This window comes from Bythopirellula superficialaquae (assembly GCF_059632245.1).
Map to the genome: position 1 here is coordinate 3,804,963 of NZ_CP197426.1, position 115,343 is coordinate 3,920,305.

Consider the following 115,343-nt stretch of genomic DNA (forward strand, 5'->3'; position numbering starts at 1 on the left):
TATTTGTCGAACCTGGTGATGTATTTACAGGCATCAATTTTAGTCTGACGCCTCCGGCTGGCACGAATGCCGGGAATGGCACAAACCAACCAGGCTACCTGTTTGGCAGCGTCTACGAAGATCTCAACACGAATGGCAGCCGACAGGCAGCCGAACAGGGTGTTGCTGGCCTCCAAGTTTATGTCGATGCCAATAATAACGGGACCTTCGAAGTGGGTGAACGGACCACCACGACCAATTCCAATGGCGCGTTCGTCTTTGCCAACATGCCAGCTGGAACGCATCGGGTAAGAATCGTGACTGCGGCTCCCCTGGTGCCAATCAATCCTGCACCTGGGAATGCACGCGTGGCGATTCTGTCGGGTGGGGGTTCGGTCGCTGGAATCGAATTTGGTATCGGTAACACGGCTAATCAAGACTACGGTGATTTGCCCGCCGCTTATGGTGCGGCCATCTTGAATGCAGCCCATGGAAAAAGCAACTACATCTTAGGTAGTAAGTGGGATGCGGAACTCGTTCCCCAGCCATCCACGAATGCCAACGGAGATGACCTCATCGGCGGCGATGAAGATGGTGTGATTGTCACACCGCTGGTTCCAGGGGCCACGGCAACGGCTACGGTCTCCGCAAGCCGACATGGTGGCGTGTTACAGGCTTGGGTCGATTTCAACGGCGACTTTGATTTCAACGATGCTGGTGAGCGCATCTTCACCAACGTCACGCTCGCGGCAGGTTCAAACACTTTAACCTTCCAAGTTCCGGCAACACTCGCCGGTGCGAGTTCGGCAACGGGTGGCGTGATTTACGCTCGCTTCCGCTATGGCGAATATGGCATCAACAGCCCATCGGGCAATGCTGTGGTCGGTGAGGTCGAAGACTATATCCTGGCCAAAGACCCCAGTGCGTTGCCGGCCGTCATCGAGCATGGTCCCGACTTTGATGAAGACGGCGACGTGGACGGCCGAGACTTTCTCGCTTGGCAGCGTAACCATGGAGCAACCAACGCGACTCCAGCTCAAGGCGATGCCAACAGCGACGGTGTCGTAGGTTATGCCGACTTGGTTCTGTGGCGTAATTTCTATGGCACTTCGGCAGGAAGCTTTTCCGCTTTGACTGGTGGAGATTCCGACGAGGAAGTGGCATCCTTCACGGCCGTCGAGAGCAGCTTCTCCGATCAAGTGGCTGCTGTGATTGCCGACAACGAAGAACTCTCTGACGAAGGAACTTTGGTCGAGGCCCTGCTGATCGTCGATACCTACTATGACGATAGCTTGTCCAGTGTGACCGAAGCCTCCGCGGCCTCTTCAACGCTTGTCGGTGCAGGCCAGTCAGCACCTAACTTTGATTTGCTCTTTGCTCCCGATGCTGATTCTTCTTCTGACGACTCGACAGTTGCAGTAGATGATCTGGATTCGGCATTTGCAGACTCCAGCGACCTGGTTGATCTCGGTGTTGCTATCCGAGACAGTAGTCGTGACCGCTCCTCCTCGGCTAGCTACCTAGGTAGCGATGAATCCGAACGCGAAGAAGACGAAGCGTTCGCCTTGGCCTTTGAAGGTAACGATTGGTTGCAATTCTAAACGGAATTGCGGCTCGTTTTGTGACAAATACGAAAACCCGGGGATTGCACTCCCCGGGTTTTCTTTTGTAATGATGTTTTGCTTTCATTCCGAGATTGCCCCGCCATGACTCCTGAAATTGTCGTCGTCTCTGGTTTGCCCCGCTCCGGCACGTCGCTGATGATGCAGATGCTGCACAAGGGGGGCCTGGAGGCCGTTACGGATCACGAGCGAGTCGCCGACGAAGACAATCCGGCGGGTTACTACGAGTTCGAGCCGGTCAAAAAAATGAAACAGGAGACCGCTTGGCTGCCCGATGCCCGCGGGAAGGTGGTCAAAATCATCTCGCAGCTCTTGTTCGATCTTCCGGCTACCGAGCGTTACGCCGTTGTCTTCATGCAGCGCGACATGGACGAAGTATTGACCTCGCAAGACAAAATGCTGGCCCGCTCAGGCCGAAAAGGGGCCGCCCATGAAATGATGCGCTCGGCGTTTCAAAATCATCTAGCCAAGTTGGATGGTTGGCTGCAAACCCAACCGCATATTCGCGTGCTGAAGCTGGAATACGCCCAGGTCGTAGCCGATCCGCTGGCATCGGCTCAAAAGATTAAAGAATTTTTGGGGCTCAATCTGGGCCCAGAAAAAATGGCCGCGGCGGTTGACCCGAGCTTGTATCGCAATCGCGGCAAGTAGCTTTACTGCTGCTGTTGATTCGGTGGGGCTTCTTGCGTCTGAGTGGGCTGATCGCTCGACATCAGCGTAGGATTCTTAGGGGGTAATGTCGGATTGTCAGGAATCTCGACTTTGACCTCAGACCCACCACAACCTGAAAAAAAAAATACGCAAATGAGAAGCAGCAGCTTCCGCATTGGTAGAATCGATTTCAATATTGAACTGTTCAAATCATCCATCCGTTTACGCCATTGTCGGTGGCCATAGATAATCGCTATCAAAGTTCGGTTGGAACAACCTCTTGACCTTGCATTGTCGACATCGCGTGATACGTATTGATGTCCGTTGACTTTGAAAGTGAGTGGACTGATCCATCAACAAAGCAAAATTGAACAATATCTCCATGAAGTGAACCGTAGTAACCCCACTTGGTTTCATAACTCGATCCCTGTGGCTTGCCGTTCTCGTAGGCAACATCCAGCCCAATAGCCGTTGGCAAAGTTCCGAATCCTGCCCATGCATTTCCCCGCGTAAACCCGCTGACGACCGACTGGGAATTGTCAGGAAACTGTTCATTCACATTTGTAACAACACTCCCAGGGGCCTCACCAAACATGAGCGTATTCGAAGTTCCATCGCTCACCTGACCCAATCGGGTCTTGCTCCTAATCCCGAAAACACCCAATAGCTCGTCATCATTAATACGATTGCCGTTACCCGTGTTGTAAAATAGGGTAGGTCCAACCTGCCCCCAGATACCTGGGATGCCCTGGTAATGAGTCAAACCAAGCTGCAAATCTTCCGGAGTTGAGTTTTGTAGATTGCTGAAAGCAACTTTCAAATACCCCCCTGATAGTACGCCGTAATTCATCAGGTTGATGCTTACCGTAGGCAATCCGGGAATCATGCTGGGGCATAAAAGCGTAGACAACCGTGCCTGTGCAGCGGCCCAAGTGACGGGTTTTGAAGCATAAAAGAATGGCTCGTCGTTCGAGTCGATACCTAGTTGGAGTTGTTGCGCAAAGAGGTCAGAGACGTTCGCCGCCTCAAGATAGGGCAGAATAAACGTGAATACTCCAGTCAATTGCTGCGGCTGCGAATTGTAGGTCTCCGACCAGGGGCGAACAAAGTTTTTGCCAGCTAAGTAACCGGGCGGTAAACGCTTATTAGCGGACTCATAATTCAGAGCAGCCAAACCAATCTGCCGTAAGTTATTTCCGCAAGCACTACGCCGTGCCGATTCCCGCGCCGCCTGCACGGCCGGTAATAACAGAGCCACCAGCACGCCAATAATTGCGATCACGACGAGCAGTTCAACGAGCGTAAAGGCTCGACAATGCAGATAGCGACGGTACGAGGGCATGGATTGGGTCCGCATAACTTGGAGTTTGTTAAAGTGGATGAACAACATTCCCGAGCCAACGATCCGCCCTCGTCAGCATAGTTAAGATTATCGATTTTGGTTCTAAAGTCAATCTTTCTAAGACTTTACGGTTAGCGCAAGATTTTAGGCCAGCATTCCCTGGGCCTTGAGCTCCGCCGCCATCGCTTTGTCTGTATACCCCAGATTGCGATAGGCCGTAGCAAGTGCCTCGTGGGCCTGCTTCATCCGTGGCGCCTGTTTGATGCAAAGCTCCAATGCTTCGACCGCCCCGCTGTAATCGCCCAAGGCATTCAAGGCCTCGCCGATGGTCAGATGGACGCGCGGGAAGTGGTGTACCAATTCTGCCGCAACCAGGGCATCATCCAAGGCGGCCTGGACTTCCCCTTTTTTAAGCTTGGCCTGTGCCAAACCGGCATAGGCCATCGGACTGTCGGCATCAATCGCCAATGCTTTCTCAAACGCAGCAATCGCCTGATCATAGCGTCGGGTATCAAGATAAACGTCACCAAGTTTCGTATGCAAACCGGGTAGCCGTGGTTCAGACTGTTCTACCAAGCTTAAATGCTTAAGAGCCTCCTCGGGGTGGCCTTCGGCAAACTCCAGCGCACCCAACATCATATGGATGCGCGGCGAGTCAGAAGTCGACTTCGCCAAAGTTTCCAAAATTTCACGAGCGGCTGCCTTGTCTTCAAAAGCGAGATGACAAGACGCCAAGAGTAATTGGGCGGGCGGCGCCTCTTTCAAGGAAGGATCAAGTTTTTCAAATTCGGCAATCGCCAACGGGTAGTTACGAGCATCAATTAGAGATTGAATCAAGTTAAACTGATTCGAGGCAATCGTGTCGCGAATTGTCTTCTCGACATCTTCGGAAGGAGCTTCCACATAGCCGAGCGCAACTAATTGTTCGAGCATGGCTTGCGATTCCGTGGCATCGTACCGCATGTCCGCGGGATGCATTCCCGATGGACCGTCGATCTCTTCCCAACTTTCGATCCGCCCCAACGGTTTCTCATCATCCAATATTTCCGCCAACACTCGGCCGGGCATATCGTGGGCCGCAGGTAGTCCAAGTAGCTGCAATACCGTGGGTGTTACATCCAGAATGCTGGCGCCATAGAGCCGGCTCCCTTGTTTCACTGTGGGACCCTTTGCCGCGAAAATCCCAAATGGCCGATGCCATTCGACCGGTCCTGATTTACCTTCGCGCGGATCGGGCCGCAAATGATCGTTGTAGTAGCCATGATCCGACATCAGAATCACGGCGGTCTCTTCGCCCGCCAAATTTAAAAGTGTTTCCAGCAGCATGTCATGAAACCGATAGATGCCAACCATGCACTGCTGGTAGACGTCGTAATCTTCTTGAGAAACCTGCTCCATCTTCGGAGGATGGAACTCCATGAAAACATGGCCAAAACGATCAATGCCCTCATAATAGACCGCTGTGAAATCCCAGTCCGTGTTGGTCATCAAATGCGTCGTGACGGCATGAATCGTCGCGGTTTGGGCGAGCATATGCTGCAACTGACCTAAGCGATGTTTCTCTTTATTCAGCAGTTCTGCCGCACGAGGCACGAAGGGCAAAATCGCTCCTGCATCGATCTCGCTCGGCAGCACGCGGAACTCGGCAAGTTCGTCAGCCAACTCGGCAGGATGAATGCACTGGCTTGGCAGTGGTGTAACTGCACCGTCCGTTTCTTTGTATTGCTCGAATTGGTTCGAGACCATCACGCCGTTGATCGGCTCAGCAGGATGCGACGCATACCAGCCGACAATGTTCGACTTCAGACCTGACTGTGATAGAACATTCCACAACGCTTTGCACTTGCGAGTCGTGCTAGAAACAGGCCGCACGCCCGTTCCTTCGGGGTTCGGCTCGGTAAACCCAAAAACGCCATGATGCACAGGCCGCTTGCCGGTGGCGATGGTGTTCCACAGCATCGGCGACAGGATCGGCCGCGTCGTGGCCAGATTTCCCCAAGCACCATCCTGGAGAAACTTGGCGGTGGTTGGCAGCAACCCATGCTTCATGAGGGGTTGAATCATTTGCCAATCGGCACTGTCCCAACCCACCAACAAGACTCGCTTGGGCGATTTTTCGGTAAGACGTCGGCTAATTCCCATAGAAGTCTTACCGTTGGCGAAGTCGTCGCATCAGAACCAAACCAGAAGCGCCAGCGGCCAACAGACCCAGACTCATGGGTTCAGGCACCGCAGTCAAACCAACAAGGGCACCACCATTGTAATTGTCTTGCCATTCGATCAGTGAATCGACGCTGAAGGCGGGATCAGTTTCACCACGCTGCCACGACAGGAAATCGCGACCTGTCACTTCGCCATCAAAATTTAAATCTCCAGGTAAGCTACCCGTGTCGCCCGCTGCGATCCCAACGCCCACCTGATCTTCCCAGGCCCAATCAACGATCGTAAAAGTGCCCGCTTCATTGTCGATGTTCACACGTATCCAGGCGTAATACAAATCCGTTGGGCCGACTGGGAATGACATCCCGATAAAGGCTCCTTCGGCATTTTGGAACTGGGCATTGGGATTATTTCCTCCAAAGGCAAGTGTGCCGTAAAAGGTTGGGCCTACCGAAGAAGAATCAATCATGAATCCTTCCGTTAAAGCAGTCACATAATTCTTAAACGGTGTCGTGCCATAAGGATTAAATCCCACAACTTTACCAGGTGCAAAACCCACGGTCAGCGCTTGATAATTTCCTCCGCCGAACACATAGTTCTTTAAATAAACATCGTCGAAAGTATCTGGATCAAATCGCAAAGTACGAGAGTAGCCTTGGTCGATGGCAAAATTAGCTATGCCCGAATAAACTATCGCACCTTGTGATTCATTAGCCGCCGAAGCGACGGCGGCACCAGCTGCCAATGCATAAGCAATCCGCTTCTTATTAATACCGTTAGCTTCTTGGTTCGTATTTTTCCGCGCGCTCATCTCTAGCTTGACTCCAATTCCGAGAATGTGCGCAACAGCGCACGGTTGTAATCAATGGAAAATCCGCGCCGCGAAGTTTGAGCTCTTCGCGGCACGGTGATTAAGAATTCAATCCGGCTTGAGAAATTCTCTTCTAGGCGGCTTGCTTGCGGCGACGCATGGCCAACAGGCCTACGGAACCAGCAGCCAACATGCCCAGAGTGGTAGGCTCGGGGATTTGACCCGCACGAATTCCAGCACCTGACACGTTGTTATAGGCCCAGTCCTTCACCAAGAATGTGCCAGCGGCTTGATCAACCGCTACGCGAACCCAGCCATAGAACAAGTTGGGGCCGCTAGGAAAACTCAAGCCGATATAGGCATCTGCGGCATTGTTGAATTCCGCATTGGGATCTGCAGCACCATAAGCCATCGATCCATAAAAGGATGGACCTGCTGTGGTTGAATCGATCAAATCTCCAACCGAAAGGGCGGACGCATAATTATTAGGACCAATGCTAAAGCCGACCAATTTGCCAGGATAAGTGGTGATCGTAGCTCCCATATAATTCGCACCGAAGACATAGTTTTTCAATCTAATGTCTGGGGAAGCGCCGTATTCATCGAGATCAAGATTGAGCGCACCGAATTGGTAGATGTTAATCGGATAAGGACCCGAATAAACGATTTCGGCTTGGGCTTCGGGAGCACCAACGGCAGCGGCACCCGCGGCGGCACCTGCGGCAAGAGAATAAGCAAGCCGACGCTTTGTGGCTGGCAGCTTGGAACCGGACTGATTTTCCTTCATGAGCGTTTCTCCGAGTTGATCTAAGAAATCAATAAAATTGAAGCCGGAAACGCAGCCGCCAGATGCGTCGGGGCAAGGTAGGACCGTTCGGGCAATCAGCCCAGCCGGCGACTCTTGAGTATAAAAAGCGCTTCCACCAATTTCAACAATTTCGCGCATGAAAATGCTGTTCCTTGAACAATCTTAACAAATCGCCATTTCCTACGTATTTACCGCAACGGAAGAGCTGAAAATTGGTTATGAAACCCCACGGCGACAGATTCCCCACAGCAGCGGGCCCATCAACAGAACCCAAGCCGTCGGCTCGGGTACTGTGTAACTGGCAGTAAGTCCCTCGACCCAGCCAAAATTCGTTTGCCAATCCGCCAAATCCGAAGGGCTAAATGGGTTGAACGATTCTCCTTGCTGCCAAACTAAAAAATCCCGCCCATCGACGTCGCCATCCCCATCGAAATCACCGGGATGGTTGGGAGGGTCAACTATCACTGTTTCAAGCAGCAAGGAAAATTGATAGAGCTGAACCCCCGATGGGCTCGCTGAAATACGAAAAGCATACTCCCCGGGCGTTTCAAGAAGGAAATCAGTAATCGATTCATTCTGTCCCGTGGGATTCACGTTTTGGTTCGTGAGTAGTACGGGGCTACCACTCACGAGCGAATATAGTTGTATTCCTAAGTCACTTACTGCCGAAGGAAAGGTTGTTGAGTAGACTGAGCCGCTGCCAGTTATTCGTTCGTTGTAGCTTTGCCCCACGGGAACAACGCTCAAATCTAATAATGCTGGTTCCGTAATTTCGAACGAAAAATAATCAAAATCATTCTGGTTCGAGATGCTTAAAAAATCGGTCTCTACCATCTGTGTAACAATATTGCCGACAGTGGGATCTTTTCCACGAACTAACTCCACGCCGGGCGAAACACTGAGTGGTACAGCAGAGGCCGCGGTATTATTGCCTGCCCCCTTCTCATTGACGTCGCCATACAAATAGTGCAAACCTCGGATTTCATCCAACTGGGGTCCGACGATAGCCGCCGCACTTGTAACTGGCTCCATTAGAAAAATAGATGTTGTTGAATCAATGTGCCCCAAACCCAGTGCATGGCCGATTTCATGCATCAGGGTATTACGCATGTTTTGGTAGTCATTGATCGAGTTGCTGTAATAGGCCGAGTCTGCGGTATCAATGGTCAAATCGGCGTCGAGCAAAAAGCTTGTCGAAGCGAGTGTCCCCGAAACTCCATCGATGTTGGCCCCGCCAATTCGCACGTCGCCACGGATGTTTTCCACTCCAAATAACCCGCGCAAATTCGCACCGTCGTCGTTGTCTTCGTAATGAAAAGTGAGCCCACCCAATTCCGACCAACGATCAAACGAATCCTCGATGAAATGGAACCAGGGTCGATTCTGATAGTTCGTCCCTCCTCCGCCGTTACCGAACAATCCATCCATAAAGGCGATCAGATTGCTGCCACCTTCGCCTGGAATGAATGTCCCGTCGGGCACTAGGCTCCAAGTCACATCGACCCCCGTGCCATAGGCACCGGTCCACCCATTAAGAGCGGTCGTCGACCACCGGCCATTGGAATAGAAGGCCAGAACATGGGTCGGTGCGCCGCAGCATAGCGCGCAAAAAAGAATGATCAAACTAAGCTGCTTCATCAACCGAGTTCCCAAACGAGACGCGCCTCGATCTAGTTTACACATGACCTGCAAAAAACGCACTTTCGGTGAACCGCGAAGTTTGTGAAAAATGTCGCGCAAGTCGCCAGACGGGCGAGAGAAAAAAGTGACCCCTACGGGGCTCGAACCCGTGTTGCCGGCGTGAAAGGCCGGTGTCCTAACCACTAGACGAAGGGGCCATTGAAGGCCAGAGAGACGATCAGTCCACGGCGAGTGAACGAGTCCCTCACGAAGAACATATAGAGGTACGGGACGCAGGCCGAATCGTCAAGTGGAAGACCGGCCACAGCTACAGAGTTCACGAAGTTTTTGCAGGAAAAATTTTGACTGCTGCAAGCGAATCACAAATCAATCACATAAAAACGGAAGAACAACGCTCGACGATAAGCTCGCCACAATTATTCGGCGGCACTATCTTGTTCGGTCGGTTGTTCGCTGGAACCTGTCTGATTGCGACGGATGGCTTCGTAAACTTCATTACGATGAACGGGTACTTCCTTGGGAGCTTCCACGCCCAATCGCACCTTGTCGCCGCGAATTTCAACAACGACAATTGTGATGTCGTCGTTGATGACAATGCTTTCGTTCTTTTTTCGGGACAGGACCAACATGGATCGATTCCTTCGTAAAAGGAGGCTCTCATCTCGCCCCCAACTGAGTTTGCAGACCTTATCCCTTCTTGCCGGAGCAAGCGCATAAGGGCAAACTTTCGGGACTTGACAAAAAGTCCCTTAATCCACTCTACGTGGTGATTAACGGTAGTCAAGGAAAAGACCACAGTGTAAATCTGACTTAATTGGTGGTTTTGTGCAAACCGGCATAAAACGTGATTAAGGCTTCTTCATAATCACTAAGTTTCTCTACGTCTCAAGGAGGTCATGCATTATACAAGGCAAGTTGTAAATCATTTCCAGAAAAACACTTAGGAAAACTCACTTCACTAGAGCTTCTGCTGTAAAGTCTGTTAGCGATCTAACATCAAGACAGCTGATCATGCTGGCCACCAGAACGGAAATTGTCGAATTTTTTCGTCATCTGATCTGCCAATTGGACGCATGACAGCCACTTCCAAGCCACTCTTTTGGCTCCGTACCCGCCAGTTTCCCTAGCCGAAGCGAAATCACATGACTGAGCAGGTTCATCTTTACGATCAAACCGATGGGATCGGTTGAAGAAGAATTCAGTTTTTTGGAGCCCATAATCTTTGTGCTGCACCGACCCTCGATACCAATTTCGCTTCATGCTCAAAGGGCGGTTGCGACATCGCTAAGTCACTCTATAATCCAGGGTTTCTGCTGTTAAGCTACCTTCAATCCTTGGTCCGAAGTCGGTCGGAAGCCGCTTGACGGACAAGGTGCATGCATCGCGAGAGGATCTCAGGAACATCATGATCCAAGGACTCAAACGAGTCTGGCCCTGGTTGGGAAATGTTTTCGAGGCGGTGTTTACGGTCGCGCACGGTATGTGGGTGACTTTGCGAACCTGGTTCAAAACCTATCGGCCCGATCGCAAGACTTTTACCGAGCACTTCGAGTACCCCGAACTCCCTGTGCCCGTGGCAGCCCGTTATCGCGGGTTTCATCGTTTTGATCTCACGACCTGCATCGCCTGCGATCAATGTGCGAAAGCCTGCCCCGTCGATTGCATCTACATCGGCAAGGAGCGTGTCGAAGGCAGCAAAGGCTTCAAGATCACTGGCTACACGATTGACTACAGCAAATGTCTATTGTGTGCCTTGTGCGTCGAACCCTGCCCCGTCGATTGCATCTTCATGGGTGCCAATCACGACCTGAGTTGTTACAGTCGCGATGGCTGTATAGTTGACTTCTCGCGTTTGCCGCTCGATGTGGCTTGGGGTAAATCAACCCTGAACCCCACAGCCGTGGCACAAGCGAAAGTCGTCACCGAGCCAGTTCACGGCGGTCCGAATCAGTAACCGTTCTCTGATCAACCTAACACTCCTATCCGAGCACGATTTATGGCAACTCCCACCGCAATAGTCGCTTACCTGGCATTATTTGCCGGCGTTGCTGGGCTGTTTTTGTTCGTCAATTTGCTCGTAGGCCGCTTCCTGAGACCTAACCTGCCCAACGAAGAAAAGCTTGAAGTTTACGAATGTGGCGAGCCGGTGATCGGTTCGAGTTTCGTTCAGTTCGACCTTCGCTTTTACGTGGTCGCTTTGTTGTTCATCATTTTCGACGTCGAAATCGCGTTCTTTTTTCCTTGGGCGACGGTGTTTGGCAAGGCCACGCAGTTGACTTCACCCGATGTGCCCATCTTGGCTGTTGAAGCTGGCGAGACGGGCTCGGCCGAGCAGTTGTCAACAATTGCGGCGATGCGGTTTGAAGAACTCGGAGCACTGCCGCTCATGGGCGACCGCGGGGCCGAAGGAGTTCGCGAAACCGCGAGTGCCCTGGCGTGGACCTCGTTTGCCGACATCCTTGTATTCTTCGCAGTCTTGATGGTGGGCTTCGCCTACGTCTGGCGACGCGGAGATCTTGATTGGGTCCACGCCACGACCAGCCACAAAGACGAAATCGTACAGCGTACCCCGCCACGCATTAGTCCCGAAGGCAGTCGTAGGGGTGTTTCCGTTCTCTCGTCATAAACTTTCAACTCACACTTTAGCGACAACTTTCTTTCATGAGCGGACAAGCATTCGTCGACCAGCTGAAGCAAAAGTTTGGCGACAAGATTTCAGGTGCGAATTTTGAGAACGTCGATCCGTGGATCGAAGTCACTCCCGACGGCATCGTCGCTGTTTGCGAATACTTGCGCGATGAGCCGACGCTGGCGTTTGACTATCTCAACAGCATCACCGGCGTCGACTATTTGCACACCGATGAAAAGAAGGCCGCCAAAAGCATTTGGCAACCGCACACCGAGGTCGTGTATCACCTCTTCAGCATGCAGCACAAACACAGTTTGGTGCTGAAGGTGATCCTACCGCGCTGGAAAAACGATCAAGTTGGCACCCTCCCAGAAGTCCCCACCGTTTCCGGCGTCTGGAGTACGGCCGACTGGCACGAACGCGAAGTTTATGACCTCTCGGGCGTGAACTTCATTGGCCATCCCTTTTTGCGACGCATCCTTTGCCCCGAAGACTGGATTGGCCATCCCCTACGCAAAGATTATGAAATGCCGCTGGAATATCATGGCATTCGCGGAAGATAACTTATGAGTGCAATTGTCGACGATCCTCGGGTCTTGGAATTTGACGTCCGCACCGACGAAATGTTGGTGAATATGGGGCCGCAGCATCCGAGCACGCACGGCGTGTTGCGGTTGGTGCTGCGAACCGACGGCGAAATTGTTTCCGAAGTGACGCCTCACATCGGCTACTTGCATCGCTGCGCGGAAAAGATCGGCGAGAATCTCACCCCGCGGCAATGGATTCCTTACACCGACCGCATGGATTACCTCGCGGCGATGAACATGAATCTCGGCTGGGCGCTCACGGTGGAAAAGCTCATGAAATATGAGCCGCCCGAGAAAGGCCGTCATCTGCGGGTTCTCATTTCCGAAATGGGTCGCATCGCCAGCCACTTGGTTGGTATGGGGGCTTACGGTCTCGACCTTGGTACGTTTAGCCCGTTCCTGTATGCCTTCCGCGAACGCGAAAAAATCCTTGATCTGTTTGAAGAAGTTTGCGGCGCACGGCTCACGTATAGCTATCTTACGGTCGGTGGCGCGACGGCTGATCTACCGCCGGGCTGGCTGCAAAAATGCTCGGCCTTTCTTGATCAGTTCGTCCCTCTGATCGCTGAATATCACACGTTACTCACCACCAACTCGATTTTTATCAAACGCACCGCAGGCATCGGCATTCTCACGCCGCAGATGGCGATTGATTACGGGACGAGTGGCCCCGTGCTTCGTGGCAGCGGAGTTGATCACGACCTCCGCCGTGACGGCGAAGAAATCTACACGGCCATGTACGAAGGCTATGCCTTTGAAGTGATCGTTGAGCGTAATGGCCACTATCCGAAGGATCACAATTATCCTGCGGTTCCCATGGAAGCCGTCCTGGGTGACTGTTGGCATCGGTTCTACGTGCGCATGCTCGAAGTCATGCAGTCGATCGATCTGGTGCGTCAAGCCATCGAACGCTATAGCACGGCCTCGGGCAGTTATGGCGAGCCGATGAAGCTCAATCAAAAGCTGCCGGTCGGCGAAGCGTATCTCGAAACCGAAGCCCCCCGCGGACAGATGGGCTTTTACATCGTCAGCGATGGCAACCCCATTCCCTGGCGAGTGCGGGCCCGCAGCAGTTCGTTCTGCAACCTCTCGGTTACGGGACCGTTGTGTGCGGGCTGCCTGATTGCCGACGTCCCGGCGATTGTCGGTTCGCTCGACATCGTGATGGGCGAGATCGACCGCTAAGCGGCAAGTCGTACTTTGTTGGAAGCGACCAACGCCTGCGCGATCACTTGGTGCATATCAAAGTATTGATAGGTGCCCAGTCGTCCCCCAAATATGACGTTGCTCGTCTGTGCGAGCATACGGTAGCGGTCGTAGACTTTGCTGTTCGCTTCATCACGGATCGGATAGTAAGGAGTCTTTGTTTCGTCGTATTGCTCGGGGTATTCTCGAGTGATCACTGTATGGGGCTGATTCCCAAACTCGAAATGTTTGTGTTCTGTGATCCGCGTGTACGGAACCGCCGGGTCGGTGTAATTGGCGATTGAAACTCCTTGATAATCGCCAACATGCTCTTCTTGCTCAAATCGTAACGAGCGGTACTCCAGCCTCCCGTAGCGATAATCATAGAACTCATCAACTTTGCCGGTGTAAACCAATGTCTGGCCGAGCGATTTCACTTCACGCTGATTCTCAAAGTAATCCACGTCGGTTTCAAAGCGAATATTCGGATGATCGAGCATGTTCATGATCATTGCCGTGTAGCCACCGATGGGAATCCCTTGAAAACGGTCGTTGAAATAGCGGTCGTCGTAGGTAAGTCGGATCGGAATTCGGCGAATGATCGAGCTCGGTAGTTCCTTGGGATCGCAATTCCACTGCTTGCTCGTGTAACCGTGAATAAAAATTTCGTAAAGCTCGCGGCCGACCTGCGAAAGAATCCATTGCTCAAGATTACGCGGATTGGCACAAGGGATTCGCAGTTCGGCAAGCTTGCGTTCTGCTTCCGCCGGAGTCGTCACGCCCCACAACTGATGCAGCGTATGCAAGTTGATCGGAAACGAAAAAATGCGGCCTTTGTAATGCACGCAACCCCGGTGCCGATAGTGATTGAATCTGGCGAACCGCTGCACAAACTCCCAGATATCAGGGTCATCCGTATGAAAAATGTGGGGGCCATAAACATGAACATGGATGCCGCCACGATCCTCGGTAAAGCAGTTCCCACCAATATGTGACCGCTTATCGATGAGCACCACCGTGTGACCTTGCTCGGCGACATTCCGCGCAAACGTGACGCCAAACAGGCCGGCCCCAACGATCACATAATCAGCAGGCATAAATCAATGCTCCAAAAATTGAAAGCAAATGCTTTTCAGGCCGCCTTATCACCCGCCACGCGCGTTTCCCATGGCCCGAGAATTTCATACTCGACGTTTCGCCATTTCAGCCGCTTTCGCACGGTCGCCTTGTAAAGGGCAATCGCGTAGACAACCTGTGTGAAAATCGTCTTGGGAATAAAGCCGAGGATTGCCCCCAGCGTCGGTGTGGGAATATGCTCGCCCCGTTTCGCCAAAGCATTGCGGATCGTCTTTTCATTGCGGGCCAAAGCCAGTGGAATCGCGAGCGATAATGCCACTAATCCCGACGCATTCGTTAGCACGAGGGACATATCGCGAGTCGCCAAACCATAGATTAAGAGTCCCACGGCGGCGGCTTCGATCGCCAGCACTGACCAGCCATGAATGAGCAAATAAACCCAGTGTCGTGCAGGCGAGTAAAGGCGCGCCCACATCAACTGGCGGGTTAAAAACTCGGTGCATATCGGCAACGAGATGGCATCGCGGTTGAGAATCATCAACTCGGGTAGGAACACCGTTCGCTTCCCGAACTGTTTCATCTTGACCTTCGCGGGATTGTCTTGATTGAGCGTGGTCTGCCAAGCGTCGATTACCCCCGCATCGATCATGTCTTGGCGGCGCATCGCGGAACTTCCGCCCCAAGGGATATGAAACAGATACATAACCACGACGGCCGCGGAATTCCAACAGTATCGTGCCGCCGAGCCCCAACCCGTTTGGTCGAACCGATACCAGCGGTTGCCATGCACCATGCCAACGCTGGGTTCGTCAAGCCCGGCCACTAACGTGCGTAACCAATTTCGGGGTGCTACGACGTCGCCGTCCACCAAGGCCAACACTTCGCACGACTGCGCGCTTTTCGCTGCCTGAGCCAGCGACGCGCAATGCGGACTGCAAGTTGTTGGCCGCTCGCGAAGTGTATTGACAAACACATTCTCGGAACGATTCTTAGCCACGACTCCTTGAACGATCGGCCAAGCCGAATCGAGTTCGCTATCCACGACGATATGCAGTTCATAGTCGGGGTAATCCTGATCTAACAGGCTTTGCAGCGCCGTGGGTAGCTCTTCATCCCCGCCGCGCAATGATAACAAGATTCCCGCCTTCGGCCAGATTCTTAGCGACGGCTGGACTGGTTGTTGTCGCTGAAACACACGAACGAACATCCAGCTCACGACATACTGAGTCACGGCCGAGAGGATTAACCATCCGGCCACGAATTTGGATACTGTTAAAAGCATAGTAAAAATACGCTTGTATTAAGATTTGTAATTTTAAGGCATGCGAATGCATAAGGGCGTCGGATTGTATCGACCTATCCATCCTGTTGCGAGATCGACTTTCCCTGCTTAATATGGTGCCTTTTCATTTAATCGCAGGCCTCATTGGCTCAGTCCAAGGTGGTCGAGGACTTGGCCAACTGAGAGCTGGTTCTGTTGTTTGGCAGTTCGATAGGGAAAGGTTGGCACGTGCCTGGATACATACTTCTGACAGGATCAACTGGCTTATTGGGTCGTTATCTGCTCCGAGATCTCTTATTGGCCAATAAGAAACTTGCTGTCGTTGTCCGGGCAACCACCAAGCAAACTGTTCAGCAGCGAATCGAAACGATATTGCAACAATGGGAGCAGGAACTCGGCATGATGCTGAGTCGTCCCATTTATTTAGTGGGCGATGTGACGGAACCTTTGCTTGGTCTCGATCCCGCGGCCGTCACTTGGCTCACTGAGCATTGCACGGCCATCGTACATAGTGCCGCCTCGCTTACATTTTTTGCAGAAGGTAATGGCGAACCGTGGACTACGAATCTTAATGGTACTCGCCACGTGCTTGAGCTTTGTCACGCAACCGACATCCGGGAGCTGCATTACCTTTCAACAGCCTACGTTTGTGGAATGCGCGATGGCGTGATCCTCGAGTCCGAACTCGATTGCGGCCAGTCATTTCGGAACGATTACGAGAGAAGCAAACTGCAAGCGGAGCAGTTGGTTCGTAGCGATCCTTTCATAACCAATCTCACAGTTTATCGGCCCGCTGTGATCGCAGGAGATTCACGCACCGGATATACGAACACTTATCACGGGTTGTTCATGTATCTCAAAATCATGTCGATCCTGGCACAAAGTGTTGAGCCCGATGCGAATGGCATAAGATACACGGAAGTTCAACTCCACCTCACCGGGGACGAGCAACGCAACGTCATCCCCGTCGACTGGACCGCGGCGGTGATCGCTCATTTGGTTTGTACTCCCGCTGCTCATGGCCAAACCTATCACTTAGCTCCTGATGTCCGCATGACTCCACGCGATATGATCGCAGCCGGCTGCAGCTACTATAATTCAACCGGTGTCGAGTTTGTTGGACCTGCTGAAGATACTCCTAGGAATGACAATGACCTGAAACGCCATGCCTATGACAATTCAACCCTCTATCGCGACTACGAATACAGCGACCCGATTTTCGAAACAGCAAACTTAAAGAAATACGCGGCGCACCTTCCCTGCCCCGTTATCGACGAATCAATGCTTCACCAGTTTCTGCGTTTTGGCGAGCAAGATCGCTGGGGCAAACGGCGCCCGCTCACTCCACAGCCGTGGTTCGACGTCGCAAATTTTTTGATGACCGCGGTGGTTGAATCCAGGCAGGATATTGATCAGTGCCAAATGCTTGGTCTCGACCTCACTGGCCCCGGCGGTGGGCAATGGACTTTAACGCTTAGCGGCGATGTGCTGATTGCTGCCGAACGAGGGATTTGTGAAACATGCGAAGAAGTGTATCGATTGCCAACACAAATCTTCGCCGCCATCGCTCAGTCAAAACAACCTACAAATCCACGCGAATTTCTCGTCTCGCTTACTTAGCGACGACTCTTTTGATGCAAACCTACAATTACACTCACAGCGACTCGTCCAGCGTCACACCAGTTCGATCATAGGGCTGATAACTCTTCATACGAATCTGCCAAGGGCCTGCGACCTCATAATCGATTCCACGCCAATCCGTCGATTTTGCGAAGCATGCGGAAAGAAGTGCAATCGGATAAACAAATTGTGTAATAACCATCAGAGCCGCGCACTTCAATATCGACAGCCCACGAATCCATACGGCGTCATCGCCGCGCCGCGCGACGATTGCCCGTACCGATAACTCCATGGGCAGAATCGCCAGCGCCAAAGACACGGCCCAAATCAAAAAAGCGGTCGCCGAAATCACAGCTACCCATTCGTTGCCCGTGATCAATCCCACACCAACCATCATGGCCACAAACAGGGGCGCAAGCGTCGAGACAACCCCGTGAAGAACCACTGCGGGCCAAGCGGGGTGGTAAAGCCGTGCGTTCAGTAATTGCCTTGTCACCCATCGATAAAAGCCGCCCAGCGAAACATTCTCGCGGTTGATCATCATCAAGCTCGGCACGAACGCGACGCGCATCCCTAATAGGGCAGCCTGGGAATGAAGCATCGTGTCTTCACAAAATGCATTGCCAAGTTTGGCTAAAAAATCGGTATCACTCACCAGCCGCGACTTATAGGCTACGGTGCCTCCCCAAGGAATTTTGTAGCAGTACATTTGCACAACTGCCGCCGCATTCCATGCATATCTAACGACCGAGCCAACGGAGATTTTCTGGGGCATGTACCAACGGTTGCCGGTCGCCACGAGAACATCATCTCCTTGGAGTGCCGTTGCCAACTCTCGGAGCCAGGTTCGATGTGGGATCGTGTCGGCATCGAGCTGCGCGATGATTTGGCCTTCTTGGTCGAGTGCTGCTAACACTTGGCGCAAAGCGTTGCACTTTAAACTGCAAGTGGGACTCACTTCTTGCAGATTCTCGATTTCGAATGGCACTCCTCTCACATCGTTCAGAATCTGAGAGAGAACCAGATGGACCGGATCATCCGCCGAATCGACGATCAAGCGCACTCGATAGTTGGGATAGTCTTGATTAAACAATCCCATCAAACAGTCTTTGAGAAAGGGGTCGGTTCCCCGCAAACAGAGCACAACAACCGCTGGGACGGCCTGTTCATCGGCAAGCAGGGGAATCTCAAATCGTCGCAAGGCCCTCACAAAGGCACATACCAAAACCGATTGCATCACGACCAAGCCCATCAAACAGGTCGCGGCGACACCGGCAAGAACGATCAATTTGGTACTCTCGGTTGTAAAATGCGGGGTTTGTAATGGAGATGCGAGTCTCGTTATCTGTCCCGCCAAAAGTCGTACGCCAAATCATCAGATCGGGTCACAAAACCACGTATTTAGCACGGTTTTTTTGTCTGGGGGTGTACAGCTTCAAGGGCTTGTGCCATATTTCACAATCTTAAATAGACCGGCAGGTAACTGCCAGTCTACAAACGTTTTGGGTGCATGCTATCGGTCCCTGCGGTGGGGCCCGGCCCCCTCACATGGGGGTATACAGATAGCATTGGCTCCGCTGGTTTGAGGAAGAACCAACAAGTGGCCTCGTTTCTGTCCGAGTACATCTGGACTTGGCTGGCGTATACCATCGCCGGGCTGGTCCACATCGCGCTGATTATCAACTTGGTGGCCGTTGGTGCGCTGATCTTTATTTGGCTCGAGCGCAAAATCTCTGGCCGTATCCAAGATCGCCTTGGCCCTACCCGCGTCGGCGGCAAATTTGGCTGGCTGCAAACACTGGCCGATGGTCTCAAGCTGATTACCAAAGAAGACCTGATGCCCGCGGGGGCGGACGGTTTTCTCTTCAAGATCGCTCCCTACGTGAGCTTTTGTGCCTCGATCGCGGCTTTTATCGCCATCCCCTTCGCAGGCGGCGACTATCCTTGGATCCCGCAGCGTTTGAACACGGGCGTGTTCTTCGTGATCGCCGTCCTGGGCCTTGAGGTATTCGGCGTGATCCTGGCGGGTTATTCATCGGCCTCGAAGTGGTCGCTCTTCGGGGCGATGCGCGAAGCCGCTCAAGTGGTGAGCTACGAAGTTCCCCTGGGTATGTGCATCGTTGTACCTGTACTGATCGCTGGATCTCTGGATCTGATTGTGATTGGCGACCGCCAAGCCGGTTGGTTCACCAATTGGATGATCTTTCACGACCCGTTCACGTTTATCACGTTTTGGGTTTACTTCACGTGTGCAACCGCAAGCGTCAACCGTGCCCCCTTCGACTTGGCTGAAGCGGAAAGCGAACTCGTCGCCGGTTTCCACACCGAATATTCCGGCCTGCGTTGGAGCTTCTTTTTCATGGCGGAATACGGCTCGATGTTCTCGGTGAGCATCTTGGCCTCGATCCTCTTCCTCGGGGGTTGGAACGGTCCGATTCCAGTGTCCGAAATGCTGGGCCTCACCCCCGAAAACGGCGCTTTCGCAGCCTACATCGGGCAGTTCCTCGGTGCCCTGAATGTTATTTTCAAAGGCACGATCGGCGTCTGCGTCATGATGTGGATTCGCTGGACCTTGCCCCGTTTGCGTATCGATCAGGTGATGACCACTTGTTTGAAATACTGCACCCCCATCGCCGCAGTGATGTTCCTCGGCGCGACCTTCTGGCAGTTGAAAATTCCCGATCGCAACTTCTTTGGTGTGATGCCGATGAATCCTGCTGTGTTTGAAATCGGCGAAGGCTTGCCGGCACCGCGGTTTCCAGAAATTCCTGAAGGCAAACCAACCACCGATCAAGTTGCCGCGTCAAACGGCGCCGAGAGAAAGGCGCTCTAAACCATGGAAAGCATCTATTGGCCGTCGTTCTTCTTCTGGCTGTTTAGCGCGATTACCTGTTCATTCGCCGTCGGCGTGTTGGTCTCGACCAACATCGTACGCATGGCGTTTTACTTGGTACTGTCGCTCGGTGCTGCTGCGGGCTTGATGTTCCTGGCCGGTGCCGATTTCGTCGGCGCGATGCAGTTGTTGATCTATGTGGGTGGCACGCTTGTTCTTTTGATCTTCGGCGTCATGCTCACCTCCCAAGAACGGTTCGTGGAAATGAAAACCTGGGCTGGCGATTGGGTCAAAGGCTTTCTCGCCGGTGGAGCGCTGCTCTTCGTGTTGATTTATGCCGCGTTCAGCATTCCCGAATGGCGTGGCATGGAACGTACCGCCGCGGAAGCTGTTCCCACGACGCATACGGTCACACCGATTGCGATGGGTCTGCTGGGTGCTCGCACCGATGCCCCGGATCGTCCTGGTTATTTGTTGTTGTTTGAAATCGTCTCGGTGCACTTGTTGGTTGTGCTCATCGGGGCAGCCTACTTGGCCCGTGCCCGTCGCACCCGCACCATCGAATCCATGAAGTAAACGACGATGTTTGACTTACCTATCGCCAATATCCTGACCGAACCCGTGGGCGTTGCCCACTACGTTTCCGTCGGCGCGGTCTTATTTGTCTGCGGCGCCTTGTGCATGGCCACCAAGCGCAACGCCCTCGGTGTGCTGATGGGAATCGAGCTCGTTCTTAACGGAGCGAATCTCAACTTCGTCGCCTTTGGCAGCCAGTATCTGCGAGCTGATGAACATTCGCTCGGACTCGACGGCCAGTTGATCGCGCTGTTCGTGATTGTGCTCGCCGCGGCCGAAGCCGCCGTGGCCCTGGCGATTGTCCTTAATTTTTATAACAGCCACGACTCAATCGACGTCGACCACGCCGATCAGTTGAGCGGTTGATGGAATAACGAACTCTGGGACATGCGTTTCTGATGGATCCTCAATCGACATTACCGTTCCTGTTGATGCTAGCCTGGCTGACGCCGTTGGCCTCGTTCGTGGCTATCGTGCTGTTTGGCAAGTACATGGGCCCGCACGGCAAGTTCGGCGGGTATTTGGCAACGCTCGCCATTGTCACCTCCGCGGTATTGAGCTTCACAGCACTGTTCGGCGTTTGGCTTCCCAACTACCCCATCAAAGAAACCCACCACGTCGAACACGACACTGAATCCCACGCAGGCGAGCCCGCTTCAGCGGGCGGTGCAACGGGTGAACACGCCTCCGCGGATCACGCCGACGAACACACCGTCACCGAAGACGCCCGCGCCGAGGACGCCGACCCCCACCATCACGTCGACCCAACCATCAATAATGAAGCCCCCGCTTACATCAGCGGCAATTGGTACACGCTCGGCCAGTTCGGCGATCTCAAGTTAACCATTGGCTACTACATCGATGCCCTGACGGTCGGCATGTTCTGTATGGTCACACTCATCGCCTCGTGCGTGCATTTCTACGCCATCGGCTACATGCACGACGAATTGCACGAGCCGTTTGTCGATCACGAAGTCACCCTTTCCAATGGCGAGCATCTCCACCGCAAAGGCCGCTTCTATCGGTTTTTCCAATATCTGTCGCTGTTCTGCTTTAGCATGTTGGGTATCGTCATCGCGGGAAATATCGCGATGGTGTTCTGCTTCTGGGAACTCGTGGGTATCACCTCTTATTTTCTGATCGGCTTTTACATCGAGCGCAAAAGTGCTTCGACCGCCGCCAACAAGGCGTTCATCGTCAACCGCGTCGGCGACTTCGGCATGCTGATCGGCATGATGGCCCTGTGGTCGAGCATCGGCACATTCAACTTCGGCGACATCAAAAACACTGAGGGCCAAGTTGTTGAGGCCGGCGTATTCAGCCAGCTTCGCACCGCCGAAAACGATTACCACATCGTCCCCCCCCAGGGCATGATCGAAGAAGAAATCCGAGACTTCGGCAAGCCCGCTTCAGCGGGCGGTGTAGAACTCGCCGACGCCGAACCCAAAAACCGCGCCGGCCAGTGGCTCCTCTTCATCGCCGGCGTCGGCATCTTCTGTGGCTGCGTCGGCAAAAGCGCACAATTCCCGCTGCATGTGTGGCTACCCGACGCGATGGAAGGCCCCACCCCGGTATCCGCGCTCGTCCACTCCGCCACGATGGTCGCGGCTGGTGTGTACTTGGTGGGGCGCTGCTACCCGATTTTTACTCCTGAAGCGCTGCTGGTGATCGCCTATATCGGCAGCATCACCGCCATCATCGCCGCGACGATTGCCATCACGGCCACCGACATCAAGCGTGTGCTCGCGTACTCCACTGTCAGCCAGCTGGGCTACATGATGCTTGCCCTGGGCCTCGGCGGCTGGGTCGCCGGTATCTTCCACTTGATCACTCATGCCTTTTTCAAAGGCCTATTGTTTATGTGTTCCGGCTCAGTGATTCACGCCGTCCACACCAACGACATGACCTACATGGGCGGCTTGCGGAAGAAAATGCCGATCACGGCCTACACCATGTTGATTGGCTGCTTGGCGATTATTGGTGCCGGCATTCCCTTCACTAACATTGGCTTCAGCGGCTACTTCTCGAAGGATGCGATCATCGAGCAGGCTTGGAACTATGCCGACAAGAGCCCCCAGCATTCGCTGTTCTTGAAGTGGTTCCCAGTGGTGGGCGCCGCGGTCACAGCTTTCTATATGTTCCGCCTCTGGTACATGACTTTCGCCGGCAAGCCACGAGATCATCATCGTTTCGATCATGCCCACGAATCTCCCCGCGTGATGACCACGCCATTGATCGTGTTGTCGATCTTCGCCATTGCCATCGGCTGGCCGATCTTTGGGGTCTACGACATGCTTGATCAAACGCGTCCCCTCGGCACTTTGGCCACGGCGCAAGGCGAATTGTGGGACGTTGTTGTGCCCAACGAACTTTTGAGTCACGAACCAAATCTCAAGCAGCCCGCGGCCATCGCGGCCATCACTGCCGCCGGTACAGGCTTGTTGCTCTCGACGATCATCTACCTGTGGGGCTTCTTGAACCCGGCCGAGCTGAAGCAAAGCTTCAAGCCGCTCCACACATTCCTTTGGAACAAATGGTACTTCGACGAACTGTATCACTACATTTTTGTGAAGCCTGCCCTCTGGATCGGTGGCTTCGCGGCCTGGTTTGATCGGGGCATTATCGACTCGATCATCCACGGTGCCGCGGCCATTTGCCGGGGACTGTCCAAAGTGGTCGACTTCCTGTTCGACCAAACCGTCGTCGACGGCACGGTCAACACGTTCGCCAGTGGCACTTGGGGCTTGGGGCTTTGGCTCCGCCGCCTGCAAACCGGCAACTTGCGTCAATATGTCATGTTCATCGTCGTGGGGACGGTGCTCTTGTTCGTGGCCATCACGTTCGTCCAGAGCTATTTGGTTCCCACCTGATTGATTTATCACCTGCAATAACACATATCACACGAATCGTTTGTTTTAATTAGCATTATTCGTGGTTAATACGTTCACTTTGAAAGATAGCGGCGACCAATTATGACACTCAGCGACCCCGCGGTTTATCTGAGCCTTTTAGTCTTCCTACCGGCAATAGCAGCCTTGCTACTTGCGATGCTGCCCCGTTTGTCTGACGAAACGTACAGACTCATGAGCTTGGCGGTCACACTGGTTGTGTTCGTCTTGTCGCTGGGATTCTTTTTCAAGGATTCGATTGAATTTGAAGCCGGCGTGGCCGGAATGCAAAACCTGTTCAACTTCGCTTGGATTCCCACCTTTGGTATTCAATATTTCATGGGAATGGATGGCATCAGCTTCCCGCTCGTGGTGCTGACCACGTTCCTCTTTGTGCTGGCGATGGCCGCCAGTTGGCCCATCAACAAGCATGTGAAGGCGTACTGCGTTCTGTTCCTGTTGTTGGAAACGGGCGTACTTGGCGTCTTTTTAGCGCTCGACTTCTTCCTGTTCTATGTGTTCTGGGAAGTCATGCTCCTGCCGATGTACTTCCTCATCGGTGTTTGGGGTGGCCCACGGCGTGAATATGCCGCGATCAAGTTCTTCCTCTATACCTTGGTCGGCGGCGTGCTGATGTTGATCGCGATTCTGATGCTGTACTTCAACAGCGACCTCACGCGACTCAATGCCCAACAACTGGCCGAAGCTGGCATCATCAACGTCACAGAGGAAACCAATGCCGAGCAAGCCCTTTCGGCTTGGCAAGAGAGTGATACTCCGCTGGCCCAAAAGTACTCTGAAATCATGGCGGAAGCCGATCCCACTCAGCGCCGTCAGCTCCATACGTTCAATATCCTGGCCCTCCAGCAAATGGGCCAGCACACCGATCTGTTCGATGGTGAAGCCCTTTGGGGGCAGAGTATTCAATGGTGGGCCTTCCTGCTGCTGTTCATCGGCTTCGTCATCAAGGTTCCCAGCGTACCGGTACACACATGGCTCCCTGATGCCCACGTCGAAGCCCCCACGCCGATTTCGATGCTCCTGGCGGGAATCCTGTTGAAGCTGGGTGGCTACGGCATTATCCGTATCTGCTATCCCATTTGCCCCGACGCAGGCTACACCTTGGCCTACTTTGTTTGCTTCATCGGCGTGTTGAGCATGGTCTACGGTGCGTTCGCCGCCTTGGCTCAAAAGGACTTCAAGCGGATGGTGGCTTACAGCTCCGTGAGCCACATGGGTTACGTGGTCCTCGGCTTGGGCGTTTGGAGTGCCGTTGCTTCGACGGGATACAACCCCGACTTCTGGAAACTCGGTGCCAACGGGGCCATGTACCAAATGATCGCCCACGGTATTAGCTCGGCTGGCATGTTCTTTTGCGTCGGCGTGCTGTACGACCGCGTCCACCATCGCGATCTCGATAAGTTCGGCGGCATCTTTTCCAGAATGCCCGTTTATAGTGGCATCGCCATCGTCATCTTCTTTGCCGGTCTGGGTCTGCCGGGCTTGTGCGGTTTCATCGGCGAAGTTTTTGTTGTGCTTTCGGTGTGGAAATTCAGCTATATTCTCGCGGTCATTTCCGCGGCGGTTGTGATCCTCACGGCCGCCTACATTCTCTGGGCCATTCAGCGTGTCTATCTCGGTCCCGAGTACAAAGGTCCCCACGGCGAAGCCCTTACACCAATCACCTCCCGTGAATTGTCGATCGGTATCCCGCTCGTTATTTTTGCGATCGTCTTCGGTGTTTATCCCAACATATTGCTCCGATACATGCAGCCCTCGGTAGATCAACAGATCAACAATCTGGCCGCTTGGACCCAAGAACACGACGAGCGGGCCACCGCGCTCAAGCCCACGGGCAACCGCGAAGGCCAAGTCGCCCAGCTCACCACCCATAATTAATCAGCCGCTTGCGGCTTAGCGACACGAAAATAAAGCAATAACTGTGGAACCTGTCACACTCCAACAAACTGTCGATACGCTCATCACGAACACGCTCGACACGAGCTTGCCGTTGTTCAAGCCCGAGCTCGCGCTGTGCGGCACGATTGTCGTAATGCTGCTGGTTCGCGTGTTCAAAGGGGGCGAGCTGATCCCCCCCTTCGTGCTCGCACTGATTGGCTCGATCACGGCCTTGTGTTTTGCCTTGCCCTCTGAAGGTTTTGCTTCGTGGCAAACCCTCGAACGCCAAGAGCTGTTCACCGGCATGTTGGTTTACGACACGCTGACCGCCTTTATTCGCGTTTTTCTGCTGATTTTTGCCGTGCTGTTTATCATCCTGTCGCGGCTCACGGGCATCGCCACGCCGAAGGACAGCCAGGATTATTATTGCCTCGTGTTGGGTTCGATTCTTGGAATGTGCCTGATGGCTTCCTCGAATCATTTGATGATGCTCTTTATGAGCGTCGAAATGGCGAGCGTTCCGTCCTATGTTTTGGCGGGCATCGTCAAAGGCCGGCAACGCAGTAGCGAGGCGGCTCTCAAGTACGCCGTTTACGGCGCCGGCACTGCGGGCGTCATGCTGTACGGCATCAGCCTGCTCGCGGGCGTGTTGGGTACCGTACACATCCCAACGTTAGCCATCGAACTCGCTGCCCTCGATATCCCTAATTTGCTCACTTCCGGCGATGGCCGTCTAAAGGTGATGGTACTTGTGCTGGGGGGCTTGATGCTGGGCGTGGGACTCGCGTTCAAACTCTCCGCCGTGCCGTTCCACTTCTGGTGCCCCGACGTCTTCGAAGGAGCTTCCGCCGAAGTCGACGCCTTCCTTTCCGTGGCATCCAAGGCTGCGGCGATGATCTTGTTGCTCCGTGTGGGATTGGGCATGGGGCTCGCCCCAGATACAACACCCGTTGAGGCACCCGCCACGGTCGCCGCACTGGTGGCAACTGCCGACGACTCCACACCGACACACAAAGCTGTGCTGGCCAATCAAGTCGACACCGAAACCGAGGCAACCGACGTCGGTGGTGGACCGCTCTCCCCCGTTCGCCAATTCTTCGTGATCTTGGTGTCCATCGTGGCGGTCGTGACTTGCACGTTTGGCAATCTCGCCGCTTATGGGCAAACAAACATCAAACGCATGTTCGCCTATTCCACGATCGCTCATGCCGGCTTCATGATGATGGCCATTGCCGCCGCCGTGGCCTTGGCTGGCCGTGACGCGCCCGAAGCACGCGAAGCCGTATCAGCCCTGCTGCTCTACATAGCCATCTATTTGTTCATGAATCTCTCGGCGTTCGCTGTGGTCGCCTTCCTCCGCAATGCTATGCATAGCGAAGAGATCGCCGATTACGCCGGTCTCGTGCGATCCGCGCCACTCGTGGCTGTGTTGATGACCGCCGTGCTAATAAGCTTGATTGGTCTGCCGCCACTGGCTGGATTCTGGCCTAAGCTCCGCGTACTGCAATCGCTGTACATCACGGGCGGGCCGTTGATGATGAGCGTGTTCGTCGTCGCGGCGTTAAATACCGCAATATCGCTCGTCTACTATCTGCGCGTTGCCAAAGTGATGTGCATCGATCCCGAGCCTGATTCCCGTGGCCCCGTGACGCTTGGATTCTTGCCTGCGGCGTTTGTGTTTGTCGTTGCCGTGCCAGTAATTATCTTCGGCCTGCTACCTAATGCCCTGGCCAGTTGGACCGATTTGGCCGTTTCGCAATTGTTCAGTTGAACTCCAGCACCCATTCGTTTTTCATAGCACGATGAATCAAGCATTAGTCTACCCGCTGCTGGCTCAACTGATGGCGATTGTCGCCAAGTCGTTTCCCCAATACTTACGCTACTCGCGGCCCTACGTGCCCCCCGGGCGTGAGAACATCATGGACACACTCGAATCGATCGCCCGCGATCAGGATGTGCTGACCGACCGCATCGGCCACATGCTCACCGACATGGGCGCACCGCTCCGTTCTGGTGAATTCCCTATGGAATACACCGACACGCACGATTTGGGCATCGACTACCAACTCACTTCGGCCATTGGATACCAGCAGCAGGATATCGATTCGATTCAGCAATTGATCGGCCAGTTGCAGCCTTTCCCAGCCGTCAAGGTGCTGGCCGAAGAATCGCTCGGCATGGCCAAGGGTCATCTCGAAGCCCTCCAAGAATTACAGCAGCAACCCGCCGGTACCTAATCGATGTTATCCGGTCCGCCGCGGCGGATCCCGATGCCGTTAATGCTGTGAATCATGTTCTTCGATACCCACACGCACATCGACCAGGAAGATTTCGACGAGATTCGTCCACAGGTCATCGAGCGTGCTCGCGTGGCAGGTGTCGCTCACATGATTGCCGTGGGGACTACCGTCGCCGCCAGTCGTAAGTGTGTCTCACTCGCAGCCGAATATGCTGGCGTCCACGCGGCCGTGGGCATTCAACCCAACTACGTCGCGGAGGCAGGCCCCGACGATTGGCAAGCGATTGTTGAACTCGCCACACAGCCCGGTGTAGTCGCCATCGGCGAGACGGGCCTCGATCGTTATTGGGATTCGACACCCTTCGAGATGCAGCAAGATTACTTCGACCGCCACATGCGGCTTGCGGCGGAGCGAGATCTGCCGTTCATCGTCCACATGCGTGATTGCGATGCCGACATCATGGCCATGCTCCGCGAGGCTCACGTCGACCGTGGCCCCTTGCGCGGTATTATGCACTCGTTCACCGGCGATACTTCTATGGCGGCGGAGTGCGTCACTCTGGGAATGCACATCAGCTTTGCCGGCATGGTCACGTTCAAAAAATCGAACGACCTCCGCGAGGCCGCGGCCAGCGTTCCTTTGGACCGTATCTTAATCGAAACCGATGCGCCGTATCTCTCGCCGGAGCCAAAACGCGGTCAACGGCCCAACGAGCCCGCCCTCGTACGTTTTACAGCCGAGTGCATCGCCAAGACACGGGATATGACGCTCAAGAAATTCGCCGAGATCACGACCGCCAATGCCCATGCCCTATTTCGCGTTTAGCGAATCAAAGAGTCTGCGCATTTAGCGAACTATAGAATCTGCGCGTTTAGCGCAAAAAAAAGCTCGCAGAAATGACTCTGCGAGCTTGTGTCTGATATTTCGTTTGATTCTACTTCTGCAACGATTGTTGTCTGCTGGAGAAGTTAATCTCATCTGACCTTACACGCTCGGCGACGTAGGGACGGCGAGCCATGGGCATGCCCATTTGTCCCATCTGCATGCCCATTTGTGCACCATTGTAGTTGCCACACTGATCGCAGGGTTCGGCACAAGGAGGATTACAGTTCCAATCGCCGGTGTATGTTTCGCATCCGCAACCGCCGCAAGAGCACCCTCCCCCGCCGCCACAACCACATCCACAGCCCGTGCCGCAGAACAAGTTCCTTAAGCCCACGAGCAGCGGACAATTCGCCAACGGACGGCGGTGACCCACCATGGTTCCACAACCGGGAGCACCGCAGCAAGGATCAACGCAGCCGCAACCTGGATCCACGCAACCACATCCTGGGTCGGCACATCCACAGCCCACGTCGCAGCAAGTGTCGGCACAGCCACAATCAGGACAACCACACGCGGGTCCGCACATGTCACACCCGCCGCTGCGAGCGCAGTGTAGGCAACCAGCACAACCCATTTGAGATAAACTTGTCAGCAAGAAGACGAACGACAAAAGGCTTTTCGCGGCCATGGTCCTTGAACTCCAGAAAAGTGTGCGCTCTGGCCTGCCCTGGCCGAGCGGATGATCATCGTTGTCTATCGGCGATCCGCCTCGCAGTGGGCCAGAAAATCGTTAAAATCGGCAGAGATTCCCAGTCCCCGCTAGCACGCCATTCGCATCACGATTCGATGACTCAACACTCCATCCCGCTGGGCCGCATGGACCACGTCGCCTTGGCGACGAGTGATGCCGCGCGGGGTGAGCGGTTTTATTGCGATGTGTTGGGATTCCATGCCGTGCCGCGCCCGGCATTTTCTTTTGACGGTCGCTGGCTAGTGCACGACGGCGTGGGCGTAATGCTCCATTTGATTCATAACGACGACCTCGCCGCCCGGCCCACGGAAATTGATTCCCTCCAAGGGCATTTTGCGATCCGCTGCACCAACGTCGACGCGGCGATTGAAATCCTTCAACAACACAGTATCAAGTTCGTGGAAAAACGACTTCCCGATTACGGCTACCGACAACTCTTCTTGCACGATCCCGACGGCAACGTGCTTGAGCTTGGCGAGTGGCCCGCACGAAATAATGAAAAGGAATAGCCATGGAAGCGAGTGCCAAAAAATTCTTTCAGCAAATCCTCGAAACGCCGAGTCCCTCGGGCTACGAGCAGCCCGTGCAGAATCTCGTGCGTAAGTACGCTGAGAGTTTCGCCGACGAAGTGAACACTGACTTCCACGGCAACGTGATTGTCGGCTGCAACGTCGATGCCCCCTTGCGTGTGATGTTCGCAGGCCATGCCGATCAAATTGGATTGCTGGTCACTCATATCAACGAACAAGGCTTCATTTACACCAACACGATTGGCGGCTGGGATCCCCAACAACTCATCGGCCAGCGGATGACGATCAACACCGCCAAGGGAGCCATCCCCGCACTCATTTCGCGTAAACCAATCCACCTGCTTGACCAGGACGAGCGCAAACAAGTGGTGAAGCTCAAAGATATGTGGCTCGACATCGGCGCGAAAAACAAAGAAGAAGCCGCCGAGATGGTCAAGATCGGTGACCCCGTGACGCTCGAACTCGGTTACCAAGAAATGCGGAACGGCTTTGCAAACTCGCCGGGTATGGACGACAAGACTGGCTTGTGGGTCGCGATGGAAGCCGCGCGGCGGGCCAAAAAACGTGGCCTTAACGTAGCCCTCTTTGCCGTGGCCACAGTTCAAGAAGAAATCGGTCTCCGCGGCGCGGCCACAAGTGCCTACGGCGTGAATCCGCATGTCGGGATCGCGATCGACGTCACTCACGCCACGGATTGCCCCACGATCGACAAAACGCAAGAAGGGGATATCCGACTCGGCGGCGGGCCCGTGATTTATCGTGGGCCCAACATGAACCCCGTTGTTGTTGATGCGCTCCGTGATGCCGCCGAATATGGCGAGATTCCTTACCAACTCGCGGCAAGCGGTCGCGGCACGGGCACCGATGCCAACGCCATTCAACTCGCCCGGGGCGGTGTCGCCGCAGGGCTAGTGAGCATTCCCAATCGCTACATGCACAGCGCTGTGGAAATGATTTCACTCAACGATATCGACGCCGCGGCCGATTTGCTGGCGACCTTTGTCCATAAGCTAGAAGCCAATGCCGATTTTATCCCCCACTAGCCGCTCGCGGCCTAGCGCGGAGAATCACGCTTCATCCCCCGCGTGAATTTGCAAATAACTTTCGTAGCGCCGCACGTCGATGTAGCCATCAGCAACCGCGTCTTTCACGGCGCAAGGTTCCTCATGGGTATGCGTGCAATCGGGATAACGGCAGTGGCTCACATAGGGTCGCAGTTCGCGAAAGAAGCCAGCGACTTCCTCAGGGATCACATCCCAAAGTTGAAACTGCCGAATCCCGGGCGTATCGACGACAAAACCACCCAGTGATAACGGGATCAGTTCCGCGGTCGTGGTTGTGTGCTTACCTTTTTCCGATTCTTGACTGACGGATTGCACCCGCAGCGCCAGCCCAGGCTCGATCGAATTGAGTAAACTCGATTTGCCCACGCCGCTTTGACCTGTGAAAGCCGATGCCCGCCCCCGGATTATCTCGGTAAGCGCCTTCATCCCCCAACCCTTGGCGGCAGAAACTTGCAGCGTCCGATAACCAAGCTGACTGTAAACGCCGATCAGTGGCTCCAGGTCAGCTCGATTCACCAGATCCACCTTGTTGATGCAGATGATCGGTTCGATGCGAGTTTTCTCGGCCGTGATGAGATAGCGATCCAAAAGGTTAGGCTTTAATCGCGGTTGAGCCGCGCTCGTGACAATCAGCAATTGATCGACATTCGCCACCAGCACGTGTTGTCGCCCGCGACTCGTGCGGCTCAAGACCCCCGTGCGGGGCTCGACACGCTCAATGATTCCTTCATCTTTGCCCTCGGGCCGCACCCACACGCGATCTCCGGCCGCGACGACGTGCCGCTGATCGGTGCTTAATGTTTTGAGCAATCGCCGAGTTGCACACAGACGGATCATGCCATCATCAAGCTGCACCGCACTATGCAATCCCTGCACCCGCAACACGCGGCCTTGCAAACAAATGCTGGGATCAATGGCTAGCGATACAACATCGCCCGTCGCGCCTTCTGAGACGTCGGCGTTCACCACGGTTCGTTTGCGGGTAAGTTCTCCTTTGCCCGAGACGCTTTGTCCCGTCGCCATGTCCTCGACAGCTTCTTGATTGTTGGCAAAATTCCGGGTCAGATCGTTCTGGCGCGTGCGCACGTTGCGATTCTTGCGCAAGTCGGCTCGAACTTTCCGTTGTTTCTTCGCCATGCTACCCATCCCAACAAGAACGCCCAGGGGTTGCAACCCCTGGGCGTTTCAATTTTCAAATGCTCAATGCTTGAAGATTGCTCAAACCGGGCGATCCGGCATCTTGAGTTGCTCCTTGTCATCGAGCACATCGTAGCGTCGAAAGCTGCCATCGGCCTTCTTTCCAGCAAATTGCTGGCCCCGCCCGGCGGGCTCCGACGACTTCAAGCCGGCTCGCGACAAGAGCGATTCGGTCATGATTTCGTTCGGCAGATCGTCGGCGGGTGGCGGACCCACGGCACCTAGGTCGGCCGGAGAGTAGTCGATCTCGTAATCGTGCTTGGCGACCGACAAAGTGTCGCCCGGATCGATCCGTTTCTCCTGAACCTTGATGCCGTTGACTTTGACGCCGTTGCGGCTGTTCATGTCTCGGATGTACCAATAACCGCCGTTAACCATCAGGCGACAATGGTGAGCCGAAACATTGGCAAACCGCAGTACGATGTCACAGCTTTCGCGGCGACCCACTAGCAGTTGTTTCTTCAACAACGGAATGGGGTCCCCGCCGCCCAGCGGAGTTAGTTCACCATACATGTTGTTATACTCTTGTGGAAAACGTGTCTCGCCCCGATGATGGGTGAAAACAATAAAATAATAACGGTGAGTCGGCGTCGCCTTAAAATAAAAATCTGACGAAAACCGTCTCGAAAAATACCCATCTGGCCAGTCTTTACTTTACGCAGTCCCTCCCGTGTCGTCAACTAACTCAATACCTGGTAGGGATTTACTGCTATCCTGGCGCGATTCCGGGCTTCGCTATTATTCCTACAATTACGCCCTTGCCCAGCGGTTTCAACACCGCGTCCAGAAGGTGAGTCTCGATGCGGGCTTTACCTGCCCCAACGTCGACGGCACCGTGGCCAAGGGGGGGTGTACTTTTTGCGACAACCGCAGCTTCAGCCCTAGCCGTCGGCTTCCCCGGGCGGGGATTCTTGGCCAGATTGATCAAAGCATCCTGAGGATGCGAAATCGCTACAAGAACTGTGAGCATTTCCTGGCCTACTTCCAGCCCGCCACCAATACCTACGCCCCCGTCGAACGATTGCGTGGGCTCTACGAAGAGGCCCTGTTGCACCCCAAAGTGGTGGGGCTCGCCATCGGCACTCGCAGCGACTGCGTTCCCAATGAAGTACTTGATCTATTGGAAGAACTCGCAGCACGGACTTATGTTTCGGTTGAATATGGCATGCAGACAATGCACGACCGGTCGCTCGACTGGATGAACCGTGGGCATCACCACGACTCGTTTCTCGATGCCGTCGAGCGGAGCAAGAACCGCGGCTTCGAGATTTGCGCCCACGTGATGCTGGGCCTCCCCGGCGAATCGCACGAAGACATGCTGGCCACGGCCCGGGAACTCGCCCGCGTGAACATCGACGCGGTGAAGATTCACAATTTGTATTGTGTGAAGAACACCCGGCTGGCCGAGCAAGTCGCCGCGGGTGAAGTGACTCTCATGGGTCACGACGACTACGTCCGCACGGTGGTCGATTTTCTCGAACTGCTACCGCCGACAATGGTGGTGGAAAGAATCAGCGGCGATGCCCCGCCCGATTATTTTATCGGGCCATCCTGGTGCCTCGACAAAGCCGCCGTCAAACGCGCGATCGAAGCCGAATTCCTCCGCCGCGACACCTGGCAGGGCAAACTCCGCACCACTGCCATATAGCCGAGTCGTCCCGACTCGGTAAAAAACAGCGCGCGGCGAAACGTCGCGGCTATATCAGCCAATACCGGAGACAGGACTTGAACCTGCACGCCCTTGCGGGCACATGGACCTGAACCATGCGCGTCTGCCAATTCCGCCACTCCGGCTGGAAACAACATATTGTAAGGGGGAAGGGGGAAGGCGGAAGGGGGAAGGCAGATTTTCATTTCCGCCTTCCCCCTTCCACCCTCCGCCTTTCATGTGCTCAGTACCGAGGCACTTCCGGATCGATCTCCAACGACCACGCCTCGATCCCCCCGGCCATCGACTGCACGTCCTGAAAGCCTTCGTTCTTTAGCCAATGCGTCACCCGCAGGCTGCGGACCCCTTTGTGGCAATGCACGACGATCGGCTGATCCTTCCATGCCTGAATCTCAGCGACCCGCTCGCCAATTTGACTCATGGGCAACAGCTTGGACTCCGCGATTTTAGAGACTGCATATTCATCCTCTTCGCGTACGTCGAGAAGCAAAAACTTGTCGCCGCGATCCAACTTCGCCTTCACCTCAGCCGGTCCTATTTCCAGTTCGTTTCCCATAGCTCTTCTCGTAATTCGCAATTGAACAAAAAAACGTCGTGATGCAACCGTAATCGCACCACGACGTTCGTTAACTTAAATCAACAACAAAACCTACGGAAGTTCAACAACTTCGTTGCCAGCACGGGTGCAAATACGCACATACGTGTTGGGGTCGACGTCTTCGTTGATGCTCTTACCGTGGGCATCGGCAAACGCATGCTGAATCGTACCAGGATGACCGCTGGAAGGGCCAAAGATACGAGCACCGCTCACAGAATTACCTGTGGGTTGATGAACCCAAGGTTTGGCATAAATGTTGTTTTGAGCATCGTCGACCGCTGGGGGGCCTTGACCATTCACACCACCCAGACGCTTGACGTCGTTACCAACGTTCAAAGCCAAACGACCATCCGAACTATTGATCCATCCCAACATAGCAGGAGTCGTGGAACCCGTGGTGGGCTGAATCTTTTGGATATCTTCACCGCCGTTATTCGGATCAACAGCGACGACATACATGCTCAGACCGCTAATCCACGAAGCAAAGGTTTCTTCCTTCGATTCCGAGAACAAGACGGTATTGGCCGTACCATCACGAATACCAGCAAAAGTCACCGCCGTCGGCTGACGTTGTAAGGCGAAAACGCTGACCGCAGCACCGCCATTTACAGCCGTGTCGTTGATCGTGTTCTGTGGGAAGACAATCACCCCATTACCCGCCAACTGCTTAAGAGCCGTCGCACTGGTCATACTGTCGTACAGCGTTCCGGGAGTGGCACCCGTATCCGAGGCACGATTGGTCCCCGAAGTCGACCCATCCGCATTGTAGTGAGTCGAAGGGATCGCCACGTAGTTACCCACGGCGACTTTTGTCAGACCTTGGCGAAACGTGCCTTTGGCTTCATTGTTGCCGGGGAAGCTGGGGCAAATAAAAGCTTCGACTTGCTGTTGATAAGCACCACCATTTTGACCGGTGGGAACATTACCTGCTGCCAACACGGCAACTTCGTCATTGGCGGCATCCAAACCAAACGGGCCAATCCGTAGTTTGTTGGACCCGTTACCGTTACCAACGGCCGTTGCGCTCGTGACAACCGTGGTTGAATTACGCGTCCGGTCATACAAGTTGTTGAGTTCCATTTCGGGTAGCAACTGGAACAACCAGCTGTAGCCATCGCGCTGTCCACCGGCCAAGGCCACGCCCGTGTTGGGAGCTTGTCGGCCTTGATAGAATCCCGTCGACGCGAACGGGAACGCCTTCTTGCGATCCGCAAAGTTGTGAGTCGCCAGGCTGATTTGCTTGATGTTATTCAAGCACGAGTTGCGACGAGCCGCTTCGCGAGCAGCTTGAATCGCCGGTAGCAACAATGCCACCAGAATGCCGATGATGGCAATCACCACCAGCAATTCCACGAGGGTAAAACCTCGTTTCGTTTGCTTCGCATCCATAATGATGCCTCCTCCAGAAAAAAAGGAATGAGAAAAATAAGACAACTAAAAATGGCCCACAAAAATAAGCGTGGGCTGTCCCCATTGAGAAAGGAAAACACTTCGATAGGTCCAGCGCGCTCGATCGTACTTGGACGCATTAAGTCCTAGCGAAGACCTAACGTGTCCATCCCAAATCAGACTCAAGCGACATACCCAATGCGCGTGCCGGTCTCGAATGAGACGCTAGAACGGCGAGGTGCCTCCCATCTGCCCAGGGACTAAAATACACTTAATAGTTTACGCGAAAAAGAGTTACGCTGTCAATCAAATGGGCGACTTCCGCAGACGAATCGGATAAGTTATTCCAGGCAGCGCGGGCCAACCCGCACGACCGGGCGGGTCGGTTTAGCATCCGGCCTCATAAGTAAACGTAACATCCCATGCAAAAAGGACTTCCCCCGCGTGCCAACCTGCTCGGTCAACCTGATCCTCGGCCCAGCCCGTTCGGGCAAAACCGACGGTGCGCTCGCCCGTTACCGGCAGTTCCTCCAAGCTTGGCTCGCCGACCTGACACAGCCCGAAGGGGTCTGGATAGGCCCGACTTCCTCGGCGGTGAGCGCCATCCGCGACCGATTGGCCCAAGATACCCCGGGAGCCCTGCTCACTCCTCGCACCACTACTTTTGCCATGCTCGCCGAGGAACTGATCGCCCGTGGCGGCCGCCGCATCCGGGCGATCAACGCCCTCGAGAAGCAGCGAATCCTCACCCTGCTCATCCGAGATCTTGCCGCCACCAAGCAACTCCGCCACTACGCAACCGTGGCCCGCACCCCCGGTTTCATCCGCCAAGTCGGCGAAGTGATCGCCGACCTGAAACGCCGCGACATCTGGGCCGAGGATTTCCGCAAGCAAAGCCGCACCGACCGCGACCGCGATTTCGCGGCAATCTATTCGGCTTACCAACTTCACCTCTACAAAAACGGTCTCTACGATGCCGAAGGCCGTTTCTGGGCCGCCCGCGAAGAAATTGAAACCTCAAAGTCTCAACTCCGATTCGGCCTCGTGGTCCTCGACGGCTTCGCCGACTTCACCACCGCCCAGCACGATCTGCTGCGCATTTTGGGTGAAAATTGCGAAGAATTGCTCATCACCTTGCCGGCAGAACACGCCAATTGCCTCCACACGCGCAGGTTTCTATTCGACAAGCCCGATCGCACGCTCGCTCGCCTGCGTGAAACCTTTCCGCAACTTCAATGCGAATTCCTCAACGCACCCCACTTCACCTCCCCCGGCTTGGCCCAGGCCGAACGAGCGATTTTCCAAGATGTGCCCGATAAGACTGCCGCCTCTACAGCCGGCCTAACAATTCTCGCCGCCAACAGCCTCCAAGGAGAAATCCGCGAAGTCGCCCGCCGCGTCAAAGAGATGCTGCTCACCGGCACGGCTGCCGCCGACGAAATCGCGGTCATGTTTCCTTCGCTGCACGACGTCGCGGGGCGAGTCACGCAAGTGTTCACTGATTTCGGTTTGCCGTTTGCATTATCTTCTCGTCAACCATTGAACACGACCCCGCTCGCCCGCGCGGCAACAAAATTGCTCCTGCTTCACGAGCGCGACTGGCCCTTCGACCTGTTGCTGGACCTCATCTCCAACGCCCAGGGATTGCAATCCCTTGGCGGCGATGGCAGCTACAACACCCAAGCCGCGCTCGAGCGTTCCGTCCGCCGCGTTCAACTTCCCGCAGGCAAGATATTACTCCTCGATGAACTCCGCCGCTGGGCTGCACTCGCTACTAGCGATGTCGAACTTTCACACGAAAAGCAACGCATCGTTCGTGCTGCCGTGATTGCCACTCCAATCCTCAAGCAATGGAGCGATTTACTCGGCACACTTCCCACCAAAGCCACGCTCACCGAGTGGGTTGCACACTGGAAAACCGTCCTCACGGCCTTTGGCATCATTCACAAATCAAGCGAAACACATTGGCAATTATTCGAAACCGCGCTCAGCACGATTCACACCACCGACGCCCGACTGGGTGTCGCTGAAGAACAACTCAACAGCCGCACTTTTCTGGAACTTTGGCAAACAGTAGCCGATGCTGTGCCACTTCCGTCCACAACGGAGAACGTAGGGCGGGTACGTGTCCTCTCCGCCGAATCCGCACGCAATCTTTCCGCTAAGCACGTCTTTCTGTCGGGCTTAAGCGAGCAGTCGTTTTCCAGCATCGAATCAACAGGTCGGCTCTATTCCGAACACGAAATCACCCGCTTTGGCACCGAAACGACAAACGCCGAGCAAATCGCCGCCCAGCAGACGGGCGAGTCCATGCTGCTCTTCTACGATGTCCTCACTCGCGCGAGCGACACGCTGACGCTCAGCTACGCGGCCCTCGACGACAAAGGCCAGGCGCTTTCACCCAGTCCCTTCGTCATCGAACTTGAGCGGGCCTTCGAACCGGCACGAATCTCAACAGTATCGATGGCCCCCGGTGAATTGGTCTCCGAGGAAATGTCGCCATTAAGTCAAAGTGAGTGGCGAATCACAAGCACCGCCGCGGCCCTTGTTGGAGAGTTCGAGTGGTTGGCAGGCTTATCGTCGGAGTCTAAATCGCGAAATCTCGGACGTGCCATCCTCCGCGGCATTCACTGCGTTGCCTCTCGCAGCAAGCGCGAAACCTTTGGTCCCTACGAAGGCCTGCTCACGAGCCCGATCGTGCATGCTACTATTGCACGCCGCTTTAACAGCGAACATCTTTGGAGCCCCAGCCAGCTGGAAACCTACGCGGCATGCCCTTACCAATTTTTCGCAAAGCAAATTCTGCACCTTGAACCGCTCACTGAGCTCACACTCCGCAGCGACCACCTCCGCCGCGGCACGCTACTGCATCAGGTCCTCGCGGCGGTGCATGATCAACAAGAAGATGTTGAAACGTCTCTCACGAGCGAATATCTAATCGAGCGTTTCACCACCGCACTCCAGCGGGCAATTGAAGACACCCCGCTTCGTGGGCTGGAAGAAGCCTTGCGCGAAATCGAACGCCGTGAAATTCTCGCTTGGGCCCCACAATACGCCGAGCAAGAACTTAATTACCGCGGCCAATGGCAAAACTTCGAAGAACCGTTTGCCCCCGCTCATTTTGAAGTTCGCTTTGGCCCCAAAGCCCGCGGCGAAGCACTGAACGACGCCGTCTCGACGCTGATTCCTTTCACGCTCGACCTCGGTACCGAGCAAATCAAACTGACCGGCCAAATCGACCGCGTCGATATGGGACGCATCCACGGCGTCACGGTCTTCAATATCATCGACTACAAATCGGGACAGGAGGTCAAACTCGCGGATCAAGAAATCAAAGCCGGGCGACAACTGCAACTTCCCCTGTACGCGCTTGCCGCGGAACAACTACTCTTTGCCGAACAGCAGGCCGTCGCACTCGCCACGGGTTATTGGAGTATCAAGTCGACCGGCTTTGCCAGCGGCGGCAAATCGATGCTTGAATTCCGCACTTCGGCAGAACATGGCCTTGCCACATCCGAGCGCTGGACCGGTCTAAACGAAGTCATCCTGGATCGCGTGAAAGAAATCATCGGTGGCATCCGCTCCGCGGAGTTCCCGGTCTACAACGAAAACAAAGAATGCACCCGCTATTGCGACTTCAGCAAAATTTGCCGCATCGCACAAATTCGCAGCTTAGAAAAAGTTTGGTACCCCAACACTCCCGACGAACAACCATCCACTTAGCCGGACCGCCACGCGGTCCGGGGCCACCATGTCCACAGCCCCTCCTAAACTGAATCTCACCGCCGAGCAGCAAGCCGCGCTCTCCGCGCACGATCGGTCGGTGTCGCTTGCCGCGGGGGCCGGTTGTGGTAAGACGTTCGTTCTCACCGAGCGGTTCCTTTCCTATCTCGATCCCCGCACACTTGGCCCGATGGCGGAGCTGCACGAACTTGTTGCCATCACGTTCACCGACGCCGCCGCGCGCGAAATGCGGGCTCGTATTCGCAAACGCTGTTACGAACGGCTCCACCAAGCCACCGAGCCCAGCGAACAGCAAGCCTGGCGAAAATTATTGCGTTCCCTCGACACGGCCCGCATCAGCACGATCCATTCCTTCTGTGCGGCCTTATTACGCAGTCACGCCGTCGAAGCCGAAATTGATCCGCAGTTCGAGCAGCTCGATCAAACCACGGCCGACTTGTTGCGATTGCGCACGCTCGACGACCGCCTGCGCCAGTTGCTCCTAGAACGTGACGAACAAGTGATCGAGCTCGCCACACGGTTTTCGCTGCGAACTCTGCGCGAGCATTTAGCCGTGCTCGTTGGCGAGAATCTTTCCCAAGTGCAGGATCAATGGGGCCAAGCGACCCCCGATCAGCTCATCACAGCCTGGAAGCAGCATTTCAACGAGCACACCCGCCGCGAATTGGCTACGGCTTTTGTTGATTCACCTCATGTTCAAACCGTTCGTGAACTTTGCCGCACGGCCCAAGCTGCCTCACCCGAACTGCCAGCACTGTTTACTCGGTTGCTCAATATCTTCGACACACTGCCAAGCTCGAATGAACCTGCCGCTTTGCTGTTGGAGCTTAAAGACCTCGCCCGCGTGCAAGGCGGTCCAGCCCGTAAGAAGAATTGGCAAGACGAAGCGGAATTCGAGCAATTCAAAAACGCCTGCACGAAAATTCGCGATTCCGTCAAAGACCATCCGCTGCTCCGTCCTTGGAACGAAGAACACTTGCAGGAAGCCGCCCGCACTGGTTTGAGCCTGCTCCAACTCGCCGCCGACGTGGCTTCTTGTTACGAACAGGCCAAGCAAGATCGCAATGTGCTGGAATTCGATGACCTAATGCGCAAAGCGTACGAGTTGCTTACAGAAAAACGCTTTGCCGCCGTACAAAAGCAACTCTCCAGCAGCACGCGATTACTGCTCGTCGACGAATTTCAAGACACCGACCCCACGCAAGTGGCCATCGTGCAGGCCTTCTGCGGCGAAAGTTGGCAAGAGCAAGGTTTGTTTGTCGTCGGCGACTTCAAGCAATCCATTTACCGCTTCCGCGGCGCCGAACCGGAAGTTTCCGACAATCTCCGTGATTCGCTTCCCGAGGAAAGCCGTCTGTCGCTCACGACAAATTTCCGCAGCCAAGGCGCTATTCTCGATTTTGTGAACGCCCTGTTTTGTGATTCCTTCAAAGACAAATTCGAACCGCTGCACCCCAGTCGGCCGCAACTCACGCCGCAACCTTCAATCGAATTCCTCTGGGCCATTGAAGACCCCACCGCTATCGATGACACGATTCCGCCCCAACTCAAAGGAGCCCAGCGTCAACGCTACCTCGAAGCCCGTTTCATCGCTAAGCAGCTCGCCGAATTGATCGACTCCGCCGAGCCGCTGATCGTAGACCGCGAAACCAAAGCCTTACGGCCAGTGCATCCTGGCGATATTGCCGTTCTGCTTCGGTCGTTGAGCGACGTACAAGTCTACGAAGCCGCCTTCCGCGAGCAGAGTTTGGAGTACTATCTAGCCGGGGGCCACGCCTTCTATGCTCAGCAAGAAATTCACGACGTGCTGCATCTCCTGCGATGCGTGGTGAGCGTCGCCGATGACTTGAGCCTTGCCGGCGCACTTCGCAGCCCGCTGTTTGCCCTTGAAGACGAAACGCTGTTCTGGCTGACCACACACAACGGTTCGCTCAACACATCCCTCTTTGCGTCATCGCTCCCCGATGAACTCACCGAAGACGAACGCGCCAAAGTCATTCATGCCGGTAACGTCATCAACCTACTTCGCTCGGCCAAAGATTCCCTGCTTGTGGCCGAGCTTTTGAACTACGCCATCGAACTCACTGGCTACGACGCGGTGTTGCTCACCGAGTTTCTTGGGCAACGCAAGCTCGCCAACTTGCACAAACTGCTGGAGCAAGCCCGCACGCTCGACCGTCTCAACCCCGGCGACGTCAGCGGCTTTGTCACGCAGCTGACCGAGTTCGTCACCCTCGCTCCCAAGGAGCCAGTCGCCGCCACGAGTGCCGCCGGCGACGTCATTCGCATCATGACGATTCACAATGCGAAGGGCCTGGAATTCCCGCTGGTTGTGGTGCCCGATCTCAATCGCAAGTCTCCCCCCACGAGTCGCGATCCCATCATGGACGAAAAGCTTGGCCCGCTTGTGCCGAGTCTGGAAAAAAATGCGACCGTCGGCTGGGATTTGTATCAACTCGCTGAGAAGCATCAGGAACAGGACGAAAAAATCCGCTTGTTGTACGTCGCCTGCACTCGCGCGGCCGACTATCTCATACTTTCGAGTAGCCTTAAAGATCCCCACAAGCCGGAGAGCGAATGGCTTAAATTTTTAGGTCAACGATATGACTTGAGCACAGGCGACTGTTTGGCGGAATTACCTCCCGGCTACGCGATTCCTCAAATTCGCGTCATCACATCGGAACCCACGAGCACACGTGAACCAACGGGTCGCACACGCAGCGCCGATCTCGAAAAACTCCTCGCCCAAACATACGAGCTTGCCAAGTCTGGGAAAGGTATCGTGCCTCCTGGCGTAGCGCCGATCCAACCTCAAATGCAAACGCGACGACGATTCTCGTTTTCGCGGCTCTCGGGAGTGCTCATGCTGGAGCAACCGGAGTTCACGCCGCTTGTGGAATCCGAAACCGCTCAGCCAGCCGATCCGCTGGCCTTCGGCACACTCGTGCACACACTGCTGGAACGTGTTCCGCAGAACGCGCCTAATCAGATCAAAGAATGGTGCGAATTTCTCGCGCCACCACAACTCAACAATCCCGCCACTTTGGAAGTTGCGGCCGCACTCGTCGAGCGTTTTCTCGCCAGCGATCGCGCGCAAGCCCTCGCAACAGCACGCTGCATCCAACGTGAACTCGAATTCCTGCTTCCCTGGCAACTTCCCGAAGAACCCCAAGCTGGCCGGTATCTCCATGGTTATATCGATTGCCTCTATCAAGATCAGCAAGGAGAATGGCATCTCCTTGATTACAAATCGAACCAGGTGACCGCCGAGGGTGTCCCCGCGGCTGCCAAGTCCTACGAAATGCAAATGTACGTGTACGCCCTTGCCTGCGAACGAGCCCTCGGCAAGCGACCGATTGAATGCGTCCTCTGCTTCCTACGCCCCGGCGAGGAATATCACTTTACTTGGACAGCGGAACGCGAAATCGAATTGAATCGTCAACTTAATCAGGCTATCGCTTCTTTACTTGGCATAGACAATACACGATTGAGATAAGACCCAACTCGCTTTACCGTCTCCGAATCAGATCCTTAATGGCAAGTCACAAATTAACTCGGTGATCTCTGTGTACTCTGTGGCTAATTTGTCTTGCTGCAATTGAACTTCGCATTTCTATGTCCAATCCCTCCCAACGCGAACACGCCCTCGACATCGTCCGCCAACTGCGCGACGCTGGTTTCGAAGCACTCTGGGCGGGGGGCTGCGTGCGTGATTCGCTCCTCGGTCGCGAACCCAAAGATTACGACGTCGCCACCAACGCTCGCCCCGAGGAAGTTCAGAAACTTTTCGGCAAACGCCGCACGCTCGCCATCGGCGCGGCCTTCGGCGTCATTGGCATCTTGAATAAAGATAATGAACTCGTGGAGGTCGCCACCTTCCGCAGCGACGGGGCTTATCTCGATGGTCGGCATCCCTCGTCGGTCGTCTTCACCACCGCCGAACATGATGCCCAGCGCCGCGACTTCACGATCAACGGCATGTTCTTCGATCCCGTGGAAGATCGCGTCATCGATTACGTCGGCGGACAGGCTGATCTGCAGGCAGGCATTGTCCGCGCGATCGGAGATCCCACGGCACGCTTCACCGAAGACAAACTTCGCATGCTCCGGGCGATCCGCTTCGCTACGACTTATGGTTTTGAGATCGAACCTGCCACACTCGCAGCCATTCAGGTGATGGCTGCTGAAGTCAACGTCGTCACCGCCGAACGAATCAACGCCGAACTCACACGGCTACTGGTTCACCTAAGCCGCAGCCACGGCTTACAGTTGCTTAACAAGTCTGGGCTCCTCAATCCGCTGTTACCAGAACTCACCGAGGATGCGAGCAAACAATCTGAAGTCTGGAACAATACTCTGCAATCTTTGGAGCGTCTCGATAGCACAAATGTGGCCACGGCTCTCGCGGCCTTATTTACTGCCCTGCCCCACTCACCGGTCGCCAAAGTCAGCCGGCGTTTCCGCTATTCCAACAAAGAAATCGATCTGGCCGTTTGGCTCACCAAGCAACTTCCCCACGCACGCGACGCCGAGCAGCTTCCTTGGCCGCAAATGCAGCGCATCCTCACGAACGAGCATGCAGACGAATTGCTCAAATTGGCCCGAGCGGTTTATGGCGAACAGCATCCTGGGCTCCTTCGCTGCAAGGAATACTTGGCCCTCCCAACCGAAAAACTCAACCCCGCACCACTGCTCACCGGCGACGATCTGGTCCGCCATGGATACAGCCCCGGCCCCCACTTCGCCGCCCTTCTGACCGCCATCCGCGATTCCCAACTGGACGGCCGAATCAGCAATCAAACTGAAGCGTTGAATTTAGCTGGGGAACTTATCCAAACTATAGATTGACCACTAAGGCACTAAGGGCACTAAGAAATGAACACTTATACGTTTTCTTCGTGACCTTTGTGTTCTTCGTGGTAAATTCCAAGCCTAGACGAATCACTTCGCGGCCTTTACCATCGGCGGTAGTTTATTCATTCATTCGAGGGAGTATCCGTTCATGTCGCACGAAATCGCCAACACGCTGGAAATGCTCGCCCAGATTACACCTGCGGTCGATGGCAAATACATCCTCTATGTGGTGCTGCGGGTGCTGCACATCCTCTCGGCGATCATTATGGTGGGCGGATTGTTTTATAGCAAAACGATTCTCGTTCCCGCGGGAGTAGACCCGTACGCCGGTCAGCGGCAAGTTTGGGCCCGTTGGGTCGGCTTGGCCACGCTCTTTCTGCTAGCAAGCGGCTTGGTCAATTTCTGGAATATCATGACCACGGCCAAAGCCAACGGCACTCCTCTGCCTTCGACGTATCACATGCTATTTGGTATCAAGTTTTTGCTGGGACTATTTTTGATGTTCCTGGCCGCGATCCTCTCCGGCAAGACGGCGCTCGCCGACAAGTTCCGTCTGAAGATGGGCAAATGGCTGAGCATTGCCTGGACCGTTAGCCTCGCCATCGTGATCATCGGGGCGATCTTACGCACCTTCCACGACAAGTTCCCCCAGATTCAAGCACCACTCAACTAATGACGGCCTCAACTCAAGGCAACACACCGCATGGATAAGAAAGCCAAAAAACGGGTCGAAGTGCTGCGGAAGAAAATCTCGCAGCTGCAAGTCTTGCTCGTCGCAGCAAAGCAACAGCCCGACGATCCCACGGAGCCCGCTAAGCTGCAAGCCGAACTCGACAAGGCCCAAGCAGAACTGCACTCGCTCAAGGAATCGTGAGCCGAGAAAGTGACCCTAGCCGGACCCGCCACGCGGTCCGGGAAACTCTGGCATAGACCCGGAGGGCGTGGCCCTCCGGCTATTGAACTATCCTTCAGTTACGGTGACGCTGGCGCCGCTTCTTCAGTCGGACTTTCCGCCTGTGGAGCGGCTACCTCATCAGCAGGCTCTTCCGTTTGTTCCTGCGTTTCGATCAGCGGTCCTGTCCCTTCGGCGTTCAGGCCCAAACGGCGGTTGTGCTCGGCGATTGGCTCCATATATTTCCGTTCGCCGTCGCTCGCGATCACTACGTCCCACAGTGGGAAGTTCTTGTCGACTTCTTCATCACCCAGATCGAGATCCAGCTGCTGCAAGATACTGTTGTAGTCGTCGACGTATTCCATCAAGTCGGAACCGGTCGTCGAATCGTCCTTGAGCGAGGGAAATGCTTCGTAGACATTCGCCCACAGATCAAAGCTTTCTTCAAACAACTCGCGGGCCTTCAACAGGTCGGCGTCTTCCTTGAACGCTTGATTACCCAAGTAAGCTAGCTCACGGGCTCGCAGCGCGTCGGCCGTTTGCTCGAAGTCACACCGCGTTTTCCAATACTCATAGTTCGCCACTTGCCGGTTGTTGTTGATCAAGAAGATTCTGTCGTTAAGTTCCTTGATCCGGTTAGCCAGTCGGTTGGCATCGCCCGCTTTGTCTGGATTCTTTTCAGCCACGCGAGCGGCGATCTCATCCATCGTCACCTCAAGCTGTGCCTGTCCGTCACTGGCGAGCATGTTCTGCTGCTCACTGCGCAAATTCTCGGGCACACCCATCGCGGCAAGCATGTCCTTGGGAAGCTTCGCCCGCTTTTCAGCGACGATCTCCGCCCGCACACCCTTCGCCAGGGCGTCAAATTCCGATTGCAACTTGGCAACTTCCAATTCCCAACGAGTGAGATTGCCTAACTGAATCATCGTCCCCCGCGACGAACGCATTTCGCGGTTGCCGTAATCCTTCCACAGGTTCGACGCCGTCCGCCATGCCGCGCGAGCCCGCTCTTGGAACACGCCGTCCTCTTCAATCGCTTCGGAATAGTTGATCTGCGACATCGCCGGGGCGGCAAAGAACGTCGTCGGGTTCTTCTGTCCGATGCTCTTCTTTTTGTCATCGACTACCGAAATCGATTCGTCGTAGACACCCTTTGAGACCAGCCAGTTGTCGCGCTGTTCCTGCGGCGGGGGATTGCCGTCGTGGAAGCTGTTTTGGAAATCGTCGTCCGCCTTGAACAGCCGGCGATATTCAATGTGCTCGTCCGCCCGACCGATTTTATTGCCGATGAACCAGCCCAACTCGGCGAGCAAATGGGGATTGTCGCGGTTGTACTTGGTCCCTTCCTTCAAAAAGTTAATACCACGCAGCACGTAGGCAAAGCGGTCGCGAATGTCGTCCAACTCCACCGACACATTGTAGGTCAGGTTCCACGCTTGATACTTCCAGAACGAAATGAAGTAAGGCTGTAACTTGGCGAGTTGCTCCAGCGTTGCGCGAAAGTTGGTCCAGTCTTCTTTTTTCTTGTATTCGTTGGCTTTGCTCCACAGCATCGACACCGCGATGCCGCGCAAACCCAAAGTGGCCATGCGGATCGTTTCGCTCGCGGGATCGATTTCGCCCAAGTCCGATTGGCCGAGCTCATACTCTTTGCGCAATTGGGCCAACTTGCCGCCATCGTCTTCGAGCGTCGAAGGCGAACCCAGCTGGGAAATGGGAAACAGCAAGATCGCCAACAAGACGACGTAAATAATCTTGCGATGAAATGACGAGTTCTCGTTCATCGTGCGACCTCACGAGTACGCAGCAAAAAGTATCCTAAAATTGACAGCCCAATCACGTAAGCCAGACAGATCGTCAAATCCTGGAAGACCTTATCCGCCGGAACGTCGAAGCCCAACGCCGCAAACGCCACGGTGCTCAACGCTGAAAAGTCTGGCAGCACCTGGGCCATCGTCAACATCAACGACTTGAACACCATGTCGACCCCTTGGATCAACGTGGTGGTGAAGCCTTCATCCAACTTGACGATGATATTCTTCTGCGTGATCAACCGATAAAACGATTCCACCGGCCCGCCGCCGTACTCGGTTCCCATCGCCACGCCGACAAAAAACGGCCGGAAGAAACCAAGCACGATGAACGACACGGTGAACAACATCGCCACGGGCCCGCTCAGCAGCGTGCTCGCGGTGACGCCTATGGCGATCACGATCACCATCTGCACCCAAATGCTCGCGTAGACCTTGATCCAGTTCAACAAGGGCGACGCGTCAGGGAGTCTCAAGTACATATCCGGCTGGGCAAAACCGAAGTACTGGCCCCCTTCCAAACACTGTACGCGGATTTCGAGTTCACCGTTCGAGCTGACAAAATCTTTGTAAAGATCATATTCCTTGTCGTCTGTCCCGCGCAACTTGCGGGGAATGATCCGCTCGTCGATTTTCGCATCCAATGCCGTAAAGGGAATTACTTCGCTTGCCAGCCCGGTTTCCGGGTTACGGACCTGAATCGAGCCGGTGATTCCTTTGCCAATCGTCCCTTTGTGGGTGCGGAAAACGCGAACGATCAAGCCAATCGGCAAGCCCGACACTTCACCATTGTCGTAATTTAAAGCAGAAGATATATCGTCGAACGTCCAGATTGCGGTCGCCTGAGTATTGCCGTCGACGAAGCTGCGGTAGGTCCATTCGCTACCGACGCTAATACCACGTTGCTTGGGCACGCCTTGGCGATCGATGAACGTCAGCTTACCCCAACGGGGCACGCGGGCTCGCATGATCCCCTCAGCTCCCTGCACGACCGAGCGGTCGCCCCGCTTCACAATCGGATGGGTGTGGCCATAGTTATTCAGAGCGATGCCTTCGCCCTCGGCATTGAGTTCAACTTCGTGCCGGTGGTAGTTATTACGCGAAGTTCGGCCATCCTGCCCGATAAATTCGCCCGCCGCGTTTTGAACCTTCTTCAAGCTGCCGATTTCAACTTCGTGCGTGTGATCGAGTGACCGGATCACAAAGATGTAGCTGCACACCCCCATGATGAGCAGCAAGATTGTGCCCACAAGCGTGAAACCCAATGTGCGACCCATCACGATTTCGCCCGCTCGCACCGGCTTGGTGACAATCGTGTAGATCGTCTTGTTCTTAAAATCAGCCGGCAAACTGAATGTGCTCAGCAGCAAGGCAATGCCCAGCACCAGATAGGTGGTCGCGGTCAGCACAAAGCTGATATACAGCTTCGCCGGATCTTGGTGATCGGTCCGCAAGAACCAACTCGCAAACACGAGGATGATAAAGAACACCACCAGTGCGACAATGACTCGTCGCCGCCAGGCTTCCTGCATCGCCAGTCGTGCCAACGCCCACACCCGGCGCGGCGATGTTTCCAGCAATTCGCGCACGCCGTTGGTGATCGTGCGATAAACAAGATCACCGCCTCGAAGCAAACCGTGCCGCGTTGCCGCCACAATGAAGCCCAGCACGAGCCCCAAGAATGAAAGCCCGAGGGCAATCAGCAAGAAGCGAGGCAGCGCGCCGATCGAACTGGCACTGCCACTCCACAGCCACTGGAAATACGGAAGGATTTCTTCTTCGAGAATCATGGCGAAAGAAAAATCTTAAACATGGAAAGAGGATGGAGAACGCTGCGAGCGATGCCTTACACCGAGGTGACCCTTACGCTGAAGTCGATTGTTCGACATTGGCTCGCCGCCCCGGCCGGGCTTCACTATCTCGCACAATCGATAGGAACAACTCTTCGAGCGTTGTGCTCGGGTTATCCATCTCGATCAACTCGCCATGATGCCGCGCGATTACGTCGCGAAGCTCGTTTTGACATTCGGCTGACAAATTGCGGGCCCGAATTTGCGTCACATCGGCCACCGTGAGCAGCGTGTCCACGCGGCCCAATTCTTTGAGCTCGCCCTGATGCAAAATCGCGATGCGGTCGCACACGTCCTGCACGTCGGCCAACAAGTGGCTGCACATCACCACGGTTTTGCCTTCTTCCTTGAGCCGCAGGATCATATCCTTCATTTCCCGCGTGCCGATGGGATCGAGACCGCTCGTGGGTTCGTCGAGCAAAATCAACTCGGGATCGTTAATCAACGCTTGGGCCAAGCCGATACGGCGGGTCATACCCTTGGAGTATTCTTGCAACTGCCGCTTACGCGCCTTGTCGAGCCCCACCATCTTGATCAGTTCGTCGACCCGTTTTTTGCGAGTCTCAGCCGGCATATCAAACAGCCGGGCATAAAAATCGAGCGTCTCTTCGGCATTCAAGAAGCGATAGAGATACGATTCCTCGGGCAAGTAGCCTAGCCGCTCGTTTTTGGAAACGTCGGTCGCACGCTTGTTGAAGACGAGCGCTTCCCCTTCGGTGGGGAACAGCAGCCCGAGAATCAGCTTGATCGTGGTCGTCTTGCCCGAGCCGTTCGGCCCCAGCAAACCAAAAACTTCCCCCCGCCGAATTTCCAAATCGAGAGGTTTAAGAGCCCGCACCTTTTGCCGGCCCCAGAAGTCGCGATAGACCTTGCCCAAGGCCCGCGTCTGAATAACGATTTCGTCGCTCATAAAACCACTTGGATGAGAAAATGAAAAATATAAAAGCCGACCCGTGGCGAATCGGAAAGCTCGCTTGGCGCGGATTTGGTCAGTTACCGGTACGTCACCGCTAGCGGAGGTGTTCACCGGCCGTCACCAAGCCCCCGGCAACCCCTCAAAACCGCTGGCCGCCGTCGCCCGAAAGTAAACTGCCAGTATAAGTTACGTCTCGCCGACCGGCAAGAATGGCCTCGTCACGCCGTCGGGACAAAATTGGCCCGATAAGCTGATACCTGCCTTTGCTTTTACTCGCAGAACCAAGATAGAATGCAGCTATGGAAGTGTTGCAGCCGCAATATGTTGCAGCCGCAATATATTGAAATTCGACAGAACCGGGACAATCAGCCCCGCCCCTATCTCGTGGGCACCCGAGTTCGCGTTTAGGATATCGTTTTCTACCACGAGAGACTCGGGCAATCCCCAGACGAAATTGTCCGCAGCTTTCCTCATCTTACCTTGGCGCAAGTGCATGCCGCCTTGGCTTATTACTTCGACAATCGCGAAGCAATCTGGCAATGCATTCGCGAAGATGAAGCCTATGCGGCTTCGGTCAAGCAACAGCTAACTGGTGGACCGGTTGTCAGCACAGGACTGAATGTTGATGCTATTGATACCCCGGTTTCACCTGACTTCTTGCAAAGAATAACCGCGACTCGACAAACCGCCGGTTAATCCCGGTGATCCAGCTGATCGCTTTTACCAACAGTTTGCCAGCACCTCTGGTTCGGACCGCAAGTTGCAGTCATTGTGGCGGAGCGGGCTACACGCGAAAATGTGCGAAATAGGTTGCTAATTCGATCTGGCGCTAGTTTCTGTAATATTGTCTGCACTGTGCGTCGCAAAACCACGTGTGTCGCTTGACGACCAGCTACTCCATTCTATGCAGCTCAACTAAAGAGGATCAGTTGATGAAGATCACAATTCACTTTGCCGGACTCGGATTGATGCTGATCTCAAGTGCCGTCTTGGCCCAATCTTATCCGTCTCCCATTCCGATTAGTTCCTTGGAAGTCGGCATCCGCGACGTTGCTCGTATTCCCAGCCCCGGGAGTGGCAACATGCCTCGCATGAGCGTTGCCACGCGTGATCCGCTCGGTCGCTTGATGGTGAACGACCAACGTGGCCCCATGTACACGGTGAATGTCACTACGGGGGCAGTCGCCGAATATTTTGATATCCGCGATTACACGGGGACGAATTTGATTTCAGGTGGCGAACAGGGATTTCAAGGATTTGCGTTTCACCCCGATTTCAATACAACCGGTGCCCCCGGCTTTGGCCGGTTCTACACATTCCACTCCAGTAGCAATATCACTCCGACCCCCGACTTCTCACCAGGAACGGGTCCATCCACGACCCATGACGAAGTTCTGCTCGAATGGCGCACGGATACCCCCACAGCCGCGACGTTCACTCCGGCGAACTCTTCGCAGCCTTACCGCGAACTGCTCCGCTTCGATAAACGGTACGGTAACCATAACGGCGGCAATGTGGCTTTCAATCCCCTCGGAGGTGCCGACCGCAACAATCTTTACATTGCCATGGGTGATGGTGGCAGCGGGGGCGACCCTTTCAACGACGGGCAGAATACGAATACCGGCTTCGCCAAGATCTTACGAATTGACCCCCTCGGCACAAACAGCCCCAACGGTCGGTACGGCATCGTTGCCGACAATGTGTTTGCCGCCGACGGCAATTCGAACACTCGTGGCGAGATCTATTCCTACGGCTTACGCAATCCCCAACGCTTTGGTTGGGACACTGACAACGGTGACCTCTACATCGCCGATATCGGTCAGGACTCAACGGAAGAAATTAATCTGGCCGTTAATGGTGGGAATTTTGGCTGGGATGTTCGCGAAGGCTTCGGCATCACTACTGGAGGCTACCTCAATCCCGTCGCCGAATATCGCCACACGGTGGCCGCCGCGTCGCACCCATCACCGCTCCCTTCAGGCTGGGCCGTCAATAGCGATGCCATCACGATGGGCGAAGTCTATCGCGGCACCGGAATTCCAGAACTCGATGGAATGCTCATCGCGGGCGACAACCCAAAAGGACAATTCTATATCCTCGACGTGGACACCGATCCTCTCAACGGCGGCGGCGAAGGCTGGAACGAGTTGATCCCCGTGAACGTCACCACAGGCGAAGAACGACGGCTCATATCGCTCATCAACGCCGAGCGCACCAACCTGGGGCTCGGCAATGCGAATCGTGCGGACCTGCGATTCAGCGTGAATACACCTGGTGAAGTTTTTGTTTTAAATAAACAAGACGGTGTTTTGCGCATGCTTGTACCGCTAACGACCCCTGGTGATTTCGATGCCGACGGCGACGTCGATGGCCGCGATTTTTTGACCTGGCAGCGAAATCCGTCGGTCGGCGACCTTGCCGATTGGCAAAACAACTACGGCGTGGGCGGTCTCGCTGGTGGGGCAGCCATACCAGAGCCAACAAGTTTAGTTTTGCTGATAGGCACAGCACTTATCGCGGTGAGCCGGCGATCTGCCCCCAGTGTGGCACGACACTCCGTGTCGTGATTCGGTGAGTGAGATGACACTTCGCTCCGTGATTAATTTCGACACGGAGTGTCGATCGACAATGGCCGCAACGTAGCCATTACTCCGACCGCGAGCAAACTCACCAGCCAGTTTGCCTGCTCGGGAACTTGGTAAACTTCCGCTGCGGATGGTGCATTTCTATACCCCATCTGCCAAAACGCGAGTTCAGCCGAATTGTAGGGAGAGATTGATTCGCCACGCTGCCACGTCAAGAAATCGCGGCCATCGATATCACCATCTGAGTCGAAATCCGCGCTCACCGGATTGAGATTATCGAAAATGTTCTGCGTAATGCGTGCATACAAGCGTGCATCATTGTCAATCGAAGTATGCGTGATCGACGTGTCGCCGAATAAAACTTCCGTATTGATGTTTGTCGCTCCCGTGACAACATGCACGCCCTGCGGTTCGAAGAAGCCACCGGTCGAAATTTGAAAATAGTTGAACCCTACGTCAACATTAGTTGGCAGCACATTGTTGACCCCGCCATCGAAATTGGCGACCGAATCGATTTGAATCGTCAGATCAACTCCAATACCTTCCGGCTTGAGCTCGTTGTTGGCAACTTGCAATGCACTGTGACCACCAAAGCTGTGGCCAATGAGCACCAAGGTCGCCCGCTCGCTCGCGTTGGCGAGAATCCAGTCCGCCGCCTCGCTCTGTTCGGACCATTCAAAAACTTGGCCAACGTAATTCGGAATTCCAGCAGACACCAAATGGGCATTCAAGTAGTCCATCCCAGCATTTGAGCCCGCGAGAAAACCTGTAAACAACACAACTTGGTTGGTGAGCGCAAAGGCGGCGGAAGCACCGCAAGCAGTCAAGCCAATTACGCAGAGAATCAAACAGCGATACAGCCATTGTATCGGCGAGTGATGTCTCATGAGAAAACGAGTTCCGCCCATCCTTACCTCGCCACATCAGGAACAGTCGAGATTCTGATCCGACCATCATAGCAGGTTTTCAATTTCGACAATCAAGCTCTTCTCCGTGCGAGGTAAAACATTCACGAAATATCTTTGGCCAGAAGATTTGGCCACCTACTTGTGATATGTTCGAGCTAATGGACTACCCTACGCCGCGAAAATGTAATCGCTTTTAAAAGACTAAAGACGCATTGCTCAGGTTGGCCACAACCAAGCGGTCGCAAACCAAGCAAACCTCGCCAAGCTGGCAAACCTGATGGGGGAAGACCGTAGACAAGGGATGGTAGGACGGTAGAGAGGAATTTACTGGCCTCATAGCAACTTGTTCACCGCTGGGGCATGAGCAAGTTGAAGAAGTTGAACAAGATGATCAAGTTCAAACTTCAAATAAAAACCACGCAGATTTTCTACCCAAACCACGAGATACAGGAGTGACATCGCACCGACACGCAATACTTAGAGCGCGATTGCGCGGGGAAAAACGAGAGCGAAAGCTACCAGATCTTACGGCCGGTACGCCATGGCCAGTACGACTGGGGCCGCGCGCCGAACCGCCATTCCATGCCCGCCGTGAGTTGTAGATTGTTGAGAGTGTTGACGCCGTCAGAACCGAAGGTGAGGTTATCCAAAATTTCCACCCGCCACGCCAACCAAGGAAATTGATGCCACTCGGTGCCGATGCCAAACGGCATTGTCACGAGCGTCACCTTTTCTTCGGTGCCGGCATCGTTTTGGTAATTAATCCGAGCCATGCCACCGCCAAGCAATGCATAAGGACGAAATTTTGAATCACCCCAGGGAGAATATTTTATGTCGAAGTCGGTGATGAAATAATTGCCGTTGTAAGGTTGTTCAGCGGCATTAGGTTCCGAGAAGTTTGGATGCGCCCATCCCAACCGTAATTCGTAACCCCAGTAGTAATCGAAGTCATAGCCGAGTCGCACACCAGCCATCACTTCGTTGTCCATATTCAATTCGTCGTCGATCACCAGGGGACCAATAAACCAATCCGCATGAAAAGGTCGGTTAAGCCAACTCGTGCCTTCCATGGGCAAGCCTTTACCAGTGTAACGGCCCGAGGTCGATGAATGATGCAACCCAAAGTGCCGCATCCAATCGATCGGTTTGACGGAAGGATCGTTCCATTTCACGAGCGTTTCTTCGGGCTCTTGAGTTTCGTCTTCGACAATCGGTTCCCAGTGATCAAACTTCGCCGCATCGGGCGACATGACTTCTACTTCTTCTTCAACTTTAAAGTCGAAGGACGAGAGATTGGCCCGCGATTGTTCGTCGAAGGGATCGTTTTCAGCAAACACCGGCACCGTGGCAAACAGCAATACACTACAACACGCGCAGCGCACGGCGCTAGCGAGAAAGGCACGCATCGATTGTGTGAAGACCGCGTCCATGCGCATCCACAACGTGATGATAAGAAAAGAAAACGCCCATTTCACGCGGTCGTTTCTTGGAAACGGAAAGCGCGAAATGGGCGGGGATTATGGCGGCGGCAGCGACTGGTGTCAACGCTGCCGTTATTGGACGCTAGCAGTCTCAGCGACTTGCGAATTCTGCGGGTCGGCAATCGTTTGCTTGCCAACTTCCACCTGCGTTGCTGGCGGAGCGACGGCAGGTGCTATCACTTCAGCCGAAACCGTCAGGGCGGCCGTGCGGTTCGGACGGTCAGTGGTAATCGTCACGGGAACTTTCACCGCACCAGGTTGATCGCCAGGACGATACGTGATCTCAACCAAATGCAATTCCTTCGATTCTTGATCCGTGTTGAAGCTGAAACAGTTGTCGCCGCAGTTCACGTCAAGAATCTTGAACGGTTTCTTGCCGCGGACGACGACTTTCTTGGTAATCGGTTCGCCAGCTTTCACGTTACCCAATACAAGGGTTTCAGGCGTGACAGAAATCTCCGGCACGACTTGCCCACCAATAAACAAGGGAATCCGCTGGCTATCCGCCCGTTGGTCGTTGGTTATGATCGTGAGTTGGTCCTTGACGAAACCAACCGGTACGTTGTCTTTGAGCCGCACAACCAAGTTGTAGTTCACCTTGCCCATCGTGCGGGGAGCTTCTTCCATTTCGACTTCGAAGAAGTCGTTGTCATTGGTGACGTCGACAATCTTCCAGTCGCTGCGGCCGGCATAGCTGACATTAATACGCTGTTCGCGGACTTCGCCCTCGTCGACCTTGCCGAATTCGACAGCACCGGGAGCAATGACGACGTCGCCGCGGATGTTGCCGTGTACGCGGACTTGAACTTCGGCCGGATACGGGGCCCCGAAACTGACGGTCAATGTCGCACCGTGCATACCAACGAATGTGTGAGTATTGAACTTGGCGACGAGATAAGCCTTCTCGTAGGTGCCAATCGTATTGTTCTCGATCGTAGGCGAGGTGCAGCCGCAGCTCGACCGCACTCCCAAAATCTTCATGGGTTGCTTATAGAGATTCGTGATCTCGAAGCGGTAGATGGTTTCCGCTCCGCGGGCAACCGTGCCGAAGTCGTGTTCCTTTGTGTTAAACATCTTCTCGGCCCATTCCTGGGCAGGAAGTTGACTCACGGTGAAACTGGCGGCCACAACGAGGGCCAGACAAATAGTGCGCAACATGGCAGATGTCCCCAAAAAACGTGAACGGCCTGATTGCGCAAATCCTTTTGCAACGGGCATTTGAAAACTTTCCCTGCTAGCAAGCAGTACCAAATTATTGTAAGGCGTAGGGTAGTTTACCGCAGTAATTACGTAAGAGCGAAGAAATGATTTAATCAAAACCATAATTTTTTGCTTTTTTAACCCCTTTTGGGTAGAGCAGTTCCTTGAGGCGAACTTTTGCCCACACCGTAGGATCTACCGATTGCAAGGGCCGTACCGTTCGGCCAAGGTCACGCGGCATTTTTTCGGCCGCGTCTGCCCCCTGCAAACTTCGCGGGCTTTGCTAGAATGCCCCCATTGGTCAGCCGGAGGCATTCGCTGGCCAGAGCATAACAGTTTCTACGAAGCCCAGCCGGGCCAAACCAGCCATCCCACCCACGTTCGCATGCCCAACTCCACAAATGTAGCGATTGTCGGAGTCGGCCTGATCGGCGGATCGATTGGCCTTGCTCTACGTAAGCGCGGGCTGGCAGCAAATGTTACAGGAATCGGTCGAAATCAGGGCACCCTCGATAAGGCGTTGGCCATTGGAGCGATTGACCGGTCAACAACGGATCTCGCTGCCGGAGTGGCCAATGCCGATTTCGTCGTGGTCGCGACACCGGTCGATCTTATTGCGGACACAGTTTGTCAGATCGCTCAAGCGGCTCCCAATGCCAAGTTGATTACCGATGCGGGAAGCACCAAAGGGCTCATTTGCCATAAGGTCGATGCCCAGCTCGACCCGTCAGCCCACCGTTTTGTCGGCAGTCACCCCCTGGCGGGTGATCACCGTGCAGGTCCCGAACACGCCCGCGAAGACTTATTTGAAGGAAAAACCGTCGTTGTGACGCCGACTTCCAGGACTTCGGAAGAGGTCCTAGAAATTGCGCGGGATTTCTGGCAATCTTTGGGAGCCATGGTCCATGTCATGTCTCCTGAGGAACATGACCAAGCCCTGGCAAGTACCAGCCACATGCCCCATTTGGTTGCCTCGGCTTTGGCCAAGTGCACACCGCAAGAATACCTGCCGCTGGCGGCCACGGGTTGGTCCGACACGACCCGTGTCGCAGCTGGCGATGCCGCTTTGTGGACGCAGATATTTAGCCAGAACAAAGCCGCTATGCTACCCGCACTTGACCAGCTGGTAGCCCAGCTTCAAGAAATGCGAGCCGAAATGGCAAACGGCGAGTGGTCACAACTTCAAGACACCCTCCAACAAGCGAAACAGATTCGAGATGCTCTGGGAAATTGACATCCACCCCTTACCCGGGCTCCAAGACCACGAAGCACAGCGCGTGGCTGGTGTGGCTGCTGAGTTGGGAATTGGCCACAATTTATCCATTCACTCGGCGCGGGGGTTTCTGCTGGAAAGCGATTCCCTAGATGCCGCACAAGTTTCGCGGCTAGCTAGTGAGCTTTTTGCCGACGGCACGGTAGAACGTCCGGTCGTAGCCAAGGTTGGCGATGTAACTCTGGTTGCTCCGCCTCAAAATAATAGCGCAACCTTATTACAGGTACTTTTGAAACCAGGCGTCATGGATCCTGTTGCTCAAAGTGCCGAGGCAGCGGTAAGGGATTTTGGCTTTTCGCTCACCGCGTTGCGAACTCTAAGAAAATATTGGATCGCCGGTGCGGAGCAGGAACAACTCTCGGAGATTAGCACCCGAATTCTGTCCAACGACGCTATCGAACAAACGGTGATCGGCCCCCTCCCCTTTGATCGGCTGCAACTCGGGAGCGAATATCAATTTCGCCTGCAAACGGTAGCTCTTAAGGGTTTAGACGATGCAGGCCTGATGCGGCTCAGCCGCGAGGGGCAGCTTTATCTGCAACTCGCGGAAATGCAGACGATCCAAAAGTACTTCGCCGAACTGGGCCGCGAACCAACGGACATCGAGCTGGAGACCCTCGCTCAGACGTGGAGCGAGCATTGCAGCCACAAGACGCTGGCAGGACGTATTGCCTACCGCGATGAGCAGGGCGAACGGCAGTTCAACAATATGCTCAAGGAAACCATCTTCGCGGCGACTACCGAACTGCGTAAGCGTTGGGGCGACAAAGATTGGTGTGTCAGCGTCTTCCGCGACAATGCCGGAATCGTCCGGTTCACCGACGATTTCAATATCTGCTTCAAAGTAGAAACACACAATCATCCGTCGGCGCTGGAGCCCTACGGTGGCGCAAACACCGGCATTGGTGGTGTGATCCGCGATACGATTGGCACCGGCATGGGGGCCAAGCCGATTTGTAACACCGACGTATTTTGCTTCGCACCTCCCGACACCCCTAGCAGCGAACTCCCGCCCGGGGTGCTCAATCCCAAACAAGTGATGCGTGGGGTCGTCAGTGGGGTTCGCGATTATGGCAACCGCATGGGCATTCCCACGGTCAACGGAGCCGTCTATTTCGATCCTCGCTATCTCGGCAACCCTCTTGTCTATTGCGGCAATGTTGGCCTCATCCCCGTCGACAAATCGTTCAAGCAGGTACAGCCCAATGATTTGATCGTGAGCGTTGGTGGTCGCACGGGCAGAGATGGCATCCATGGTGCCACGTTTTCCAGTGCTGAGCTTACTCACGAAAGTGAATCGCTTTCAGGTGGAGCCGTTCAAATCGGCAACGCCGTCGAGGAGAAGAAGGTGCTCGATGTTCTGAAGGCCATTCGGAACCGTGGTCTGTACACAGCCATAACGGATTGTGGCGCGGGTGGATTCAGCAGTGCCGTCGGCGAAATGGGCGAGGAAATCGGAGCAGAAGTTTGGCTTGACCGCGCACCAGTGAAATACGCTGGCCTATCCTACACCGAGATTTGGATTTCCGAAGCCCAGGAGCGCATGGTTCTCAGCGTGCCTCCACAATCCTGGGATGAATTCCACGCCCTCTGCGAAGCTGAAGGAGTAGAAGCCACGGCTATTGGTAAGTTTGCTCCGACAGGGCGATTGCTTTTGAAATACGGTGAGCACGTCGTTGGCGACTTAGAAATGGACGTCTTGCACAAAGGTCGCCCGCCCGTAATCCGCTCGGCCAATTTTTCGCCTCAAGCAGTTCAAGATATAGAACTGCCATCATTAGGCAATAATCTTACGGACGATCTTTACCGAATTTTGGGCAGCTACAACGTCGCCAGCAAGGAATGGATCATCCGCCAGTATGATCATGAAGTGCAAGGCGGCAGTGTCGTCAAACCGCTTGTCGGCACGCAGCTCGATGGCCCTGGTGATGCGGCGGTCGTTCGCCCTGTACTGTCTTCACGCCGTGGAGTGGTTATTTCTTGTGGCATGAATCCTCACTATGGGGATCTCGATACCTACCACATGGCCGCCAGTGCCATCGACGAAGCGATGCGTAATTGCGTGGCAGTAGGGGCTGATCCTTCGCGGATTGCGCTCCTCGACAACTTCTGTTGGGGCGACTGTGAAAAGAGCGAAACGCTGGGCTCGTTGGTCCGCGCGGCCCTTGCCTGCCACGATTTATCACTTGTTCTGGAAACGCCCTTTATCAGCGGCAAAGATAGCCTGAACAATGAGTTCAGTTACTTTGATGAGTCCGGCAACAAACAGACGATTGCCATTCCCCCGTCGTTATTGATCAGTGCAATGGGGCAAATCGCTGACGTGTCGCTCGCCGTTACGATGGATCTCAAGCACGCGGATAGCTTGCTGTATCTGGTTGGCACGACGAAAGATGAGCTTGGCGGTTCGCACTTCGTTTTGATCCACGACTTGAAAGGCGGGCAAGTGCCTCAAGTTGATCCATTCTTGGCCAAGCAAACATTCGCGGCGTTGCATCAAGCAATTTCCAGTGGTTTAGTGCGAGCCTGCCACGATTTGAGTGAAGGTGGTCTTGCGGCTGCCGCCGCCGAAATGTGCTTTGCAGGTGACATCGGGGCTGTGATCGAATTAGCTAAAATTCCTACGCATGAAACTTTGCCCCCCGTAAAATTACTGTTCAGTGAGTCCAACACCCGTTTTCTCTGCGAAGTTCGACCTGATCAGTCCGCGGCGTTTGAAGCTGCTTTGAGCAACGTCCCACACGCTTGCATTGGTCGCACTCAAGCAGAGCAACGGTTGGAAATTGTTGACCAACCCAATGGCACTTCATGGATCAATACCGAACTCTCCGCGTTGAAAGCCGCTTGGAAAGAACCGCTCGCCTGGTAAAAACGATATGACTCAAACCCGCATTATGATATTGCGAGCACCCGGCACGAATTGCGACGTGGAGACCGCGCACGCTTTTCAGTTGGCTGGCGGGCTGCCCGAAGTATTTCATCTCAATCGTTTGCTGGAATCTCCCAACTTAGCCAGTGACTATCAGATTCTTTGTCTTCCCGGCGGTTTCAGTTACGGCGACGACGTTGCCGCGGGACGGATCTTCGGCAATCAGATTCGCCATCACCTGGCCGACGCGATGCGAGAGTTTCGCGAGGCGGGCAAGCTCATCCTGGGTATCTGCAATGGATTTCAAGTTCTCATCAAATCGGGCTTGCTCGATACGGACGATTCACAGGGTCCGGCGGCATCACTAACTTGGAATGATTCGGGAAAATTCATCGACCGCTGGGTCAGCTTACAAACCTCCGGTGATCACTGTGTGTTTCTACAAGGAATCAGCTCCCTTGTCCTGCCGATTGCTCACGCCGAAGGAAAGTTCGTGGTTCGTGACGACGAGTGGCTCAGCCGCTTTGAAGAGAATGGCCAGCTAGTTTTGCGTTATGCGGACACCGGCGAGATGCCGTCGCCCTACAATCCCAACGGCGCTGTGGTCGACGTGGCTGGCATGTGCGACTCGACGGGACGAGTCTTTGGCTTGATGCCGCATCCCGAGCGATTTGTCGATTTCACGCAGCATCCCCAATGGACGAGACGTAGCGAACGCGGTGAAGGACAAGGGCTCGCCATGTTCCGTAATGCTGTGCGGTACTTTTCTTAAATTTAAGCAAAGCGTTTGTAACGCGGCTCGATTTCTGGTTTCTCCTTAACGGGTAGTGACTCCGCGAGCCACCAAGCAAAGCGTCCCAGCACGCGGCAATACACAAATGCGGTTGCGAGAGCCACGGGAACAATTCCCAAAAGCCACTCACGAGCCATCACGAGAATTGCCATGGAAGCTGCAATCCCAATCGCGAGGATGATAGCCGACTCTACATAGAACAGTAACCAATGGGCAGGCCGCAGGACGAGGCTTCCCCATACTCGGAGAGAAAAGATCCCCATCGGTGTGTTTTGATGAAACGTTGAAAGCAAGAGTACGGGAAAGAAGATCAAGAAACTGCCTGCCCCGACGGCAAATGAATACTCCCAGGGAACGAACTTCATAACAGCAAACCCAGGGATACAGCTCAGCGAGAGTGTGGTGCCGATATGCAGCATCTCAATTAAGCATTCAAAGAAGCGGGGGCTGGGCGAGGCATACAGCTTGGTGTGCCCCTCGGAACTCTCGGCCACAATCGCACAGAGAATGGCTGCGGTCGGGCCATACCACATCAGCCCCGTTAAAAAGCCGAAAATTCGACACATCAAGGCGAACATCTGAGCAAAGCCACTTGCGCTGGCTGAAGGAATCGAGTTAATGAGCAACCAAGCAACCACTGTCCCACCCACCGATAATCCGACCCACCATGTAATCACCGGTTCTCGCACGAGCATCGACAAGACACCGTTGAGCGTTGGCAACGGCGGCATTTTGGGACGTTCTGCAGCAAGCTTTTCGGCTTCCTTGGCAACTGCCATCAGTCCTTCCTGCTTAATTCGCTCGATATACTCGGGAACGACTTTCTGTCGGGTGGTCGGAGGGGCAGAGAGCTTGTACTCTTCGCCGTCGGGAACAAGGGGCGACTTTTTCTCGACTTCTTTGGGCGGTTCTTTGACCGCAGTGAGTGCGCCACAATCGGGGCACTTAAGTTTGCCACCCACATGCTTGAGTTCGGCATACATCAAAGTGTCGCAAACCCGGCAGTAGATGGGGAACAGCTTGGGTTGTGCGGCTCGTTGCTTTTCAGGTTCAGGGGCTTTGTCGACTTCCCACACGTCGTACTGCGGTCCTTGCATGGCCGCTGGGACACGCGGGGCCTCGGGTTTTCTGGGAGTGGGAATAACATTCACGGCGCCGCAATCGGTGCACTTGGCTTTTTTGCCGCTATCTTCGCTCTTGGCGACAAGCCGCGTGTCGCAGACCCGGCACCAGAATTCGACAAATTTTGGCAGTTCGGGCTGGCGAGGTTTATCGTTCTGCTCATCCAGTTCGGGAATCAGAAGCGTTTTTCCGCATTTCCCGCAGCGGCACAATTTGCCGGCCTGCGCGGGGTCATAGGGCAACGCGGCTTGGCAGCCATCGCATTGAAAGCGACGATGTGGCAAAGGGTTGGCCGACATAAATATCCGAAGTCCTCTCGATCAATCCTAAACCGCTCTTCCGCAAGTTTCTAATCCGGCTTAATCAAGGAGTCGGCTTGTCAGGTGATTTGTCTAATTGTTAGCATCAAATCCCATGTGGCAGGGAATTCAAGGACATGACGCGGTTGTGGAACAATTTCGTGGCAGCTTGGCTAGTGGCCGGCTCGCGTCGAGTTATTTGTTCCTCGGACCTGCTGGGATCGGCAAACGCACGTTTGCTCTCAAGTTGGCCAAGGCTCTGCTCTGCGCGAATGCAAAAGAAACGGACCTCTTGCCCTGTGGACATTGCGACTCCTGCCGGCTAATGGAAGCCGGAACGCATCCCGATATCGATGTCGTGGGGCTGCCTGCTGGAAAGCGGTGGTTACCGCTCGAACTCTTCTTGGGTGATCGTGAGCACCGCAACCAAGTCGGACTTTGCCATAATATCTCACTGCGGCCAATGATGGGTCGACGCAGAGTGGCGATCATCGACGATGCCGACGGCCTGACGACTGAGAGTGCCAATTGCCTGCTCAAGACCCTGGAAGAACCCCCGCGGGGGGCGCTGCTGATTCTGATCGGCACAAATCGGAGCCGGCAACTTCCCACGATTCTCTCGAGGACCCAGATCGTTCGGTTCGAGCCCTTGCCACAAGAAGTGGTAAGCCAGCTGCTCCTGGAGCAGTCGGTCGTGGAGAACGAATCCCAGGCAAGGGATCTGGCGGCGCAATCTGGCGGTAGTTTGCAACGAGCTACCGAGATACTTGCCATGAATCTTGGCGACTTTCGCCAGCGGCTTGTTAAACATTTTTCCCAGCCTGGACTCAATAGCGTGCGATTTGTGTCGATGGTCAACGATTTCGTTAGCGAAGCAGGAACCGAAGCCGAAGCCAAGAGGCAGCGGTTGCGGGCTACCTTTGAATTGGTCATTGAGCACCTGCGAGATCAGTTGACGGCAGCCAAAGCCCCAGTTTCAACGAATCGCGCATCGGATTCACGCTTACTCGCTGCTTTGGACCGCTGTGTCCTGGCCGAGGAAGAACTTGACCGCAATGCCAACCAAGCGACTTTGCTGGAATGCTGGGTCGACGATTTGTCGCATCTCTTGAACACGGCCCCCATCCCGCGTTGAACTGTGTGTTTCCCCGCGGCTTCCGGTTGACTGTCCGGGTGAGTCGATCTAAACTTCGCTCTTGCTTAGGATTACAATCTTGCAAGCTGTACCGCCGTGGCCGGTTCTTCTTTGAATCCTTCGATTCAAAATCGTCAAATTCCTGGCTATCCGAGCGGTTCTGGGGAGTTGCGTATTCTATTTTTGGATAGCTCGGAACGTTCAGGAGGGGGACGTTGGATCGCGACGCATCGAGCGTGATTCGGCTAATCGTTCCACCCCAGCTTTGGCCAACTAGACATATTCTTTTTCAGGAATCTCAATGTATCTCTCGATAGTTCGTTGCTTGCTGACGGCGGTGATCAGCTTGGTCGCATCCACGGCCAGCGCTGGTGAAGCGGACCTCATCCTACCTGACGTTTCCACGCAGGATTTTCTGGGAATCAATGGCCGTCACTGGCTGTTGGGCGGCTTGGTGGTGTGTGGGTTGGGTATGTCCTTCGGACTGTCGATGTTCTTCAAGCTCCGCAATTTGCCCGTGCATCAATCGATGCGTGATATTTCGGAGTTGATCTACGAAACCTGCAAAACTTATCTCTTCACCCAAGGTAAGTTTATCCTGCTCCTGGAGTTGTTCATCGGCGCAGTCATGGTGGTCTACTTTGGTTGGCTGCGACATTTCGAGGCCATGAAAGTCGCCACAATTATTTTGTTTAGCTTGGTAGGCATCGCGGGAAGTTATTTTGTGGCCTGGTTCGGCATTCGTATCAACACCTATGCCAACTCGCGGGCAGCGTTTGCTTGCTTGGCAGGCAAACCGTTGCCGGCCTTCACGATCCCCCTGCAAGCAGGCATCAGCATCGGCACGCTGCTGATTAGCGTCGAGCTGGCGATCATGCTTGCGATTTTGTTGTTCGTGCCGGGCGACTATGCGGGCCCCTGCTTCATCGGTTTTGCGATTGGTGAATCCCTCGGTGCAGCGGCCCTTCGCATCGCGGGTGGCATCTTCACGAAGATTGCCGACATTGGGGCCGACTTGATGAAGATCGTCTTTCATATCGACGAAGACGATGCCCGCAATCCTGGTGTGATCGCCGACTGCACTGGAGATAATGCCGGTGACTCGGTGGGTCCCACAGCCGATGGTTTTGAGACCTACGGTGTGACGGGTGTGGCCCTGATCACGTTTATTTTGCTGGCTGTCGTGCCGCAGCTGTATTACCCCGAGGGGGTCACTGCCGCGACCGCCACGCAGGAACAAGTGGCCGCCGCCGCGGACGCTGCCACGCAAGTTCAAGTTCGCTTGCTGGTCTGGATCTTCATGATGCGAATCATGATGATCGCCACGAGCATCTTGGCCTATGCAGTGAATCAGGCTTTGGCCCGAGCGAAATATGCGACGGAAACGCATATGGACTTCGAGGCCCCATTGACTCAACTTGTTTGGATTACGTCTGTCATTTCGGTTGTAGTTACTTATGTGATGTCCTTCTTGCTGATTGGTGGTTTGGGGGATGGCACGCTGTGGTGGAAGCTTTCGACAATCATTTCCTGCGGTACTCTTGCAGGGGCGATTATCCCGGAACTCGTTAAAATCTTCACATCGACCCATTCACTGCACGTCAAGGAAGTTGTGGAATCGTCCCGTCAAGGGGGTGCTTCGCTTAACATTTTGTCTGGTCTAACTGCGGGCAATTTCAGTGCATTCTGGATGGGCCTGACGATCGTGGCACTTATGGCGATTGCCTACGGCGTGAGTTCGTTCGGTCTCGATGTTTTGATGATTGCCCCAGCCGTGTTTGCCTTCGGTTTGGTCGCGTTTGGTTTCCTGGGCATGGGTCCCGTGACAATCGCGGTCGATTCGTATGGTCCCGTGGCAGACAATGCCCAAAGCGTGTTCGAACTCTCCACGATCACTAAAATCCCCGGCATCGAGAAAGAAATCGAACGAGACTTCGGCTTTATGCCAGATTTTGTGAAAGCCAAAACTTTCCTCGAAGAAAATGACGGTGCCGGCAATACGTTTAAAGCGACGGCCAAGCCGGTGCTGATTGGCACCGCGGTTGTGGGGGCCACGACCTTGATCTTCTCGATCATCGTGGTGCTGACCAACGGTTTGACCACCGATATGGAAAAACTGTCTTTGCTCTATCCTCCTTTTATGCTCGGTTTGATCTCGGGCGGTGCTGTGATTTATTGGTTCACGGGGGCCTCAACTCAAGCCGTCTGTGCCGGCGCTTACCGGGCCGTGGAATTCATCAAAGAGCACATCAAGCTCACGGGTGGCGAAGATCGTGCATCCATTGAGGACAGCAAGCGGGTCGTTGAAATTTGTACGCTCTATGCCCAAAAGGGTATGTTCAATATCTTCTTCGCTCTGTTTTTCATGACGCTCTCGTTCGCTTGTATCAACGCCCATTTTTTTATTGGTTATCTGTTTTCTATTGCCATCTTTGGATTGTACCAAGCGATTTTCATGGCCAATGCCGGTGGAGCGTGGGATAATGCCAAGAAAATCGTCGAGGTTGAACTTCGTGAAAAAGGGACACCGCTCCACGATGCCTCGGTAGTGGGCGACACCGTGGGCGATCCGTTCAAGGACACCTCCTCGGTGGCCCTCAATCCGGTCATCAAATTCACGACTTTGTTCGGCTTGCTGGCTGTGGAACTGGCCATCGAGATGAATCCGACGACCAGCGTCGCCGTCGGCGCGATCCTCGGGCTGTTGTCGCTGGTCTTTATCTGGCGGTCGTTCTATCGGATGCAAATTGCCGTGCAAGCGGTCACTCCGGCCCTGGCAGAATGAGCTTTTCTAGGCCCTTGCAGGCTTAGGGGTTTGATCTAAAATTTAAGCTCGACTTGGGTCCGAGAAACTCCGATATTTCTCTGGATCGCTGACCTGGAGAGGTGGCAGAGTGGTCGAATGCGCCGGTTTGCTAAAGGGGTATGGTATCTTTTCACCAGCCCCAAAATCGCCGAATATCACGGTATTTATAGGGTATTCGGCACTTTTGGCACCTATGCCGAAACCCCGCAAAACACAGCTTAGCATGGCCCTACCGCAGTAAATTACTACAGGTCGGTCAGCGTGTGCTTGCCGTGGCCGCCGTACGCCCAAAATAGCCCTGCTAGGCCCCCAAATTCGTCCCCTAACGAGCGCCAGTCTGGGGGCCGACATTCGCGACAAGTGCCGGGCAACCATTGGCCTACAGGGGCGACAATTGGCAGTTATCTGCTAAGTTCGCGCGAAGGCAAAGCCTCGCCTATTTTTTCTTTGCCGACTTCTTATTCGCTGCTTTCTTTTTAGCCGTTTTCTTAGTTGTTTTTTTCTTAGCGGATTTCTTCGGCGCTGCCTTCGTTACTGCTACCTTGCGTGCGTAGGTCTTTACCTTCTCAAGCATTTCCTCTGCTCGTAGCAACTCTGCGTTCACCGTTGTCGCCAAAACTGAAGCATTGCTGAGCTTTACCCGAACGGCAATTACATTCGGGTCGATGGAGAGTAGTTCGGTGATTGATTCTGAAATAAGTTTGGCGGCTTGTTTATCGTCCTTGCGAGGTTTGTTCCCTGAGAACAATCCGCCAATAGCTTTCCCTAAAAGTTCTACAACCTTGATAACTAGAACGGTTTCCATTCCGTACCTCTCTGAGAACTAGACCACTTGAATTAGCGCCTTGGGTCCGAAGTAATACTCGATTAGCGCGGGCAAGGCAGCCATAAAACAAAGAACCACCGCAAGTAGGGCTAATGTTCCCATTTCTCATTTACCCGTGACTTTCGAGATAAGCGCCTCGTGCGCCAAGTGCAATCGAGGTATTGCTATAGTCGACGACCAAGCAGACCGACCGCTCCTAGGCAAATGAGCAAGAGCGCGGTGGGTTCGGGGATTAGGCTAGCGACGCGAAAATCCAATGAAGTAGACCCCGGTTCTCGGCTCGGTGTGCGGTTGAGGCTCAGGGGACTTCGGGTCCGCCCGACAGCCCAACAATTGGGCCAGGCCTTGGTTTTATTGACAGAATTGACAATCGCTGCCGAAATACATAGAACGTTAACGGAAATCTTAAATCGACTTCTGTCGAGTGATGTGCTGGGGAGATCGCGAGATGCTTGTTTCCGTCGGTTTGTTGTTGATGGCACTCGCAGCCACAGCATATGCGGTCGGGCTCTATCTAGTCAGCCATTATTACCACCGAAGCTTCGGCCCCTCGATGCCGCATGAGCCACTGTGGCAAATAGGCCAGCGATATACCGAAATCGTCAGCTGGTGTCTCCAAGAGGGAACAATGCCGACGTGGGTTCCGCGGATCGTTGAGTGGTCTGTTCTTGGATTCCTATTCGGAGCGGTGTGGAGCGTTGCTGCAATCTTCGTTTGATACGGAGAAAAAGCTCGGGGGGCAATAGGTCCATATTCAGACCAATTATCTATTTGGCGGCGTGCGGGAGAGGCTGCGAACTCTTTCTGGCGGTCGTTAGCGGGGTCGAACTTGACGATACGCATATGGATGCCCCAACAATCAAAGGAGCGGGCGATATTACATCCGTGTCCTGCACACAAGGATCGCTAGTCCCGCTACCGCCAACAGCGCTGTGCTGGGTTCGGGAACAGTGATCCGCTTGCATACTTGGCCTTGTCTGTCTCTCATTTCGGGGTTTGTTCGTACCGGAACATGAGAAGATGGCTAATTGTTCCAATCGATTGACACGGCATCGGGACCATCATTACGATTACGGAGTCTTGGGGACTGGCACTCCTCTTGGGCCACTCCAACTGTGAAGTTCTGGTTAACACACTTCAGTGTGTAACCATATCCAAACTACTCCGCCAATGTTTCGATGAGATACAACATGAAGCGACTAATGGTACTAGTGTGTTTTTTCATGTTCTATGGAGCAGTTGAGGCATCTGGCGACGCGCCTCATCTAGGAGCGAGGGGATTCACCTGGAACACCCTTTCCGAAGCTTATGCTGGAACAATCAATTATCCTGGAATACCTGAGATCAACCCGCACGGAGCAGATTCAACCTTATCTGCGCCTGCAACGGTAATAAGGGCGGGTGCAACTTCTCACGTTAATCACGCTAGCCAATGGTCTATGAGTATCGAGGGTTATGCAGTTGGCGATGCGGTGTTAATAGGAGATCACGTTCATAGTGAAGCCGAATCTGATGTTTCGCTTGGATTTTTTACAGAGGTTCCACACCGAATTATCCTAAATTTAAGGCTCGTTATAGCCAATGATTGGACCGGAAGTTTTAGCTCATATTCAAGGATCAGATTAGTTAGGCCGGATGGACCAACGATTCATTTGCCCGTCTCAAGTCAAACTGGTCAGCAGAGTACTTTTGAGTATGAATGGGATCTGGGTGTTGTCCCTCCCGGCGACTTTAGTTTAGAAGGGTATGCATCAACAATCTGCCGAACCTTTATTCTGGGAAATGATATTCAGCGAGTAGGCTCGGCCTACTACACGGCCTCGTTGTCGCTCACTCCAACCTCTGAATACGCAGGCGTAGGCGATTTCGATGGAGATGATGACGTCGACGGCAGGGACTTCCTTATTTGGCAACAACAAGCTGGCAATTTCGTACCGGGAGGCACTGGGGCCGATGCAAATGGCGATGGAGTGATAGATAGCGCCGATCTCTATTGGTGGAACGAGCTATATGGGCGTCCCTCTCAGCCTACCGGCACTTATACAAATATATTGAGCGTTCCAGAACCGCTTGGATTGCACCTCATATTCCTAGCGGGTGTGTCGCTTATCTTCCGCAGGCAAGGGTCTAAGTAAAATAAAAAGGGGCAGCGCACCGACTGACATGGAGATACGATCAGTCGATGCGCCGGGCGTCTGCAAACCACGGGGAAGAACATGAACCCGTCCCCTTACCAGCAACCAACCACTGGCTAATCGTCTTTGTCAAAATTCCACACGGGGACTCCCAGCATTTCGCTATCCTCTGGCGACGTATCATGTGAGTTCTGGAGTACACTGAACTTCTTCACAGTCTTATGGCAACCACACTGTTCAGTTGGTGCGTTGTTGTCGTTCTGAGTGTCATCGAAGTTCATTACCGGCAAGCCAAGCATCTCGTCATCCTCCAAGGGGTTATGCGAGGGGTAATGTTTGGCAAGGTTCGATACATTAACGTCAGGGCCATCGGGGTTCACGAAGCCCCCGCCATAATTGTTCACAAATACATTCCTTAACATGGCTAAGTTTCCTTATAAAACAGGGTTAATAGTTAATAACTAACAAGGCATCAAATCTCGACAGCTAGGATGTCAGAGACAAGTTCGTCGATCTCGCTGCATCTTTGGTGGTGTTGCTCAGCGCGGACTTGGTCTCGTGCCGAGTTGCTTTTTGGGTCTTGGGCTATCTCGGCATCAAGTTCGGCAAGTGCTTGTCGCAACTTGGCGATCCGTTGTTTGCCTCGCTCTAGTTGCTCGATTGCACGTTGACTTGGCGGAGGGCAAAAGCTTGGTGCTTGTTTTGCGAATTGAGCTTGTTCAAGGCACTCCCCCTTGAACCGGTCAAATTTTTTGGTTTCATCATCTAACTTGCACACCAAGTAATATCTACGCTGCGCTCGATTTTCTGTGGGATCGACTACAGGCAACCACCGTTGTTTGCCATCATCAGAACACATCGCACCGTCAGGGCAGATATACCGTCCATTGTGGTACACAAAATCATTGCCGGTTGCGTCGCCATGTTCTTTGACAAACTGATTAGGTCCATAAACTTCTTGCATAAAAATATCTCCTTAAAAAGTGGTAACACTATTGGCCGAGTACACGCACACGACCTTCATAAAGGGCATCCAACAACTCTTCCTTGTACGTTGTGGGTTTATCCAACAAATCGCATTCAGCCTGCCATGCTGCTTGCCGACGATTAAAACGCTCCAACCAATCCGTGGTCTGACTATCATCGCTAACAACGCCGATTGTCTTGGCTCGTTTGCCAGCCAGTTCATGCGCTATGATTAACGCCAACGCGAACGCGCTAAAGGTGTCGCCGTGGCCGTCACCATCTCTGGGGGAAACAAGTCGCCAACCGTAGCTCTTTTCTTCTACGCGCAGTTTGGCTAAGTCTCGGCGTAAAGGTTCACAGTCGTAAAACTGCAATCGGTGATCCTGGAAAGACTCGATTGTTAAGGTGGTTTGTAGTCGCAGATTCGCTGGCGATGGCGGTATCTCTCGCATAAAGGGTTGCGAGTTAAACCTGCGGCGACTGTTACGACGTTTGCGGTTGCTGTCTGCTTCGATAGCCTGAGCTAACGCTTCATGCTGCCAAGGGTCAAACCCGATAAACTGCAAATTGTAGTTCTCGCAGCACTGCAAAATATGCCGCTGAACATCTAACAGATTTATCTTGTTTCCGAGGGTAGGCTTCCACAGCTTGTGGTGCGCCAATCGAATACGGCCAGCAGTTCCGCCCGTTGGTACGGCTAACACGACGAAAGCAGCGCAGTCACGAGTTAATCCCAGGTCACTGCCACCAACAAAGTAGAATCCCTTCTCGTGGCCTGTCATCGGGGCCAGCGAATCATCGAACGCAGCCGCTATATCTTCTGGAGTAAGGGCATCACCACCACCACTCGACCATTCATTCATCCACAATCGGTTAAACGCTATAGAGGGCAGCATGCGCCGTTGCTCCGCTAAGCGGTCAGGCGTCATCCATGATGCCACAGGGCCATCTAATCGGCTAAAGTACCAACTCTCCTCCGTTCGGGCTGTTTCGCGTACTGGCCATTGCCACGAATCGACAAAGCCCGCATTAGAGATCACGCATAACAGACAATTTGAACGCTTGGCAGCACTAGAAATAATCGAGTGCCATAGCGAGCCGTCGCCCAACCAGTGCGTGAGTTCATCGGCAATTATAAAATCAGGAAGAATACCGTAGGACGATGCAACATCACTGGCAGATATCTCTAGCCTTGCTCCATTGCCGGGATGCCCCTTAGCAATGTTCAATGCCTGCCCGCGCTGTACTTCGATAATCGAGCTAAGCCAAGGATTAAGCCTAACGATAACGTCTATGGCATCCTTTAAGAGATTGGCTTGGTCCTTGTCAGCAGCGAACGCATAACCTTTGACGGCACGTTTAGCGAACGCCAGTATCCATACGCACATCACGGCTAGGTCAGTCGTTTTACTATGCCCACGCGCACGCTCAAGGTATGCCCGCATGACAGCGGAAGTATCATCGCCCTGCCCATTACAAAGCATCATCGCGGGGTCGATAGCAGCGAAGTCATTGCGCTGCCATGAGTCCATAACGTCGCCGAACCGACGAACCGTACCACTGACGTCAACGCGCAAGTCGTCACGGAACTTAACCGGGTGTTTAGCGTATTCAGCAAATTTACTTGGTGAAATGTTCATGTTCTCGTTTCCAAAATTACCGTGCGGGTGTAAATGGGGCCCCCCATCCCTGATTACCAACTCACCTTCCAGCCCTTGACCTACCCCCCACCCCTTGTATTTGCACTAGGTGTTCATTTATGTATTGATTGTTTCGCATTACTACTCCTTGATTGTTCCATCGAAAGCTTCACTCCACGGGTCTTTGGCTATGTCAAGTTTCAGTCGTTCGATTGCCTTATTGCGTACTGTCTTGGCCTTCATTATCTGTTCACTACAACGAGTGATGTCCGCGACGGTCATTGTTTCCAGCCGGGTTCGCATTAACCATCGACACACGGAAGCATGTATCTCGGCGTTCACGGCTTCGTCAATGAAATGGGCCATCGTGGTATTCACTTCACCGTGAACTTGCACCGTTAGTTGTTCCAGTTCACGACGATACTTGCGAGCATTCTGTAATTGGCGACGCATCGTTTGAGGCAGTTCGCTCAATGTCAGTCGCGAAATTCGCACTCCATTGACTATCGCATTCAAGTTGTTCTTACTTGCACCCATTCTGGTCTCCGTTGGCTGTATCGTGCTTAAGCGCGCCTATGTAAGTGTCGCTATTTATTGGTGTTTCGCTGCTGCGAACCGGCTTTCAGTAATTGCTCTATATTCGAGGCGTTTTTCGGCCATAATTTACTGCTACAGTAGTAATCAACCCCGGTTTGGGACTATAAACACAGTGGTTTTTGTAAGTTGCGCCGTTGTAAGTAAACGGTGTCGAAAATTGGTTGCTTAACCCTAGCCGATCTGTCTGTTTGATATCTATGTACTAGGCATTATTTATCATAGTTATTTCTTATCACACATTGAGTTTGACTGTTCAATTATTTTTTAGGACTTTCGTGGGGAGGGATTGCAGTACATATTCGGCTCCGAACATACAATTTGGCCCAAATACCGTCCTTCACTTACATGGTCCCCGGTGGCTACACGGGGGCAGGCTTTCATATAACGTGTCGTTGGCAATGTCATAGGCGCGACTTGTCGAAAGCACTTCATCAAGTGGCCATCGCGACCAACCCAACATTATTCCTAACCGTGGTCGCACGATCACTTTCCAAAGTCGCTCGCGGCAAAATCCCTTCGGTTTTTGTTTGCGGTATAACTGACACACTTCGTTCAATGCTTCTAATCGCGGTTCGTGTTCAAGTAAGTAGGCGAACGTCACAGTCTGTGGCGGTTCGTCGTACTGGCTGTTGGTTGTTTGTGCTGGCATGGGTTGGCTTCTAAAATAATAGGGGGGTTCCTTCCCCCGTGCGGTGAGTGGGAGGATGTGTCTAGCTAATGGCGGGAACTGATTGGCGTAGTTCGTCGAGAATTTCAGTGACGACAGGAATAGCTTGTTGGACGTAGTCGCGCGTATTTCTCTTGCTCAAAAATGTATAGTAGATCGCCAGCAAATGGTTCTGCGGAATGTCAACGGTCGAGTTCCATAGTGGCCATTTGTTCGTTATACCTTCAATCGCTGGAACACTATCGCAAGCAGCCAAGAACCGATTCCTCTCCTCCATGGTCTTAAAGTCAAAAGTGCGAGCATAAGTACCATCACACCAATCTACGTATTCGCACTGATAACCTGACTTGACCAGCTCTCTTTCTAGCTCCGAAACAACTGCCGAATAGCAGTGGAAGAACTCGTCCTGGACCGCCTCTGGAAGCCTGCGAATTTGCTTTTCTGTCAACATCTCATTCTCCTTTTTCAAAACTGTGTTAAAAAACTGACTCACAACTCAAACGGCTAATGCGGTGTTCATGGTAGGCATGGCTTGCTCCTAGAGCGGTTAAACGAGCTACTTATTCTTCTTAGTTCGCTTCTTGGGCTTAGGTACTCCGCGCCCCAAAGCGATGCGTTTTTCTCTAGCCTGTAATCTCTGTTGCAAGGTCTGCCATTCCTTAGCGAGTTGTTCTAGTCGTGCCTTACGCACGTCCCAAGGTTCGTCGGGGTGGAAGAACTTGAGCAGATCGGCGGCATCACCTGGACGACCATTACCGAAGAGATCGCAGTGCCAACACTTGGCACGGTGTGCATATATCTGGTGGACTGGCATCGTGTGGAACCGACTGTGGCCACAGTTCGGGCAGGGCCAATACGATTCGCCCTTGCCCTTAGTGCTGCTCGCCTTGCCGAGATACAGATGCAGTAGATATTCGAGTAAAGTTGTCATGGTGGTTATCGAGGAAAATGTGTGTAAAAAGCACAAACCGTAAAACTAAAGGGGGTGGTGTATCGCAGCAAAGCACAAACCGTAAGTTTAAGGGGGAGTACATATACCCCCGATATTTGCAATGTAACCACGGAACTTCTCAGTTAGTCGGTACTCAACTTGCTTCGTAGCGTTCCGTGCGCCTTGTTTCTTGACATAACGCTTATCTACTACTGACAGAGCAACAAGATCATCAAGGTTCCGCTTGGTAACTGACTTGGAGAGTTCTGTTGCCGATTCAAATTCGACAATGGATTTGTACTCGGCAGAAAACTTCCACAGCGCGGCCATCACACGTCGACGGTTGCTAGGTAGTGAGTCGAGAGCAACTCGCTTCATGACCCGAGCCTCTTTATCAGTTATCTCCTTCTTGCCTCGCACAATCGCCACACTCTGGCCGATACGTAGTAGCTGCTTGGCAACTCGACTGGATAACTCCGCAACGGGAGGGAACAGCATTTCATCATTGCGGCCTCGGTCGACGTAGGTTCGGCAAGTAGCCAACACATCAGACAAGTCAAGAATCAATTCCTCAAACTTGCTGCTGTATGTAGGAACATGGCTCTTATCTATCGAGTCGATAAACTCTTTGACTTTTTGCTGGAGTGGTTCGCGGATCGTGTCGGATTTGTTGGCATTGCGCAGACTACGCCGAGCATGTTCCCGCCTGTCCTCAACATTGAGACGGTACATTAGGAATCGCTCGCCTAGCGTGTTTAGGCTCCAGGACTTTTCGATGTCTGGCGTCATGCCTGTGACATAATTAAATCGCGAGTGGAAACTTTTTAGCCTGGCATTACCAACAGCACGACTAGCGAATCCGTCATAGCAATCTCGGAGAATGCTAAGTATTTGAGAGCGAGTTTCGGCAGGCTTGTCGTGGATCAGCGAGAAGTCTTTAGTTACAAGCGTTTTGCCGTTTAACTGAGGCAAAAGACTATATTCTTCGTCAGATTCTTGCTCGTCCTCAGGCTCAGGTTTTGCCTGCGATATACTACCCCGCTTACTTTTACGGTTTGTGCTTTTTTGGTCGCCCTCAGGCTTACCCTCCCCCTTACTATTACGGTTTGTGCTTTCCTCATCTCGGTAGCCCGAAATAAAACTCGCCGCTGTAAAATCGCTGACAAACATCGTTTGATCGCACAACTCGGTAGACCGAAGAACTTCGGTTTTACCACCAGAAGGAGGCGAAATAACGTGGAGCCATACTGGATCGCTATCGAGATGAGTACCGGCAACGATGCCTAGAACCAAGTCGATTACGTCTTCATCAGAGTAGTAATAATGCCGACGATACTCCGCCTTGAGTGCCGCAAGTTTGGTCGATATACCACCCCTCCGATATTTGCGGTTTGCGCTTTTCGACTTAACGAGCACCCCCCGCCGATTTACTTTAGGGGTAGAATCGGCAGGGCGGTGACATCGCTTTGGGGCGCGGAGAGGGTCAGTAAGACCGCTTGTTTCGGGCGTTTTATTTACTTTGGGCATTACTTGTAGAACTCCACGTAGTCGGGATCACTATTCTTCTTGCGACGGCGACGGGTGGGAGTTGTTGGTGGTGTCGCGGATCGCGCCAGTTCAAAGGCATCGAGTGCCGATTGTGTCACGCGATAACGAGAGCGTTTCTTCCCAGGGTCTAGCCCGACATTGATCGCTTTTAACTGTCCGGTTGCCAGCCAATGCAATACGGTTCCTTGGGAAACACCGTAGCGTGATTGAATGTCTTTTACGCTGTAAGTCATTTCACACCCCCTCGCTGAACCTGGAGGGGTGCGCGGTAACTTACGTCAACGCCAAGTCGATGCAACTCACGTTTGGCTTCCGCCGCTTGCTCGAAATCATTTGCAGAGCGAGCAATTTCAAGAACTGCAAACCAATATGTAGGCTCGTTGCGATGATTAGGAACTGCTGGTTTAGACATTGCCGTATCTCCCGAAGTGCTGTTTCGGTAGATAGGCAAAAGGTAACAGAGGGGTAACACTCGAAGTCACGCTTCGAGCGATACGTATAGCACGAAAAAAATTTTAAGGTAACACAAAAGGTAACACGAATCGGCGATGTTACCTTTTACTCGGCTTCCCAAGCCTCTACGTCGCCGTTGGCATCTTTCGAGCCTCGGATCGACGTAGGCTTGGCTTTATAGGCTTTTATGGCAGCATCTAGTTTGGGACAACGACTAGGTGCCAAGGACTTTTCGTGGACCTTTAGATTGTCAGCGATCATTTTCTTAGTCCAGTCCGAGTGTTCGATAAACACGGCAAGCGCTCGCGCATCTACCGACGTACTCGGCGTATCAATGTTCGAGTTCACCGCTAGGCTTGCAAGTGCGTCACTGGCCAGAGCTTGCTCCAGCCACGGAATGCGCTGTTCTTCATCGAGTTTCGACCAGTGTTCTACTGTTAAAGTAGGCACGAGTTCGCAGACTCGCATGGTTAATCGCTGATCGTCTACAGCAGAAAGCTCGCCGGGATATACCACAGGGAACGTCCAGGTATCGCTGTCAAAATCGTGGTGGGGCCATTCGCCATCTGGTAGTAGTTCTTCAACTTGCAAAATGGATTTGGCGAGTGCGTAATAGTCGCTCATCTCGCACCCCCTTCCGTACCAAACAACCACTCGTGAACATGGTTCGTCACGTTCAGCAATCGCTCGGGCGCGATCTTCAGCCGGTAAACGGCGTCGATCTTATTGGGATCGGCATGGCCCATAATTAAACGCACCGCAGGAAAGTCCAAAGTAGCATCGGCCTCAGTGCGGAAAGTGTGGCGCAACGTATAAAAACCCAGTCCCTTGCGATGTACTTTGGCAGCCCTCATTGCCTTGCCAGCGGCTACCGTAATCGGGTTGGCGATACCGCGACACAACCATGGACCGCCGCTCGGCATCAGGAACACGAACTTCGCATCGTCATCTGATTTTGGCTTCGGTCTTGCTGCTATTGCGTCGCGCAGTGCTTCAACAGTTTCTGGCCACAGTGGGCATCGGCGCTGAATGCCATTTTTTGGCCGTGGGTAGTTGATCCATCCCTCATCGAGTTGCAAGAGCGCGACGGGTAGCATCGCACAATCGTGATTGCCAAACCCACAATTTAATCCCAGTAGAAACATTGCCTTGAGGGGAATGGCCGTGTTATCGATAAGTGTGCGACATTCGGCAGCGGTCAATATATTCTGCCCGTGTTCCAGTTCGTGCTCATTCTTGGCTTGTCGAAGTTCATCTTCGCTCGGAGGCGAGAATATCGAGCCATGCGCTTGCAAGCAAGGAATCGGAGCTGGGATTAACTCAAATTCATAGGCGAACTTAAAAACAGTTTTCACCCGTGTGATGGAGTTGGCTAATCGAACTGGCCCCCAGCGGCCTTCCATATACTCGCGGAGTTCAACAAAATCCTTAGCCCTTAACTTCGATACGGGAGTGTGGTTGCCGAATTGTGCGCATAGCATATCAGTGATGTCTTTGTATTCACCGAACATGCGCGGGCCGAGTTTCTTGCCCCTCGGCTTGTTCATTTGCTTGCGCTTTTCGCTTAAGAAGTGGTTGCACAAATCTTTGACCAGCAACTCTCCCGAACCGTTATCGGGATGATCAGCAGCATCGACGACGTAACCGTCAATCTTTCCATCTATGGCAGCTTGCTTACGAGCGTTATAAGTGGCCAGCGCAGCTTGCCAACTTTCCTCATAGGGTAGCTGAACCATTGTCTTGTTCTGTATTCGGCCCCATCGACCGAAGTGAACGATCTTGCCCGCGATCTTCTTCGACCAGTAGCCCAAGGGGTGGGCGTACAGTGGAAAATCCTTTTCAGATTCGGGCTTAGAAGGCCGATTATTTTTCGGGCTCTTGCGCGTTTTACGCTTGGCTGGCTGTTCTTTACGGCGCGCAGCGGGCGCGGTAAAATGGTCGCTCATGGCGATACCTCCTGGCTAAAGGGTTAGGTATTGTCGCCGTGTTCTGCCTGACTCGCAGCACACGGCATTTACTACTTGGCATTGTACCGTAGTAAACGCCAAGTAGTAATCAATATTCCCCGATTGGGGGGTAAATTGTTAGTTATACCGGTTTTTACCGGGAAAATCGCCCCTGGAGAGGTGGCAGAGTGGTCGAATGCGCCGGTTTGCTAAATCGGTGACCGGGGAAACCTGGTTCGCAGGTTCGAATCCTGTCCTCTCCGCTTGATTTGTTGGGCTTTGATTCGGTGCATTATCACCGAATCTTTTGCAAAACCCTCGCTTCGGCGGGGGTTTTTTGTTGCGCCAACCCACTCAATTCGGCTGAAACTTTCGGATCGCAACTCCGCTGAGTTGCTGAATTTTGCACCAAACTCTTGGGGGCCCCAGGTGACGCTGCAAAATTGCGGGCAATTTGCTTCTTTAGAAATCAATTTATGTGGGAAAACATAGTGTGGGCCGTTATGCCGTTGGAGCAAAATACGCCGAATTCACTTCCCGACCAAAATCGATTCGTTACTGCGGTATAACGTAATGAGAGGTCTGCACGGTCGATCTTGGCGAGCTGTTCGTTTATTTGCTTGTGGATATACCCTTGCATATAAGCAGCGGCTTGGCGGACCTGCTCGGACTCTGACTCCAAGCTGGACCTTATCGCACTTGACGCGCTGAACATATCGGCAAATTCCAATCGGCGCGCGGCAAACTTTAGTTCCTCGGGCGCTTTATCATATTTGAATTTCCAAGTGGCTCCTTGCGTGGCGTGCTCATCCGTCATAGGTATGTCGTTCCACCAACCCCACATGAAAGTTTGATCCGGTCTAACCAACTGTACTTCGGTAATCGATGGGAGACTGATTGTAACCTCTCTGCTGGCCGCTTCGAACGAACGGTCGGGATCAACCAATACGGGCCATGTAATTTTTTGGTCTTCGACATATTCGATGATTTCATTCCTTGAGCTCCCTGAATTCACGGCAACGAACAAGTCAGGCTGGTCAGTAAAGTGTGCCACCTCGTCCATCAACTTTGGCCACATTCTCTTGCACTTGAGCCATGTTTTCTCGAAGTACCAAAACACAACGCCCTTGCCACGAATTTCATCTTAGGTAAGGGGACTGCTATTGATCCAGCGCTCTGGCTCAGAAGGTAGTTCAGGTGGACTCTCAGGAAGTGTAATCCCCTGAACTATGGAACAGATAACTGCCAACACCAATTCACTAAACAGACAATGCCTCGCGCTCCTTGATTAACTCACGTTCGAGGATTTCTGTATCTACGGAATTAGAACAACATATAATTGCCGCTGAAAAGTGATTGCAACGCTACGATTGCTAGCGTTCTCTCTGCGAATTTTAGCGGTGTAAATGTCTGATACCCGCAGAAGTCTCTAGCATCTTCAAGTCACCCCATGGCGGGGTCCGAACAAACGTAAAGGTTTACGCTTTGGGCTGACTTTTCCGTCGAGCTTCGGGCGTTAACGCTAGCACATGTCCGTCCCGGTTCGGGGCTCTCGAACCGTATCTCTTCTCGCCAATCATAACATGCAGCTTGCCGATTCAGGAAACATCCTGATGCGACCAATTTGCGCGATCACGCGCCCGATGTCGTACGCGCGCTGGGCGGCGATGTTGTTGGCAATATTGTGTGGAGCAACCGGGTGTACACCTACTTACTACCGGCAACAGGCCGATGAAGATGTTGATTGCCTGACCGATCAGAAGTCTGCCATGGCCGGGTACGAACCAGCCAGTTTCCGCATCGACATCGATCCGCGGTCTCGTATGTACGACCCCAACAATCCCGACTGGGAACCGATGCCACCGGATGATCCGACGTCGAATCTCTTGATGCAACGTGTCGACGGCATGAAGGGTTCCAAGCTTTGGAACAAGCTTCCTAAGACGCCCTTCGTTGATAATCCCGCTTGGACAGACTATTTGCCGGTCAATGAGCAAGGCGGCATGATGCTCGATCTTACCGGCGCGATCGAGATGGGGTTCTTGAACTCGCCTCGTTATCAGAGCGAACTCGAACAGCTTTACTTATCCGCGCTCGACGTGAGTTTTGAGCGGTTCCGTTTTGACTATCAATTCTACGGCGGGTCCAGCGTCTTCTACACGGCCGACGGTGAAAATCGTACGGGAACGGGGAATGATTCGAGCTTGCTTGAAGTGAACACATCGCGTCCCGGCAATAATCTACGCGTTGAGAAATTGTCGGCAACCGGAAATCAACTTGTCGCAGGGTTTGCCAATTCCCTGGTTTGGCAATTCTCTGGTCCCGATGATTATTCGAGCAATACACTCCTCGACTTCGCCATGATTCAACCGCTCTTGCGCAGAGCGGGTCGCACGCGCATCCTCGAGCGACTGACTTTGTCGGAACGCAACCTATTGGCGAATGTCCGAGAAATGGAACGCTTCCGAGAAGCCTATTATGTGAGCATCGTGACTGGTCGCGATCCCGGCCAAGGGCCTTCGCGGCGTGGCGGTGTGCTGGGTAGCGGCTTCACGGGTTTCACAGGCGTGGGTGGCACAGGCTTCGGGGGTATCGGTGGAGGCTTCTTCAATCAAGGATTTGGGGGAGGCGGTAATGGCGGCAACTTTACTGGCGGCGCTGGAGCCCAAGGATCTGGTGGCTACTTGGGGCTGCTGCAAAGCGAACAGGTTATCCGCAATCAATACGCCAACGTCGCAGCACTTCGCGATAGTGTGATGCAATTGGAAGCTTCCTATGACGCGGGGCGCATCGACCGATTCCAAGTCGATCTTGCTAAGCAAGCCTTATTTAACGCACAAAGTCAGTTGCTGACCGCCGAGAATCAATACCGGACATTCTTGGAATTTTTCCTCACCAACTTGGGCATGCCGCCAGAACTCGATGTTGAAGTCAAAGACCCACTACTGGACCGACTCAATTTGCTCGATCCAACACTTGAAAAACTTCAGCAACGCGTGAGCGACGTGCTCGATGAATTGCGTCTCATGCGTGATGCGGAGGAAGGTCGCCCGGCCATCGTCGATGATGATGAACTGATCGTACCGAACATGCCGGCGAGCGATCAGGAACTTGCCGAGAAATTGACTCCCTTGTTGGCTGAAGCGATCGATGTGGAACGCGTGGTGACAGAGCGGATTGGCGCCGTCGAGAATGATTTTCAAGCCTTGGAAGAGGCTCTTCCCAAACGGCGGGAATCACTCCAGAAGTTGGCTTTACGACCAGAGCTGGCCGAAACAGATATTAATCCGCAAATTTTTAGCGTCGAGCGCCTCGATGCTCAAATCGAGAAGCAGCGGCGGGATTTTCAGGCGTTGCAAACTCGGCTGACCCAAACAAGTGCGGACTTGCATGATTTGCTGTATTCCGAACCGGAAGCCAATCGCGACACACTTAACTTACTGATTCGAGCAGTCACTGAACTGTCTGGCGAGTTGCTGGAACTTTCGCTCGTGCAAGCCAGTACACGACTTGAAGCCGTGAACTTTGACCCCGTGCAACTCACGAATGAACAAGCCTTGGCGATTGCCGCCTATTACCGCCAAGACTGGATGAATGCACGAGCCAACTTAGTGGACGCCTGGCGGTTGATATTCTTCAATGCCAATGATCTCGAGAGTGATCTGAACATCATCTTCAGCGGTGACGTGGGCAACGTGGGAGATAATCCGTTCGACATCCGCAGTTCGCGGGGGCGGTTGCGCGTGGGCTTGGAATTCGACGCGCCGCTGACTCGCTTGGCAGAACGCAACATCTACCGGCAATCGTTGATCGAATTTCAACAAGCCCGCCGTACTTACTATCAATATCGTGACAATGTTTATCGTGATTTGCGAAACACGTTGCGACAGATTCGACTTAACGAATTGAACTTTGAATTGCGTCGGGCCGCCGTGCAGCTGGCAATTTCCCAGGTTGACCTCACGCAGTTGCGACTTTCCGAGCCACCCCAACCGGGTGAAGTGGCCTTGTTCGATAACAACACGGCTCGTGACTTGGTACAAGCCTTGGGTGATCTTCTGAACGTGCAGAACGATTTCTTGAGCGTCTGGGTCAATCAAAAGGTCCAACTCTTGAACTTGGAACTGGATCTGGGGGTGATGGAACTCACACCCAACGGCATGCTCATTGAAAACAATGTGCCGATGGAAACGTACTTGATTGGATTGCCTTGCAACACAACGGATATGGGATTGGCAGCGAGAGACTTGGACCTATTAGGCCCCGGGGCCTTGTTGCAGCCAGAGAGTCTGGAACCTGTGATTCCACTGCCTTCGGGAGAAGGGGCTGTGGAAGAATTTCCCGGTGAGATGTTGCCTGTTCCTGAAGACTTGCCAGAAATCGAAGAGTCTCTGCCGCGCGGCGCTGCCGCCGATGATCAGGTAATTCACGCAAGTGGGGAATTCACCGGTTCGCCCGAGAGTGACAGTTTGCCCAATCCGCTGCGGCTGCCAGTTGGACCGACCGGCGCGGTGTCGATTCCGGTCGTTTTGGCGGATTCTCCTGAGGAATCCCACAATCCCAATGCGCAAGAGTGACCTGTCTTTTGGCTTGGTCGAGACCTAAAATGAAAGCACCTTCCTTTTCCTCCGCTCGTTCGCCCGCCGCAGATCAATCGAGGCAGATGGTCATGTATTTATCAGTCGCCAGACATAGATCCCCAGGTCCGATGCGCCGAGGCGCGTCGGGTTTGCTTTCCGTGTTTCTCTTAACACTGATTATCGCCGCGCTCGGTGGCGGGGCTTGGTGGTGGAACAATCAAGGAACTCAAGAAGATACGACTGATGCCATCTTGCACGAAGTCGGTCGCCGTGATTTTCGCTTGGATATTACCGAACGAGGTGAGATTAAATCTGGCGGAGTGACCGAAGTTCGTTCCTTGGTGAAATCCAAGAGCACAACGGGCACGGCCATCTTGCGGATTGTGCCGGAAGGAACGCAAGTTCAGGAAGGTGATTTTCTGGTCGAACTCGATTCTTCCGCGTTGAAGGAAGAACTTACCACACAAAAGATTAGCTACAACTCTGCCAAAGCCTTGATGGTTGAAGCGAAGAACTTGTACGAAACCGCGTTGATTTCCAAACGGGAGTATCTCGAAGGAACCTACGTTCAGGAACGCCAGATCATCGAAAGCGAAGTCTTTGTGGCGGAAGAGAACCTCAACCGCGCCAAGGAGTACTACGTCTACAGCAAGAAACTTGCCGCGAAGGGGTATGTCAACGAATTGCAGCTCGAAGCAGATCGCTTTGCCGTGGAAAAATCGGAAAAGGAGCTTGCTGCCGCGCGAACCAAGCTGAAAGTCCTGGACGAATTCACGCGAGCCAAGATGGTGAAGCAGCTCGAAAGCGATATCGCCACAACCGAGGCCAAATGGGAATCGGAAAAGAACAGCTTTGAGCTGGAAGAAAGCAAGGTTGCCGACCTGCAAGATCAGATCGAAAAATGCACGCTGACGGCTCCGCGCGAAGGTACGGTGGTGTTTGCCCACGAGCGTGATCGCGGCGGCAACGAGTCGGTCATTATTCAGGAAGGCACGATCGTCCGCGAGCGACAGGTAATCGTTCAACTGCCTGATCCTAACTCGATGGAAGTGGAGCTGACGATCAACGAATCGCTAATTCAATTCATGAAAAAAGGGATGCCCGCACGCATCGTGCCGGTAGGTTTCGGCGGTGACGTGCTTCGGGGCGAGGTTGTGAAGATCAATCAATATGCCGAACCGACGGGCTGGCGCAAGGCGAACGTCAAGGAATACAAGGCGACGGTGAGCGTGCAGAATCCTCCACTCGGCTTGCGGCCAGGTATGACGGCTTCCGTGACTGTTCTCTGTGAAGAGATCGACGATGCGATGCAAGTCCCCGTCCAGGCCGTCTACTCGCACGGCAATCAGTATTACTGCTTTGTCTTTGCCAACGGCAAGTGGGAAGCTCGGCCCGTTGTCACGGGGCCGACGAACGAAAAGTTCTACGTCATTGAAAGTGGACTCGAAGTGGCTGACCGTGTGGCGATGAATCCCAAGTCGTTGCTCGATAAAGTTGATCTGCCAAAAATCGCGCCGGAGCGGCAACAACGGGCCGTTGCGCAAAGCCCCATTGCCGACGCGGCGGAACCCGCCAAGACCGATGTCAGCACGGCCCAAAAACCTGCAGCCACGGGTGAGAGCGCCGGTGGCTGATCCTTTGCTTGCATCAACCATGGTTTCCACGAGCCAGGAATCTGCCGGCAAGTTCGACGCCCAGAATCTGCAGGGGCGGCCGCTTGCTGCCAGTATTCGTGATCTTCACAAGGATTACGTCCTCAGTGGCGAAACGGTCCATGCATTGCGAGGCGTTTCGTTTGATATTCCGGTGGGTGATTACGTTTCGATCATGGGTCCATCCGGTTCGGGCAAAAGCACTTTGCTCAATCTCCTCGGCTGTTTAGATCGGCCCACGTCAGGGACATTCCTGCTCGGCAACGACAATGTCGCCTTGATGAACGACGACCAACTCGCCGAAACCCGCGCAAGGCGGATCGGATTCGTCTTTCAGTCTTACAATCTCCTTCCCGCGCTGACGGTCGTGGAAAATATCGAAGTGCCGTTGTATTACGGCGGCCAACTCACGCCGCAAACGCGGGCCCGTTGCTTGGAGCTCGCCCGGATGGTCGGCCTGGAAGCGCGTTTGGGTCATCGTCCAGCGCAACTCTCGGGTGGCCAGCAACAACGCGTGGCGATTGCCCGAAGTTTGGTGAACGATCCCAAGTTCATCCTCGCCGACGAACCCACCGGAAATCTCGATTCCAAAACAACCGAAGAAATTCTCTCGCTGCTGCAAAGTCTCAACGACGAAGGCCGCACGATTATCATGGTCACCCACGAGCCTGACGTGGCCGAAAAAACCCGCCGGGTGATTTGGTTGCGTGACGGCCAAGTTCTCTCGGATGAGAGGCATTAATACTCATGGCAATGTGGTGGCGGACAATTCAACTCAGTGTCAAAAGCGTCTTCCTGCATCCGCTGCGGTCGGCGCTGACGGTGCTGGGTATATTCATCGGCGTGGCGAGCGTGATCTGGCTGCTGGCGATGGGCGAAGGCATCGGCCGCGCCGCGCAGGAGCAGATCGCCAGCCTCGGTGCCAACAACATCATCGTCCGCACGATCAAACCTTCGAGCGATGACGTCGAAGACGGCAGCTACGGCCTCACGCGCAGCGATTACGTCACGTTGCTGGCCACCATCCCGACGATCTCCAAGGCTTTGCCGATTCGCACGGTGAGCCAGGAATTCCGCTATCAAACCCGCGCCTTTGAGGGACGACTCGTCGGTTGCACGCCCGACTACGCCGAAGTCACTCGGCTGGTGCTCGATGAAGGTCGTTTCCTCAGTGACTCCGATCTGGAAGGTGAACGAAATTATTGCGTGCTGGCCGCCGAAGCCGCGCAGCGTTTGTTTCCCTCGGGCAACGCCCTCGATCAAAAAATCATGGTCGACGAACAGTTCTACTCCGTCGTCGGCATCATGAAACCTCGCGCTCCGTCGGCCGGCATCGGTGGCTCGCTCGCCGCGGAGGATTACTCCAACGACGTGTACGTGCCGATCACCACGCTCTGGCGGCGGATCGGCGATATGATCGTCATCACCAAGCCGGGCCAGTTCCAACGCGATTGGCTCGAAGTGAGCCAAATCACGCTGCAAGTCGCCAATCGCGACGACGTGCTGAAAACGGCCGACCTCGTGCGCTACACGCTCGAACGGAGTCACACGCTCGCGGATTTCGGCGTGACCGTGCCGCTTGAGCTTTTGCAACAAGCCGAAACGACGCGGTTGATGTTTATTCTGTTCCTCGGTTTGATCGCGGCGATTTCGCTCGTCGTGGGTGGCATCGGCATCATGAACATCATGCTCGCCACGGTCACCGAGCGAACGCACGAAATCGGTATCCGCCGCGCCCTGGGTGCAAAACGCCAGGACATCACGCGGCAATTTCTCGTCGAAAGCACGGTCCTTTCGTTTGCCGGCGGGTTGTCGGGCGTGTTGGGCGGGCTCTTCTGCCGGCCGATTTCGCTTTTTTTACGTGGTCAAATGGAAACCTGGTTTCCGCAGCAAATGTCGACCCTCCCCGATTTGATCCGCAACGTCGAACCGCAACTGGTAACGTGGTCGATCCCGTTGGCGTTCATCATCTCGCTCTTGGTGGGCGTCGTCTTCGGCGTCTACCCAGCCCTCCGCGCCGCACGGCTCGATCCGATTGAAGCGTTAAGGCATGAGTAGGAATCGTCGCTAACTTCTTATTTTCTCATTTCAAGACTTCCAACTTGTCCAACTCTTCCAACTTGGCAGGGTCTATTTCGATTTTGTCAGTGTTCATATTTTTTTAAGTCATTCTGAGAGAGCCTAGGTCCGCCGGAGGCGGAAAGAATCTAGCCTCCCCATCCCCACGGTTTGTCCATGTGGTGGTAATTCGCCTCTCTGGCTACAAGCTAACGGCTAATCGCTAACAGCTTTTTTTGCTTTGCCAGGTTTGCGAGCTTTGCTTGGTTGGCGGCCTCTTAAAACACGCAAAGCTGTAGGGGACTATAGACCGTTGACTATAGACTGTGGATGGTAGTCCACAGTCCTACCGACCACCGTCCTCTCAACTTTGTCATGTTGTCTGAAATTCTCGCTTCTAGAAGTTTTACGATGGATTTAACCCGCTCCGCGGCGCTTCGCGTCACGTCGCGGCTAACGATAAGACCCCATTATCGTGATTTGCGAGCGCGATGCTACGACGATTTTTGGCCACTTCAAAAATTTGGCACTGTCGCTAATTATGTTGCTGCTCCAATTCGGCCGCTGATTTGTTTTTTCTGAGCCACAAATTCAAAAATGCTAAAGCCGCCAAAATCGGTCCAATTATCAGTCCTGTAGTTATTTGCTGTTGTCGCTTGGCAATTAGTTGCTCTGTGCTATTAACGAAACTTTCAAAGCCAGGAGAACGTTTACATTGGTCGATTGATTCCTGTAAAGCATCAATGTCGCGGTATTTCGGTGGTATTGATGCTATCTGCATAAAGGCAACAAATACCAATAGCCAGAATGGAATTTTCGCAACCCATCCCAAGATATTCGTCATGTATAAACCTTACGCGGCTACCCGCTCCAGTAATTCCAAGATCGTCCACTGCCGATCAGCAATCCCAGCGGCCATCGCTGGGGTCTGCTTGATTGTCTCATGGCGACGGCACCAATTGTAGTAGCAAAAATAAATGCTTTGCATGGCTTCGTGATGGGTCGCGCTCTTGGAAATAGCAATGAGGTAGTAAAAAAATCGCACTGTGAATTCAGTAACCGACTATTTCCGAAAAGCTATCCGCCCACAGTTCACCAGCCACCACCGTCACTCACAATCCTCGACAACCTATCCCGGTGATACCGAAAGTCCGCACGGATGCAGCGTAGAACCCTCAGGATTGCTCAGCCATGCTCAAGGAATCCGCGACCCACACTGCTGGAATGCTTTTCGATTCTGAGGGCAAGCAGTGGCATGCGTTGAAGAGGTAAGCTGGCGTCAGGGTCAAAACTAGGGCGGGTCACATCGCACGCTGAGCTCTCTCGGCCACTTCCGAAGTCGGAGACCTCGGCCACGGGTTTGGAAGAATCCGTGGTCACAGACCACGGCTACAGGCACGTTTCCCCCCGTGGACAGAGTTGGCTTGCTCGTGAGACAATAGAGGATTCTGCTTCCTCCATCGCGCCAGTGAGTCCTTTTTGTCTGCCTCTCAATCCCCACCGCCAATGAAGTTTGCCGTCCTGGGGGGCGGGATCTCCGGACTGTCCGCGGCGTATCGCTTGCGCAAGTTGTTGCCTCACGCGCATGTGGAACTGTTTGAAGCGAGTGACCGACTCGGTGGCGTTCTCTCCACACAGCGCGTCGGGGATTTGCTCATCGAGCTGGGGGCCGATAGTTTCATTACCAAACAGCCCTGGGCGGTTGAGCTTTGCGAGGAATTGGGAATCGCCGACGAACTGATTCCCACCAACACGCAGCACCGCCGGGCGTTGGTCTGGCAGGGGGATCGGCTGCATCCCGTGCCGGAAGGTTTTGTGTTGATTCGGCCGCAGCAAGTCGGCTCGATTCTCAAAACATCGCTCTTGAGTTGGCGGGGAAAAATTCGCTTGCTGGCCGAGCGGTGGCGACGTCCTCCACGGTCGATCGAAGGCACAAACTTTGATGACAATCTGGCACGCTTCGCGAGCAAGCGGCTGGGCAGGGAAACCTTTGAGCGTTTGGTCGAGCCATTGGTCGCGGGGATCTATACGGCCGACGCCACGAAACTGAGCGTGGCCGCGACGATGCCGGACGCAATCGAGGTGCTACGCAAACATCACACGCTGTGGCATCTCAAGGAGAATGACCAGGAAACGGCAAGTGGCGCGCGGTATGGGAGTTTTGTGACGCCCCGCGGCGGGGTGGGGCAACTGGTGAATGAGCTTGTCAGCCAAATCGGCGATGAATCGATTCACGTGGATCGTAAGGCATCGTTAATTTCAGGGGATAGCCACAAAGGTTGGTGGATTGATTTTTCCAATGCGGCGAGTGAAGGTCCTTTTGCGGGGGTCGTGGTGGCATTGCCCACGCCCCAGGCCGCGCCGATTGTGCATAACATCGATCCGGACCTCGCTGAGTTGCTGGGCAGTATTTCTTATGCGAGTAGTGCGATCGTGTGTGTCGCGTTTCGTAAGGATCAGATCGCCCGCGAACTGGATGGCTTTGGCTTCGTGGTCCCCGCCGCCGAGCAGCGGCAGATCATCGCGGCGAGTTTTTCGAGCATCAAATTTCCAGGGCGAGCGCCGGAAGACACAGTGCTGGTTCGCATTTTCCTGGGTGGGGCATTGCGGCCAGAACTGGTCGAAATTCCCGATGAGGAGCTCACGCGGCTAGCGCTGGGCGAATTGCAAAAGGCCATCGGCACACGTGGTGAGCCGTTGCACGTGGAAGTGCAGCGTTGGCGGGAGAAGATGCCCCAATATCATGTGGGTCACGTGCAGCTTGTGGATGACATCGAACGCCGCGTGGATCAGCATCCGGGATTGGCGCTCGCGGGCAACGGCTATCGGGGCGTGGGGATTCCGTATTGTGTGCGAAGTGGAGACTTAGCGGCGAAACGGGTGGCGGAACGATTTTTGACTTAAATCACTTCGCCCGAACCGCGTTGCGGTCCGGCTAGGCGCCGAATAACAGAGTCGGGCCGTCATCGCTGAGCGTGAAGAGGCCGAATTGTTCTTCTTTTTGAGCGATGCCCAGCGCGATGTCATCATCGGTTGTCGCTTGTTCGGCTTGCTCGGAAGCGGTCACAAGTTGCTGCATGGCGAGGGCTTTGGCAAAATCGCGCGCGAAGGCCGGATCGTCGGCGAGTGCGGCTTCGATCAATGCTTTTTGTTGATGATTGCCAACGACTTCCACCGTGCCATCGAGTTCAGAAACGCGAAGTTGTAAGGGCTCGTCGAGTTTAATGCCCGCCGAGGAGAGTGCGTTTTGGATTCGCGCGGCGAGATTCTCTTGCAGACTGGCGAGTTCCGACTGGAGGTCGGCGATATCGGTGATCGAGGACGTCTCGCTGTCAGCAGACTCGGAATCGGTCATCGATTCGAGAATCGCGGAGAACGGCACCGCCAGGGTATCGAGGCTGCGCTCCAGCAGTGAGCCGGCCGTGCTGACGGCGGCAGGAGCTGCCAAACCTAGTAATACCGCTTCCATGAAATTCCCCCTGCGAGCGCAACGATCTCGCGCTCTTTGGGAACATCGACGCCTGCAGGTTGTCGCGATGAGGAAATTCGGGCGGAGTTTGCCGGTGCTAGCACCGTAGCGGGACGTTTCGCATTGTGGCGGGGCTTATTACACCGTAGCGGGACGCTACGGCTATTTATGTTTAGTGGGCGGCGAGTTGGGTGGGTGCTAGCAAATCGCGTTGGGCGAGCACTTGATTGCGAACGAAGTTGAGATCGTCGTCGCTGAGGTCTGTGAAATTGATCTCGAGCATCTCACCCGAGGCCTTCGTCACAAAAATACCTTCGGTTGTTACGCTGACCAATTTTGCCTGGCAATGCTCAACGGCCTGACGGTCGGACCAGCTCCGTAGTTCGGCGTCGGCCAGAACAATCTCCAGGGTTGGTAATTCGTTGTGGCTGAACGGATCGAAGGTTTCCGACTCTGCAGGTTTTTCTTCCTTGGTCTCATCTTGCTTGGGAGCCGGTTCGTCGGTCGATTCGGCGGGACTGAACAAATCGTCGAGCGGGTCGCTCGCGGGTTGTTCGGGCACGGTTTCTTCGGTGACAGTCTCTTCGGCATCGAACTCAACAGATTCGTCTTGGGACGAATCTTGCGAGGTATCTTGCGATGAATCTTGGCTGGGCTCAACGAACAACTCTTCCGTTCCTTCGGTTTCGGTCACTTCGACTTCTGCTGGCGTGGATTCGGTCGTCGCGGCGGGGGGATCGGCAAACGGAATCGAAGTGTCGTCCGGCTCGGCCACGGGAGTGACGGGTTCGTCGAACAGACCACCGGTGCCGGTGGCTGGTTTTGAGACTGGTGTTTCCATGGGAGTTGTTGTCGCTGGCGACTCTGTCACCGGCGGTTGGGCTGCAGGTGTGGTGACCGCCGGGCCAGGAAACAAATCGGTCTCGGTGGTTTTGGCGGGCTCGGCGGGAACCGCAATCGGTGCGGGGGGCAGCTTGTCGGTTGTTGCCGCAGCGGGTGCCGGAGTTGTCGTTGCCGCGGGTTTCTTCGTTTCGGCGGGAGCCGGCTCGCTGTCTTTAGTGATCGTGGCGTCGTTTGTTGTGGCTTCAACTTCCATGGCCTCGCAGCCACAGGAATCGATGATCACGTCATGATTCTCTTCGACGCTCTCTTCAACGACGGTGCCTTCGCATTCCAGGCAATCCTCGCATTCGATGGCGACTGGCTCGCAGCAGGGAATTTCCATCTCGCAGCCGCAGGAATCGTCGGCGATCACCCAACCATCGGCCAGCGCGGGGGCAACCGTTTGCAAAGCGACCAAGGCACCAAGCAACAATCGAAAACTGAAACGCAACATAGTCATTACCTCGAAAGCATGTGTTGGCGGGGCCAACGTGGGGGTTATTTGGTGGGAGTCTGTTGTAACGCGGGGACAAACGGAGCAGCGGCCGGATACTCGCGGTCCAAATAATTGGCGACGGCTTTGTGACGGTCGAGCACCAAATTCTCTTCCATTCGCAGCTGCGTGGCGGCACTTTGCCAACTTTGTGCGAATGGGCCGGTCAGCTTGGCCCCAGGACCATCGCTGAGCAGCGACAGGGCATGATCAAACAACTTGACTCCCGACTGATGCCAATTGGTGACTTGCTGGCCGTGGGCGACAAGTTTTTCGTCGACGCCCGCTTCATTCAACGTCGCCAAGGTTTCGAGAGCTTGCTCGTGACCTCGTTTCCGTTGTGCCAAATAGTCGTAAAGATGCCACTCTTCGGGGCTGCCTTCTTCGCGAAGTCGGCCCTGAGCTTCAGCAGCCATATATTCGGTCAGCTTATTCCAATAAGCACGCGTTGCCGCGCGAGTTTCTGCGGATGTTGGCGTGGGTTTGGCATTCAATTGTGGAACGGAGGTTTCGCGGCTTGAAGAGCCGGCTTTTTGTGCGTCGGGAGAGTCATTAGGAAGTTCAGCGGTTACTTCTTCTGCGACGGCGAAATAACTGGGGTCAACGACTTTGGCTTGAACCAAAACACCGCTCGCCATGTGTTTGAGATCGAGACCCAAATACATCGCGCCGAGCATGACGCCGCCGATCATGGCGACCAGGCAGCCGATGAATTCGAGAAACGACAGCCCGCGGCGGTGGCTCACTTGCGACTTGATATTGATGAACCCCATGACTGTGCCCCCAAAGGATCTGCGCCCTCAAAGGATCCGCCCAAAGCTTTTGGATTGCGGTGATCACTCTGCGCACGGACAACTCCGGCCAGAACTATTCAAGCAAGCATAGCTTTTGATGAACGCACGTTTGGCGATCAATAGCCGCGGCACAACTCGCGGGAATACTAATGATATTCCGAATGTAGCGAATATGCGGAAGAAGCAGATTAGCTCTCGGCACGACGGGCCGCACGACGGCGGTCCGATTCCATGAGCATGATCTTCCGGAGGCGAACGAGCGTGGGGGTTACTTCCACGACTTCGTCTTCTTCGATGTACTCCAAACAGGTTTCGAGCGACATCACGCGGACGGGGCGGACTTGGCTGTTGTCGTCCTTGCCCGCGGCGCGGACGTTGGTCAGCTTCTTGCCCTTCACGACATTGACGACGAGATCCCCCGCGCGGCAATGTTCGCCGACGATTTGACCTTCGTACACTTGATCGCCAGGGCTGATGAAAAACTCCCCGCGGTCGTAAAGCGCGTCGAGCGAATAAGCCGTGGCCATGCCCGTTTCATTGGCGATCAAAACGCCGAATGGCCGGCCCGGAGTTGCACCGCGAACCGGTTCATAACCCAAGAACGTATGGTGCATAATTGCTTCGCCGGCCGTGGCGTTGAGCATCCGGCTGCGCAAACCCATAAGCGAACGCGCGGGGACGGTGAATTCCAAGTGGACAAATCCGCCGGATTGGCGATGTGTCATCTTGGTCAACGTCGCGCGGCGATCTCCCAGCAGCGACATCACGGCGCTTTGGCTAGCTTCGGGGCAATCGACCACCAATTGCTCGATGGGCTCGCACTTGACGCCGTCGATGTCCTTGTAAATGACTTCAGGCTTCCCGACGCACAATTCGAAGCCTTCACGGCGCATGTTTTCGATCAGGATGCCCAAGTGCATGAGGCCGCGGCCCGACACGCGAAACTGTTCCTGGCTAGGCCCTGGTCCGACACGCAACGCAACGTTCGAGCGAAGTTCGCGTTGGAGACGTTCTCCCAATTGGCGGCTCGTGAGAAACTTGCCTTCGCGACCCGTGAAAGGTCCATCGTTCACGCGGAACGTCATGTGGAGCGTGGGCTCGTCGATCGTCACTGGTGGCAGGGCTTCTGGGAACGTGATATCAGTGACGGTATCGCCGATTTCGATGGGTTCAAGTCCGACGAGCGCGCACAAATCGCCAGCCGAAACGCTGTCGACTTCTTTTCGATCCAAACCTTCGAAGCCAAGCAACTGAGAAACTTGCCGCTCGGTTTGTTTGCCTTCGCGGTCGATCACTAAGACTCGTTGCCGGCGGCGGATTGTGCCTTCGCGGACGCGGCCAATAGCGATACGCCCCACGTAGTCGGAGTAATCGAGCGTTGTCACCTGCAAGCGGCCGGGGCCATCTTCGAGTCCCACTTCTGGGGGCGGAACGTGTTGCAAGATGGTTTCAAACAACGGCTTGAGCGAATCGCTCGGCTCGTTGAGATCCAACGTGGCCCAACCCTGCCGGGCCGAAGCGAATACCACTGGGAACTCCAGCACTTCATCGGGGGCATCCATTTCGACCAACAGATCGAAAACTTCGTTCACAACTTCCATCGGCCGTGAATCGGGGCGGTCGACTTTGTTGATCACGACAATTGGTCGCAAATTGTACATTAACGATTTTTGCAGCACGAAGCGTGTTTGCGGCATGGGGCCTTCGTAGGCATCCACAAGCAGCAACGTGCCACTGGCCATGCCGAGCACACGCTCGACCTCGCCACCGAAGTCGGCGTGACCTGGGGTATCGATCAAATTCACACGAAATGTCTCGCCGGCGGCCGAAGTGTAGCGGACAGCGCAGTTTTTACTGAGAATCGTGATGCCGCGTTCGCGTTCGAGATCGTTGGAATCGAGAATCAGGCCGTGCTGTCCTCCCGCGAGTTTCGCGAGATCTTCGTTACGATATTGGCCCGACTGCATCATCATCTTGTCGACGAGCGTGGTTTTGCCGTGGTCGACGTGCGCGATGATGGCGACGTTGCGGATTTGCTGTGCGGTGGATGTCAGGCCGGCTGTGGACATACTGTGATCGACTCGATTTGAACGTGAGGCTGCAAAATGTCCCAGCCAACTGCAGGGGGATGCTCCGAGAACCGTCTACAACGGAGATTCCGCACCGAGATTGTCGGCGGCGGATGATTCGGTGGGTGGGACCCAAAATTGTACGAAACCGCGTGCCCCTTGGGCAGTTCATTTTTCAGCGGTTTTTTCGAGAGTTTTTGATTGGTCTGCGTACTTCGTGCAATCGCTGTGCTTAGGAGGTGTCTCTCGTGAGATTGCATCAACGGTTAGATTTCTTGTGATTGGCGTCTTAACAGTCGGACACTCAAACTTGTGGTGATTTGTGACAGAAACTATACTGTGGTCTAATATTCATGAGGCAGCGGTGTCATAAGCACGATTGCGTGCGGTCCGTGGCCACTCAGTAACGGCACTTGGAAGTTTGCGGTGTCAGGACCCAGCGTGTCGCCAGAAAGTGCGTCATTCGAGAGCGAGCAGGTAGGTGAGCGCCCCAAGGTTTTATTCCTGGGCGGTGCGCACGATTCTCAGGTCGACTTCAGCTCGCACTTTGGCAACGATATTGAGATCGTCCGCGTCGATTCGGCGTTGGAAGTTCTTTCGAACTTGGTGGCTGGCGAATTCGCCGCCGTTTATTGCGATACCGATCATTTCGCCAAGTCGTTGGACTTGAGCAAAATTATCTGCGGCGATCGCATTCTGGAAGGCATGCCCGACGGGGTCGTGCTGCTCGATAAAGAGAACAAAGTCCTGTGGGGCAATGGCCGGTTACGGGAATGGACCGGCTCGGAGAGCGTGATCGGTGAGAATTTTTACCGCGTCATGGGGAGCCCCGAATTGCTGGGCCCCGATTTTTGTCCGCTGCACAGTGCCTTGGCCACGCGACGTGCATGTGCGTCGATCATGCGCTGTAATGACAATAAATATTATCGCCTGCACGCGGCCCCCGTCTTTGCCGCCGGCAGCGATGCGGCCCCGCAAAATTTGGTCGTGACCGTTCACGACATGAGCCAAGAAGTTTTACAGCAGCAAAAGCTCGCGGCCATTCATCAAGCTGGCGTTGAACTGGCCGACCTCACGACGAGCGACGTCTCGCAACTGGCCGAAGAAGAGCGGATCGAACTGCTCAAGTCGAACATTCTGCAATGCATCCAAGACATTTTGCAGCTCGACGTGGTCGAGATTCGAATGTTGGATCAGGACACGGGCGAACTGATTCCGCTGTTGGAAGTCGGCATGGCTCCCGAAGCGGCAGCACGTAAGCTGTATGCTCAAACCAACGGCAATGGTGTGACGGGATTTGTTGCCGCCACGGGTAAGAGTTACATCTGCGAACATACCACCGACGATCCGCTGTATTTGTCGGGGGCCGAAGGAGCGCGAAGTTCGCTGACCGTTCCGCTGATTTTGCACGAGCAGGTTATCGGTACGCTCAACGTCGAAAGCCCCGAGGGGAACGCTTTTTCGGAAAGCGACCTACAGTTTCTTGAAATTTTTGCCCGTAGCGTGGCCGTCGCCCTTAATACGCTGGAATTGTTGGCCGCGGAAAAGGCGAGCACCGCCGCGGCCAGCGTGGAAGCGATTCACAGCGCCGTCGCCTTGCCCGTGGACGTGATACTCAACGACGCGGTCAATATCATGGAACGCTACATCGGCCATGAGCCCGACGTGGTCGAGCGGTTGCACCGCATCTTGCGGAATGCCCGTGACATCAAGCAAGTGATTCAAAAAGTGGGACAAAGCATGAGTCCCACGCAGGCCCAACCGGCGACCGGTTCGACCGATTCCCGGCCCAAACTGGTGGGTAAGCGAATCCTGGTGGTGGATGCCGATGAATCAGTTCGTTCGGCGGCTCATGGCTTGCTGGAACGGTATCACTGTATTGTCGAGACGGCCCACGACGGCAACGAAGCCCGTTTGATGGTTCGGAATCTGGCCGCGGGGTCGAAGTACGACGTGATTATCGCCGATATTCGTCTACCCGACATGAACGGCTATGAATTGATGACGAAGCTCTCGGAGCTCATGGAAAAAGTGCCGATGGTGTTGATGACCGGCTTTGGTTACGATCCAGGCCATTCGATCGTCAAGGCCCGGCAAGCCGGCTTGCAGCACGTGTTGTACAAGCCGTTCCGCTTGGATCAGTTGGTGAGCGTCGTGGAAACGACCATCGACGGCCGCGAGGGCTCAGCCTAGCGGAGTGCCGGCGGCGATTGCCAAACGGATATTGGCCCATGCACCCTGCCCTGCTCACGCTCATCGCCCTGTTCGCTCTGCTGGGGCACGGCTATTTCTGGATCGCGCTCATTAACCGTCTGCATGCTTGGGCGGGTCCGCATCGGCTCATTGATTTTCTGACGTGGGCCGGCTTCACGACGTTCGCCACGTTGCCCTTGGTGGTTGCTTGGCAGTGGTGGCACGACGGCGATTACTTTTTCAATTCACAAAACACCGGACCTTTGGCTCGCTTCGCCGTGACCTATTGTTTGGGCTGTGCGGTGTTTGGAATGGGGAAACTCTTAGCGCGATTTATTCGCGGTTTTCAAGACGACGATCCCCACACGGTTCGCTCCAAAGAACGCAAATTTCTCAAACCCGACCAGCCGCTACCCAAAGAAACTTTGCGAGGGTTATATCCTCGGATGGTGGGACTTGTTCCCGGCAATGAAGTTTTTAAGCTCGCTATGGATACCAAGCGGCTGTTGATTCCTCGGCTGCCTGAGAAACTAGTGGGGCTGCGGATCGCGCACATCAGCGATTTGCACGTCACGGGGCGGATTGGGCCGGAATGGTATGTGAACGTCGCCAACGAAGTGAATCGCTTACAGGCCGATGTGATTGTGATCACCGGTGACCTTGTCGAAATAGAAGCCTATCGCGATTGGCTGTACGATAGTCTGGCTTTATTGCGAGCTAAATCCGGCGTTTACTTTATCCTCGGCAACCACGATTTCTACATCGATTCTCGCCGGACGGTGGATGATCTCACGGCGCGGGGTCTGACCTATGTTGGCGGGAAAAGTTTGACCGCTCAGTGGTATGACTATCCTGTTTTGATCGCGGGTAATGAAGCACCTTGGGGACCGCGGCTGCCTGAATTGCCTCCTCGTCTTGCTAACTCAACAGAAACTCCGTTTCGGCTGCTGCTTGTTCATAGCCCCGATCAATTCGATTGGGCGTGTGCGAGGGATGGCGACCTTGTGGTGGCTGGCCATGCCCACGGAGGACAAGTTTGCTTTCCGATTTTGGGAGCCGTCGCGGCGCCGAGCCTGTATGGCACTCGTTTCGCGGCGGGAACGTTCCTTCGCGGCAATACGTTGATGCACGTCACGCGCGGCATCGCGGGCGAAACACCTCTCAGATGGCGGTGTCCACCGGAGATTGCGCTGCTGGAGTTGGCGAGCTCCAAATAATCGCAAGCGGCGGTGGTTCGCAAACCGGGAAGCGACTTCAGTGCATTCTCAGCCATTTCCAGGCAGGATTCGTGCAATATCGAGCCGAGATGGCCCCCATCGGCAAACATTTAGGGATTTTGAAGCACTCCGCGCGGCAATCGAGTAGGATACGGTACTTCAAGAGCTTCGAGTTTGTTCGATTGCTCAAACGGAATAGGAGACTGAATGCAGACAATTATTTGTGACAAATGCGGTGAAGATGCCAAATGCCTACGTAAAGAGCAGCTCACCAAAATGCCAGTTCTTCAAGGTCAATCGATGTCAGAGCAAACTTCGATTGGATTCCGCTTCTACATAGAGTGCCCTAAGTGCGGCAACTCGATTCAAGAAAAGCTGCACAATTCTTACTTGGATATTCCGAGCAGCAATCCGTACAACTGAGATTTGCTTTACTGCTTTTGCAGTTCAAGACAAATACCGCCGGCGCGCATGGCCGCGTGCATCTTGGTGTACCAGAGTTCTTGTTTGCAGGGGATGCCGACTTCCTGGCAGATCTGCATTAACTCGCGGCGATTGTGAGTGCGGCAGCACCAAAGACGGCTGGTCCAGGCTCCGGCGACGCTGTCTTCGGTCACCAACAGGAGCATCCGTCCGCCGGGCTTCATCACTCGTGCGAGCTCAGCGAGGCCCGGCCGAGGATCGGCAAGGTGCTCCAAAACATAGCCGCAGGTCACTCCATCGAATGCGTTGTCTTCAAAGGGAAGATGAACGATGTCGGCAGTCACAAAGCGTGGGCGTGAACTCTTGAGTCGCACGCGAGCTCGTTCGAGCATTGGCTGCGATAAGTCGGTGCAATAGATTTCGGATTGGGCGTCGGCGTACTTCAACAGGTGCTGGGCGATCTGTCCGGCACCACTGCCGACGTCGAGAATCGAGCGCATGCCGCGGAGATCAAATTTCCGTTTGCGAAAAAGCCGCTCGCCCAAGGGAATATGCAGCGACAACATGCTGGCCGTGGAGAGGAGGGCCCCCTGCGGACCACCATAAACCTTGCGAACCTTCTTGCGATATTCTTCGTCGCTCACTCGGCTGATGAGGTCGTTTTCGATGAAGCGTTTGAGCGCTGCGTTTTGTTTCCTTTCGGCATGCCGTTCGTCAATTGTTTTTTGCATCGCTCCGCGGAGAAACTTCCGCCTTCCTGTGTTGATTCCACGCCACCGTGATTGCCTGATTAGATGTAAACACGGCGATTATAGATATACCATTCCACCAGTAGCACAACCAGTGCCAATACCAGCAAGGGCTTCCATAACTCCTTACGGATATCGGCATTGGGCGCTTCGGCGGCCACGTCAACGTAGCCAATCTCCAGGCTTTTGACGACATTCAGCCCCCCCTGCCCGGCGCTGGCCGTCTGCAAAGCGACGTCACTTTCCTGCCGGTCAAACAAGTTGACGGCAAACCGCTTGACAACTTCACCGTTGCGAAGCACTTGGTAGACTCCCGGCCGCTCTGTGTCTTGAAACGCCAATTGTCCTGCTGTATCAACTTCCATCGGAATGGTAGCGCCGTCGGGCAATTCCATCTCCACGCGACGTTCGCCCGGCGGTAAGTGCAACTCCACCAGTTCGTGGGGGCGATGGATTTCCTGCGTGTCAGAGTGTTGTGCGAAATGCTCGAGCACGTTGAGCCAGAAACTGGGGAAGCTATGCTTACGTGGCCAATCGGTGTTGAATGTTCGCTGGCCCGCTTCGTTCGTGCCGACGATTTCAAAACCCAGCACGACGTCTTCAAATCGATCGCGGGGGGCAATCGCCATCAAAGGCCCGGCCGTGGAATCAACGAGCACGCGGCCACCCAACGGCGGTTTCACAGTTTGCGCATCGACAATCTGCACGCCCCCCAGCTCGATCAGATTCAACAGCGGATGGCTGCGATCCCAATCGATAATCTGTGGGCCAAAGACGGTGTCGCTCGATTCACCTGCTTGCAATTTCTCGAGCGGCGGGCGGCGACCAATGAATAAGGTATTAGCGTCGGGCATCTTTTGAGGCGCGCATTGGTCGAAGATGATCAAATCGTAGTTGCCCGTGGCAACCTGACGGTTGAATTCGGGTGTCTCTAAGTCATTCGGCGAAAGCTTGTCGATCTTGGCAAAACGCTGGGCACGTTCAGTTTCCAATGCTGCTTCCAAAGCACTGTTACCCGGAGTAACAAGCAACACGCGGGAATCACTGCCGGATTCTAGAACTGCGTAGGCCGTGTTGTCGACGGTTAGACGGTCCTGAAATCCGGCGGCGGGGTCAACCACTGCCCGCAAAGTTCCTTGGGCATCGTTGGACAACAGAAAGGTGGCGGAACCGGTTCCACGAGCTGGCAACTTCACCTCCGTGGCGTCGATCAATTGATCGTTCAAATGCAAGGCCACGGTGGCTGTCGTTTCATTCGAACTGGCGTTGGCCAGTTGAACGAAGGCCTGCAATTGATCGGGGCGATCTTCGCCACGCCGGGTGTTGAGCGCCGTGATCGCCAGATTTTCAGCCGTTTCGGTTCCCAGCGGTAAAAATTTCGGCTGGAGATTGCCCAGCGAAAAGTCGTCGACATTCCCAAAGCGGCCATCACTTAGGATGAAAAGCTCCACGGGCTGCGGCTTTGGCGCAGCTTCGGTTGATACATCCTGCGCTTGCTTAGTCTGTGGATTGGCAAAGCCATCGGCCAGTCGCAGGGCCCCCGAGAAATCGGTTTGGGCGGCAGTCGGTTGAATGCGATTCACGGCATCCTGCAAGCGGCGGCGATTGCCGGTGAATTCCTGCACTACCACTGGCTGATCGGCAAAGGCGATGACCATCGCCGACATGCTCGATTCCATTCGATCGATCAATGAAGAGACACGGCTCTTGGCTTCATCAAGCCTCGACTGGCCGTTCTCGGCATCGGTGGCCGACATGCTGGCCGAGTTGTCGATGAGGAAGATAAACCGCTCGCCTTCGAGTGTTTCGCCCTGCCACCCCGGACGTAGCAACGCCAGGATCGCTAACGCCGCGATCAGCAATTGCAGAAACAGTAGTAAGCTCTTCCGCAGGCGTTGCCAAAAGCTGTTCACGTGCAAATCTTCAATCACGCGATGCCAGAGGTATGTGCTCGGCACTTCAAGCGGTTGGCGCTTGAGCTTGAGAAAATAGAGCGCAAAGATCGCCAACGGGATCGCCCCCATGATCATCCAAGCGGTGGGGCCCAGCGTGTTGCGAAAGAGCATGTCCATTTACCGCACGAGCCCTCGGCGGCGGAGATGCTTGGCTACGAGCTCTTCCACGGGCAACTGATTGTTGGCCAGCAGATAGTGCAAGCCTCGCTTGGAGCAAAACTGTTGGGCCGCGGCGACAAAGCCGTTGAGGGTTTGCTGGTATTTACGTAAGAGCGGTGCGCTCACGGTGATTTCTGCTTCGTTCTGATCCTCGCAATCAACGAGGCGGAGATCCCCTTTCACGTCGGGTTCGAGTTCTTCTTGCGACAGGACCTGAATCACGAAGCAATCCATTTCGTGCGACACGAAATACTTCAGCGCCGTTTCATAGCCCTCTTTATCCATGAGATCGCTGATCAGCACGACGACGCCGCGTCCCGGGTTGCGCAGGCAAAAGTTTTTCACTCCTTGTGCGAGCCGTGTTTCACCGGCGGGTTGGATGGATTCGACTTGCTGAATCATCCGCCAGGCACTGGCCCGGCCGCGGAAGGCCGGGCTGCGCTGACTTACGGCCTGATTGAGGGTTTCGATCCGCACGCGATCGGCTCTGACTAAGCCAACAAAGCCCAAGGCCGCGGCGAGTTGCTTGGCGTATTCCAGCTTCGTCGGCAAGCCAAAATTCATCGAGAGGCTCGAATCAATCAACGCGTAAAAATGCAAATCCTCTTCTTCAAGAAACAACTTGAGAATCAGCTTGTCGAGTCGGGCGTAGAGATTCCAATCGAGCTGCCGGAGATCATCACCAGCCACATAGTTGCGGAAGTCGGCAAACTCGACACTCTGCCCTTTGCGTTTGCTGCGACGTTCCCCCTTCATTCGGCCACGAAAGATCTTGCGCGTCACCAACTCCAAGCGTTCGAGTTGGGCACACAAGGCGGGCGACAGAAGTTTGGGATCGGTGACGCCGGGCATAGGTTCGGTTCGCTGCGCCCTGGGATTGTATTCCCCTGGCGTTAGATGTTCTGCGTAGAATGATTTGGCTACTTAGAATCTTCCGCTTTCTCGGGGACTTTCTTGACGATCTCGGTCAGCACCTGATCGGGTTCAATCCCTTCGGCGGCGGCTTCAAAATTAAGAATCACGCGGTGACGCATCGCGGGCAAGAAGACCCGGCGGATGTCGTCGAAGCTGACGTTGTAGCGCCCGCCGAGCAACGCCCGCACTTTCGCAGCTAATGTGACCGTCTGCGCGCCGCGGGGGCTGCTGCCCCAACGCAAATATTGGTTCGTGATCGGCAACGCGAAGGGTCCGTTGGGATGCGTGGCGAGTGTGAGCCTTACGATGTAATCTTGCACGTGCGGAGCAATGATGACTTCGCGGACCAATCGTTGCCAACGCAAAATCTCTTCGCCGTTCATCACCTTTTCTGGCTTTACGCTCACGCCGCGGGTCGTGCGGTCGATGATCGTGGCCAACTCTTCGCGGTTTGAGTAACCGACCACGAGCTTGAAGAAGAAGCGGTCGAGCTGTGCTTCGGGCAGCGGATAAGTCCCTTCCTGCTCAAGCGGATTCTGAGTCGCCATCACAAAGAACGGCAACTTCATGGGAAAGACTTTGCCGGCGATGCTTACCTTTTGTTCCTGCATCGTTTCGAGCATCGCGGATTGCGTTTTGGGCGTCGCGCGGTTGATTTCGTCGGCCAGACAAATCTGCGTGAAAATGGGACCTTTTTGAAATTCAAAGACCCGTTTCCCTTCGGGAGTTTCCGACACCATGTTGGTGCCAAGGATGTCGGCCGGCATCAGATCGGGGGTGAATTGAATCCGCGAGAAGTCGAGGTCCAGTGTTTCGGCGAGGGTTCGCACGAGCAGCGTCTTACCCAGGCCGGGAACGCCTTCGAGCAGACAATGGCCCCCGACGAATAAACAGGTGAGAACGCCATGGACAATGTCGGCGTGTCCGACGATGACCCGGCCCAGTTGTTCGCTGACGGCTTTGTAACGCTGGGCGAACTCGGCGGCGTCTTTTTCGATGGACTTTGCTTCACTCATGCGCGGTTCTCGGGAAGGTCTGGGTGAGAGAATAGATGCTTGGAGCCGATGAAACAGTTTAGCGAAAGTTGCAAGCGGGCGGTGGCCCAGCGACCAGCAGACGTAACTCATTATTGCATAAGGAGATCGAGTCGGCTATTGCCTACGCGGCAGCTTGACCGGGGGATGGGAGCAACTCTATATTGAGGAATCTGAAATGTGGGTGGGGTTCTGCAATCACTTTATCTGCCGCCGCGAACTTGGCCAGATGAATGGGCCAGATGAATGATCTCCTCTGCCGGCGGGCACATGGAAGCGTTTTTTAACTCGCCGAGAGTTACCTGTTCATTACGTTTTGGTTTTCGGCCTACTGCCTATGCCGCCGATTGTTATCGACCTACGCCAAACTGAAGATACTCGCGATGTCGTGCATCGCGCGGTTCAGACTTTGGCCGAAGGCAAGTTGGTGATCTTTCCCACGGAAACCGTTTACGGGCTGGGAGCGAGTGCTCGCAGCGCCGCGGGAATCGAACGAATTTACGAGGCCAAAGGGCGATCCCTCGACGTTCCGTTGGCACTTGCAATAAAAAGTGCGGAAGAAGCGCTCGACTATGCGCCGCGGCCCGGCAAACTGGCCGAGCGATTTGCCCGGCGGTGCTGGCCGGGCCCCGTGACTTTGGTGGTGGACAATCAGAATGAAGATAGTTTGCTGAGGCGTTTGCCGGCGACGGTTCAGCAGGCGGTCTCGCCCCAGGGAACCGTGGGCTTGCGGGTGCCAGCTCACAGCATCGTTCACGACGTGCTGAGCATGCTGTCGGGCCCGATCGCGCTGACCAGCGCCAACCGCTCCGGCGAACCGGACGCCACAACCGCTGAGGAGGCCGTAAAACACCTGCGCGACCATGTGGCATTAGTGCTCAACGACGGCCCTTGCCGCTATGGCCAGCCCTCGACGGTGGTTCGCGTGTCGGGAAACGAATACAATTGCCTTCGAGAAGGGGTCGTAGGGAAAAGTGCTTTGGACCGACTTTCCGCCATGATTATGTTGCTAGTTTGCACGGGCAATACCTGCCGGAGCCCGATGGGCGAGATGCTGTTGAAAAAACTCGTGGCTGACAAGCTCGGCTGCTCGATCGATGAACTTGAGCAGCGGGGCGTGATTGTGGCCTCGGCTGGCGTGGCTGCCGTGCCCGGGTGTACAGCGGCCATGGAAGCGGTCGAAGTCCTCCAAGAGCGGGGACTTGATATTACGAAGCACGAATCACAACCCCTAACGGATAAGATGGTTCGTCATGCGGACATGATTTTTACGATGACCGGGGGACACCGCCACGCGATTTTGCGTCGCTGGCCTGAAGCCTCGAACCGAACGTTTACGTTGCGAGTCGATGGCGGAGATATTGACGATCCGATCGGCGGCTCAAAAGAACTGTACCGCCAATGCGCCAACGAGGTTGAACAGGCGCTGCGGCAACGACTTGAGACCGTTGATTTCACGTAAAAAAATTGGTACTAGACTTGATACTGATGTCCCCAGGACTTCAGACGACAAACAAGGCAAACTGGTTAGTTTGAAACGCTGCGAAAGGTTTTGAGATGCGCATCGCTATCGGTAGCGACCACCGGGGATACCACCTGAAAGAAAAGCTGACTTCGATCCTGCAAACCAAAGGACACGAAGTCGAAGATGTGGGGACGTCGGTCACCGAGTCGGTCGACTATCCTGACTTTGCTGCGCTGGTGGCTCGCAAGGTGAGTGAGAACAAGGCCGAACGCGGCATCTTGATCTGCGGCACGGGAATCGGCATGGCGATCACGGCCAATAAATTCCCGAACGTTCGGGCGGCCCCCATCACCGACGAAGTCACCGCCGAAATCAGCCGCCGTCACAACGATCTCAATGTGCTGTGTCTCTCGGCCGATATGCTTAGCCCACGCAGCGTTGAGCGGATGGTGGAAGTGTGGATCGACACCGAGTTTGAAGGCGGTCGCCACTCACGGCGCGTGGAAAAGATTCACGAAATCGAAAAGGGCATCAAAGGCGAGAAGAGCTAACTATTGGTGGGTAGGATTTGCAAAATCGCCTGACGGAGTTCCTTGGACTTCACTGGCATTTGCAAAACGACACGGCTTTGGTCTGGTTTAGCTCGATCTTTCCATGCCGCCTGTTGATCGCCCAGCAATAAAACAACCGGTGTGCTTTTAGTGGAGGCCTCTTCAGCAAAACGGTTGAAGGCGTCAACGGCACTCGAGCCGATGTGCCCTGAGCTGAGCAGCACCGCATCTGCGGTTTTGCTGTTTTCATAGAATCGCTGAAATAATCGGTCAGGGTCGCTGGTGAGCAACACGCGATAACCATATTTTTTGAAGAGATCGCGGAGCAAATTTTGCATCTTGGTATCAGACTCGACCACCATCAGCTTGCGAGGTTCGCCGTTGACATCGTGGCCTTCGAGCGGTCCCTAATCTGTCGCCTGAGTCGGCAAATCGCGGTTTTCCTTGACCCGCTTGGCGGCAAGTTTCAAATCGGCCAGCATTTCGGCCGGAGATTGATAGCGCCGCTCGGGATCGAGTTCCATCGCCTTGTTGACGACCCGCACGAGAGCCAAAGGCAAATGGGGATCAATTTCGGTAATCGACTTGATATTCTGAAAACGGGATTTGTCCAAGCGCTTGGTCCGATCGCGATTTTCGGACATAGGAGCCTGACCGCACATTAGCTGGTAGAAAATGCACCCGGCAAAGAAGATGTCGCTGCGCATGTCGTCCTTACGGACATTGGTCGCGCGCTCGAGGCCGGCGTAATCGATTGTCCGCGGGTTGACGCCTTCGCCATCTTCCCCACCTGCTGAGGCCAGACCAAAATCGACTAGCTTGGCCACGCCATCGCTTGAAACAATTACGTTGGACATCTTTAGGTCGCGATGGGTAATCCCTTTTTGAAAGGCGTAAGCAAGCCCCCCCACAATGCCTTCGGTAATACGGGCCGCTTCGAGAGGTTCGAATTTGCCGCGGACTTTGAAGAAGTCTCGCAAGTTATGACCTTCGACGAAGTCCATCACGATGTAGTGAACTTTGCCTTTGGTGAAAACTTCGTGGATGGCCACGATGTTGGGGTGCTTGAGCTGCATGCCCAACTCCCCTTCGCGACGGAAGAGGTCCGCCTCGGCGGGGTCGTCGCTCTTACTCTTGCGGAGGACCTTGATTGCGAACAATTCGTTGGTGAACCGATGAGCCGCTCGATAGACGCGGGCGAAAGTGCCGGCCCCCACGAGATACAAAATCTTGTAGTCACCGTAGACGAATCCTGTGCGATAGCCTTGTTCAAGCCGTTCGAGCTGAAAATTGGTCAGCAACCCACGACGGACGAGTATCTGCTTGAACTGATTGTAGTCGGTGTTATGCGTGCCTACCTCACCCCACACGCCACGCATTTCATCTTCAGACACGATGTTGACGTCAAGGGCACGCTGCGCCAATTGTTCGGCAGTCAGTTCAGTGACCATAGCGCATGCTCGTCCACATCAAATTCAAATCAGGCCAAATAAAATCCCCGCAGTTCCGGCGTGCCTGGGATCCGAAATTGGCATATTGCCCGACACTTGAGATAACCCGGGAATTCCCGTAGTCCCGCACTTAGAGATGCTCTCGCCCAAGTCCACGCTGCTCGCCAATCTCCAGCTATTCTACCAGGGAAAGCGTCGGTTGGAAATCTGCTTAACTCTCGAACTCTTCAAGCTTTGTGCGATATTCGTCGCGTTCCCGGCGGGTCGCTTCGAGATCGAACATCAGATATTTCATGTCCAAGCGAAGTTGCCCGAGGGCATCTTGAACGAGTGTCAGAATCCGACGGCGACGGCGAGTGCTTTCCACGACGGCGTCGACGAGCGGCGCCAATTGCGATGCGATCTCGGGGGACAGGGTGTGGATCGATTCGGCCAGACGTTGCAGATCAGCGGGAATGCTGTCCATGGTGGCCACAGAAGAGTTTTGCATGCTGCTCATGTCGAGTCTCCAAGATGAGTGAGGTCTGACACGCCGTAAAGCAGAGGGCGTACCAAACCGAGGGGAACTCATCGTTCTGTTCACGTAAACGATTGTAATAAAACGACTTACGAATACGCAACGGACTGGCAGCTTGCCTAACCCGGAGAGTCGAGATGTTGAATTCCCGCCATGGAGTGAACTGGCGGATGAACTGAACTCCTGATACAAGCTCGACTTACAGCGATTTCGTAACCATCTTGGTGATGTTGATTTCCCTCAACATCTGTCACCCCGCAAGAACCGGAGTCGGTCGGCAGGGGACGGCGGCCTCTCCACACGGATTCTATACGAATGCAACGAGCACGGCGACTATTTTCGCAATCTAGCGGGATTCGTCTCGCGAGTTTTTTTCGTTGGACAGCGCTGCTCATCGCTTTCATAGTTCTCGCCGGACCCGCGTGCGCGATCGAGCCCATGTTTCGTGATGAGATGGATGGCGTTCAAGCGATGCTCAAGATGCCCATAGAGCAGAACTTCAAAATCTTAGACCAATCAATTGATCATCAACGCGGTGCAGAGCTCATTCGTCTCCAAGGCCCTGCGGGTGAAAGCGCAGAACTGGAGTTCTCCATTCCCAACGCGCCGGTGATCAACGAGTTGTGGATGTCGACTGTCATTCATTGCGACCGCCCAGGGGTGCAAGTGGCCGTTCGCGCCGTCTTGCCGCGCAGTCAGGATCCACTGACAAGGCGGCCTTACGAATTATTGCTCCGGGGAAGCAACATCAGCCGCGGGCTTGCCAGCGAAAAAATTGTGCTTAAGGACTTGCCCAAACTCTTGGAACGCCATGCGCGGGTCGCGCGGCTGCAGACCACCGCATCGATTGACATCCGCGAAGCATACATTTCGCAAATTGTCTTTCTTGTTCCCGGTGGTTATGGAACAACAACGCTAGCGGTTGATCGTGTCGAGTTTTTTGGGGTCTTAAAGAACGGCATAGTCGATCCAGCCGTGCAAATGGCCACGTCGGAAACCGAGCAACTCTTTGAAGGCCCCGTTCTGCCGGGAATGCCCAGCGAATCCACTCCTGCCGCTTTGAGAGCCTCTACCCCTGTACCACCACCAGCGATCGATAAGGCTGCCATCCACCGAATCATCCGTTGGCAAGGTGAGTCTTTTGACTTCCTGGCTCGTTTGGGTTTTAACACGATATGGCTATCACGCCAACCAACAGACCAAGACCTCGCGGAAGCTGTAAAAACGGGTGTTTCACTGATTTGCCCGCCACCGAGTTTGGAACAACTCGATCGGGAAGGGATTCCACCGAAATGGAATCCCGTAATGGCCTGGGATCTTGGGGCGATGCTGGCACGCGAAGACCTCGAACAGGTGGCTCGCTTGCAACGGCAAATTCAGCACTATGAGTCTGTGGAATCGCGTTCGACGGTGATGACCTGCGAACAACTTTCTCGCGACGTGAGCCGAACCGCTGACGCTCTGTTGCTCGGGCGAGAGATCCTGGGGACCGACCTCACGCTTCGCGATTATGTAACGTGGTTGGGTCAGCGGCAACGTATTGCCCGGCCCGGGACACCATTGTGGGTCACAATTGAAACCGAGTTCGGCCCGGCACGCGCCCAACAAGTGACCGCACTCTGCGGTATTACCGATCCGCTGCCGCTCCATGCGTCCCATGAGCAGCTCACTGCATTGACTGCAGCCGCTATGAGCGTGAAGAGCCGAGACTTTGTTTTCAGCTCCGAATCTTCGCTCATGGGAAAAAACCCAGCCTCGCAACAACGTGCACGAAATTTGGAATTGATCAATTTGAGATTGCAATTGCTCACCCCTTGGCTGGCTACTGGCAAAGTGGCTGGCGTGGCTCATAGCTCCGAGCCGGGACTCTCGGCGATGGTCTTTCAAGCCGAGCGTAGCCACCTGCTCATGCCTGTGGCTTGGTCGCGTAACTTTCAATCGCAACAGTCGTTGTATGTGAATCGTCCGGTCTCTTTTGTTGTGCCCGGTGTGGCGGAATCGACCGACGTTTATATGTTGACACTAGCGGGTGCTAAACGCTTGCGGCATGAACGCACCACGGGAGGCTTAAGAGTCTCGACCGAATCGCTGCCGGTGGACGGCTTGATCATGCTCACGAGCGACCCCCAGGCTTTCACACGGGTTTCGCGGTACTTGCGCCAAATCTCTGGCCGCGCGGCTCGCCTACATCGCGACGTCGTGGCGCATCAGCTTCAGCAGTTGGAACAACTTATCGCTGATAGCCCCGAGCGCACGGAGAGCATTGATGCGTTTCGGACGCTGATTGGCCGTTCGATTCAAGAGCTCGCGGCTTGCGATCGTAATTTGGCGAGCGGTTATCACGAGTTGGCTTACGACCGAGCCGACACCATCGAACAGGTGCTCGCGCAGGCGGAATACGTGCTACGAAGCCGGCCAGGGGTTCCGATCACTATGGTGACACCATTGGGGTTCAGCACGGCCACATTATTCGAAGAACGCAAATTGGCGAATCTACTGTCGACGGCCACGGCTAGTGCCGAACTGCTCGCAGGAGGCAATTTCGAAGACTTGAATGGCCTCCTGCAATCGGGCTGGCGGCATCAGCAGCTACCGCTCGCAGGGATAGCTTCCGCCGTGCGACTGAGCCCCGAAACACCTCACGAAGGGGCATATTGCTTGGAACTTGAAGCTCGCAATCTCGACGTCAATGCGCCGATGTCCGTTGTGCCAACTTCTCCCGTTTGGATCAGCACACAGGGAATCCCTGTGAAAACGGGGGATCTGGTCGAGATCACAGGTCTCGCCCGCGTTCCCGAGGAACTCATTGGCACGGTTGATGGCTTGCAGATTATCGATTCGCTCGGCGGACCTGGTATGGCAACTCGCATCACGCACTCTCCCTCGTGGCGTTCGTTTCGCATCCTGCGCGCCGTTGGTTCGGACACGCAAATGGTGGTGTCGATTGCGCTCTCGGGATTGGGGAAAGCTCAAGTGGACGATCTGCGGGTGCGAAAACTTACCCCGGCGGGCACGGTGGCCAATCAGCCGAGTGCCATCCCGCGACAGTGATCATTTCTTGATAACGACAAATCCGCAGCGACGGAAACAGTTGATCGCTTTTTCAGATTTCAGGAAGTCGAGCAGGCGTTGTGTTTCTGCCAGGTTAACGGTGTTTGAAAGTGCGGCGGTTTCGTAGTTGGCGTTTACGCCCTTTGCCGGCAGTTCCAACAGCACCTTCAAACCTGTTGCGTTGCTGATGTCGCTACTAAAGATGATACCTACTTTGGCGGTTCCCGCGTTAAGAGCGGCGATCACGGCTCGCGAATTCCCGACCGTGCGAAGCATCGGTTTCAGCGTGTCGTTCAGTTTTTCGCTTTGCAAGAATTGATGCGTGTATCGTCCCAGAGGGCACTGTGGATCGGCTACGACAAGCGTGATATCTTTGAGTTTCTTTAGGTCGTTGGCTTTACTGATTTTGATGGAAGAGCCGGCAGTCGTCACGATGGCCAAGCCGTTGCTGGCCACGATGCAGCGTGATCCACGGCGAATGAGCCCCGCCTTATTCACGCGATCCACAGGATCCTTGCCTGCTGAAATAAAGAGATCGACTAAACCGCCGTTCTCGATTTGTTCGGCCAGTTCGTTGGAAGCACCGAAGATCGTGCGCACGGAAACGGTGGGGCGCACGATCGCATATTCGCTGACGATCTGAGCCACAACTTCTTGCAAGCTGATCGCGGCTCCGAGATGCAGCACTGTTTTCTCGCTGGTGACGTTGCTCAAAACATGGGGCAACGATTGTGCCGCCGCGGTGCGCAGCTTGGCTTGGATTTGCCGATAGACGTCCAATGCCGCGTGGCCGTAATCCGTTAATTGCGATCCGCCACCACCCTCGCCGCCGATGGCCGTTTCAATGAGTGGTTCGCCCGCGTGCTCGTTGGCCTGCTGGATGAGCAACCAAGCGTGACGATACGAAAATGACAGCGCGCGGGCAGCGGCACTGATGCTGCGAGTCCGGTCGATCGCAACCAACAGATCAGCGGTCACCTCGTTCAGAACTGAATGGCCCTGGTTTTCGATGGAAACGCGAATACCGACGCCCCAATCCTTGTTCCATTTCCGGCAAAAATCGGCGGTTTGATGCTGCTTGGACATACGGCGCTGTTTGACACGAAATTGACTTCACCTAAAATAGACCGCTATAAACATAATAACATAACGAGTAGTTGGCTCGCCGTTTACGCACCCAGGAATTCCCTATGTCAGCTCGAATCGTCTTCATTTTAACTGGCCTGCTAGTCGCCATACCAAGTTTTGCCGCGACTTTTAATGCAGTGCCAATTGAAGATGCGCTTGTGACTTCAGTCAATCCGGCTAACAACTATGGCGGTGCGGGTGCGCTCGGTGCCGCGGCGATTGGGCTGCCCAAGGGCGAGTTTCAGTCGCTGTTGAAGTTCGACCTTTCGGCAGCGAAGGTGAGTTTCGATACCGCCTACGGCAGCGGCAATTGGGCGCTCGACGGGGTGACATTGCAGCTCACTTCCACTAACCCGGGTAATCCACTCTTTAATTCCGCCGCAGCGGGGCAAGTGCTCGCCAGTTGGATGCAAAACGACACCTGGGTTGAAGGGAATGGAACTCCCGCGCTCTCAAGCACCGAGGGAATCACATTCGATTCGCTGCCATCTTTTCTTTCGGGAGCCGATGAAAGCCTTGGCTCGTTTGCGTTCAGCGGAGCAACTTCCGGTACAAATACCTATTCGCTATCACTCTCGGTTGGGCTCAAGAGCGACGCCCTGGCGGGAAGTTTAACGAGCATTCGGTTGAGCGCTGGTGATAGCGGCGTGGCGGCACTATTCAATTCCCGCAATTTTGGCACCCCGGCGGGACGACCGGTGTTGATTCTCAGTGCCAGCGAAGTTCCCGAACCGGCTTCCGGTCTGTTATGCGGATTTGGTATGCTACTCTTCGTGGTTCGGCCGTTCACTGCACGCTTTCGTTGATCACACGTATGTCACGCGCGACAAATTCAATCTGGGTGACAGATCGATCCACCGATATCGGTCGCGTGAGAGATTTTACCGTTCTGTTTCTTGCGGGAGTGGCTGCCACGACGCTGGTCGCGTGCGTGTCGATGCCGATTCGCGTGCCGGGGCATGCGATTCTCAAGGCAGCGCTGCCCCTGGCGTGCGGGCTGGCCTCCGTGCGGCGACCTTGGTCAGGAGCTATTGCGGGAGTTAGTGCGTTGGCGACTGCAGCATTGTTTTTAGTTCTCGGTATTGGGCATTTGCAAACCGCTGCACTTGTGTCGCTGTTGGCACTCGGGCCGGCGATGGACTGGTCGCGACGCTCGGTTTCGAAGGGCCTCCACTTGCTGCTGCGATATGCATTCGCGGGCCTTGTGGCCAACATGCTCGCTTTTGTCACCCGCTGGGGAGTGGCTTGGTTATTCGCCGATGGCTGGCATCCACTGAACTTTCAGCATGTGGCCTACGGCGCGTTTTGGTCGTTTGCTTTGTGCGGGCTCGCGGCGGGACTGTTGTGTGGTCTGCCCTGTTGCCGCAGTTACGAGAAATTGCCGTGATTACCGTCGGCATCGATGATACTGACGTTCTCGACGCCCCCGGCACGAATCAGCTCGCCCGGCACTTGGTTCAACAACTTGCCCATCGCTGGCGAGCCAAACTTATCACACGTCACCAATTGCTTGTCGATCCTCGCGTGCCGTGTACTCGGCGCAATGGTTGTGTGGCGATTGCCTTTGAAAGTGCTGAAGCGGCAGACGCCGCTGAGTTGGAAACGGCTATTGAGCAACTCATGTTGGCGTGGTGCCCCGCGGGGAGCGATCCCGGTTTGTGTTTGGTGACTGGGAAAGTGCCGGCGGAAGTCGTCGACTTTGGACGCCGTTGTCAGAAGGATTTGGTGACGCAAGCCAATGCACGTGAGTTGGCCAAGGAGCATTCGATCTGGCTCAGCGGTTTGGGCGGCACGAATGATGGAGTGATTGGCGCGTTGGCCGCGACGGGGTTGATGGCGACCGGTGATGATGGCCGCGTGATCTACCTGGGCAAAGCTGCGACCGATCACTTCGATATCTCGGGCGTCTATCCGGTGAATCGTCTGCAGGAGTTTGGCGTCGATGAAGTCCGCAATCTCCAAAGCCAGGAACTCGTCACGAATGGCGCGGTGGCGCTTGGCAAACGGCTTCGTCCAAACTATCGTCACGGCAAAGTTGTGCTGTTCGTCTCCCCGGCGACATGTCCGGGCACCGACTGGTTAGTGGAACGTGTGCTGTGAAACGCGACAGACAAACATTGCGGCGCGATGCACTGCAAATTTGGCGAGCCGGCGTGGAAGCTGTTCGCCCTGCCAATCTTATTCCCCATTTCGTCACCGTCGAGGGAGACATCCTACAAATCGGCGACGAAGAGTTCAACTTGCGCACGATTGAACGGATCGTGGTCGTTGGTGCCGGTAAGGCGGGGGCGAGCATGACAATCGCTCTCGAAAACGCACTTGGCATTGAGGTGATCGAACAAAAGCAGGTCACGGGTTGGGTCAACGTGCCTGCCGATTGCCTGGAGGCCACTCATGCCATCCAACTGCACGCTGGGAGGCCGGCCGGGATCAATGAACCCACCGAGGAGGGAGTCGCCGGGACGCAGGAAATCTTGCGGCTTGTGCAAGGCTTGGGTCCGCGCGATCTGTGCATCTGTCTGATCTCAGGGGGCGGATCGGCCTTGCTGCCAGCCCCCGTGGATGGGTTATCCCTGGCGGACAAGATTGCACTCACGCGCGAGATCGCTGCTCGGGGTGGAAACATTCAACAACTCAATATCGTCCGCCGCGAATTGAGCAAAGTGAAAGGCGGCGGCCTGGCACGGGCTTGTCGTGGGGGGTATCTCGTTTCCTTGATTCTCTCCGACGTGCTGGGGGATGACATTTCCGTGATTGCTTCCGGACCGACTGTCATGAGGGATGCAACACCGGAGTTGGCGATTCAAGTTCTAGAAGATTTTGATTTGCAGGATCACTCAGCCGGACAGACCGCACTGGGAGTTTTGCGAGGCCTACAGGAACGCGGCCAGCGAGCGTCAGTGAAGGACCTACCGCAGGTGACAAATATTGTGATCGGCAACAACGCCACAGCGGTCGACGCGGCGGGGATTGAAGCCGAACGGCTTGGCTACAGCCATGCGATGATTTCCGCTCCTCAGCCCGAAGGGGCCGCGGAAGATGTGGCGGCTCATTTGGTTAAGATGGCCAAGTCGATGCGAACCACTGCGGGGCCCGATTGCTTGATTTCGGGAGGAGAACCGACGGTTAAGTTGTGCGAATCAGACGAACGAGGGTTGGGAGGGCGTAATCAGCAGCTCGCGCTGGCCGCGTTAACACAGCTCAATGTCTGGCAAGGCGTCGCGCTCGTGTCGGGTGGAACCGATGGCGAGGATGGCCCGACCGATGCGGCAGGGGCCATTGTGGATGAACAGATTGCCCGACTGGCTCAAGAGCAGCAACTCGACACAGATCGTTATCTTGCCCGCAATGACGGGTATCACTTTTTCGATAAAGTGAATGGCCTCATCAAGACGGGCCCAACGCACACGAATGTATGCGATCTGCGCGTAGTGACAGTGAGCCAATCAACTGACAGCGATTAATCCCACCACCACTTGTCGGCTGGAAGGTCCGCAATCGAAACCGATTTGCGAGCCGCATCGACTTCGCCCTTTTCGTCAGCGAGTACGTTGTCGGTCTTCAACACGTCGTTGGCGCGAACCTGTACGCCGCCACCCACGGGAGTCGCCAACCGCGAGCCCTTCCAGATGCTGTTCACCGCCGAAGCGACTTGCTTGGGGGCATTGTAGGTTTCGACAGGGTAAGTTTTCTCATCACCCAATACCGAGAGATTCCAGCCAGCCTGACCGTAGAAATCGTTCTTTTGAATCAAGGCGGCGACGACGAGCATGTCGATACAGTTGCGCAGTTGAGCATAGACCGGGTCACGATCGGCGAGTTGGCCATACTTGGCGGTGAAGTTTTGGGTGAATTTTTGGCTGGCTCGGTTCTGGCTGCCAGATTGACTGCGTGAACCGTCCTTAGCAACCACTTCATCTTCACCAACGAGCTTGACGCCATTACCCACAAATTCCGCGGCGAGGCCGTCTTCTGAAACTTTGATTCGCTGATAATCGGGCACAAACCACCAACGCACCATCGCGTTGCGGGCCATCGAGGCGAAGTTCGCCAAAGAGATATAGCTGCGAATGTTGGCTGCAGGTTGCTCCAAGCCGATACCAATAAGTTTCATGCGATAGTCGGCTTCGACCATCACTTGCGCGAAATGCGTGGTGGCAGGAACACCACCAACGGTAATCACTTGCAGTCCCAAACTTTCACGTAACCCCTCGACGATAAATTGTTCGTCGATACCACCCTGAAAGTTCGTGCCAACCTGGCTCAAAAACTGCTGCATCCGCGCGAGGCCTTCATCGGTTGCATCAATCGAGCAATAGACTACCGGCTTGGATTGCTTTTGCGGTGGGAAGGTGCGCATTGCGACGACCATATCCTGCAATTCCAATACTGGTTTTCCTGATTTAATGCCGACGGGCCTTCCCGCCAGATCTTCCAT

The 115,343-nt window shown here is 54.5% G+C and carries 97 protein-coding genes and 3 tRNA genes (2 of these 100 cut by a window edge); 47 read left to right on the plus strand and 53 right to left on the minus strand.

Going from position 1 to position 115,343, the window contains the following annotated elements; all coding sequences use genetic code 11:
* Both SH678x_RS15705 and SH678x_RS15710 read left to right on the plus strand, forming a co-directional pair.
* Positions 1–1,580, plus strand: partial view of a S8 family serine peptidase gene (locus SH678x_RS15705; RefSeq protein WP_496919400.1) — the 3' portion only. Its footprint begins 3,109 nt before the window's first position; only the last 1,580 of its 4,689 coding nucleotides appear in the window; its start codon lies beyond the left edge, outside the window; the stop codon is at positions 1,578–1,580.
* A gap of 105 nt (positions 1,581–1,685) precedes the next feature.
* A complete protein-coding gene (locus tag SH678x_RS15710; RefSeq protein ID WP_496919401.1) occupies positions 1,686–2,252 on the plus strand; it encodes a sulfotransferase in 567 nt (188 codons plus the stop codon).
* Between the two features lie 256 nt (positions 2,253–2,508).
* Here the strand turns inward: SH678x_RS15710 and SH678x_RS15715 are convergent, their stop codons facing one another.
* The 7 genes from SH678x_RS15715 to csrA all read right to left on the minus strand — a co-directional run bounded on the left by SH678x_RS15715 (position 2,509) and on the right by csrA (position 9,643).
* A complete protein-coding gene (locus tag SH678x_RS15715) occupies positions 2,509–3,534 on the minus strand; it encodes a DUF1559 family PulG-like putative transporter (protein ID WP_496919402.1) in 1,026 nt (341 codons plus the stop codon).
* Between the two features lie 204 nt (positions 3,535–3,738).
* Positions 3,739–5,736, minus strand: a complete 1,998-nt coding sequence (locus tag SH678x_RS15720; protein ID WP_496919403.1) for an alkaline phosphatase family protein — start codon at positions 5,734–5,736, stop codon at positions 3,739–3,741.
* 7 nt (positions 5,737–5,743) lie between these two features.
* Positions 5,744–6,565: a PEP-CTERM sorting domain-containing protein gene (locus tag SH678x_RS15725; RefSeq protein WP_496919404.1), complete on the minus strand. Its 822-nt coding sequence runs from the start codon at positions 6,563–6,565 to the stop codon at positions 5,744–5,746.
* Positions 6,566–6,698: 133 nt separating this feature from the next.
* Entirely contained in the window at positions 6,699–7,511 is an 813-nt protein-coding gene (locus tag SH678x_RS15730) for a PEP-CTERM sorting domain-containing protein (protein ID WP_496919405.1), read from the minus strand.
* A 78-nt stretch (positions 7,512–7,589) separates the two neighbouring features.
* Positions 7,590–9,011 carry a matrixin family metalloprotease gene (locus tag SH678x_RS15735; protein ID WP_496919406.1) on the minus strand — a complete coding sequence of 474 codons (1,422 nt, stop codon included), beginning with the start codon at positions 9,009–9,011 and terminating at the stop codon, positions 7,590–7,592.
* Between the two features lie 128 nt (positions 9,012–9,139).
* Positions 9,140–9,211, minus strand: a tRNA-Glu gene (locus SH678x_RS15740).
* Positions 9,212–9,430: 219 nt separating this feature from the next.
* A complete protein-coding gene (csrA, locus tag SH678x_RS15745) occupies positions 9,431–9,643 on the minus strand; it encodes a carbon storage regulator CsrA (protein ID WP_496919407.1) in 213 nt (70 codons plus the stop codon).
* Between the two features lie 776 nt (positions 9,644–10,419).
* Between csrA and SH678x_RS15750 the strand changes: the two genes are divergently transcribed.
* Genes SH678x_RS15750 through SH678x_RS15765 form a run of 4 tightly spaced genes read left to right on the plus strand, consistent with a single transcriptional unit; the run spans position 10,420 to position 13,415 of the window.
* On the plus strand, positions 10,420–10,968 hold the full coding sequence (locus SH678x_RS15750; protein ID WP_496919408.1) for a NuoI/complex I 23 kDa subunit family protein: 549 nt from the start codon (positions 10,420–10,422) through the stop codon (positions 10,966–10,968).
* A gap of 42 nt (positions 10,969–11,010) precedes the next feature.
* Positions 11,011–11,640: an NADH-quinone oxidoreductase subunit A gene (locus tag SH678x_RS15755; protein ID WP_496919409.1), complete on the plus strand. Its 630-nt coding sequence runs from the start codon at positions 11,011–11,013 to the stop codon at positions 11,638–11,640.
* A 35-nt stretch (positions 11,641–11,675) separates the two neighbouring features.
* Positions 11,676–12,206, plus strand: coding sequence for an NADH-quinone oxidoreductase subunit C (locus SH678x_RS15760; RefSeq protein WP_496919410.1), 531 nt, complete (start codon positions 11,676–11,678; stop codon positions 12,204–12,206).
* A 3-nt stretch (positions 12,207–12,209) separates the two neighbouring features.
* Positions 12,210–13,415, plus strand: a complete 1,206-nt coding sequence (locus SH678x_RS15765; RefSeq protein ID WP_496919411.1) for an NADH-quinone oxidoreductase subunit D — start codon at positions 12,210–12,212, stop codon at positions 13,413–13,415.
* Here SH678x_RS15765 and glf read toward each other — a convergent pair.
* Together glf and SH678x_RS15775 are read right to left on the minus strand one after the other, a co-directional pair.
* Positions 13,412–14,512 (minus strand): UDP-galactopyranose mutase, encoded by a 1,101-nt coding sequence (gene glf, locus SH678x_RS15770; protein WP_496919412.1) that lies wholly within the window; start codon positions 14,510–14,512, stop codon positions 13,412–13,414. The genes SH678x_RS15765 and glf overlap by 4 nt on opposite strands.
* A 35-nt stretch (positions 14,513–14,547) precedes the next feature.
* Positions 14,548–15,774 carry a glycosyltransferase gene (locus SH678x_RS15775; RefSeq protein ID WP_496919413.1) on the minus strand — a complete coding sequence of 409 codons (1,227 nt, stop codon included), beginning with the start codon at positions 15,772–15,774 and terminating at the stop codon, positions 14,548–14,550.
* Between the two features lie 228 nt (positions 15,775–16,002).
* Here SH678x_RS15775 and SH678x_RS15780 point away from each other — a divergent pair, with 228 nt between their 5' ends.
* Positions 16,003–17,394: an SDR family oxidoreductase gene (locus tag SH678x_RS15780; RefSeq protein WP_496919414.1), complete on the plus strand. Its 1,392-nt coding sequence runs from the start codon at positions 16,003–16,005 to the stop codon at positions 17,392–17,394.
* 34 nt (positions 17,395–17,428) lie between these two features.
* Here the strand turns inward: SH678x_RS15780 and SH678x_RS15785 are convergent, their stop codons facing one another.
* On the minus strand, positions 17,429–18,682 hold the full coding sequence (locus tag SH678x_RS15785; protein WP_496919415.1) for a glycosyltransferase family 2 protein: 1,254 nt from the start codon (positions 18,680–18,682) through the stop codon (positions 17,429–17,431).
* Between the two features lie 312 nt (positions 18,683–18,994).
* Here SH678x_RS15785 and nuoH point away from each other — a divergent pair, with 312 nt between their 5' ends.
* The 8 genes from nuoH to SH678x_RS15825 all read left to right on the plus strand — a co-directional run bounded on the left by nuoH (position 18,995) and on the right by SH678x_RS15825 (position 28,655).
* Positions 18,995–20,227: an NADH-quinone oxidoreductase subunit NuoH gene (gene nuoH / locus SH678x_RS15790; RefSeq protein ID WP_496919416.1), complete on the plus strand. Its 1,233-nt coding sequence runs from the start codon at positions 18,995–18,997 to the stop codon at positions 20,225–20,227.
* A gap of 3 nt (positions 20,228–20,230) precedes the next feature.
* A complete protein-coding gene (locus SH678x_RS15795) occupies positions 20,231–20,803 on the plus strand; it encodes an NADH-quinone oxidoreductase subunit J family protein (RefSeq protein WP_496919417.1) in 573 nt (190 codons plus the stop codon).
* 6 nt (positions 20,804–20,809) lie between these two features.
* On the plus strand, positions 20,810–21,169 hold the full coding sequence (gene nuoK / locus SH678x_RS15800; protein WP_496919418.1) for an NADH-quinone oxidoreductase subunit NuoK: 360 nt from the start codon (positions 20,810–20,812) through the stop codon (positions 21,167–21,169).
* 32 nt (positions 21,170–21,201) lie between these two features.
* Positions 21,202–23,673: an NADH-quinone oxidoreductase subunit L gene (gene nuoL, locus SH678x_RS15805; protein WP_496919419.1), complete on the plus strand. Its 2,472-nt coding sequence runs from the start codon at positions 21,202–21,204 to the stop codon at positions 23,671–23,673.
* Between the two features lie 102 nt (positions 23,674–23,775).
* Positions 23,776–25,590, plus strand: coding sequence for a complex I subunit 4 family protein (locus SH678x_RS15810; protein ID WP_496919420.1), 1,815 nt, complete (start codon positions 23,776–23,778; stop codon positions 25,588–25,590).
* Between the two features lie 43 nt (positions 25,591–25,633).
* Positions 25,634–27,361: an NADH-quinone oxidoreductase subunit N gene (locus SH678x_RS15815; protein WP_496919421.1), complete on the plus strand. Its 1,728-nt coding sequence runs from the start codon at positions 25,634–25,636 to the stop codon at positions 27,359–27,361.
* Positions 27,362–27,392: 31 nt separating this feature from the next.
* The gene (locus tag SH678x_RS15820) at positions 27,393–27,827 is read left to right on the plus strand and encodes a hypothetical protein (protein WP_496919422.1); all 435 of its coding nucleotides are present in this window, start codon (positions 27,393–27,395) and stop codon (positions 27,825–27,827) included.
* A 54-nt stretch (positions 27,828–27,881) separates the two neighbouring features.
* Positions 27,882–28,655, plus strand: a complete 774-nt coding sequence (locus SH678x_RS15825) for a TatD family hydrolase (protein ID WP_496919423.1) — start codon at positions 27,882–27,884, stop codon at positions 28,653–28,655.
* A 384-nt stretch (positions 28,656–29,039) separates the two neighbouring features.
* Here the strand turns inward: SH678x_RS15825 and SH678x_RS15830 are convergent, their stop codons facing one another.
* Positions 29,040–29,282: a hypothetical protein gene (locus SH678x_RS15830; RefSeq protein ID WP_496919424.1), complete on the minus strand. Its 243-nt coding sequence runs from the start codon at positions 29,280–29,282 to the stop codon at positions 29,040–29,042.
* A gap of 219 nt (positions 29,283–29,501) precedes the next feature.
* On the opposite strand from SH678x_RS15830, the gene SH678x_RS15835 reads away from it, so the two are divergent.
* Together SH678x_RS15835 and SH678x_RS15840 are read left to right on the plus strand one after the other, a co-directional pair.
* The gene (locus tag SH678x_RS15835) at positions 29,502–29,915 is read left to right on the plus strand and encodes a VOC family protein (RefSeq protein ID WP_496919425.1); all 414 of its coding nucleotides are present in this window, start codon (positions 29,502–29,504) and stop codon (positions 29,913–29,915) included.
* Between the two features lie 2 nt (positions 29,916–29,917).
* Entirely contained in the window at positions 29,918–30,979 is a 1,062-nt protein-coding gene (locus SH678x_RS15840; RefSeq protein WP_496919426.1) for a M42 family metallopeptidase, read from the plus strand.
* A gap of 24 nt (positions 30,980–31,003) precedes the next feature.
* Here the strand turns inward: SH678x_RS15840 and rsgA are convergent, their stop codons facing one another.
* Positions 31,004–32,137, minus strand: coding sequence for a ribosome small subunit-dependent GTPase A (rsgA, locus tag SH678x_RS15845; RefSeq protein ID WP_496919427.1), 1,134 nt, complete (start codon positions 32,135–32,137; stop codon positions 31,004–31,006).
* Positions 32,138–32,218: 81 nt separating this feature from the next.
* Complete coding sequence (locus tag SH678x_RS15850; RefSeq protein ID WP_496919428.1) at positions 32,219–32,710, minus strand: FHA domain-containing protein; 492 nt, start codon at positions 32,708–32,710, stop codon at positions 32,219–32,221.
* A gap of 157 nt (positions 32,711–32,867) precedes the next feature.
* Here SH678x_RS15850 and mnmL point away from each other — a divergent pair, with 157 nt between their 5' ends.
* Positions 32,868–33,845: a tRNA modification radical SAM protein MnmL/YtqA gene (mnmL, locus tag SH678x_RS15855; RefSeq protein ID WP_496919429.1), complete on the plus strand. Its 978-nt coding sequence runs from the start codon at positions 32,868–32,870 to the stop codon at positions 33,843–33,845.
* A gap of 62 nt (positions 33,846–33,907) precedes the next feature.
* Here mnmL and SH678x_RS15860 read toward each other — a convergent pair.
* The 3 genes from SH678x_RS15860 to SH678x_RS15870 all read right to left on the minus strand — a co-directional run bounded on the left by SH678x_RS15860 (position 33,908) and on the right by SH678x_RS15870 (position 35,853).
* Positions 33,908–33,991, minus strand: a tRNA-Leu gene (locus SH678x_RS15860).
* Positions 33,992–34,089: 98 nt separating this feature from the next.
* Entirely contained in the window at positions 34,090–34,422 is a 333-nt protein-coding gene (locus tag SH678x_RS15865) for a rhodanese-like domain-containing protein (RefSeq protein WP_496919430.1), read from the minus strand.
* A gap of 93 nt (positions 34,423–34,515) precedes the next feature.
* A complete protein-coding gene (locus SH678x_RS15870; protein ID WP_496919431.1) occupies positions 34,516–35,853 on the minus strand; it encodes a DUF1559 family PulG-like putative transporter in 1,338 nt (445 codons plus the stop codon).
* Positions 35,854–36,297: 444 nt separating this feature from the next.
* Here SH678x_RS15870 and SH678x_RS15875 point away from each other — a divergent pair, with 444 nt between their 5' ends.
* From SH678x_RS15875 to SH678x_RS15895, 5 genes are all read left to right on the plus strand, one after another.
* The gene (locus tag SH678x_RS15875; RefSeq protein WP_496919432.1) at positions 36,298–39,576 is read left to right on the plus strand and encodes a PD-(D/E)XK nuclease family protein; all 3,279 of its coding nucleotides are present in this window, start codon (positions 36,298–36,300) and stop codon (positions 39,574–39,576) included.
* A gap of 28 nt (positions 39,577–39,604) precedes the next feature.
* Entirely contained in the window at positions 39,605–43,093 is a 3,489-nt protein-coding gene (locus SH678x_RS15880) for a UvrD-helicase domain-containing protein (protein ID WP_496919433.1), read from the plus strand.
* A 119-nt stretch (positions 43,094–43,212) separates the two neighbouring features.
* Positions 43,213–44,445: a CCA tRNA nucleotidyltransferase gene (locus SH678x_RS15885; protein WP_496919434.1), complete on the plus strand. Its 1,233-nt coding sequence runs from the start codon at positions 43,213–43,215 to the stop codon at positions 44,443–44,445.
* A 154-nt stretch (positions 44,446–44,599) separates the two neighbouring features.
* Positions 44,600–45,124 (plus strand): hypothetical protein, encoded by a 525-nt coding sequence (locus tag SH678x_RS15890; protein ID WP_496919435.1) that lies wholly within the window; start codon positions 44,600–44,602, stop codon positions 45,122–45,124.
* A 30-nt stretch (positions 45,125–45,154) separates the two neighbouring features.
* Positions 45,155–45,325, plus strand: a complete 171-nt coding sequence (locus tag SH678x_RS15895) for a hypothetical protein (protein WP_496919436.1) — start codon at positions 45,155–45,157, stop codon at positions 45,323–45,325.
* A 98-nt stretch (positions 45,326–45,423) separates the two neighbouring features.
* On the opposite strand, the gene SH678x_RS15900 is transcribed toward SH678x_RS15895, so the two are convergent.
* From SH678x_RS15900 to SH678x_RS15910, 3 genes are all read right to left on the minus strand, one after another.
* Positions 45,424–47,127: a hypothetical protein gene (locus SH678x_RS15900; protein WP_496919437.1), complete on the minus strand. Its 1,704-nt coding sequence runs from the start codon at positions 47,125–47,127 to the stop codon at positions 45,424–45,426.
* Positions 47,124–48,944, minus strand: a complete 1,821-nt coding sequence (locus SH678x_RS15905; protein ID WP_496919438.1) for an ABC transporter permease — start codon at positions 48,942–48,944, stop codon at positions 47,124–47,126. Before SH678x_RS15905 ends, SH678x_RS15900 begins: the two co-directional genes overlap by 4 nt.
* 73 nt (positions 48,945–49,017) lie before the next feature.
* Positions 49,018–49,914: an ABC transporter ATP-binding protein gene (locus SH678x_RS15910; RefSeq protein WP_496919439.1), complete on the minus strand. Its 897-nt coding sequence runs from the start codon at positions 49,912–49,914 to the stop codon at positions 49,018–49,020.
* A gap of 417 nt (positions 49,915–50,331) precedes the next feature.
* On the opposite strand from SH678x_RS15910, the gene SH678x_RS15915 reads away from it, so the two are divergent.
* The gene (locus tag SH678x_RS15915; protein WP_496923078.1) at positions 50,332–50,616 is read left to right on the plus strand and encodes a DUF433 domain-containing protein; all 285 of its coding nucleotides are present in this window, start codon (positions 50,332–50,334) and stop codon (positions 50,614–50,616) included.
* A 236-nt stretch (positions 50,617–50,852) separates the two neighbouring features.
* Positions 50,853–52,487 carry a PQQ-dependent sugar dehydrogenase gene (locus SH678x_RS15920; RefSeq protein WP_496919440.1) on the plus strand — a complete coding sequence of 545 codons (1,635 nt, stop codon included), beginning with the start codon at positions 50,853–50,855 and terminating at the stop codon, positions 52,485–52,487.
* A 32-nt stretch (positions 52,488–52,519) separates the two neighbouring features.
* On the opposite strand, the gene SH678x_RS15925 is transcribed toward SH678x_RS15920, so the two are convergent.
* From SH678x_RS15925 to SH678x_RS15935, 3 genes are all read right to left on the minus strand, one after another.
* A complete protein-coding gene (locus SH678x_RS15925; RefSeq protein WP_496919441.1) occupies positions 52,520–53,392 on the minus strand; it encodes an alpha/beta hydrolase in 873 nt (290 codons plus the stop codon).
* 536 nt (positions 53,393–53,928) lie between these two features.
* Positions 53,929–54,888, minus strand: coding sequence for an outer membrane beta-barrel protein (locus tag SH678x_RS15930; protein ID WP_496919442.1), 960 nt, complete (start codon positions 54,886–54,888; stop codon positions 53,929–53,931).
* A gap of 78 nt (positions 54,889–54,966) precedes the next feature.
* Entirely contained in the window at positions 54,967–56,052 is a 1,086-nt protein-coding gene (locus SH678x_RS15935) for a DUF1573 domain-containing protein (RefSeq protein ID WP_496919443.1), read from the minus strand.
* 244 nt (positions 56,053–56,296) lie between these two features.
* Here SH678x_RS15935 and SH678x_RS15940 point away from each other — a divergent pair, with 244 nt between their 5' ends.
* Genes SH678x_RS15940 through purQ form a run of 3 tightly spaced genes read left to right on the plus strand, consistent with a single transcriptional unit; the run spans position 56,297 to position 61,008 of the window.
* Positions 56,297–57,328: a prephenate dehydrogenase gene (locus SH678x_RS15940; protein ID WP_496919444.1), complete on the plus strand. Its 1,032-nt coding sequence runs from the start codon at positions 56,297–56,299 to the stop codon at positions 57,326–57,328.
* Positions 57,312–60,236, plus strand: coding sequence for a phosphoribosylformylglycinamidine synthase subunit PurL (purL, locus tag SH678x_RS15945; RefSeq protein ID WP_496919445.1), 2,925 nt, complete (start codon positions 57,312–57,314; stop codon positions 60,234–60,236). The genes SH678x_RS15940 and purL overlap by 17 nt, the downstream gene beginning before the upstream one ends.
* Positions 60,237–60,243: 7 nt before the next feature.
* Entirely contained in the window at positions 60,244–61,008 is a 765-nt protein-coding gene (gene purQ, locus SH678x_RS15950; protein ID WP_496919446.1) for a phosphoribosylformylglycinamidine synthase I, read from the plus strand.
* A gap of 2 nt (positions 61,009–61,010) precedes the next feature.
* On the opposite strand, the gene SH678x_RS15955 is transcribed toward purQ, so the two are convergent.
* Positions 61,011–62,450, minus strand: coding sequence for a hypothetical protein (locus SH678x_RS15955; RefSeq protein ID WP_496919447.1), 1,440 nt, complete (start codon positions 62,448–62,450; stop codon positions 61,011–61,013).
* 115 nt (positions 62,451–62,565) lie between these two features.
* On the opposite strand from SH678x_RS15955, the gene SH678x_RS15960 reads away from it, so the two are divergent.
* Together SH678x_RS15960 and SH678x_RS15965 are read left to right on the plus strand one after the other, a co-directional pair.
* Positions 62,566–63,585: a DNA polymerase III subunit gene (locus tag SH678x_RS15960; protein ID WP_496919448.1), complete on the plus strand. Its 1,020-nt coding sequence runs from the start codon at positions 62,566–62,568 to the stop codon at positions 63,583–63,585.
* 301 nt (positions 63,586–63,886) lie between these two features.
* Positions 63,887–66,370, plus strand: coding sequence for a sodium-translocating pyrophosphatase (locus tag SH678x_RS15965; protein WP_496919449.1), 2,484 nt, complete (start codon positions 63,887–63,889; stop codon positions 66,368–66,370).
* A 457-nt stretch (positions 66,371–66,827) separates the two neighbouring features.
* Here the strand turns inward: SH678x_RS15965 and SH678x_RS15970 are convergent, their stop codons facing one another.
* From SH678x_RS15970 to SH678x_RS15980, 3 genes are all read right to left on the minus strand, one after another.
* A complete protein-coding gene (locus tag SH678x_RS15970) occupies positions 66,828–67,196 on the minus strand; it encodes a hypothetical protein (RefSeq protein ID WP_496919450.1) in 369 nt (122 codons plus the stop codon).
* A 185-nt stretch (positions 67,197–67,381) separates the two neighbouring features.
* Positions 67,382–67,714: a PEP-CTERM sorting domain-containing protein gene (locus SH678x_RS15975; RefSeq protein WP_496919451.1), complete on the minus strand. Its 333-nt coding sequence runs from the start codon at positions 67,712–67,714 to the stop codon at positions 67,382–67,384.
* Between the two features lie 380 nt (positions 67,715–68,094).
* Positions 68,095–68,205 carry a PEP-CTERM sorting domain-containing protein gene (locus SH678x_RS15980; protein ID WP_496919452.1) on the minus strand — a complete coding sequence of 37 codons (111 nt, stop codon included), beginning with the start codon at positions 68,203–68,205 and terminating at the stop codon, positions 68,095–68,097.
* A 190-nt stretch (positions 68,206–68,395) separates the two neighbouring features.
* On the opposite strand from SH678x_RS15980, the gene SH678x_RS15985 reads away from it, so the two are divergent.
* Positions 68,396–69,352 carry a dockerin type I domain-containing protein gene (locus SH678x_RS15985; RefSeq protein ID WP_496919453.1) on the plus strand — a complete coding sequence of 319 codons (957 nt, stop codon included), beginning with the start codon at positions 68,396–68,398 and terminating at the stop codon, positions 69,350–69,352.
* 116 nt (positions 69,353–69,468) lie between these two features.
* Here SH678x_RS15985 and SH678x_RS15990 read toward each other — a convergent pair whose 3' ends face one another.
* The 11 genes from SH678x_RS15990 to SH678x_RS16040 all read right to left on the minus strand — a co-directional run bounded on the left by SH678x_RS15990 (position 69,469) and on the right by SH678x_RS16040 (position 78,100).
* On the minus strand, positions 69,469–69,774 hold the full coding sequence (locus tag SH678x_RS15990; RefSeq protein ID WP_496919454.1) for a hypothetical protein: 306 nt from the start codon (positions 69,772–69,774) through the stop codon (positions 69,469–69,471).
* A gap of 50 nt (positions 69,775–69,824) precedes the next feature.
* The gene (locus SH678x_RS15995; RefSeq protein ID WP_496919455.1) at positions 69,825–70,316 is read right to left on the minus strand and encodes a hypothetical protein; all 492 of its coding nucleotides are present in this window, start codon (positions 70,314–70,316) and stop codon (positions 69,825–69,827) included.
* Between the two features lie 28 nt (positions 70,317–70,344).
* Positions 70,345–71,958 carry a terminase large subunit domain-containing protein gene (locus tag SH678x_RS16000; RefSeq protein WP_496919456.1) on the minus strand — a complete coding sequence of 538 codons (1,614 nt, stop codon included), beginning with the start codon at positions 71,956–71,958 and terminating at the stop codon, positions 70,345–70,347.
* 141 nt (positions 71,959–72,099) lie between these two features.
* Positions 72,100–72,495 (minus strand): hypothetical protein, encoded by a 396-nt coding sequence (locus SH678x_RS16005; RefSeq protein ID WP_496919457.1) that lies wholly within the window; start codon positions 72,493–72,495, stop codon positions 72,100–72,102.
* Positions 72,496–72,892: 397 nt separating this feature from the next.
* A complete protein-coding gene (locus tag SH678x_RS16010) occupies positions 72,893–73,204 on the minus strand; it encodes a hypothetical protein (RefSeq protein WP_496919458.1) in 312 nt (103 codons plus the stop codon).
* Between the two features lie 61 nt (positions 73,205–73,265).
* The gene (locus SH678x_RS16015; RefSeq protein WP_496919459.1) at positions 73,266–73,673 is read right to left on the minus strand and encodes a hypothetical protein; all 408 of its coding nucleotides are present in this window, start codon (positions 73,671–73,673) and stop codon (positions 73,266–73,268) included.
* A gap of 105 nt (positions 73,674–73,778) precedes the next feature.
* Entirely contained in the window at positions 73,779–74,153 is a 375-nt protein-coding gene (locus SH678x_RS16020; RefSeq protein WP_496919460.1) for a hypothetical protein, read from the minus strand.
* An 87-nt stretch (positions 74,154–74,240) separates the two neighbouring features.
* The gene (locus tag SH678x_RS16025) at positions 74,241–75,680 is read right to left on the minus strand and encodes a hypothetical protein (protein WP_496919461.1); all 1,440 of its coding nucleotides are present in this window, start codon (positions 75,678–75,680) and stop codon (positions 74,241–74,243) included.
* Complete coding sequence (locus SH678x_RS16030; RefSeq protein WP_496919462.1) at positions 75,680–75,934, minus strand: helix-turn-helix domain-containing protein; 255 nt, start codon at positions 75,932–75,934, stop codon at positions 75,680–75,682. The genes SH678x_RS16025 and SH678x_RS16030 overlap by 1 nt, the downstream gene beginning before the upstream one ends.
* A 325-nt stretch (positions 75,935–76,259) precedes the next feature.
* Complete coding sequence (locus tag SH678x_RS16035; protein WP_496919463.1) at positions 76,260–76,778, minus strand: hypothetical protein; 519 nt, start codon at positions 76,776–76,778, stop codon at positions 76,260–76,262.
* Positions 76,775–78,100 (minus strand): tyrosine-type recombinase/integrase, encoded by a 1,326-nt coding sequence (locus SH678x_RS16040; protein WP_496919464.1) that lies wholly within the window; start codon positions 78,098–78,100, stop codon positions 76,775–76,777. Before SH678x_RS16040 ends, SH678x_RS16035 begins: the two co-directional genes overlap by 4 nt.
* A gap of 174 nt (positions 78,101–78,274) precedes the next feature.
* Here SH678x_RS16040 and SH678x_RS16045 point away from each other — a divergent pair.
* A tRNA-Ser gene (locus SH678x_RS16045) sits at positions 78,275–78,363 on the plus strand.
* Between the two features lie 206 nt (positions 78,364–78,569).
* Here the strand turns inward: SH678x_RS16045 and SH678x_RS16050 are convergent.
* Entirely contained in the window at positions 78,570–79,220 is a 651-nt protein-coding gene (locus SH678x_RS16050; protein ID WP_496919465.1) for a hypothetical protein, read from the minus strand.
* A 463-nt stretch (positions 79,221–79,683) separates the two neighbouring features.
* On the opposite strand from SH678x_RS16050, the gene SH678x_RS16055 reads away from it, so the two are divergent.
* From SH678x_RS16055 to SH678x_RS16070, 4 genes are all read left to right on the plus strand, one after another.
* On the plus strand, positions 79,684–82,677 hold the full coding sequence (locus SH678x_RS16055) for a TolC family protein (RefSeq protein WP_496919466.1): 2,994 nt from the start codon (positions 79,684–79,686) through the stop codon (positions 82,675–82,677).
* A 161-nt stretch (positions 82,678–82,838) separates the two neighbouring features.
* A complete protein-coding gene (locus SH678x_RS16060) occupies positions 82,839–84,314 on the plus strand; it encodes an efflux RND transporter periplasmic adaptor subunit (RefSeq protein ID WP_496919467.1) in 1,476 nt (491 codons plus the stop codon).
* Positions 84,315–84,333: 19 nt separating this feature from the next.
* Entirely contained in the window at positions 84,334–85,074 is a 741-nt protein-coding gene (locus SH678x_RS16065) for an ABC transporter ATP-binding protein (protein WP_496923079.1), read from the plus strand.
* A 5-nt stretch (positions 85,075–85,079) separates the two neighbouring features.
* Positions 85,080–86,390 (plus strand): ABC transporter permease, encoded by a 1,311-nt coding sequence (locus SH678x_RS16070; RefSeq protein ID WP_496919468.1) that lies wholly within the window; start codon positions 85,080–85,082, stop codon positions 86,388–86,390.
* Positions 86,391–86,925: 535 nt separating this feature from the next.
* Here SH678x_RS16070 and SH678x_RS16075 read toward each other — a convergent pair.
* Both SH678x_RS16075 and SH678x_RS16080 read right to left on the minus strand, forming a co-directional pair.
* On the minus strand, positions 86,926–87,234 hold the full coding sequence (locus SH678x_RS16075) for a hypothetical protein (RefSeq protein ID WP_496919469.1): 309 nt from the start codon (positions 87,232–87,234) through the stop codon (positions 86,926–86,928).
* Between the two features lie 9 nt (positions 87,235–87,243).
* Positions 87,244–87,435 carry a hypothetical protein gene (locus SH678x_RS16080; protein WP_496919470.1) on the minus strand — a complete coding sequence of 64 codons (192 nt, stop codon included), beginning with the start codon at positions 87,433–87,435 and terminating at the stop codon, positions 87,244–87,246.
* A gap of 434 nt (positions 87,436–87,869) precedes the next feature.
* On the opposite strand from SH678x_RS16080, the gene hemG reads away from it, so the two are divergent.
* Positions 87,870–89,294, plus strand: a complete 1,425-nt coding sequence (gene hemG, locus SH678x_RS16085) for a protoporphyrinogen oxidase (protein WP_496919471.1) — start codon at positions 87,870–87,872, stop codon at positions 89,292–89,294.
* Between the two features lie 31 nt (positions 89,295–89,325).
* On the opposite strand, the gene SH678x_RS16090 is transcribed toward hemG, so the two are convergent.
* From SH678x_RS16090 to typA, 4 genes are all read right to left on the minus strand, one after another.
* Positions 89,326–89,859 (minus strand): hypothetical protein, encoded by a 534-nt coding sequence (locus SH678x_RS16090; protein ID WP_496919472.1) that lies wholly within the window; start codon positions 89,857–89,859, stop codon positions 89,326–89,328.
* A 172-nt stretch (positions 89,860–90,031) separates the two neighbouring features.
* Positions 90,032–91,195 (minus strand): hypothetical protein, encoded by a 1,164-nt coding sequence (locus tag SH678x_RS16095; protein ID WP_496919473.1) that lies wholly within the window; start codon positions 91,193–91,195, stop codon positions 90,032–90,034.
* A gap of 44 nt (positions 91,196–91,239) precedes the next feature.
* A complete protein-coding gene (locus SH678x_RS16100) occupies positions 91,240–92,007 on the minus strand; it encodes a hypothetical protein (RefSeq protein ID WP_496919474.1) in 768 nt (255 codons plus the stop codon).
* A 209-nt stretch (positions 92,008–92,216) separates the two neighbouring features.
* Positions 92,217–94,097, minus strand: a complete 1,881-nt coding sequence (gene typA / locus SH678x_RS16105) for a translational GTPase TypA (RefSeq protein WP_496919475.1) — start codon at positions 94,095–94,097, stop codon at positions 92,217–92,219.
* Positions 94,098–94,523: 426 nt separating this feature from the next.
* Here typA and SH678x_RS16110 point away from each other — a divergent pair, with 426 nt between their 5' ends.
* The 3 genes from SH678x_RS16110 to SH678x_RS16120 all read left to right on the plus strand — a co-directional run bounded on the left by SH678x_RS16110 (position 94,524) and on the right by SH678x_RS16120 (position 97,930).
* Positions 94,524–96,290 (plus strand): response regulator, encoded by a 1,767-nt coding sequence (locus tag SH678x_RS16110; RefSeq protein ID WP_496919476.1) that lies wholly within the window; start codon positions 94,524–94,526, stop codon positions 96,288–96,290.
* 38 nt (positions 96,291–96,328) lie between these two features.
* Positions 96,329–97,507 (plus strand): metallophosphoesterase, encoded by a 1,179-nt coding sequence (locus SH678x_RS16115; protein WP_496919477.1) that lies wholly within the window; start codon positions 96,329–96,331, stop codon positions 97,505–97,507.
* A 207-nt stretch (positions 97,508–97,714) separates the two neighbouring features.
* Complete coding sequence (locus SH678x_RS16120; RefSeq protein ID WP_496919478.1) at positions 97,715–97,930, plus strand: hypothetical protein; 216 nt, start codon at positions 97,715–97,717, stop codon at positions 97,928–97,930.
* An 8-nt stretch (positions 97,931–97,938) separates the two neighbouring features.
* Here the strand turns inward: SH678x_RS16120 and SH678x_RS16125 are convergent, their stop codons facing one another.
* From SH678x_RS16125 to SH678x_RS16140, 4 genes are all read right to left on the minus strand, one after another.
* Complete coding sequence (locus SH678x_RS16125; protein ID WP_496919479.1) at positions 97,939–98,661, minus strand: class I SAM-dependent methyltransferase; 723 nt, start codon at positions 98,659–98,661, stop codon at positions 97,939–97,941.
* Between the two features lie 59 nt (positions 98,662–98,720).
* The gene (locus SH678x_RS16130) at positions 98,721–100,745 is read right to left on the minus strand and encodes a VWA domain-containing protein (protein WP_496919480.1); all 2,025 of its coding nucleotides are present in this window, start codon (positions 100,743–100,745) and stop codon (positions 98,721–98,723) included.
* A gap of 6 nt (positions 100,746–100,751) precedes the next feature.
* The gene (locus SH678x_RS16135; protein WP_496919481.1) at positions 100,752–101,645 is read right to left on the minus strand and encodes a DUF58 domain-containing protein; all 894 of its coding nucleotides are present in this window, start codon (positions 101,643–101,645) and stop codon (positions 100,752–100,754) included.
* Between the two features lie 68 nt (positions 101,646–101,713).
* Complete coding sequence (locus SH678x_RS16140) at positions 101,714–102,724, minus strand: AAA family ATPase (protein WP_496919482.1); 1,011 nt, start codon at positions 102,722–102,724, stop codon at positions 101,714–101,716.
* A gap of 355 nt (positions 102,725–103,079) precedes the next feature.
* On the opposite strand from SH678x_RS16140, the gene SH678x_RS16145 reads away from it, so the two are divergent.
* On the plus strand, positions 103,080–104,204 hold the full coding sequence (locus SH678x_RS16145) for an L-threonylcarbamoyladenylate synthase (protein ID WP_496919483.1): 1,125 nt from the start codon (positions 103,080–103,082) through the stop codon (positions 104,202–104,204).
* A gap of 95 nt (positions 104,205–104,299) precedes the next feature.
* Complete coding sequence (gene rpiB / locus SH678x_RS16150) at positions 104,300–104,758, plus strand: ribose 5-phosphate isomerase B (RefSeq protein ID WP_496919484.1); 459 nt, start codon at positions 104,300–104,302, stop codon at positions 104,756–104,758.
* Here rpiB and SH678x_RS16155 read toward each other — a convergent pair.
* The 3 genes from SH678x_RS16155 to SH678x_RS16165 all read right to left on the minus strand — a co-directional run bounded on the left by SH678x_RS16155 (position 104,755) and on the right by SH678x_RS16165 (position 106,708).
* Positions 104,755–105,096 carry a hypothetical protein gene (locus tag SH678x_RS16155; protein WP_496919485.1) on the minus strand — a complete coding sequence of 114 codons (342 nt, stop codon included), beginning with the start codon at positions 105,094–105,096 and terminating at the stop codon, positions 104,755–104,757. The genes rpiB and SH678x_RS16155 overlap by 4 nt on opposite strands.
* 69 nt (positions 105,097–105,165) lie before the next feature.
* On the minus strand, positions 105,166–106,209 hold the full coding sequence (locus tag SH678x_RS16160) for a serine/threonine protein kinase (RefSeq protein ID WP_496919486.1): 1,044 nt from the start codon (positions 106,207–106,209) through the stop codon (positions 105,166–105,168).
* A gap of 211 nt (positions 106,210–106,420) precedes the next feature.
* Positions 106,421–106,708: a transcriptional regulator gene (locus tag SH678x_RS16165; protein WP_496919487.1), complete on the minus strand. Its 288-nt coding sequence runs from the start codon at positions 106,706–106,708 to the stop codon at positions 106,421–106,423.
* A gap of 456 nt (positions 106,709–107,164) precedes the next feature.
* On the opposite strand from SH678x_RS16165, the gene SH678x_RS16170 reads away from it, so the two are divergent.
* The gene (locus tag SH678x_RS16170; protein ID WP_496919488.1) at positions 107,165–109,777 is read left to right on the plus strand and encodes a hypothetical protein; all 2,613 of its coding nucleotides are present in this window, start codon (positions 107,165–107,167) and stop codon (positions 109,775–109,777) included.
* Here the strand turns inward: SH678x_RS16170 and modA are convergent, their stop codons facing one another.
* Positions 109,778–110,863, minus strand: coding sequence for a molybdate ABC transporter substrate-binding protein (gene modA, locus SH678x_RS16175; RefSeq protein ID WP_496919489.1), 1,086 nt, complete (start codon positions 110,861–110,863; stop codon positions 109,778–109,780).
* Between the two features lie 104 nt (positions 110,864–110,967).
* Between modA and SH678x_RS16180 the strand changes: the two genes are divergently transcribed.
* From SH678x_RS16180 to SH678x_RS16195, 4 genes are read left to right on the plus strand one after another with little or no spacing between them, the layout of a single operon-like run.
* Positions 110,968–111,711 carry a hypothetical protein gene (locus SH678x_RS16180; RefSeq protein WP_496919490.1) on the plus strand — a complete coding sequence of 248 codons (744 nt, stop codon included), beginning with the start codon at positions 110,968–110,970 and terminating at the stop codon, positions 111,709–111,711.
* 35 nt (positions 111,712–111,746) lie between these two features.
* Positions 111,747–112,292, plus strand: a complete 546-nt coding sequence (locus tag SH678x_RS16185; protein ID WP_496919491.1) for a hypothetical protein — start codon at positions 111,747–111,749, stop codon at positions 112,290–112,292.
* Positions 112,250–113,005, plus strand: a complete 756-nt coding sequence (locus SH678x_RS16190; protein WP_496919492.1) for a hypothetical protein — start codon at positions 112,250–112,252, stop codon at positions 113,003–113,005. Before SH678x_RS16185 ends, SH678x_RS16190 begins: the two co-directional genes overlap by 43 nt.
* Positions 113,002–114,369 carry a glycerate kinase type-2 family protein gene (locus SH678x_RS16195; RefSeq protein WP_496919493.1) on the plus strand — a complete coding sequence of 456 codons (1,368 nt, stop codon included), beginning with the start codon at positions 113,002–113,004 and terminating at the stop codon, positions 114,367–114,369. The genes SH678x_RS16190 and SH678x_RS16195 overlap by 4 nt, the downstream gene beginning before the upstream one ends.
* Here the strand turns inward: SH678x_RS16195 and SH678x_RS16200 are convergent.
* Positions 114,366–115,343: the 3' portion of a DUF1598 domain-containing protein gene (locus tag SH678x_RS16200; protein ID WP_496919494.1), read on the minus strand. Its footprint extends 447 nt past the window's final position; only the last 978 of its 1,425 coding nucleotides appear in the window; the start codon falls outside the window, past its right edge; its stop codon occupies positions 114,366–114,368. The two genes, SH678x_RS16195 and SH678x_RS16200, sit on opposite strands and share 4 nt — an antisense overlap.

Bases quoted from the DNA above. Each gene is read 5' to 3' on its own strand.
- SH678x_RS15710 (WP_496919401.1), top strand. From the start codon at position 1,686: ATGACTCCTGAAATTGTCGTCGTCTCTGGTTTGCCCCGCTCCGGCACG.
- SH678x_RS15720 (WP_496919403.1), bottom strand. From the start codon at position 5,736: ATGGGAATTAGCCGACGTCTTACCGAAAAATCGCCCAAGCGAGTCTTG.
- SH678x_RS15725 (WP_496919404.1), bottom strand. From the start codon at position 6,565: ATGAGCGCGCGGAAAAATACGAACCAAGAAGCTAACGGTATTAATAAG.
- SH678x_RS15730 (WP_496919405.1), bottom strand. From the start codon at position 7,511: ATGCGCGAAATTGTTGAAATTGGTGGAAGCGCTTTTTATACTCAAGAG.
- SH678x_RS15735 (WP_496919406.1), bottom strand. From the start codon at position 9,011: ATGAAGCAGCTTAGTTTGATCATTCTTTTTTGCGCGCTATGCTGCGGC.
- csrA (WP_496919407.1), bottom strand. From the start codon at position 9,643: ATGTTGGTCCTGTCCCGAAAAAAGAACGAAAGCATTGTCATCAACGAC.
- SH678x_RS15750 (WP_496919408.1), top strand. From the start codon at position 10,420: ATGATCCAAGGACTCAAACGAGTCTGGCCCTGGTTGGGAAATGTTTTC.
- SH678x_RS15755 (WP_496919409.1), top strand. From the start codon at position 11,011: ATGGCAACTCCCACCGCAATAGTCGCTTACCTGGCATTATTTGCCGGC.
- SH678x_RS15760 (WP_496919410.1), top strand. From the start codon at position 11,676: ATGAGCGGACAAGCATTCGTCGACCAGCTGAAGCAAAAGTTTGGCGAC.
- SH678x_RS15765 (WP_496919411.1), top strand. From the start codon at position 12,210: ATGAGTGCAATTGTCGACGATCCTCGGGTCTTGGAATTTGACGTCCGC.
- glf (WP_496919412.1), bottom strand. From the start codon at position 14,512: ATGCCTGCTGATTATGTGATCGTTGGGGCCGGCCTGTTTGGCGTCACG.
- SH678x_RS15775 (WP_496919413.1), bottom strand. From the start codon at position 15,774: ATGCTTTTAACAGTATCCAAATTCGTGGCCGGATGGTTAATCCTCTCG.
- SH678x_RS15795 (WP_496919417.1), top strand. From the start codon at position 20,231: ATGGAAAGCATCTATTGGCCGTCGTTCTTCTTCTGGCTGTTTAGCGCG.
- nuoK (WP_496919418.1), top strand. From the start codon at position 20,810: ATGTTTGACTTACCTATCGCCAATATCCTGACCGAACCCGTGGGCGTT.
- nuoL (WP_496919419.1), top strand. From the start codon at position 21,202: ATGGATCCTCAATCGACATTACCGTTCCTGTTGATGCTAGCCTGGCTG.
- SH678x_RS15810 (WP_496919420.1), top strand. From the start codon at position 23,776: ATGACACTCAGCGACCCCGCGGTTTATCTGAGCCTTTTAGTCTTCCTA.
- SH678x_RS15820 (WP_496919422.1), top strand. From the start codon at position 27,393: ATGAATCAAGCATTAGTCTACCCGCTGCTGGCTCAACTGATGGCGATT.
- SH678x_RS15825 (WP_496919423.1), top strand. From the start codon at position 27,882: ATGTTCTTCGATACCCACACGCACATCGACCAGGAAGATTTCGACGAG.
- SH678x_RS15835 (WP_496919425.1), top strand. From the start codon at position 29,502: ATGACTCAACACTCCATCCCGCTGGGCCGCATGGACCACGTCGCCTTG.
- SH678x_RS15840 (WP_496919426.1), top strand. From the start codon at position 29,918: ATGGAAGCGAGTGCCAAAAAATTCTTTCAGCAAATCCTCGAAACGCCG.
- rsgA (WP_496919427.1), bottom strand. From the start codon at position 32,137: ATGGCGAAGAAACAACGGAAAGTTCGAGCCGACTTGCGCAAGAATCGC.
- SH678x_RS15850 (WP_496919428.1), bottom strand. From the start codon at position 32,710: ATGTATGGTGAACTAACTCCGCTGGGCGGCGGGGACCCCATTCCGTTG.
- SH678x_RS15865 (WP_496919430.1), bottom strand. From the start codon at position 34,422: ATGGGAAACGAACTGGAAATAGGACCGGCTGAGGTGAAGGCGAAGTTG.
- SH678x_RS15870 (WP_496919431.1), bottom strand. From the start codon at position 35,853: ATGGATGCGAAGCAAACGAAACGAGGTTTTACCCTCGTGGAATTGCTG.
- SH678x_RS15880 (WP_496919433.1), top strand. From the start codon at position 39,605: ATGTCCACAGCCCCTCCTAAACTGAATCTCACCGCCGAGCAGCAAGCC.
- SH678x_RS15885 (WP_496919434.1), top strand. From the start codon at position 43,213: ATGTCCAATCCCTCCCAACGCGAACACGCCCTCGACATCGTCCGCCAA.
- SH678x_RS15890 (WP_496919435.1), top strand. From the start codon at position 44,600: ATGTCGCACGAAATCGCCAACACGCTGGAAATGCTCGCCCAGATTACA.
- SH678x_RS15895 (WP_496919436.1), top strand. From the start codon at position 45,155: ATGGATAAGAAAGCCAAAAAACGGGTCGAAGTGCTGCGGAAGAAAATC.
- SH678x_RS15900 (WP_496919437.1), bottom strand. From the start codon at position 47,127: ATGAACGAGAACTCGTCATTTCATCGCAAGATTATTTACGTCGTCTTG.
- SH678x_RS15905 (WP_496919438.1), bottom strand. From the start codon at position 48,944: ATGATTCTCGAAGAAGAAATCCTTCCGTATTTCCAGTGGCTGTGGAGT.
- SH678x_RS15910 (WP_496919439.1), bottom strand. From the start codon at position 49,914: ATGAGCGACGAAATCGTTATTCAGACGCGGGCCTTGGGCAAGGTCTAT.
- SH678x_RS15920 (WP_496919440.1), top strand. From the start codon at position 50,853: ATGAAGATCACAATTCACTTTGCCGGACTCGGATTGATGCTGATCTCA.
- SH678x_RS15925 (WP_496919441.1), bottom strand. From the start codon at position 53,392: ATGAGACATCACTCGCCGATACAATGGCTGTATCGCTGTTTGATTCTC.
- SH678x_RS15935 (WP_496919443.1), bottom strand. From the start codon at position 56,052: ATGTTGCGCACTATTTGTCTGGCCCTCGTTGTGGCCGCCAGTTTCACC.
- purL (WP_496919445.1), top strand. From the start codon at position 57,312: ATGCTCTGGGAAATTGACATCCACCCCTTACCCGGGCTCCAAGACCAC.
- purQ (WP_496919446.1), top strand. From the start codon at position 60,244: ATGACTCAAACCCGCATTATGATATTGCGAGCACCCGGCACGAATTGC.
- SH678x_RS15955 (WP_496919447.1), bottom strand. From the start codon at position 62,450: ATGTCGGCCAACCCTTTGCCACATCGTCGCTTTCAATGCGATGGCTGC.
- SH678x_RS15960 (WP_496919448.1), top strand. From the start codon at position 62,566: ATGTGGCAGGGAATTCAAGGACATGACGCGGTTGTGGAACAATTTCGT.
- SH678x_RS15965 (WP_496919449.1), top strand. From the start codon at position 63,887: ATGTATCTCTCGATAGTTCGTTGCTTGCTGACGGCGGTGATCAGCTTG.
- SH678x_RS15970 (WP_496919450.1), bottom strand. From the start codon at position 67,196: ATGGAAACCGTTCTAGTTATCAAGGTTGTAGAACTTTTAGGGAAAGCT.
- SH678x_RS15975 (WP_496919451.1), bottom strand. From the start codon at position 67,714: ATGCTGTGGCTGCGAGTGCCATCAACAACAAACCGACGGAAACAAGCA.
- SH678x_RS15980 (WP_496919452.1), bottom strand. From the start codon at position 68,205: ATGAGAGACAGACAAGGCCAAGTATGCAAGCGGATCACTGTTCCCGAA.
- SH678x_RS15985 (WP_496919453.1), top strand. From the start codon at position 68,396: ATGAGATACAACATGAAGCGACTAATGGTACTAGTGTGTTTTTTCATG.
- SH678x_RS15990 (WP_496919454.1), bottom strand. From the start codon at position 69,774: ATGTTAAGGAATGTATTTGTGAACAATTATGGCGGGGGCTTCGTGAAC.
- SH678x_RS15995 (WP_496919455.1), bottom strand. From the start codon at position 70,316: ATGCAAGAAGTTTATGGACCTAATCAGTTTGTCAAAGAACATGGCGAC.
- SH678x_RS16000 (WP_496919456.1), bottom strand. From the start codon at position 71,958: ATGAACATTTCACCAAGTAAATTTGCTGAATACGCTAAACACCCGGTT.
- SH678x_RS16005 (WP_496919457.1), bottom strand. From the start codon at position 72,495: ATGGGTGCAAGTAAGAACAACTTGAATGCGATAGTCAATGGAGTGCGA.
- SH678x_RS16010 (WP_496919458.1), bottom strand. From the start codon at position 73,204: ATGCCAGCACAAACAACCAACAGCCAGTACGACGAACCGCCACAGACT.
- SH678x_RS16015 (WP_496919459.1), bottom strand. From the start codon at position 73,673: ATGTTGACAGAAAAGCAAATTCGCAGGCTTCCAGAGGCGGTCCAGGAC.
- SH678x_RS16020 (WP_496919460.1), bottom strand. From the start codon at position 74,153: ATGACAACTTTACTCGAATATCTACTGCATCTGTATCTCGGCAAGGCG.
- SH678x_RS16025 (WP_496919461.1), bottom strand. From the start codon at position 75,680: ATGCCCAAAGTAAATAAAACGCCCGAAACAAGCGGTCTTACTGACCCT.
- SH678x_RS16030 (WP_496919462.1), bottom strand. From the start codon at position 75,934: ATGACTTACAGCGTAAAAGACATTCAATCACGCTACGGTGTTTCCCAA.
- SH678x_RS16035 (WP_496919463.1), bottom strand. From the start codon at position 76,778: ATGAGCGACTATTACGCACTCGCCAAATCCATTTTGCAAGTTGAAGAA.
- SH678x_RS16040 (WP_496919464.1), bottom strand. From the start codon at position 78,100: ATGAGCGACCATTTTACCGCGCCCGCTGCGCGCCGTAAAGAACAGCCA.
- SH678x_RS16055 (WP_496919466.1), top strand. From the start codon at position 79,684: ATGCAGCTTGCCGATTCAGGAAACATCCTGATGCGACCAATTTGCGCG.
- SH678x_RS16065 (WP_496923079.1), top strand. From the start codon at position 84,334: ATGGTTTCCACGAGCCAGGAATCTGCCGGCAAGTTCGACGCCCAGAAT.
- SH678x_RS16070 (WP_496919468.1), top strand. From the start codon at position 85,080: ATGGCAATGTGGTGGCGGACAATTCAACTCAGTGTCAAAAGCGTCTTC.
- SH678x_RS16075 (WP_496919469.1), bottom strand. From the start codon at position 87,234: ATGACGAATATCTTGGGATGGGTTGCGAAAATTCCATTCTGGCTATTG.
- SH678x_RS16090 (WP_496919472.1), bottom strand. From the start codon at position 89,859: ATGGAAGCGGTATTACTAGGTTTGGCAGCTCCTGCCGCCGTCAGCACG.
- SH678x_RS16095 (WP_496919473.1), bottom strand. From the start codon at position 91,195: ATGTTGCGTTTCAGTTTTCGATTGTTGCTTGGTGCCTTGGTCGCTTTG.
- SH678x_RS16100 (WP_496919474.1), bottom strand. From the start codon at position 92,007: ATGGGGTTCATCAATATCAAGTCGCAAGTGAGCCACCGCCGCGGGCTG.
- typA (WP_496919475.1), bottom strand. From the start codon at position 94,097: ATGTCCACAGCCGGCCTGACATCCACCGCACAGCAAATCCGCAACGTC.
- SH678x_RS16115 (WP_496919477.1), top strand. From the start codon at position 96,329: ATGCACCCTGCCCTGCTCACGCTCATCGCCCTGTTCGCTCTGCTGGGG.
- SH678x_RS16120 (WP_496919478.1), top strand. From the start codon at position 97,715: ATGCAGACAATTATTTGTGACAAATGCGGTGAAGATGCCAAATGCCTA.
- SH678x_RS16125 (WP_496919479.1), bottom strand. From the start codon at position 98,661: ATGCAAAAAACAATTGACGAACGGCATGCCGAAAGGAAACAAAACGCA.
- SH678x_RS16130 (WP_496919480.1), bottom strand. From the start codon at position 100,745: ATGCTCTTTCGCAACACGCTGGGCCCCACCGCTTGGATGATCATGGGG.
- SH678x_RS16135 (WP_496919481.1), bottom strand. From the start codon at position 101,645: ATGCCCGGCGTCACCGATCCCAAACTTCTGTCGCCCGCCTTGTGTGCC.
- SH678x_RS16140 (WP_496919482.1), bottom strand. From the start codon at position 102,724: ATGAGTGAAGCAAAGTCCATCGAAAAAGACGCCGCCGAGTTCGCCCAG.
- SH678x_RS16145 (WP_496919483.1), top strand. From the start codon at position 103,080: ATGCCGCCGATTGTTATCGACCTACGCCAAACTGAAGATACTCGCGAT.
- rpiB (WP_496919484.1), top strand. From the start codon at position 104,300: ATGCGCATCGCTATCGGTAGCGACCACCGGGGATACCACCTGAAAGAA.
- SH678x_RS16155 (WP_496919485.1), bottom strand. From the start codon at position 105,096: ATGCAAAATTTGCTCCGCGATCTCTTCAAAAAATATGGTTATCGCGTG.
- SH678x_RS16160 (WP_496919486.1), bottom strand. From the start codon at position 106,209: ATGGTCACTGAACTGACTGCCGAACAATTGGCGCAGCGTGCCCTTGAC.
- SH678x_RS16165 (WP_496919487.1), bottom strand. From the start codon at position 106,708: ATGAGCAGCATGCAAAACTCTTCTGTGGCCACCATGGACAGCATTCCC.
- SH678x_RS16170 (WP_496919488.1), top strand. From the start codon at position 107,165: ATGTTTCGTGATGAGATGGATGGCGTTCAAGCGATGCTCAAGATGCCC.
- modA (WP_496919489.1), bottom strand. From the start codon at position 110,863: ATGTCCAAGCAGCATCAAACCGCCGATTTTTGCCGGAAATGGAACAAG.
- SH678x_RS16180 (WP_496919490.1), top strand. From the start codon at position 110,968: ATGTCAGCTCGAATCGTCTTCATTTTAACTGGCCTGCTAGTCGCCATA.